The organism is Micromonospora sp. KC723 (assembly GCF_004348595.1).
GTDB lineage: Bacteria > Actinomycetota > Actinomycetes > Mycobacteriales > Micromonosporaceae > Micromonospora.
In genome coordinates, this window is sequence record NZ_SMKD01000003.1 from 1 (window position 1) to 115,343 (window position 115,343).

A 115,343-nucleotide genomic window follows, 5' to 3' on the forward strand; every position below is an offset into this window, starting at 1 on the left:
GTAGGCCGCCAGATCGACGCCGCCCGGCATCGCACGCGGTTGCCCCACCACGGTCAGCTCGACCGGCACGCCGCCACCGGTGACGTGTTTGCCCGCCGACCAGACGGGCAGGTAGGTCGACATGACCGACGAACAGCGCACCGACCGGGCCAGCACCGACGAGCCGGACGGCACCCCGGCGTACGAGGCGTCGCTGCGCCCGCCGGGCGACTCCCTGCGCGGCACCGACGACACCGGCGACGACTTCGCCGACCTGCCCGCCGAGGAGCACCTGTCGGCCCGGGACACCAGCCGCGCCGGCTACGACGTCGACGCCGTCTCCGGGGCCGCCGACCCCGCCCAGCGGGACGCGGTCAACCCGGCCAGCGAGGTGTAGGGCAGCCCCTCACCGAACCGTCGCGGGAGGGCCCAACGCCGCCCGCGCCTCGGTCATCCCCCGATTGGCCAGCGCGTCCGCCCGCTCGTTCTCCGGGTGGCCGTTGTGCCCCTTGACCCACAGCCAGGTCACGTCGTGCCGGGCACAGGCGGCCTCCAGCCGCTGCCACAGGTCGGCGTTCTTCACCGGCTGCTTCGCCGCGGTCAGCCAGCCGTTGCGTTTCCACCCGGCGAGCCAGCCGGTGATGCCGTTACGCACGTACGTGCTGTCGGTGTGCAGCCGAACGGCGGCCGGCCGGGTCAGCGCCTCCAACGCCTGGATCGCGGCGGTCAACTCCATCCGGTTGTTGGTGGTCGGGGTCGCCTCCCCGCCGCGGAGTTCCCGTTCGTGCTCGCCGTAGCGCAGCACCGCGCCCCAGCCGCCCGGACCGGGATTGCCGCTGCACGCCCCGTCGGTCCAGATCTCCACAACCCTGCCACCCGCCACGTCCGCCACGCGCCGAACCTACCGCCCCGCCCCACCGTGCTCATCACCAACCGGCCGTCCGTCGTCGCCAGCTCCGACGGGGTGCAACCCGCCCAGCGAAGCGGGGTCAACCCCAGGGACGAAGGTCGGGAGACCACGCCTCGGGCGGCAACGGTCCCGCGGCTCAGGACCGGAACAGCCGGGCCCGCAGCCGACCGGCGGCGTCACCGACGGCGGCCGAGGTCATCGGCAGCAGCGGACTGGACCGCATCACCGCCAGGTCCTCCACCGGGCGGGTGTCGCCGTCGAGGAAACGCAGCACCCGCTGCGGCGGGTTGCGGTCGAACAACCGCCCGAAGAACTCCGGGCCGCCCACCCTCCCGTTGTCCAGGGCCCGCAACGCCACCCCGTCCATCCACCGGTGCCGGCCCGGGTACGCCGGGCGGGGCACCGGGTCCCGGCCGGCGGCGAGCGCGGCGGCGACCTGCGCGGCCTGCCGGCGCATCGCGGAGAAGGTGAACCCGGTCGACGGCCGGGTGGCCCCGCCCGCGGTGCCGAGGCGCACCACCCGCGCTGAGGGCCGACGGTCGAAGGGAGCGTCGGTCATCGGGATCACCCCGTTCTCCACCTCCCGTACCGCCGACCGGGTCAGATCGACACCGAGCAGGCGGGTGTAGCCGCGCAGCGCCGCGTCGTACGCCGCGTCGTCGATCAACGCCGGAGCGAACTCGGTGTACTCCACCAGGGCGTACCGGTCGCTGACCGGCAGCACGTACCCGAAGGAGACACCCCGCGCCGGTTGCGGGGTGCGGAAGTCCATCAGCACCGCCCGATCCGGGTCGAACACCGGTGTCGCCGACTCCACCCACCAACCCCGGAAGTGCTGCAACCAGCTGGTACGCCCCGGCCGGCGGGGCGGTCCGGGACGGGAGTCCAGCACCCACCCGGCCCGCAACAGCGCCCGGCCGTCAATGTCGCGGACGGTCACCCCGGTGCCGTCGTCGTCGAGCGCGCCGACCGCCGCGTCGCACCGGGTGACGCCGAGCCGCCGCTCGGCCTCCGCCGCCCGCGCGTAGAGCGGCGCGGAACGCAACATCGCGTACCGCAGCGGCGCCAGGTCGAGCACCCGCCGCCGCGCCGACGTGGTCACCTCCACCCGCCGCCAACTGGCGCTGAGCACCGGCTCCAGGTCGGTCCCCGGGGCGCCCCAGAACGCCCAGGTGCGGTCCTGGCCGCGCCTGCGCACCGGGTCGACGACCGCGATCCGCAGCCCGGTCAGATCGTGCCGGTCCAGCGCGGTGAGCACCAGGCAACCGGCGCCGCCGCCGCCGCCGACGAGGGCCAGGTCGACGATGTCCACCGGGTCCACGTTGCCACACCGGGTCGCCGCCCCGGCAACATGCCGGGGCGTAGGTTCGGTACGGAGCCGGTGGAAGGGGCACAGATGGGTGAGGCGCTGCGGGTGGGGCTGCTCGGGTACGGGATCGCCGGGCGGGTGTTCCACGCCCCGCTGATCGCGGCCACCCCCGGCCTGCGGCTGCATGCCGTGGTCACCACCAACCCCGAGCGGCGCGAGCAGGTCCGGCGGGAACACCCCGAGGTCCGCCTGGTCGACGACGCCGACCTGCTCTGGCGTACCCCACAGGCGCTGGACCTCGTCGTGGTGGCCACCCCCAACCGGCATCACGTGCCGATGGCCCGCGCCGCCATCGCGGCCGGCCTGCCCGTGGTGGTGGACAAGCCCCTCGCCGCCACCGCCGTCGACGCCCGCGCGCTGGTGGACGAGGCCGCCCGGCGGGACGTGCCGCTGACCGTCTTCCAGAACCGCCGCTGGGACGGCGACTTCCTGACCGTCCGGCGGTTGCTCGCCGCCGGTGAACTGGGCCGGGTGACCCGCTTCGAGTCCCGGTTCGAACGGTGGCGGCCGGTCGTCAAGCCCGGCTGGCGGGAGAACGCCGGGTCCGACGACGCCGGTGGCGCCCTCTACGACCTCGGCGCGCACCTGGTCGACCAGGCGGTGCAGCTGTTCGGACCGGTGCGGAGCGTCTACGCCGAGGTGGATCGGCGACGCTCCGGAGCGCGGGTCGACGACGACGCGTTCGTGGCCCTCACCCACACCGGCGGGGTCCGCTCCCACCTGTGGATGAGCGCGGTCGCCGCGCAGCTCGGGCCCCGACTGCGGATCCTCGGTGACCGGGTTGCGTACACCACGTACGGGCTCGACGCGCAGGAGGAGGCGCTGCGCGCCGGCGGCCGGCCGGGCGGCCCCGGCTGGGGCGAGGTCACCGCCGAGCGGTACGGCCGCCTCGGCGTCGACGGCGACCTGCGCGTCGTACCCACGGAACCCGGCCGCTACCAGGACTTCTACTCCCAGGTGACGGCGGCGCTACGGGCCGGAGGGCCGATGCCAGTCGACCCGGCCGACGCGGTGACCACGGTGGAGTTGATCGAGCTGGCCCACCGCTCCGCGGCCGAGGGTGTGGTGCTCCCGGCCGGTAGCTGATCCGGGCTGGCTCGATCCACGGCCGCGGCGAGGTGACACCGCCGCGGGCGTACCGCACACCCTCTTGAGCATCCTAGGAGGCTAGCTGAATCTGGCTGTCGCCTGGCGAGGGTGTCCCGCTCCGGACGCACCCACCGGGTGGAGACAGAGTGGATCAGCGCCGACGACCCGGGCGACTCGTGGCGAGGTCGGGCATGTCCGCCTCTGCCGGGCAGAGGGAGAACACGTGACGGCAACGAAGATTTCTCATTTACCCCTACCCCGGTGCCCATCCCTCCTAGTGTTGGCCACACCGGTGCTAGTCACGGAGTTGGCCACCCGAACGACGTCCCACGCAGACAGCGGACGAAAAGTGAGGGAAGACGCGTATGAAGGCACAGACAGTTCTCGTATCGGCAGCGCTCGGCGTGGGACTCGGCACGCTCCTCCTGCCGACCGCCGCGCTCGCGGAGACGACGGTGTCCCCGGCCACCACCCCGGTCGGTGGCACGGTCGTACTCACCGCTAGGGGCTGCAACCCGAAGGCCGGCGACGCGCTCTTCCGCGTCACCGGACCGAACCGGGACCAGAACGTCCGCTCCACCACGGCCGCGGCCGGCGGCGGGCTGAGCGCCGAACTCTTCACCGCCGGCTTCACCCTCGGCACCTACACGGTCACCGCCACCTGCGGTGACGGCAGCTCCGCCGGCACCGCCACCTTCACCGTCACCCCCATCGGCGGCGCCCCGGCCGGCGGGGGCGGCGACGACGGCACCACCGGCCTGCTGGCCGCGGGAGGTGCGCTGGCCGGTGCCGCCGCGCTCGGGGCAACCGTCCTGGTCCGCCGTCGGCGTCGGGCGGCCTCCGTCGCCTGACCCCGGACAGCACACACCATCCCTCGGGACGGGTGCCCGCGCCGACGGCGACCGGACGGGCACCCCGACCGATCGCCGTCGGGGAGGTGGGGCGATGGCGTGGTTCACCCGTACCCGCAGCGCGGTGGCCGCGGTGACGGTGGCCGGCACAGCCGGCATCAGCCTGATCGTCGCGGGACTGACCGCCACCCCAACGGGGCCGCCGCAGCCCGGAGCGGGCGCTCACGGCGGGCACCGCATCGGCTCGCCCGGTCCGGTGCTGCCCCGCTCCACGCCGCTGCGCATCGACATCCCGGCCATCGACGTGCACGCCGAACTCGTGCCGGTCGCCGGCGATCCGCACGGCACCCTGGAGGTGCCGCCACTGGACCGGCCCACCGTGGCCGGCTGGTACCACCCGGGGGTCAGCCCCGGCGAGGCCGGCAACGCCGTCGTGGTCGGGCACGTCGACACCCGGGACGGGCCGGCGGTCTTCTTCGACCTGGGCCGGCTACGCCCCGGCGACACCGTCCGGGTCGCCCGCGCCGACGGGCGGGTGGTGACCTTCGCGGTCGACGGCGTCGGGGCGTACCCGAAGTGGAACTTCCCCACCGCGCTGGTCTACGGCCCGGGCGGACCGGGCGCGGCGCTGCGTCTGGTCACCTGCGGCGGGCGCTTCGACGAACGCTCCCGCGACTACTCCCACAACATCGTGGTACGCGCCAGCGCCGTGCCCTGACCTCCGCCCTGCCGCCGCCCCGCACGCCCGTACTACGGTGAGCCCTCGACACGGCGAGGCGGAGGTGCGCGGGTGGGGCGGCGAACGGTGACGGCAGGGATGCTTCCCGGACTGGGATCACTGGTCGGACGGCTGCTCGGGCGCGTCGACGAGACACCGCCGAAGGCCTCCCGGCGGGGGAACCCGGACGCCGTGGTCGACTGCGCCGTCTACGTCAACGGCCACCGCGAGCCGGGCCGCCCGCACTACGCCGACGCGTACGCACGCGCTCGGCGGGACCGCCACACGTTCGTCTGGCTCGGCCTGCACGAGCCCGGCACGGCCGTGATGGCCGCCGTCGGCCAGGTCTTCGGCCTGGACGACCTGCTCGTCGCGCAGGCCCTCGCCGACGGGCACCGTCCCGCCGTGCAGCGGCACGGCGCGGTGACGCTGCTGGTGGCGCGCACCGCCGGGTACGTCGCACACGCCGAACTCACCGCCAACTCCGAGGTGGTCGACACCGGGGACGTGATGGTCTTCCTCGGCGACCGGTTCGTCGTCACCGTCCGGCACGGGGCCGCCGGCGCGCTGAGCGCCGTCCGGGAGGAGATCCAGCGTCGCCCGAAGGTGCTGGCCGAGGGGCCGTGGGCGGTCGCGTACGCGGTCACCGACCGGATGGTGGACCTCTACCTGGAGGTCGCCGCCCACCTGGAAGACGACCTGGAACGGGTGGAGGAGAGTGTCTTCGCCCCCGACCGGCACGCCGACATCCAGCACATCTACCAGCTCAAGCGGGAGGTGGTGGAGTTCCGGCGGGCGGTGCTGCCGCTGGCCGAGCCGATGCGCGCCCTGCTCGCCGGGCGCGACGGCGGACCGCCGCCGGGGCTGCGCCGGTGGTTCGTCGACGTCGAGGGGCGGCTGGCCCGGGCCGTCGACCGGGTCGCCGCGTACGACGAGTTGCTCACCTCGATCGTGCAGTCCCGGCTCGCCCAGCTCGCCGTCGAGCAGAACAACGACATGCGCAAGATCGCGGCATGGGCGGCGATCGCCGCCACCCAGACCGCGGTCGCCGGGGTGTACGGGATGAACTTCACACACATGCCGGAACTGACCTGGAGGTACGGCTACCCGGCGGCACTGCTGGTGATGGCGACCGCGGGGGTCACCCTGTACCGGCTGTTCCGCCGCTCCGGCTGGCTCTGACCCCGTCCCGGCCGGGCCCGCCGGCCGACAAGCCGCGCCGCGAGGTCGGCCCGTGCCAGCCGTGACGAGCCGCCCCCGCCGCGTCACCGGTGTCCGGTTGCCGTCGGCCCGGGCGCGATGTCCGGTCTGACCTGCGGAGACGGCGTGGTCCGGGCCACTCCGGCGGTGGAATCGGTCCGGGGGCCCCGGCGTTGTACATGGCATACCGCCGGCGCTCTCGCGCCCGGCACCCGGCACAGCCCCGTGGAATGCGGGCCCCGCCGGATCGGTTACACCCCCCGGACGCCCGAGCAGGCCCCGCCGCCAGACGTCCGCACCGCCCGCGCAGGCCACGCCACCGGGCACACGATCTCTTCCCCTTCGCGGCACCGCCCCCCAGCGGCCGCCGCACACCCCCGACCGGAAGGTTCGATCCACCATGCGTACCGACCTGATCCGCAACACCACCCTGACCATCGCCGCCCTCGCCGCCACCACCGTCGGCATCGCCGGCCCCGCCATCGCCGCCCAGGCCACCCCGGCCGAGAAGGCGACCACGATCACCACCGACCGCAGCAACCACGGCGAGCGTGAGCTGAAGGTCGACTACGAAGCCCAGCCGAACTTCTACTACTGCGGCCCCGCCGCCACCCGCAACGCCCTGTCCGTCATCGGCAAGAACATCGACGTCGACGCCATGGCCAGGCAGATGGGCACCACCGAGAACGGCACCAACAGCATCAACGACATCACCCCGGTCCTGAACAAGGAGACCGGCGCCAACACCTACCACTCGGTGGAGATCAAGGACACCAAGGCCGACGACAGGCAGACCGGCACCCTGCGCGCCGACATCGTCCGCACCATCGACAACGGCCACGCCGTCGTCGCCAACATCGCCGGCAGCGCCACCGACACCGACGGCGGCGTCCACTCCTACGAAGGCGGCCACTACATCGCCGTCACCGGCTACCGCGACAACGGCGACACCGTCACCATCGCCGACTCCGCCAACCCGGCCACCGCCAGCTACGACATCCACGTCGACAGCCTCGCCGACTGGATCGCCAGCCGCGGCTACGCCACCTCCTGACCCACCGACCGACAGGGCCGGCCCCACCCGGGGCCGGCCCTTCGGCGTACCCGCCCGCGTCGGCGCTGGTCGACGGGGCAGGATAAGGCCGTGGCGAGACGTGGACCCCGGCGAGGACCGACCGACGACCCGGGCCGGCCCTGCCCCTGCGGCCCCGGTCTGCCGTACGCCGACTGCTGCGGCCCGTTACACCGGGGCGACGGGACGGCCGGCACGGCGGAGGCGTTGATGCGTTCCCGCTACAGCGCCTTCGCCGTCGGCGACGCCGACTATCTGCTGCGCAGCTGGCACCCCTCGACCCGGCCCGGTCGGCTCCGACTCGACCCTGCGCAACGGTGGACCCGACTGGAGATCGTGGACACCGAGCGGGGCGGCCTTCTCGACAGCACCGGCACCGTCGAGTTCCGCGCCCACTACCGGCAGGCGGGGCGGCCCGGAACCGTCGACGAACGCAGCCGTTTCGTGCGTGCCGACGGCCGCTGGGTGTACCTCGACGCCCTGCCCGGCTGACCCCGCGACGCCGTCGGTCACCTCGGGCCGTCCCGCACCGCCAGCACAGGGCCGCGCGCCGGACGGATGCCCAGCCAGGCCGCCACCACCAGGTACGGCACGGCCGCGACCACGAAGGCGACGGCGTTGTCGGTGACCCCGGCGACAAGGGCGTACCCGCCGTAGACGGCGATCACGGTGAGGTCGGTGGCCATCCCGGCGACCGAGGTCACCGTGGCCCGGCTGGGGTCGGCGATCCGCGCCTGCAACCGCGCGTCGGCCAGGACGGTGGCCACCTGGAAGGCGCAGAAGGCGGCGCTGAGCAACGCGAATCCCGCCGGGTGCCGAAGCCCGGCCCCGGCGGCGAGCGCTGCCGCCGCGAACGCCAGCAGCCCGGCGTAGCCACGGGTGGTCAGCCGCTCGGCCGGGGCGGCGAGCAGCCCACCGAGGGTCACCCCGGCCCAACCGAGCAGCAGCAACAGCGGCACGGAGGACTCCGCGACCCCGGTGTCCCGGGCCAGCAGCGGGGTGTACTCCTCCAGGGCCCCCCAGACGGCGGTCACCCCCGGGACGAGCAGCAGCGCGGAGCGCACCCGCCGATCGGCGCGAGCCTCGGCGAGGCCGGCGCGCAGGCTCGCCAGCCAGCCCAGGTCCGCGCCCTCCTCCCCCGCCGTGGGTGCCCGGGCCTCGCGGTGTTCGGGCAGCGCGGCGGCCACGGCGGCGGCGAGCAGCGTGGCCAGCACGCTGGCCACGCCGACGGCCGGGTAACCGCCGGCGGCGAACACCGGCCCGGCCAGGACGATCGAGGCGAGCACCCCGAGCACACCGGCGGTCTTCGCCCGGCCCATGGTGCGGGCGTACCGGCCGGCCGCGCCCAGGCGGTCGAGTTCGGTGAAGACCAGCGCCTCGACAGCGCCCGAGCCGAGCGCACCGCCGGCTCCCCAGCAGACGAAGCCGAGAGCGAACGCCGGGTACGAGGGGGCCAGCAGCCAGAGGGCGAACCCGGCGCCGGCGAACAGCGGCGCGAGGACGACCAGCAGGCGGCGGGAGACCGCGTCCGCGAGTGCCCCGGAGGGCACCTCCAGCAGGATGCCGGTCACCGACCAGATGACGAAGAGCGAGGAGATCTGCCCGACCGACAGGCCGGTGTCGCTGAACAGCAGCGTGTACAGCGGGTAGAGCAGGATGAGGTCGCCCAGGAAGGCGTACGCGTAGAGGGTGCCCGCCAGGCGGCGGACCCCGGGTGCGGAGCTGGTGGTCATGGGGGCCTTTCCACGGAACCGGTGGGACGCGTCTCGTGCGCGTCCGACCGGTGGTCCGCGGCCTCGGCCCTCAGGGCCGGATCACCATCGCCAGGTCATGGTCGAATGCTAGCCGGAGATCCCCGGCCCGGGTGTCCCCTGGGCCCGGCGAACACGCGGCGGGGTGGGATCCGAACGATCCCACCCCTACCCGGCGGCGTCGTACGGTCAGCGGCCGGAGGCGTCGCCGCCCGCAGGTGGGATGACCATGGTGGCGTCGCTGTCGTCCGTGCCGGATCCGTCGTGCGTCGCCTGCCGGGGCACGACCGCCGGGCCCGCGGGGCGGGTGGCGTCGACGCCACCGGCAGGGGCCACCGGTCCGGTCGGCTCGGGCACGTCGTGGGACGGCACGACCTGGGTGGCGTCGACGTCCCCGACCCGCGGCACGACCTGGGTGGCGTCGGGGTCGGCGGCGCGCGGCACGACCTGGGTGGCGTCGGGGTCGGCGGTCGGGGTCAGGTGGGCCCGGACGTCACGTCTGCCGGCCCGGTAGGCCCGGGCGTGCGTGGCGATCAGCCGGGACTCCTGCTCGGCCCGGCTGAGCCACGACTCCCAGCGGCTCTGCATGGGGCGGATGAGGCCGCCACCGACGCCGACGACGAGGATGCCGCCGGCCGTGGCGAGCACGGCGACCAGCACCGGGGTGGTCACCGCGGTGGCGACGCCGATCTGGTTGAGCGCGGCGATGACGCCCAGGCCGAGGAGGAACGCCGAGGCGATGGTGGCGAGTACCCGGCCGTAGGAGAGGCCGCCGAGGGCGCTGCTGATGAGGTCCTTGACGGCGTGGGCGATGGCCGCGGCGACCACCACGATGAGGATCGCGACGAAGGCGCGCGGCAGCCAGGCGATCACCCCGGCGATCAGGTCGGAGATCGGGTTCGGTCCCCAGATGCCGAAGGCGAGCTGGAGGGTCACCAGCAGAACCCCGTAGTAGGCCAGTTTGGCGACGATGTCACTGGCGTCGTACCCGGAGCGGGAGAGAGCGGTCCTGATGCCGCCCCGCTCGACCGCCCGGTCGAAGTGGACCCGCTCCAGGACCCTGTCCACGATCTTCAGGACCGCCTTGGCCGCCAGCCAGCCCACCACCAGGATCGCCAGGAAGGCGAGCGCCTTGGGCAGGAACAGCAGCACGGCGCGGAAGGTGTCGCCCACCGCGTCGCCGAAGTTGTCTGTCATGCGTGCTCTCCACACGTCCGTCGGTCTGGTCGGCCTCGACCTACCCGGACCCGCCGGTGGGGAAACGCCGGATCAGGAGGGCCGGCAGGCGTACGCCACCTCGGTGCCGGCCTGCGGGGAGGCGGGCGTGACGATGGTGACGGTGGCGGTCTCCCGGGCGGTGCCGACGCCGCTGAACGTCCACTGGAGAGTCAGGGTGGCGCTGCGCTGTCCCCAGCCGACCCGCTCGGTCAACAGCGCGCCCGGCGGTGCGCCGGAGCGCTGCCACCGGTACTCGATCACACCGGCCCGCCCGTTGGTGCGCACGGTGGCGACCACGTCCACGGTCACGTCGCACCGCTGTCCCGCCGGTCGTGGCACGGCCACCGTCACGCCGGTGACCTCCAACGGGGCGAGCCGCTGCCACAGCCAGAAGCCGACGACGGCGACCAGCACGGCGGTCAGCAGCGCCGACAGCGCGGAGACCAGCCTCCGCCACAGCGGTCGTCGGCGCGGCGGCGGCCAGGTGGGCCAGGCCGGCGCGGCGGGCGGGGTGGTGGGCACCCCGGGTCCGAAACGCGTCTCGGCGGCCGGCCCGGCCGGGGGTGCGCCCCGTCGGATGCCCGCCGCGCCGCCGGGCGTCCGGGTGGCGGTGGGCTCGGGGTACCCGGTCCAGGGCTGGCCGGGCGGCATGGGGTGGGTGCTCGCGGCCGGCCGGGTCGCGTCGAGGCCGGCGCTGTGCCCGTTCCGGTCCACCCAGCCGGTCGGGTCGCCGCCCAGACGCGCCGTCTCATCGACCGTACCCAGGTGCGCCGTCTGGTCTGTCGGGCCCAGGCGCGCCGTCTCGTCGGTCGTGCCGAAACGCACCGTCTCGTCGGTCCCGTCGCGGGGCACGCCGAGGCGCACGGTCGGCTCGCTCGGTTCGTCCGGTCCGGTCACCCGGTGTCACCTCCCGTCGGAAACTGTCGCCGGATCGCCTAGCCGAGAGGGCAGTCCGACTGGAGCGACACGTGGGTCGGGCCGGCCGGAGCCGACACGTGCCCGGCGGCGTCGACGGCGACGACCTCGACCGGGATACGGGTGGTCGACTCCGGCGCCGGGAGGTCACCGAAAGTGCCCCGGAAGGCCCCACCACCCGTGCTCGTCATCCGTACCGTCTGGACGACGCCGTCCAGCGGGTAGCGGAAGAACAGCCGCAGGTCGTCGGCGGCGGTCCGGTCGTCGGAGGCGGTCGCGGTGACCGTGCTGGACTGCTCGCCCAGAAGGCAGTCACCCGGATACAGGACGGTGGGGCTGACGTCCATCTTGCCGACGACCGGCGCGGTGACGTCCGCCGGCGGAGGCGGGCTCGTGCTCGCCGGAGGGCTCGGCGGCGGAGGCGGCACCGTACGGGCCCGGCTGGGGGTCGCGGTGGCCGACTGCGTCCGGTTGGCCGACGGGCTGGCCGACTCCGGTCCCGGAGTCGGCACGGGGGTCGGGCTCTGGCTGGGTGACACGGCGGTGATGGGGGGCGCCGCGACGGGCAGCGTCGGGTCGACCGTGGCGAGCGCCGAGACGCGGGGCGCGGGAGCGCCGTCGACGAGAGCCAGGGCGGGAGGGTGTCGGGCGGCGTAGGTGAAGCCGGCCCCGCCGAGCAGCAGGGCCGCGACGAGTCCGCTGCCCAGCAGCGCGGCGCGGGTGCTGCCGCGCCGCGGGAACAGCCAGGAGCCGCCGAAGCCCGTGGTCGCCACGCTGGTGGCGCCACCGGAGCCGTCGGGGAACGGGAACAACGCGGCCAGCAGTGCGGCACGGCGGGCCAACTGCCGCAGGCCCTGCTCCTCCCAGTCCTCGCCGTACGCGGCCACGGCGGTGCGTTCCAACTCGGCGAGGAAGGCGTGCGCGGTCTGGGGCCGGTCGGCCGGCCGCTTGGCCATGCCGTCGCGCAGCAGGTCGTGCATCGGCCGCGGGGCCGGGTCGAGCGGAACCGGCGCGAAGGTGTGCTGGTCACGCAGGGTGAACAGGTCCTTGCCGTCGTACGGTGGGTGACCGGTGAGGCACTCGTAGAAGGTGGCGGTGGCGGCGTAGATGTCGCAGGCGGGACTGGCCGGCGCCCCGGCCCACTGCTCGGGCGCCATGTAGCGGGGGGTGCCACTGACCGAGGCGCCACCGCCCCGGCCGGCCTGCACGGCGATGCCGAAGTCGGCGAGCTTGCTGCGCCCCTCGACGTCCACCAGCACGTTCTCCGGCTTGTAGTCGCGGTGCACCACCCCCCGGGCGTGCGCGGCGGCCAGCCCGGCGAGCGAGCCCTTGAGGACGCAGAGGGCCGCCTCCGGCTCGGTGGGGCCGTGCGTGCGCAGCATCTGCCGCAGCGACACCCCGTTGACCAGCTCCATCACGATCGCCGCGCCGAGCGGCGACTCGGCGTACTCGTAGAGCCGGCAGACGTACGGATCGTCGACCTCGACGAGCAGCAGCGCCTCCTCCCGGAACGCCACCCGGAAGGAGGGATCGTCGCCGACGGAGCTGTTGAGGTACTTGATGGCGACGGGTACGCCGCTCGCGTCGTGGGTGGCGAGCAGGACGCGGCCGGACGCGCCGGCGCCGAGCTCGCGCACGGGCGTGTAACCGGACAGCTGCCAGTCGGCGGTCACGCTGCGGTCCCCCCGGTCTGCCGGGAGCGGTCGAGGATCAGTGCCACGCTGATCATTCTCACCCGGACGGTGATCGGGGCCATCGGCGCATCGGCTGTTTTCCCGGCGTTCGGACAGTCGTGGCCGCGGATGGGTTTCGGACTACCCCCGGGGCCGGTGCCGCGGCCCCTCGACTACCGGTGGGGCGAGGTGGGGCGCCACGTCGGCGATCCGTTGCCGCATCGGGCGTCGGCGCAGCGCGGCGACCGCCTCGTCGACGAGCCGACTCAGCGGGTACGACAGCTCGGCCTCGAAGCGTTCGGCCGCGGCGGCGGTGGCGGCCCACTCGGCGTCCAGGGCCGGCAGCAGCGACCGGGCCCGCGCGGTGAGGCGCACGACGCGCTGTCGGGCGTCCGCGCCGGGGGCGAGCGTGACCAGTCCGTCCCTGGCCATCTGCGCGACCGTCTGGCTGGCGGCGGAATGGGTGACGCCGGTGGCCGTGGCCAGCGCCCGGATGGACGCCGGGCCGGTGTCGACCAGGGTGCGCAGCACCGGGGCGTACCGGGGCCGGAAACCAGGCAGGCCCAGGCCGGCGTAGACGGCGGCCACGTCGTGGTCGAGCAGTTCGAGCAGATGCCGCAACCGGGTGCCGAGGATCGCGGGGCCGGAGATCGGGATGGGCATGTGCCGTAATGTAACAGCACTGTTGTATCTCCTGGGAGGTCCGGCCATGGACGAGTGGTATCCGCCGATCGAACCGTACGACCACGGAATGCTCGACGTCGGCGACGGCCACCGCGTGTACTGGGAGGCCTGCGGCAACCCGGCCGGCAAGCCCGCCCTGGTCGTGCATGGTGGACCCGGTTCCGGTTGCGGCGCCGGCGTCCGCCGGTTGTTCGACCCGGCCCGCTACCGGGTGATCCTGTTCGACCAGCGCAGCTGCGGTCGCAGCACCCCGCACGCCGCCGACCCGGCCACCGACCTGCGGCACAACACCACCCACCGGCTGGTGGCCGACATGGAGGTGTTGCGGGCGCACCTGGGCGTGCAGCGCTGGCTGCTGCACGGCGGCTCGTGGGGATCGACACTGATCCTGGCGTACGCCGAGCGGCACCCGGAACGCGTCTCGGAGATCGTCATCGCCGCCGTCACCAGCACCCGGCGATCGGAGATCGACTGGCTGTACCGGGGCGTGGGCCGGTTCTTCCCCCAACAGTGGGAACGGTTCCTCGCCGGGGCCGGCGTCGACCGGCACGGTGACGTCGTCGGGGCGTACGCCCGGCTGCTGGCGGATCCGGACCCGGCGGTGCGGGACCGGGCGGTCCGCGACTGGTGCGCGTGGGAGGACGCGGTGGTGTCGGCGGAGGGCGGCGGCACCCCGTACGGCGACCGGCCGTCGCCGGCCCGCACGGCACTGGCGCGGATCTGCGCCCACTACTTCTCGCACGGCGCCTGGCTGGCCGAGGGCACGCTGATCCGCGACGCCGGCCGCCTCGCCGGCATTCCCGGGGTGCTGATCCACGGGCGACTCGACCTGGGCAGCCCGCCGACCACGGCCTGGGAACTGCACCGCGCCTGGCCGGGCTCCGAACTGATCATGGTCGAGGACGCCGGACACCTGGGCACCCGGGAGACCCGGCGACACCTGCGCCGGGCGTGCGACCGCTTCGCCGGCTGAACCGCGAGGACGCCCCCGGCGCATCCGCTCGTAGCGCCGCCCCCGCCTCAGCCGCGGTCCCGGTTGACCTCCTCGAACGCCATCACGTCAGCCAGCAGTCGGCGCACCGCGCGGGACCCGGGTTCGGTGGACGTCGGCCGCGTTCTTCCCGCTCCGTTGTGGACGGCCACCCGTTCCTCCCGTCGAGCGCGGCGAGGAGGGGCCCGGGTCGCCGACTAGACTCGCGTCGACCGATTCCTGGGCGGGTGCATGGCGGATCTCTCGTACGACGTTCTGCGGCGGCTCGTGGCCGCCCTCTGCCTGATCGCCGCCGCCGCGGTGCCGGCCGAACCGGCGGCCGGCACCGGTCCCACCTCGCTGGGCGTACTCCAGATGAACCTGTGCAACAGCGGTCGCGCCGGCTGCTACACGGGCCGGGCGATCTCCCGGGCCGCCGAGGTGATCCGCGCCGAGACACCACGCCTGATCACCCTCAACGAGATCTGCCAGGACGACCTGCCCGCCCTGGAGCGCGTGCTGGCGGACGTCCACCCCGGGGGCAGGGTCGTGGCGGCGTTCCAGGCCGCCGGTGACCGACCGAGCGGCGACGTCACCCGGTGCCGCGACGGCCAGCCGTACGGCATCGGCTTGCTGGCGCATCTCGCGGCGCCGCACCGGGGGCACACGGTCCTCGGCGGGACCTACCCGGTCCAGGACGTCAAGGATCCCGAGATGCGGGCCTGGCTCTGCGTCCACGCGCCCGGCGTCGCCCATGCCTGCACCACGCACCTGGCCGCCTTCGACCGGGCGGTCGCACTCGCGCAGTGCCGCCACCTGATCGACCGCGTCGTGCCGCAGATCCGCCGTCGCGCCGGGTACCTGCCGACCGTGCTCGCCGGCGACCTGAACCTGCGGACCGGCGGCTCACCCGACGTGCGGGCCTGTGTGCCTGCGGGCCACCTGCGGGTCGACGACGGAGGCGTGCAGCAGATCGTGGTGACGACCGACATCACGGTCGACGGCCTGCGGCCGGTCGGCATGAACGGCGCGACCGACCATCCAGGGCTGCTGGCCGCCGTCACCGTCGATCACGATCCGGACCGCTGACCGCCGCGCTGCGCCCCGGATGGGCGTCCCCGCCGACACGGGCGAGGCACCTTGTCGTGGTTTGACCGGCGTGTACCACTCCGGCACCGCGCCTGGTGGTGCGACGATGGCCAGGTCGTCGATCGAGGGGGCAACGTGGCTTCGGAGCTCAACCCGTATCTGAACTTCGCCGGCAACGCGCGCGAGGCGATGGAGTTCTACCAGCAGGTGTTCGGCGGGGACCTGTCACTGACCACGTTCGGCGAGTTCGGCACCGACGACCCGGCCGTCGCCGACCAGATCATGCACGGCATGCTGCGCACCGCCGGCGGGCACGTGCTGATGGCCTCGGACATGCCACCCGGCATGGAACTCCGACGCGGCAACGCCCACAGCGTCTGCCTCAGCGGCGACGACGCCGACGAGCTGCGCCGCTGGTGGCGGCAGCTCTCCGCCGGCGGGGTGGTGAGCATGCCGCTGGAGATGCAGATGTGGGGCGACGAGTTCGGGCAGTGCGAGGACCGCTTCGGCACCCCCTGGATGGTCAACATCAGCCAGTCGCCGACCTGACCGGGACTGTTTGACCGGCGGCGGGACCGGAAAGAGTGCCGGGCATGAAGTGGACCGGTCGAGCCGTACCCGTCGTCGTCGCCGCCCTCGCGGGCCTCGCCGCCCGCGACCTCCTACAGCGCGACCACGCGCTGCTGCGCACCTTCCCGGTGATCGGCCGGGCCCGCTACCTGCTGGAGTCGATCGGGCCGGAACTGCGGCAGTACATCGTCGCCGGCAACAACGAGGAGCGCCCGTTCACCCGCGACCAGCGACGCTGGATCTACGCCTCGGCCAAGCAGCAGAACAACTACTTCGGCTTCGGCACCGACAACGACATCGAGTACACCCCCGGCTATCCGATCATCAAGCATCGCACCTTCGGCCGGGCGGTGCCGCCGTCGGCCCCCGCGGCGGGTCACGACGTGCGCCTGCCGGCGGCGAAGGTGCTCGGCGGGGCGCGCGGGCGGGCGAAGGCGTTCCGGCCCCCGTCGGTGGTCAACATCTCCGCGATGAGCTTCGGTTCGCTGTCCGGCAACGCGGTGGCGGCGTTGAACAGGGGCGCGGCGCTGGCGGACTGCCTGCAGAACACCGGCGAGGGCGGACTGTCGCCGTACCACCGCAACGGCGGCGACCTGGTCTTCCAGCTCGGCACCGCGTACTTCGGCTGCCGCGACTCCCGGGGCCGGTTCGACCTTGCCCGGCTCAAGGACCTGGTGGCCGGGGCGCCGGTGCGGGCGCTGGAGGTGAAGCTCAGCCAGGGCGCGAAGCCGGGACTGGGTGGGCTGCTGCCCGCGGCCAAGGTGTCGGCGGAGATCGCCGCGACCCGGGGCGTCCCGGTGGGCGAGGACTGTGTCAGCCCGTCCCGGCACGCCGAGTTCTCCGACTGCGACAGCCTGCTGGACTGGGTGGAGCTGCTCGCCGCCGAGACCGGCCTGCCGGTGGGCATCAAGTCCGCCGTGGGTGACCTCGGTTTCTGGGAGGAGCTGACCACACTGATGCGCGACACCGGGCGCGGCGTGGACTTCGTGACCGTGGACGGCGGTGAGGGCGGCACCGGCGCCGCGCCGCTGATCTTCACCGACACGGTGTCGCTGCCGTTCCAGCAGGGCTTCGCCCGCGTCTACAAGACCTTCGCCGAGCGCGGTCTGCACCAGGACGTGGTCTTCGTCGGGTCCGGCAAGCTGGGGCTGCCGGACAACGCCGTCGTCGCGTTCGCGCTCGGCTGCGACATGGTCAACGTCGGCCGGGAGGCGATGCTGGCGGTCGGCTGCATCCAGGCGCAGAAGTGCCACACCGACACCTGCCCCACCGGCGTGGCCACCCAGAACAGGTGGCTGGCCCGGGGGCTGGACCCGAAGCTGAAGTCGGTGCGGGCCGCCAGCTATGTGCGTACCCTACGGCGGGATCTCGTCAAGGTCGCCGAGGCGTGCGGGGTGGAGCACCCCGGGCTGATCGACACCGACACGGTGGAGATCCTCGACGGGCGGACCTCGTCCAGACCGCTCCGGGAGGTCTACGGCTACCGGCCCGGGTGGGGGCTGCCGTCAGCCGCCGACCGGGCGGAAATCGTCGCGCTGATGACCGGGGAGGCGCCCCGGGGCGGCAGCGCTCCCCCGTCGGTCACCGCGGTCGGCTGAGGCTCACTCCTCGATCGCGCCACCGACCGCGCGCAGATGCTCCCGGAACGTCACCGTCGGGTCCGCCGCCCGCCGGGCCAGGTACGCGTCGAACCGTACCTGCTCGCGCAGGGAGACACCGGCGTGGACCCGTTCGGCCTGCCGCCGCTCGGTGTCCCGGATCGACGCGGCGAGGTCGCACAGTTCCCCGATCGGTTGGCACGAACAGCACCCCGTCGTCGTCCCCGAGGGCCAGGTCGTGGTCGTCCACCGTCCACCGTCCCACCCGCGCGCGGGCGAGGGCGTGCGGTGGACGCGGATCGAGCCGCAGCGGGCCGGTGGGGATCGTGCCGAGGCTGAACACCGGCAGCCCGATCGTCCGGATGTCGGCGGTGTCCCGGTGCAGGCCCCAGACCACCACGCCGGCCAGGCCGGCGGCCTGCGCCTCCCGCACCACGAGGTCACCGACACAGCTCTCGTCGGTGCGTCCGGCGTTGTCGACGACGAGACCATCGCCCGGTGCTGCCCGGTCGACAGCCTCCAGGAAGATGTCGACGCTGCCGACGTGCCGGGTCGGGGTGACCCGGCCGGCCAGCCGCCCGCCGGGAACGACCGGCCGGACGGCGGCGGGCGCGCAGCGCACCGGCAGCCCGGCACGCAGGCAGGCATCAGCGACGTGGGCGGTGGTCAGCGAGGCGAACCGTCGGCACAACTCAGCACTGCTCATCGCCTGACGGTAGGGCGGCGTACCCGCCCCCGTGGCGGTCCACTTCCACACCACCGGCCTGCGACCGGCTCGCGCCGCCGTCGACGGCGCGAGCCGTCGCCCCGTCCGAACATCGCCCTACGGGACCCTGCCGCCTGCGAGTTCCGGAAGGGTCACCCGGCGACGTTCAGGATCGGGTCGGCCCGGACAGCACCGCCGGTTGTCGGACGTCGTGGGTACGCAGCTGCCCGCACATGCCCCAGCGTGCGGCTTCACCGGCGGGGGAACCCAGCAGCATGGACTGCCGTAGGTGGTGGCCGTCGCCGCGTTCGAGGGCGTCGAGGATGTCGGCCGTGTGCCGGGTTTCGCGTTCGACGGTTTCCTTCCAGGTTTGCCGCCAGGCGGCGATCCTCGGTCTCACCAGCGCCACGGCACTGGCGTACAGCTGCTCCAGCGGCGCGAGGTCTCCCGCGTCCGCGCTGGCCACCAACCGCTGGAACCCGCTGACGGCCAGATCCCGCCGTCGTCGCACAGCTTCGTCGATCTCCCCGGCCGGCGCGTTCGCCGGTAGCGCCGCCGCGGCCGTGTAGCGGGCGGCGTCGGCGACGATCTCGGGTGGAAAGGTCATCACCGCGTCACCGGCCTCGGGCAGGCCGGCGTTCTGCATCACGACGACGACCTGCAGGCTGCCGTGGTTGACGGCGCGGTGGATGGTGCCCGGGGTGAACCAGACGGTCATCCCGGCGGCCAGCGGCGTCGACCGGAACCCGGACGCGTCGAGGGTCTGCAGTTCGCCTTCGCCACCGGTGACGACGTACGCCTCGGTGGAGGCGGTGTGCAGATGGGGGGTGCCCCCGGCCAGGCCGTCGGCGCAGGGACTGGAGTACACCGACAGCCTGCTCACGGAGGTGCCGCCGGGAAACGGCGGGGTGCGGTTCACGCCGGCTCCCCGGTGGGCGAGGGGGCCGTCCACCGGTCCAGGGCCTGGCGGCCCTGGTCGGCGAGGGCCGTGGTGCCGTCGGTGCCGTGGTCGCCGCTGGCGACGAGCACCGCGTACCGGAAGGTGATGGTCTGCTCGGGCGCGAAGGGCAGTTCCTCACTGAAGAAGGGTGCCGGGCACAGGCAGGCGAACTCCTCGGTGCGAACGAACCACTGCGGGGGGTGCTGCGGGTTGGCGGTGTCGTCGATCATGATGACCGTCGACGAGGTCCCGGTCTCGTCGTGGCGACCGCGGAAGGCCAACCACCCGGACCGGGTACCCCGCAGGTCGTCGCCGCCGGTGCCGAAGGGCGACTGGACGGTGCCGCCGGTGAAGGAGCGTGGGCCACGCCAGAACAGGCCACCGTAACCGGCGTTCTCGCGGCCCTTGGTGGTCGGTGAGCCGATGTTCAGGGTCGCGCCGGACACGTTCGTCATGGTGGTTTCGAAGATCAGCACCCAGCTGGTGGCATCGAGGACGGTCGCCGTGAGGCTGCGGTGTTCGGTGATGACCTGGCGCCCCTGTTGGGAGATCCAGTCCAGGCGGTGGGCGATGTCGGCGCGGGCGTCCGTGGCGGCCAGCGCGGTCATGCCACGGTGGACGGCGCTGCCGTTGTTGTCCAGTTGCACGTAGGAGCGACCGCGCAGGTAGGTGGGGCCACCCCAGAAGTTGTGCTCCCCCACGTTCGGCAGCGACCAGGCGATGCCCTTGTGCCACACGTGGTCGTGCGGCCGGAACAGCGAGACGACGTCGCCGGCCAGGGTACGGATCGGGTGCAGGTACGGCTTGGGCGATTCCAGCTGCGCGGTGTCCGGCCGGTACACGTAGCTGAACAGCGCCACGTCGCCGGCCCGGACGTCGACGGCGCGTCCCACGGCGTGGTCGAGGTGGAAGGTCATCGGACGGTCGTTGTTCACCATGGGGTTCCTGTTCCGTTCATGCGCGTGGCGAAGGGGTGCTCGGCGTCGATCTGGCCGCTTCGAATCGGCTCACCGGTGAACGCCGAGGCGTACAGCGCGGCGGCGAACTCCATCGTGCGGCGGGTGTCGACGAGCCCGACCGGTGGTGCGGCGCCGGCGTCGAGGGCATCGTAGACGGCGGCGAGCTGCCCGGGGTGGCCGCTGACGGCCTCGGACCGGGTGGCGACCCACTCGGTGCGCACGTCCTCGTGGCCCGGGACGGCGGTGACCGTCCAGTCGTCGTCGGTGTAACCGTAGAGGTGCTCCACCTCGACGGTGGCGTACTCGAAGTCGAACCGCAGTGCCGAGGTCTGCCGAGGCGAGACCACCGAGTTGACGACCGACGCCACGGTGCCGTCGGCGAAGGTGACCAGCGCCATCGACACGTCCTCGGTGTCGACGCGGCGGGCGCGCCGGGCGGCGACGGCGGTCACCGACTCCCAGGGGCCGAGCACCGACAGCAACAGGTCGAACTGGTGGATGCCGTGACCCATGGTCGGTCCGCCGCCTTCGGTCTCCCACCTGCCCCGCCACGGCACCTCGAAGTAGGCGTCGTCCCGGAACCACAGCGTGTGGCAGATGGCCAGTAGACAGCGGCCGAGCCGGCCGGCGGCGGCCATCTCGCGAAGCCGGATGGCGCCGGCCCCGAAGCGGTGCTGGAAGACGGTGGCGAAGTGCGCACCGGACGCCCGGGAGGCGGCGGCGAGGGTGTCCAGCTCGGCGAGCGACAGCGCCGGGGGCTTCTCGACCAGCACGGTGACGCCCGCCCGCAGACACTGCAGGGCCAGCGGCGCGTGCGAGACGGGTGGCGTGCACACGTGGATCACGTCGAGTCGCGCGTCGGCGAGCAGCTCCGCGAGGTCCGTGTAGACCTTCGGCACAGCCCACCTGGCGGCGAACTCTCGCGCCCGGTCGGGGTCGACGTCGACCACCGCGACCAGTTCGGCACGCTCGTCGTACGCACGCAGCGCCTGCGCGTGCGCGTTGGCGATGCCGCCGGTGCCGACGATCGCGGTGCGGTATCGGGGTCGAGGCATGAGGGGTGCTGCTCCTTCGGTGCGGGGGGTGGCCGCTGCGCGGAGGTCGTCTCGTCGAACAGAGCGACGACAACTCCGACCTGGGCTTCGCCGTCGGCGACGTCTGACCGACCACAACCGTCGGCACGGTGTGTGACGCCGGCCTCGCCCCAGGTCGCGACGTCGCCGCCGCCGGGTACGACGATATCGGCTCGGTCACCGACGTCGTGCCGCCCCTTCGCGGGCGCCCGTCCGGTGGCGGCGCGAGCTGGGGCACGGATGATGGCGCCACCCGGTAGGGGCGGCGCCATCATCCGGGGGTCGGGGCAGACGACCTCCACGGCGTGCTGGTGGGTCTGCTCGGGCCGCGGTGCGGCCACGGACCGCGGGTGCCAGGTGAGCGTCGTGCCTATGGGCTCACACAGGCGAGCACGGGGGTGCTCGGCGTGCCTCCGCCGATGAACCCGAACGTGGTCGACGTCCCCGGCTGGAGGGAGCCGTTGTACGACACGTTACGCACGGTGACGGCCGAGCCGCTGGTGGTCAGCGTGCCGTTCCAGACCTGGCTGATGCTCTGCCCGCTGCCCAGCGTCCATCGGACGGTCCACCCGTTGATCGGCGAGTTGCCCGCGGTCACCGTGACCTCTGCCTGGTAGCCACCGGGCCACGAGTTGGTGGTGCGGTAGGTGGCGCGGCAGGCGCCATCGGGCGCCGGCGTGGTGGGGGTCGCCGACGGGCTCGTCGAAGGAGTCACCGACGGGCTCGTCGTCGGGGTCGGCGGCGCGGTGGTGGTGGGTGGACTGGTGGGCGCACCGGGCGGCGTCAGCGGGCACGTGCTGCGGTACTGGGTGATGCCGGTGCGGTCCGTCAGCGGGCACAGGAACTGGCTGTAGCGGGTGTCGTTGTCGACAAAGATCTTCAGCCACGGGATGACCACCCGCATCATGAGCGGGTTGTTCGAGGTCGGGAAGCCGTGGCCGGCACCGGCGAACTCCAGGTACGCGCTCTCGGTGCTGGCCGGTATCCCGTTGTACAGGGTGCTGATGCTGGCCGGGGTGGTGGTGCCGTCGTTCTGCCCGGCGATGAGCATGGTCGGTACCCGGGTGTTGGTCAGGTTCTGCGACGGGCTGAACGGCGCCAACCCGACCGCGGCCTTCAGCGAGGGACGCCGCAGCGCCGCGGACATCGCGCCACCACCACCCATGGAGTGGCCCATCACCGCCGCGCGACTCGCGTCGACCCGGTTGCGTACCGGGCTCTGCTGGGTCAGGTAGTCCAGGGCGGCCAGCAACTGGGTGCCCCGGGCGGTGTCCCAGTCGTTGCGGTTGATGGTGTCCACCCCGATCACGACGAACCCGAACGAGGCCAGCCAGTGGCCCATCCAGGCCCCCTCGGCGGCCCAGGTGGCGGTGTAGCCGGGCACGATGGCCACCGCGCCGAAGGTCCCCTGACTGGTGTCGGTCGGGTGGTAGATCACGCCGCCGCCGAAGCCGTTCCCGGCCGGCACGGTCACCTGTGTGGTGGCGAAGGTGCCGCGCGAGGCCCGCACACTCTCGGCGGTGGGGTCCGGGCCCCGCTGGTAGGGATTGTCCGCGGCCGAGGCCGGACGGATCACCGCCACGATCGACAACGCGCAGAGCGCGACCGTGGCCAGGACGCCGGCCCGCCTCACCAGCCGACGCGAGGGACGGACCGCGGGCCGGTTGGCCCGCGAACCGCTTGGTTCATGGTGTTCGATTCCGTTCTGGGGCATTGCGAGGTGCCTCCTTGTCGGCTGTCAGGTGCGAGCGTGGGGCGGTGACGTTCTCTTCCGGAGGGCGTGACCGCGGCGCGCCTCCCGCCCGCCACGAGCCCCGGCTGGGTGGCCAGGGCTCGCGGCCAGGATGGAGCGGACGGGCCGGCTACGGCAGCCAGCGGATGTGGGGGTTGAGGCGACCGTTGCGGTCGAAGACGGCCATGTTGTCCCACTCGTTGCCCGAGTTGGTGATGTCAGCCGGGTCCCAGCCGTTGCCGGGCACCGCGTACCAGGTGGGCTCCCAGTAGAAGATTCCGATGGCGCCGGCGTTGCGGGCGGTGTTCTGCACCGCGGCGAAGTTCGCCTGCTGCCCGGCCGGCGTCGTCTCGTAGCCCGAGCAGCCGCTGGTGACCACGTTCCGGGTGCTGTCGGAGTTGGCCGTGGTCTGCGGGTAGGCGGTCTCGGCGATGATGACCGGCTTGCCGTACCGGGACCGCATGTCCGACACCACACCGGCCAGGTTGGACAGGCTGCCGTGCCAGAAGCAGTAGTACGACAGGGCGGTGATGTCCCACTGCACGCCCTGCGCCCGGATACCGTCGTAGAACCACCGGGCGCCGCTCTCCACGTTCGCGGTGTGGATGATCACCTGAGTGCCACTGTTACACGCCTTCGTCGCGTTGTAACCCGCCTTCAGCAACCGCCCCAGATTGGTGAAGTTGTTGTTCACCACCCGACCGTCGTCCCACAACATCCCTGTGTTGATCTCGTTACCGATCTGCACACTGTCCGGCACCGTGCCCTGCGCCCTCAGGCTCGTGCACACGTCGTACGTGTAGTCGTACACGTCCGTGGTCAACCGGTCGATCCCATGACCCGCCCACGCCGCCGGCTTGAACTGCTTTCCCGGATCCGCCCACGTGTCCGAGTAGTGGAAGTCCACCATCAACTTCAGGCCCTTGGCCTTCACCGTCCGGGCGTACTGCAACACCTTGTCCTTGTTGTTGTAACCACTACGCGGGTTGTTCCAGATCCGCAACCGCACATAGTTCACGCCCGCGCTCTTGAGAATGTCCAACGCATCACCCTGGACACCATTGGCGTAGTAGTGCCGGGCCCCGAGATCGAGGGCCCGCTGTCCGGTCGACACGTCCGCACCCTGCATGATCGAGGTGTTGCCACCACCGTCCGCGGTGGTGACCTCGAGGTAGTCGACGTTCGCGAGCCCGCCGGAGGTCGTCGCGGCCAGCCGCACGGTGTTGGTTCCCGCGGCCAACTGCACGCTCAGGCCCTTGGTTGCCCAGCTGGTCCACGCGCCGGTGGCCTCGAAGCCGAGCGCGGACTGCACCACGGCGCCGTTGACGCTGACGTCCGCCGGCCGGCTCGCCGTGCTGCCGTTGGCGAACCGGACAGCCAGGTTGGCGGTGCCCGCCGCGGGCGCGGTCACCGTGAACGTGACAGCGGCACCGACGGCGTTGGTCGTGTCGCAGAAACCGCTGCCGGAGTATCCGGAGTGGTTGGAGGCGACCGCCCCACCACACACGGCGGGTGACGACTCCGCCTCGTAGCGGTTGGTGGCGGCATGCGCACTGAGCGCCAGCACGACGGCGGTGCCGGACAGAGCCGTCGTCACCGCCATGACTGCCGAAAGTCTCGTCAACGGTTTCATCGATGCCCCCTGGAGATGTCCATGGCGAGGTCCGTTCTCGGGTCAAAGGGGCCCACCCACGGCACGGCGGCCGGGGCGGGCGGTTGGCGTGCGGAGTTGACGGAACAGCCACGCCGAGAGGGCCGACCGCCCGTCAAGCCAGACCCCTGCGTGAGCCGTGGCACGAGGCGCTTCCGGTGGGTGGCCGGCCGCCCCCGGCACTGACGGGACCGGGGATGAGGCCCACGTCCTCGCATCGCAGGTGCACCTCTTCACTTCCATGACCGTGGCCACCGCGCCCGGCCTGCCGCGCGGAACCAGGACGGCAGCCCGGTACCCCGTGGCCACATCATCGGTCCGCCATCACGTAACAGCCCTGTCACCGCCTGGCGACGGTCACATGTATCACACATCCTGTCCGGCGGACATGGAACTGTCAATCGATGGATGTCCACGCCGTCGCGGTCGGCCACCGCCCGCGGAAGGGCACGACGAACCCATCCGGCCGTGCGAGGTGGACGGTCACGCCCCCGCGACGTCCACCGTGCTGCGGAGGGCTCCGGCCCTCAGTTCGGCGACGGTGTGCGCCCGGATCCGAGAGTGCTGCTCCCCGCCGGCGACGTGGGCGGCGACGGCTCGTATGTGTTCCTGAGCCGGTTCGGCCAGCCCGTCGTACACCGCCACGAACAGCTCCCGAGCGCGGGCGCGCGGCCAGCCCGACGGCATCAGCTCGACCGGGAGCAGGGGGTCGAGCACGGGGAACCGGCGGTACGTGTCCATCATCTCGGTGCGGGCCCGTACCGCCTCGGCGCCGGTGACACCGCCGGCCGTCATCCGGCGCAACAACGGGCTCCACCGCCGGATGAAGGCCCGGTACTGGGCGGAGATGCCCGCGACGTCCCAGGCGTCGACCGGGCTGCGGGAGGCGCCCGTGTCCAGTTCGAGGTGCCGCGCGCGGAACACGCTCGTCGTGCCGAACGCCACCGCCGCCAGCACCGCTCTCGCCGCCGCCGTCATCGGGCGCGGCGACACCCAGACGCCGTCGTAGAGCGGGGCGTACCCCCGCCACCGCAGGTCGTCCCGCAGCGCACGCCGTTGCGCGCTCTCCTCCTTGGGCATGGAGAAGGCGACGATGGTCCACCTGCCGTCCCAGGACTCACGATCCGCGGCGAACGCCGCGATCTCGGCACCTCCGGCCGAGAGGTTGACGGCGGCGGGCCGCGTCAGGCGGTATGAGCTGTGCCGTCCCCGCCGGCTACCCTCCAGCACCCCGCGGCGGGCCAGCCTGCTGATGGCCGTGCGAGCGGCGCCGCTGGTCACGCCGAACTCGCCGAGCAGGGCCACGATCGCCGCCGAGGGCAACCAGGCACGGTTGTCCATGGTGTAGTCCGCGACGAGGGTCACCGCCAGCCCCTGGGGTGAGTTGGCCTGCCTACGCGGCAGCCGCACCGATGCGACAGGCACGTCGGGGAAGATCTCCTCGATGTCGAAGGTTCTGACCACGGCGTACTCCGGCGAGCATCGGGGGCACAGGGCGGTACCGACTGTAGTGCGGACGCTCACCACAGGACACGCCCGCCACCGTGTGATCGAACCCTGCCGAAGCCGACCACGCGGACGCCTCGCCACGACCCGTCGCCAGGGCACTGCTCGCCGCGGCCGGGCTCTTGACGCGGTCCCGCGGGCGTGGCACTTTCAGATCACCAGCTCATAGAACGATATCTGTTCACCTTGTGTCGGTAACCGCGATGGCGTGCGCGCCGCGTACGCCGAAGGAGACCACATGACGGCATAGATTCTGGCCGGCCAAGCCTACTGAGGCCGGTCGGCGCGCCGGCCGGCGGCTCCAGGAACCACGCGCGGATCGTCGATGACATCTTGGCGGGTGCCTCCGTCGACCGCGTAGCGCTGGGGTGCCCGGCCAGGGTCGTTACGCGTCAACCGCCCTAGGCCGTGCGCGTACGTCAGGAGGACGCGGGTCGTCGACCGGGCAGCTCGGCAGGGCGACAGGGGTCCGCGGCACACCGCCACGCAGCGCCGGACGGGCGCACCGCTTATAGCAGACGGAGGATCACATGCAATTTTTGAAACGATTCATAACTGTCGCTGCCGTCGCGTCACTCGCGCTGGCCAGCGCCGGCTGCGGTGACGACGGGGGCGACTCGGCCGGGTCCGGTCCCGTCACCTTGCGGTACTCGTGGTGGGGCAACGCCGATCGTGCCGCGTTGATGCAGAAGGCGATCGACCTCTTCCAGACCAAGAACCCGAACATCAAGATCACGCCGAGCTTCCAGGAGTACGAGGCGTACTGGCAGAAGATGGCGACGGAGACCGCCGGGAACAACGCACCCGACGTGTTCCAGATGGACTTCTCCTACCTGCGCGAGTACGCCGACCGCAACGCCCTCTACGACCTGAAGAAGCAGGAGGGCGACGCGCTGAAGCTCGACGACCTGCTCGAGGGGCTCAAGGGCGCCGGCGAGGTCAAGGGCGGGTTGTACGGCGTCCCCGTCGGCGGCAACACCTGGGGGTACATGTACAACCCGGCGGCGTTCGCGCAGGCCGGCGTGCCGGAGCCGAAGCCCGGCTGGACCTGGAACGACTACCGGACCACGGTGGCGAAGATCACCCAGGCCACCAAGGGCAAGGTGTACGGCGGCGGCAACTACGTCGGCAGCTACTACAACCTGGAGTTGCAGCTGCGGCAGGAGGGCGGGCTGCTGTACACCGAGGACGGCAAGCTCGGCTTCGACAAGGCCCGACTGGCGAAGTTCTTCAGCGAGGGCAAGGCGCTCGCCGACGCCAAGGCCGTGCTGCCGATCGAGAAGAGCGTCCAGATCAAGCCGCAGCACGCGCTGGAGCTCGACCTGATCGCCGGCGAGATTGGCTGGGACAACTTCATGGCCCGGTACGCGGCCAGCACCAAGGCACAGCTCAAGCTGGGGCCGGTGCCGTCGGACAACCCGAACTCGTCGGGCCAGTACCTCAAGCCCGCCATGCTGCTCAGCGTCTCCAAGAAGACCAAGCACGCGGAGGCGGCCGCCAAGCTGATCTCCTTCATGATCAACGACCCTGAGGTCGGCAAGATCTTCGGCGCCAACCGCGGCCTGCCGGCCACCAACGCGCAGCGCGCCGCGGTCCAACTGGAGGGCCCGCTCGCCACCGTCGCCGCGTACGAAGAGGGGCTCAAGGAGCAGCTCACCAAGGCGCCGCCCGCGCCGCCGAAGGGCGCCGGCACCCTGGAGCAGGCGTTCATCCGGATCGCCGAGGAACTACAGTACGGCCGGATCAGCGTCGACGAGGCGGTCAACCAGTTCTTCACCGAGGTCGAAGAGACCCTCGAGTCCTGACGATGACAACGATCACGTCGACCCAGCGCAGCGAGGTCGGCAGCACCGGACCGGCGGGCCCCCGCAAGCGGGCCCGCCGGTCCGGCGACGGCGTGGCGGGCTACCTCTTCCTCTCGCCGTGGATCATCGGGATCCTGCTGCTGACCCTCGGTCCGATGGTGACCTCCCTGTACCTGTCGTTCACCGACTACGACCTCTTCGATTCCCCGGAGTGGGTCGGCCTCGACAACTACCAACGGATGTTCGAGGACGCCCGGTGGCTCAAGTCGGTACGCGTCACCGCGCTGTACGTGGTGCTCTCCGTACCGGTCAAGCTGGCCTGCGCGCTGGCCGTCGCCATGCTGCTCAACAACGAACGGCGCGGGCGCGCCTTCTACCGGGCGGCGTTCTACGGCCCCTCGCTGATCGGCGCGAGCGTCAGCCTGGCCATCGTCTGGAAGGCGATGTTCAGCGACGACGCCGTGATCGACCGGCTGCTACGCGCGATCGGCGTCAACACCGGCGGCTGGGCCGGGAACCCCGACTTCTCACTGCTCATGCTCGTGCTGTTGGCCGCCTGGCAGCTCGGCGCTCCGATGGTGATCTTCCTCGCCGGGCTCAAGCAGGTGCCGCGGGAGCTGTACGAGGCGGCCGAGGTGGACGGCGCCGGCCCGTGGCGGCGGTTCCGGTCCGTCACGCTGCCGATGATCTCCCCGGTGATCTTCTTCAACCTGCTGCTGGAGACCATCAACGCGTTCCAGGTCTTCACGTCCGCGTACATCGTCGGCGGGCCCAACGGCCAACCGGCCGGCACCACACTGTTCTACACCATCTACCTCTTCGACCGCGGCTTCGGCGACTACCGGATGGGGTACGCCTCGGCCATGGCGTGGATGCTGCTGGCCGGCGTCGGGCTGGTCACGCTCGTCCTCTTCCGCACCGCTCGGGGCTGGGTGTACTACTCGGGGGACAAACGATGAGACCAAGACTGTCCACCGTAGCCTGGCACGCCGGTGCCATCGCGCTGCTCGCCGTCGTGCTCTACCCGATCCTCTGGGTCCTGGCGGCGACCTTCAAGCCCACCGAGGACATCATCGGCAGTCTCCAACTGCTGCCCACCCGGGTCACGACGACCAACTACGACCGTGCGGTGGAGGGCATCGCCGGCATCAGCGTGGGGCGCTTCTTCTGGAACTCGACGCTCCTGGCGGTGCTGTCCGTCGTGGGCACGGTGGCGTCGTCGGCCCTGGCCGCGTACGCGTTCGCCCGGCTGCGGTTCCGCGGCCACGGGGTCATGTTCGTCCTCATGATCTCCACGCTGCTGCTGCCGTTCCACGTGCTCATCATCCCGCAGTACGTGGTCTTCCAGAAGCTCGGCCTCGTCGACACCTACGCGCCGCTGCTGCTGGGGAAGTTCCTCGCCGCCGAGGCGTTCTTCGTCTTCCTCATGGTGCAGTTCATGCGGGGCATCCCGTACGAACTGGACGAGTCCGCGAAGATCGACGGCGCCGGCCACTGGGCCATCTTCTGGAACATCCTGCTGCCACTGTCGCGGCCCGCCATCATCACCACGTCCATCTTCACCTTCATCTGGACCTGGAACGACTTCTTCGGACCCCTGATCTACCTCAGTACCCCGGAGAAGTACCCGCTGCCGTTGGCGCTGCAGCTCTTCATCGACGAGACCGCCGGCTCCGACTTCGGCGCGCTCATGGCGATGTCGATGCTCGCGCTGGTACCCGTCATCCTGTTCTTCCTGTTCTTCCAGCGTTTCCTCGTCGAGGGCGTCTCCACGTCGGGCCTGAAGGGATGAGACGCTTCGCGCTCTTCGCGGAGTGTCTGACGGCCGGTCTGCTGGTCGCGCTGTCGATCCTCCCGGTCGTCACGCTGCTGCCCGCGCTGGCGGCCGGCTGCGCGCACATCCGCGCGCACGTCGACGGCGAAACCACCGCCATCCGCGCGTTCTTCACCCGAGCCGGCGCGGCGTACCGGGGCAGCCTCCCGCTGTCGCTCGGCGTCGCGGCCGGTTACGCGGTCCTCGCCGGCGACGTGCTCATCCTCCGCGCCGGGGTGCCCGGCGGTGCTCTCGTCGCCGCCGCCTGCGTCGTCGCCGCCGTGGCGCTGTCGGTGGTCGTCCTGCGCGCCGCGGCCGCCTGGTCGCCGGGCGCGGCCTGGACGACGTTGGTACGTCACGCCGCCCGCCGCGCCGTCACCGGCGACCCCTCCGGTTCGCTGCTGCTGGTCATGGCGCTCGGCGTGCTGGTCGTCGTCACCTGGCAACTGCTGCCGCTCGTGGTGCCGATGCTCGGCTGCCTGCTCATGGCGGCCGTGGCGGTCGAACGCCGCCACGACCGCCACGCAGACCCGGTCCTGCGCCGCGCCCCCGTGTGACGGCGGAGGCGGCCGGCGGCACGTCATGACCTCATCCTGGACAACCCTCGTCAGGGCAGGTGGTCGCCGACCAGCGCGAGGCACTGGATCGCGGCGAGGGCGTACTGGGCACTGGCGTTGGTGGACACGAAGCTGGCCTCGTCGACCGGCTTGAGCACAGCCGTCCCCTCGACCCGCGCCGGACGGAAGTTGAGGTTCCGCGGGTAGCCGGCGTGGCCGGTGTGGAACTCCTGCCAGGCACGGGCCGCCAGCGTCGCGTCGCCGAGCTTCGCGGCGGCGTACGCGGTGAGCCGGGAGTGCGCCTGACGCAGGTTGAGGTTGCCCAACGACTGTCCGACCTCGGCGGTCTGCTCGGCGGCGGTGCCGTTGTAGAGCCGGCAGTACTGGAGCCACGCGTTGGTGAACTCCGGCAGGTCGACCAGGTCGATCAGTTCGCTACAGATCTCGACCAGGCCGAACACCGCGCCGAGTGACCCGACCGACACCGCCGGTTGGGCGGGGGCGAACGTCCCGGTCTCCAGGTCGTAGCGGCCGCTGCCCTGGATGAAGCCGTGGGGCATGGCGGCGATGGTGCGCGCGGTGTTGAGCAGTTTCGTCCGGGCGATCGGGTCTCCCCCGCGTTCCCACTCGGTGAGCCAGGCCGCGGCCAGGCCGCTCCAGTCGGTGCCGGTGCTGATGGACAGCGCGCGCGGGTCCGGCTCGTAGGGCTCGGTGCGGATCTTGCGGATCGGGTCGAGGACCAGGAAGGTCCGGTCGGAGTCGACCAGGTCACGCATCAGGTCGCCGACGCGTTCGTCGGCGGTGAGGAAGTAGTAGAAGCGCCGGTACGCCGCGGAGCTGATCCGCAGCTGTTTGGCGCTGTCGGCCCAGTGCAGCACTCCGTGCCGGGTGCCCAGGTCGCGGTACTTGCCGAGGTGGTAGACGTCCACCTCGCCGGTGTGCCGGGTCATCGCCTCGGCGAACCGGAACACGTCGGCCCGGCCGGAGCGCAGGTAGTGGTACCACAGCCACAGGTCGGGCGACAGTTCGGAGTTGGCCCAGGCGTACCCGCCGACGTCGTACCGCCACACGTGCCGGTCGGCGTCGTAGCTGTGCATGACGTCGCCGTAGTTCCAGAACCCGTACCACGAGCGCTGCTCCACCTGGTTGCGGTGGTAGTCGACCAGGAAGTCGAGGCGGTCCTCGATCTCGCGGCGGGCCGGGGTGCTGCGGTCGACGGGGCTCCAGTCGCCGAAGACACCGGCGGCGTGCAGGCTGGCCGGCGGGGCGACGATCAGCGGCGGCGTCCGGGTGGCGTCGGCGAGCTGCGCGAACCGCTCCGCCGACGGCGTGGCCGCCAGCGCCCAGAACGACAGCTCGGTGGTGCGGGCGATCCCGTACGGCCGGCCGAAGCCGGGCTCGTAGTCCTCGTACGTGATCTCCAGGCCTTCGAGCTGCTCGGGGTAGGTGTCCTGCCCCATCCCGTCGTGGTAGAAGCGCAGGTCCATCGGCGCGGCGTCGGGTGACCAGAGCCAGACGGTCACCTCGGCGGTGTCGCCGGCCGCGCCCCGGATGTCGAGCTGGCTCGGGTGCAGTTGCCAGAAGTCCTTCATGCCGAACGCGAGTCCGCCGGAGACGCCGCCGACGTACCCGAGACCGGCGGCGCGACGGCCGGTGTCGACCTGGATCCAGCCGTGCCCGGCGCTGGTGCGCTTGCGGATGTCGAAGCAGCCGTCGGAGAGCTGCCGGAGGCTGTAGTCGCCCCAGGTGGGGATGAGGTGCAGCCGGCTCGACACGCGAGTGTCCCAGGTGGACACGCTCGGGGTGGGGCGCCCGGCAATCTGCGCCTGCCGTACCGCCGCGCCGGGGTCACGCCGCAGGCCGGTGATGCCCCGGACCGCCTCGCTCAGCACGCCGTCGCCGTCCCCGGCGAACCGGATGTGCCGGTCGTGGGGCTGGTCGGTCATCGGCACCTGGAAGCGGACGCCCAGGCCGCTGATGAAGTCCTTCCTCTCGTCGCCGTCGAAGACGAACGTGTGCACCATCCGGATGCCGTCGCTGCCCGCGTAGAGGTACAGCCGAATCGTGAACGGCAGCCAGTGGCGGCGGCCCCGGAAGACCCGGTGCCGTCCCTCGACGCGTACGACCGCGCGCACCGGACCGCGCTGTTCGACGGTCACCGCCCGGACCTCGCCGGTGAACCGCTCGGTGCGGACGACGGCCGGAGCGTCGTCGGCGTTGTCCCTGCGCAGGCACACGAGCGTGCCGTTCGCGGCGACCGTGCGGCCGGCGCGGACGATCGACGGCACCAGGACGTAACCACCGCGGGCGATCGTGCACTGCACGACGCCGGTGTCCACCTGGATCGCCCTGGCGGTCTCGGTGACCCGCAGGGGTTTGGCCGGCGCGGCGGCCGCGCCGGGGCGCAGCAGGTACGCCTCGGCGGGTGGGGCCTCGGTGCCGATCGCGTGGGCGGTCCACTTGACCGAGCCGTCCGGCCAGAAGCCGATCGGCCAGGACTGCACGGGCACGGCCGTGCCCCCGGCGGTGGTCAGCGACAACTCCTGACCCTGCGCGAGGGTGCCGCGTGGCCAGGGCACGCCCCAGGTGCTGCCGACGAGCGCCCCAGGCGCGCCGCCCTCGAGCCAGCGCAGCGGCACGGCGGCCGGCTCGGCGGCGGTCTCGGTGACGGTGGCGGCCCCGGCGGGGGCCGCGGCAGCCGGCCGGGAGAGAGGTAGCCGGGTCGCGGCGCCGGCGACCGCGGCGCCCATCAGGAGACTGCGTCGGGGCAGTTGGGACATGGCGCACTCCACGTGGTGGGGATCCGCGGCGGAAGACCTGCTATGGAAACGCTTACCATCCTGTGCAGGAAATCAGATGCGTCGATACGCTGTCAATACCGTGCGGCGGCGATCCGCTCCTGTTGCCAGGCACGTTGATCACCCTGTGAAGGTGCCCTATGCTCCAACGCATCGGTACAAACGTTTTAACCAGGCTCCCACCTGGTAACGGCTGGTCATCGCCGTACACCGGGTGGACCAGGGCGCACTGGGAGGCGGTGGCCGACCACCTGCTGGACGCGGTCGTGCCCCACGCGGTGCCGGGTTTCGCCCAGTACCGGCTCCCTGGCCGGCCCGGCGGCGCGGGCCTGACCAGTGACGGCCTGGAGGGTTACGCGCGGACCTTCCTGCTCGCCGCCTTCCGTATCGCGGGCGCGGGCGGCGACGTGCCGGGGCAACTCATCGAGCGGTACGCGGACGGCCTCGCCCACGGCACCGATCCCGGCGACCGGTACGCGTGGCCGGCGCCGGCCGACTGCTCCCAGCAGATCGTGGAGGCGGCCTCGATCGCGTTGGCGTTGCACGAGACCCGCCGCTGGCTGTTCGACCGGCTCGACAGCCGGGTGCGGGAGCGGGTGGTCGACTGGCTCGCCGGCTTCGCGGGCAGACGGACGTGGCAGAGCAACTGGGTGCTGTTCCCCGTCGTGATCCAGCAGTTCCTGGCCGGCGTCGGCGGACCGCACGAGCCGGCCGAGATCGCCGGCGGGCTCGACCAGATCGAGCAGTGGTACGTCGGGGACGGCTGGTACACCGACGGCGCCGGACGCTGCTTCGACTACTACGCCGGTTGGGCGATGCACCTGTACCCGCTGATGTGGGCGCGGATGTCCGGCGACCGGGAGCGCGGCTTCCGGTACCGGGAGCGGCTGCGCGCCTTCCTGGAGCAGTACCAGCACATGTTCGCGCGCGACGGCGCACCGGTGCACCAGGGCCGGTCGCTGTGCTACCGGTACGCCGCCGTCGCCCCGCTGTGGCTGGGCGAGTTGACGGACGCCAGCCCGCTGCCCGCCGGGCGCACCCGCCGGATCGCCAGCGGCGTGCTGCGGCACTTCGTCGAGCGGGGAGTGCCGGACGAGCGCGGGCTGCTGGGCCTTGGCTGGTACGACGACTTCCTCCCGGCCGTCCAGCACTACTCCGGGCCGGCCTCGCCGTACTGGGCCGGCAAGGGCTTCCTCGGCCTGCTGCTGCCCGGGGACCATCCGGCGTGGACGGCCCGGGAGAGCGCCGCGCCGATCGACGACGGTGACCGGACCGTCGCGATGCCCGGCCCCGGCTGGCTGCTGCACGCCACCCGGCACGACGGCCTCGTCCGGGTGGTCAACCACGGCAGTGACCGGGCCCGCCACCTCGCGGCCGACGGGCTGGAGGATCCGCACTACGCCCGCTTCGGGTACGCCTCGCACGCCGCTCCGGAGGCCGGCGAGGACGCCCGCCTGCGGGCGGTGGACGGCCATCTCGCCGTGGTGGCGCCGGATGGCACGCTCTCGCGGCGGCGGAGGATCGAACCGATCGCCGTGTTCGACCGGTTCGCCAGCTCCGCCTACGAGGACGCGCTGCCCGCCGGTCCGGTCCGGGTGGAGACCGCCTCGATCGTGCGCGGGCCGTGGGAGGTCCGCGTGCACCGGGTCACCGCGCCGCCGGGCTGCGGGGTGCGCGAGGGCGGGTACGCGCTGGCCGGCGACCGCCCGCCGGCCGACCAGACCGGGCCCGGGTGGGCGTGCGTGCGGCGGCCGGACGGGCTGGCCAGCACCGTGGTCGCCCTGCACGGCCTCCGTGCGGCCGCCGTGGCGAGGTCGGTCGACTCGAACGCGTACGGCGCCTGCTCCGCCACCCCGTACCTGACGGCGACCGAACACCCGGGTGGGAGCGCGCTGTACGTCTCGCTGGTGACGCTCACCGGGGACCGCGTCGTTCCGGACGCGCTGCGGGAGTCGGTCGTGACGGTGGTCGACGGGGACAGGGCCGGCGTGCGGTTCCCGGACGGGGAACGCGTCGAGGTGGTGCTGGGCACCGCGCGGTCCTACGTCCGCTACCCGGTGGCGGGCCCGCCGGTGCGCTGGTCACCGGCTTGACACTGCTGACCGTGGAGCCGATCATTTCCGTAACCGTTTTCTGAAAATCCCGACGGGGTGGCGATGGCGCGGCGGGCGAGCGAAGCTGCCGGAGACCGGCGGCGGTCCACGATCCGCGAGGTCGCCGACCGGGCCGGGGTGTCCGTGGCGACCGTCTCCCGGATCCTGACCGGCAGCTACCCGGCCGCCCCGTCGACCCGGGCGCGGGTGATGCGTGCGGTCAAGGAGCTGGACTACGTCGCCAACGCGCACGCCCGGGCACTGGCTGGTACCCCGAGCAAGAGCATCGCGATCGTGCTCAACTCGGTGATCTCGCCCCACTACGCCCACGTGGCCCAGGGCGTCGAGGCCCAAGCCGCCGCCGAGGGCCGGTTGTGTTTGATCGGCACCACCGGCGGCGACCCGGAGCGCGAGCTCGCGATGGTCAAGTTCATGCGGGAACAGCATGCCGAGGCGGTCATCCTGGTCGGCAACGTGGTGGCCGACGACAAGTACCGGGAACGGATGGGCCAGTACGCGCGCGCGCTGGCCGCGATCGGCTCCCGGCTGGTGCTGTGCGGGCGCCCGTCGCTCGGCCCCGACGTGCCCGCGATCCTCGTGGAGTACGACCACGTGGGCGGCGCGTTCGCGGCCACCAGCCATCTCCTGTCCGCAGGGCACCGGCGGATCCTGTGCCTGGGCTACCGCGCCGGCTACACCACGGTCGAGGGGCGGCTGACCGGGTACCGGCAGGCGTTGGCCGCGCACGGCGTGCCGCACGACCCCACCCTGGAGGTCGAGGGCACGATGGAACGGCACGAGGGCTACCGGATGATGACGGAACGACTGGCCGCCGGCGACCGCGACTTCACCGCCGTCTTCGCCATCAACGACCTCATCGCCGGCGGCGCATACCGGGCGCTCGCCGAGCGTGGACTGCGGGTACCCGACGACGTGTCGATGGTCGGCTTCGACGACCTGCCGCCCGCGCCCGACCTCAACCTGACCACCGTGCACCTGCCCCACGAGGAGGTCGGGCGCACCGCCGTGCGCCTCGCGCTGGAGCACGAGGCACGCGGCGGCGCACCGCCACACGTCACCCTCGGCACGCACCTGGTCGTACGGGACTCGGTCCGTCCGCTCCTGAGGTGACGCCGGGCGCGCGGCTCAGGTGGCAGCGGCGTACTCGGTCGCCAGTTCCTCGGCGAGCTTGTCGCCACCGGCCTGCTTCCACTGGCTGACCGCGTCCTTCCACGCGGAGACCGGCTTGCGGCCGAAGACGATGGCCGACACGGCGTCGCCGACGATCCGGTTCAGCTCGGCTCCCTTGCTGCTCTGCGTCGCCGAACGCAGGCCGACGGCGGGGTCGGCCACGCTCTTCGGCAGCACCGCCTTCTCCCACTCGTGCACGGCGCGGGCCGCCTCGGGGTGCCCCGGCAGGTACAGCACGGCCGGCGCGACCCCGATGTACTTGACCGGCAGGTTGGTGTTGTTCTCCACACCGGACAGCTCGGTGGGCACGATGCCGCCGGCCTCCTTGGTGAAGTGCACTCCTTCGACACCGTAGTTGGCCAGCTCGTACTCGGCGGTGCCGAACGGTGCGCTGAGGTAGTCGCAGACGCGAAGGAGCAGCTTGATCCGGTCGGGGCTAGCCTTCTTGAAGGCCACGTGGCCGAAGAATCCGGTGCCGCGCCAGGGCGTGGGGGTGGGCCCGTACGGCCGGCCGAGGTCGAGCTGGAACCGGCCATTGATCTTGGCAAGGGTGTTGGGGGCCACCGCGCCGAACCCGTCGCTGATCGACACCACGGTGCCGCTGTGCCAGAACGTCTGCAGGTCGGTGGCGCTGAGCGTGAGGCTGTCCGGATGGTAGGCCCCGGCCTCGGCGAGGCGGCGCATGACACCGAGCGCCTCCTCGAACTGCGCGGTGGTGAGCGTGCTGACGAACTTCCCACCGTCCACCCGCCACTGGTTGGGCGCGCCGAGCGAACCGGCGTGGTAGGTGATCGCCCCAGCGCCCGCGAACAGGGACTTGGAGCCCCCGATGCCCCACCGCCGGCCGCCGGTGACCTCCCGCATCGCGGCCACGTACCCCTCGGTGTCCCACTGGACCGGCACACCGGCCTGGTTCAGGGCGGTGCGGTTGACGAACAGGCTGTTGCCCGGTGCCGGCCGCTCCAACGGCACGCCGTAGATCCGGCCGTTGATGCGGCCCATCGCCTTCCAGGCGCGCGTCGGGATGTTGGCGAGGTGGGGATACTCCCGCACCGCGTCGCCGCTGACCAGGTCGGAGATGTCGGCGCACTGTGCCTGGATGAACTCGGCCGCGCGGGGTAGCGCCAGCTGACTGAACATGATGATGTCCGGCAGGTCGTCGCCGGAGGCCATCAGCGTGGTCATCTTCTGGCCGTACTCGGCGTCGGGAATGACCACGAGCTTCAGGTTGACGTTGAGCGCCTTGTTGATCGCCTGCCAGAACCGGTTGGCCTCCGCGGGTTTGGGCGGGGCGCCGTAGGTGATGACCATCGCGGTGACGTCGGAGCCGTCACCGACGGTGTCGTTCACCGACCTGGCCACCTGCTGCGGGTAGGTCAGGTACAGGGCTTGCACGCCCTCGTCGTCGCCGGGCGCGTCCGGCCGCGGACCGGCGAACGGCACGTACGCGGGCCACGGCGCCAGATCCTTGCCGGCGTTGCCGACATCGCGTCTGGCCCCGTCACCACAGCCGGTGAGCAGCGGCCCGGCGACACCGGCCAGCGCGCCCGCGCCGGCCAGCCTCAACAACGACCGTCGGTTGACATGAGCGGACATGCGGTCCCTCCTCTCTAGAGGGTGACATCTATGCCTTGAGGGCCCCGGTGAGGACACCCTTGACGAAGTAGCGCTGGAGGAACGGATAGACGACCACGATCGGCGCGGTGGCGAGCACCACCACGGCCATCTGTGTCGACTGTGGCGCGGCGGTGGCCACGGCCTCCCCGGTCATGTCCGCGCCTCCGGTCACGTACTGCCGCAGGACCGTGCCGATCGGCCACTTCGACTGGTCGTTGAAGTAGATGATGGCCTCGAAGAACCGGTTCCAGTACGCCACCGCGTAGAACAGACCGACGACCGCCAGCACCGCCTTCGACAGGGGCAGCACCACCCGCCACAGCATGGCCAGGTCCCCGGCGCCGTCGATGCGCGCCGCCTCCAGCAACTCCGCCGGAATGGACTGGAAGAAGCCGCGCATCACGACCAGGTTGAAGACGTTGACCAGGAACGGCAGGATCAGCGCGGCGTACTGGTCGAACAGTCCGGTGGTGCGCACCACCAGGAACAGCGGGATCATTCCCGGCGGGAAGAGAAACGTGAACAGGACCAGCAGCAGGACCGGCCGGCCGCCGTACACCCCCGGCCGGCTGAGCGCGTACGCCAGGAAGACCGTGCAGGTCAGGCTCAGTGCCGTACCGACGACGGTGACGCCCGCGCTCACCAGCAGGGCGCGCGTCACGACACCGCCGTCGAGGATCTCGGTGTACGCGTCGAAGGTGATCCGCCGCGGCCACACGACCCAGCCGCCGTTGGCGATCACGTCCTGGGGCGCGGCGAGGCTCGTCGCCACGACGGTCCAGATCGGGAACAGCACGAGCAGCACGACCACGGCCAGCGCGACCGCCTTCGCCGCCCGGATGGCCGGCCCGGGTCGCCCCTGCCAGGCAGGGTACGCATGCCTCATCGCTGGTACACCCCCTGCTCGCCGAGGCGGTGCGCCACCTTGTTCGCCGTGTAGACGAGAACGACGCCGATGACGCCCTTGAACAGCCCGGCCGCGGCGGCGTAGCCAAACTCGCCGTTGGCGAAGCCGGTGAAGTACACGAACGTGTCGAGCACCTCCCCGACCTCCGGGCCGACCGCCTGCCGCTGCAGGAAGAACTGCTCGAAGCCGACGTCCAGGAACTCGCCGAGCCGCAGCACGAGCAGCAGCACCAGGACCGGCCGGATACCCGGCAGGGTCACGTGCCACAGCCGCCGCCACCAGCCGGCGCCGTCCAGCGCCGACGCCTCGTACTGCTGCTCGTCCACCTGGGACAGCGCGGCGAGGAAGATGATGGTGGCCCAGCCGCACTCCTTCCAGAGCACCTGCACGACCACCAGCGGCTTGTACGCGTCCGGGTTGCCGATGACGTGGAGAGAGCCCAGACCCAGGTCACCCAGCCACCCGTTGACCACGCCGGCCCCGCCGAGCATGTGCTGGAACAGCGCCACGACGATCACCCACGACAGGAAGTGCGGCAGGTACACCACGCTCTGCACGAACCGCCTGACGACGTTGCCGACCAGGCTGTGCAGCAGCAGCGCCAGGGCCAGCGGCGCGGGGAAGAAGAAGACGATCTGGAGCGCGGCGATCACCACCGTGTTGCGGACGGCGTTCCAGAAGCCCGGGTCGCCGAACATCTGCCGGAAGTTCGCCAGCCCGACCCATTCGCTGCCCGCGATGCCCAGGAAGGGCACATAGTCCAGGAAGGCCAGCGTGTTGCCGAACAGCGCGCCGTAGTGGAAGACCAGGAAATAGGCGACGCCGGGGACCATCAGCAGCAGTAGCAGCCGGTCCCGCCGGATCCGCTGGCGGTGGCCGCGCCGCGACCTTCGGCCGGCGCGGCGGGTATCGCGGCCGGTGAGGGCGGTGGGACGCCGCCCGACGTCGGACGACCGCGGTGCATCGATCGCGCTCACGTCGGCGGCCCCTCCCCGTGACCATGACTCTCGTCATCTGGCCGTAACAAGGTGGGATGAAGATAAAGCGCTTACGTGGATGAGTCAACCACTGGACCTTGCCTGCCTTCGATACGTAGGCTCCACTGTGAGTAACCGTTTACATCGACGAACTCAACCGGAGGACGGTCCGTGCCGGAACGCCCTGTCGCGCTCCTCGCCATGCAGCCCTGGGCGCTGCCCGACCTCTTCCCGCCGGACGTGCTGAACCGGCTGCGGACACTGGCACGGCTCGCACCGGCCACCGTCCTCACGTCGTTCCGGACCGTGGAGGCCACCGCCGCGCTGCGCGACGTGGACGTCCTGCTGACCGGCTGGGGCTGCCCGCGCATCGACGACGCGGTCCTGGCCGCGACGCCGCGGCTCGGTGCCGTGATCCACACCGCCGGTTCGGTGAAGAGACACGTCGACCCGGTGGTGTTCGCCCGGGGCATCGCCGTCTCGTCGGCCGCGCAGGCGAACGCGGTGCCGGTCGCCGAGTACACGGTCGCCGCTGTCGTCTTCGGCGCCAAACGGGTGCTCTCCCGCGCCCACTGGTTCGCCCACGACCGCACCGCCGGTGACTGGCGCTCCGGCGCCGGCACCGGGCTCTACGGCCGCACGGTCGGAGTCGTCGGCGCCTCCCGCACGGGCCGGCTCGTCCTGGAGCGGCTCCGGGACTTCGACGTACGACTGCTGCTGGCCGACCCGTACCTCACCGCCGAACAGGCCCGTGCCGTCGGCGCGGAGCTGGTCGACACCGACGCGCTGTGCCGCCGCGCCGACCTGGTCACCCTCCACGCGCCTGCGCTGCCGCAGACCCGTCACCTGCTCGACGCTCGGCGGCTCGGTCTGCTCCGGGACGGCACCGTGTTGATCAACACCGCCCGGGGGTCGCTGGTGGACACCGTCGCCCTCACGGCCCACTGCGTCACGGGCCGCATCGAGGCCGTGCTCGACGTCACCGACCCCGAACCGCTGCCCGCCGACCATCCGCTCCTGCACCTACCCAACGTGCTGGTCACCCCGCACCTGGCCGGGTCGCAGGGACACGAGCTGCGCCGCCTGGGCGAGTTCGCGGTGGCGGAGGTCCGGCGGCTGGTCCGCGGCGAGCCGCTGCTCGGCGCCATCCACGGCGCGGATCTGCACCGGATCGCGTAACCAGCGTTCCCGACCGGGTTTCCGGGGTCGGTCCACCGGACCGCTGCCGCTGATCGAGCCGCGCGGACAGCCGGGAACTTTCTGGTTCCACCACCCGACTACCCGACCGGGAGACGGCGACCGGGCAGCCCCCTGGCTCGAAGGGCACGAGCCATCCCGATCCCACACCTTCGTACCCGATCGGAGCAGCCGATGTCCGTGACCCAACTTCCCGGCGACCCGCCGCAGGCCTCCCCCACCGCGGCACCGGCCCGCCGGCCCACGCCCCTCGCCGCGTTGCTGGCCCGCCTGCACTTCTACGCCGGCATCATGGTCGCCCCGTTCCTGCTGGTCGCCGCCCTGACCGGTCTCGCCTACACGATCAACCCACAACTGGACCAGGCCCTCTACGGCGACCAGCTCACCGTGGCCGCCGTCGGCGACCGGTCGAAGCCCCTCGCCGAGCAGGTCACCGCCGCCCGTGCCGCGCACCCAGACGGCACCCTCGCCAGCGTGCTACCCGGCGCCGGCGAGCAGACCACCCGGGTGGTGTTCTCCCGGCCCGACCTGGGCGACAAGCAGCACACCGTCTACGTCGACCCGTACACCGGCGAGGTCAGGGGTCAGCTGACCACCTGGTCGGACGCCACCCCGGCCACCACCTGGCTGGACGACCTACACCGCAACCTGCACCTGGGTGACCTCGGCCGGCACTACTCCGAGATCGCCGCCAGCTGGCTGTGGATCCTCGTCCTCAGCGGGACCATCCTGTGGTGGCGCCGCCGAGGCGCCACGCGCGCCCGGAGCAGACACCTGCTCGTGCCGGATCTGTCCGTCCGCAAGGGGGTGCGGCGCACCCGTGGCTGGCACGCCACCACCGGCGTCTGGCTCGCCGTCGGCCTGCTCTTCCTCTCCGCCACCGGACTGACCTGGTCCCGGTACGCCGGCGACAACTTCAGCGCCGCGCTGGGCGCCCTGAACGCCGGCCGTCCACCGCTCTCCACCGTCCTCGACGGCGCACCCCCCGCCACCGGCGGCGAGCACCAGCACGGCGGTCCCGACACCGCAACCGAGGCGGACCCGGCGACGTACGACCGGGCGCTGGCCATCGCCCGCGACGCCGGCCTGGCCGGCCCCGTCGAGATCACCCCCGCCGAGGCACCCGGCACCGCGTGGACCGTCGCCCAGACCGACAACACCTGGCCCGTCGCCCGCGACCGCGTCGCCGTCGACCCCGCCACCGGCACCGTCACCGCCCGCAGCGACTTCGCCGACTGGCCCCTGCTCGCCCAACTCAGCGACCTCGGCATCCAGGCCCACATGGGCGTGCTGTTCGGCCCGGTCAACCAGCTCCTGCTCGCCGCGCTCGCCCTCGGCCTGCTCTGCGTCATCACCTGGGGCTACCGCATGTGGTGGCAACGCCGCCCCACCCGCGCCGACCGCCGCCTCCCGCTCGGCGCCCCGCCCGCCCGCGGCGGCGTCCGCGGCCTGCCCTGGTGGGCGCTGCTGCTCGGCGTGCCGGTCACCGTGGCAGCCGGGTGGGCGCTGCCCTGGTTCGGCGTCACGCTGCTCGGCTTCCTCGTCGTCGACGTGATCCTCGGCGCGGTCGCCCGCCGCCGTGCCGGCGCGGTGGCGCCCACCTCGCCCGGCGGCTGACCCCCGGCCGCCTCGGAGTGGCACACCCCACCACGGTGGGCGGTGGCCCGGTCAGGTCGCCCGCTCCGGTTCGTCGGTGAGCAGCGCGGCAAGCTCAGCGGCGGATCGGGGCCGGCTTCCGGCCAGCCCGGGGATCCGGTCGAGGAGCCGGTGCACCAGTGGGGCCCAGGCGGGCAGCAGGTACGCCGCCGCGAGGAGTCGCGGGTCGGCCAGCCCCTCCGCCGCCGGCACGGTACACACACCGCCGCCGCTGACCACGGCCACCGTGTCGGCCCAGCGAAAGGCGAGATCGACGTCGTGGGTGGACAGCACGACCGTCGTGCCGGCGGCGTGCAGGTCGTCCAGGGTGGAGAGCAGCGCCTCCACGGCGACCGGGTCGAGCCCGGCGGTCGGCTCGTCGAGGATGAGCAGCCGGGGTCGCATCGCGACCGCGCCGGCGATGGCCACCCGCTTGCGCTGGCCGTAGGAGAGCAGGTGGGTGGGGCGGTCGGCGACCGAGGTCACGCCGAGCGCCGCGAGGGCCTGGTCGCAGCGCCGCCGGACCTGCTCGGGGGGCAGCCCGAGGTTGACCGGTCCGAAGGAGACGTCCTGCCGGACACTGGCGGAGAAGAGCTGGTCGTCCGGATCCTGCAACACCAGCTGCACCTGTTGGCGTACCGCCCGCAGCCCGGCCCGGGTGTGCCGCACCCGGCTGCCGGCGATCGTGACATGGCCGCGGCGGGGCGTCAACGAACCGGCCGCCAGCCGGAACAGGGTCGTCTTGCCGCCACCGTTGGGCCCGACCACGGCCAGCCGCCGGCCCGGCTCGACGCGAAGGTCGACCCCGGTCAGGATCGGACGCTCCGGCTGGTAGGCGAAGTGCACCCCGGCGAACTCCAGCAGCGGGCCGGTCACCACCCGGCCTCCACGACGACGGTGGCAGCGACGACCGACACGAGCAACCCCACCGTCGCCGCCACGAACGGCGGCGACACCCGGAGAACCTCCACCTGCACCGCGAGCGACCCGGTGTACCCCCGCAACGCCAACCCCTCCTCCAGCCTGCGTGCCCGGTGGAACGCCCGGACGAACACCGCGCCCGCCTGCCCGGCGAGCGACCGGTAGGTGGTGCGCCAGGTCCGGAACCCGAGCCGCGCCGCCTGCGCCTCGCGGACCGCCCGCACGCTGTCCACCAGCAGGAAGAGCATCCGGTACGTCAGCGCGGCGACCTCGCTGACCGCCGGAGGAACCCCCAGCCGGTGCAGCCGGGGCAGCACGTCCGACAGCGGCGTGGTGGCGCTGAACAGCAGTAGGCAGGCCAACGCCGCCACCGAGCGGCCGGCGGTCTGCGCCGCCAGCGCCCATCCGGCCGGGTCGACCGTCAACCGCGTCGCCGCCGGCACCGTCACCAACAGCGGCACGGTCGAGGTCGCCACGAACAGCAGCGGCACCCGCGCCGCGCGCAGCACCAGGACCGGTGACACCCGGGCGGGCCCGACCAGCAGCAGCGTCGCCGCCGTGCCGGACAGCGCCGCACCCGGCCACGGGGGCAGGCTCACCGCGCAGGCCAGCAGCCCGAGGGAGAGCAACGCCTTCTCGGCCGGGTGCCGCGAGCGCCACGCTCCGGTGTGCGCCGCGACATCGAGGGCGAACACCTACTCGCCCGGCTGTTCGACAGCGGCGTCCCGCTGCCGCTGCCGCGTCCGGGCGACTCCGAAGTAGTATCCGAGGAACCCCGCGCCCAGCGCGGCCTGGAGCGCGAACAGCGCCGACTCCACTTCACCCGACGGCGGTTCGTAGATCGGCGCGAACCACGGCTCGTAGTCCGGGTGCTCGTCCACGATGGCCTGTTCGGCCAGCGCGTCGGACCCGGCGAACGGTTCCTCCCCCGACCCGAGGCCCAGCGCCAGCGGTGCCACCGCCAGGGCCAGCACCGCGAGCAACAGCAGCAGGTTCACCCGCGAGAAGCGCTTCATGACCGCACCTGCGCCGGTGTCCCGAGCACGCCGAGCCGGCGCAGGTCGTCTCCGCTGGTACGGGTCAGCAGCCGGACCACCAACACGGACAGCAGTCCCTCGCTGATGGCCAACGGGATCTGGGTCACGGCGAAGATCCCGCCGAACTTCACCAGCGCGCCGGCGAACCCGGTCGACTGATCCGGGAACGCCAGCGCCAACTGGACGCTGGTGACGCAGTACGTGGCCAGGTCACCGAGGGCCGCGGCGGCGAAGACCGCCACGTCCAGTCCGCCACCGGCTCGGCGGATCAGCACGTAGACCCCGTACGCCACCCAGGGTCCGACGACCGCCATCGAGAAAAGGTTGGCGCCCAGCGTGCTCAGCCCGCCGTGGGCCAGCAGCACCGCCTGGAACAGCAGCACGATGCCGCCCAGCACACTCATCACCGGCGGCCGGAACAGCACCGCCCCCAACCCGGTGCCGGTCGGATGCGAGCAGGAACCGGTGACCGACGGGATCTTCAACGCGGACAGCACGAACGTGAACGCGCCAGCCGCCCCGAGCAGCAGTTTCGTCTCTGGGTCCTGCCGAACCTGGCGTACCAGGGTCCGGCTGCCGTGGACAACGAACGGTGCGGAAACCACGAACCACGCCGCGGCCTGCACCGGGGGTAGGTACCCCTCGGCGATGTGCATCGACGACCTTCCTCTCCAGCACCTCGTGGATGAGATCACCTGTCAAGGCCGGTCTCCTGGCTCCCGGATCGACGCTCACTCCGGCCTTCCCGGGCCCGGGTGGGCCCAGTGGCGTCATCAGAGATCGCTACCCGGTCACAGTGGCGAGGGCCGCGCCGGTCTCCCACCGGCTTCCCGTGCACCTTGACGGCGGGAAGGCTATCGGGCGGGCATTCCCGGGGCAAGGGGCCGGTGCCGGCCGCGGCGCGGACGAGGGCGGTCCACGGCCACGTGACCGTCGACGACCGGTGAGACGAAGTCGACACCCCGACCCGACATCTGGTGTTGCCTGCTCGATGGTGGCGGCATATATGGTGTCCCACGCAGCTGGTTCGGTCCTCCCGTGGCGGGGTGACCGAGGCAAGAGGGAACCCGGTGCGAGTCCGGGACTGCCCCGCAGCGGTGAGTGGGAACGACCGCCGTCACCACGCACTGGGCCCGACCGGGCCTGGGAAGCGACGGCCAGTAGGCGACCGGGACCCCGGTCTGGCCCGCGAGTCCGAAGACCTGCCAGCGCGCCGTGCGCGTTCGCGGGCGGCGGTCGGAGGTCGCGCGGGACGACCGACGCCAGCGCCGGGTCGTCCCCATGGGCCCGTTGGCGTCCTCCCGCGTCCGAGGACCATCGGAGACGGCGAGGAGAGACCATGACGGTCGTGGAGGACAGGCCGGCGTCCGGTGCGGGCGCACCGGAGCAGCGCCGGCAGGTGATGCAGGTGCGCAAGCGCAACGGCGACAGCGAGCCGGTCGACGTCAACAGGATCGTCGAGGCGGTCGAGCGGTGGGTCGCCGACCTGGACCAGGTGGACCCGCTGCGGGTCGCCACCAAGACGATCAGCGGCCTGTACGACGGGGCGACCACCGCCGAGCTGGACAAGCTGTCGATCCAGACGGCGGCGGAGTTGATCGGCGAGGAACCGCAGTACTCCAGGCTGGCGGCGCGGTTGCTGTCCGCGTACGTGGACGGGGAGGTCCGCGGGCAGCAGGTGGCCAGCTTCAGCCAGTCCATCCGGTACGCCCACGGCCTGGGCCTGATCGGCGACGAGACCGCCGCGTTCGTCACCCGCAACGCGCGCAAGCTGGACGACGCCGTGGACCCGACGGGTGACCTGCGGTTCGAGTACTTCGGGCTGCGCACCGTCGCCGACCGGTACCTGCTGCGCCACCCCGAGTCCCGGCTGGTGGTGGAGACACCACAGTACTGGCTGCTGCGGGTGGCCTGCGGGTTGTCCGAGACGCCGGCCGAGGCGATCGGGTTCTACCGGCTGATGTCGTCGCTGGCGTACCTGCCCAGCTCGCCGACGCTGTTCAACTCCGGCACCCGGCACACCCAGATGTCGTCGTGCTTCCTGGTCGACTCGCCCCGCGACGAGTTGGACTCGATCTACGAGCGGTACCACCAGGTGGCGAAGCTGTCGAAGTTCTCCGGCGGCATCGGCATCTCCTGGTCACGGGTACGCGGCCGGGGCGCGCTGATCCGCGGCACCAACGGCCGGTCGAACGGCATCGTGCCGTTCCTCAAGACCCTCGACGCCGGCGTGGCGGCGGTCAACCAGGGCGGGCGGCGCAAGGGCGCGGCCTGCGTCTACCTGGAGCCGTGGCACCCGGACATCGAGGAGTTCCTCGAACTGCGGGACAACACCGGCGAGGAGTCCCGGCGTACCCACAACCTGAACCTGGCCAACTGGATCCCGGACGAGTTCATGCGCCGGGTGGAGGCGGACGAGCACTGGTCGCTCATCGACCCGTCCGACGCGCCGGAGCTGCCCGACCTCTACGGCGAGGAGTTCGACGCCGCCTACCGGATCGCGGAGAAGAAGGCGGTCCGCACCGTCAGGGCCCGGGACCTGTACGGCCGGATGATGCGGACCCTGGCGCAGACCGGCAACGGGTGGATGACGTTCAAGGACCCGTCGAACCGGCTGTCCAACCAGACCGGTGTCCCGGGCAACACGATCCACCTGTCGAACCTGTGCACCGAGATCCTGGAGGTGAACAGCGACACCGAGACCGCGGTGTGCAACCTGGGATCGGTCAACCTCGGCGCCCACGTCACCGCCGACGGTGTCGACTGGGAACGGCTGCGGTCCACGGTCCGCACCGCGGTGGTGTTCCTCGACCGGGTGATCGACATCAACTACTACCCGGCCGGGCAGGCCGCGGCGTCGAACCCCCGCTGGCGACCGGTCGGGCTCGGCCTGATGGGCCTGCAGGACGCCTTCTTCACCCTGCGCCTGCCGTTCGACTCCCCGGCCGCGAAGGAGCTGTCCACCCGGGTGCAGGAGGAGATCTTCCTGACCGCCCTGGAGACATCCGCCGGATTGGCCGAGCGGTTCGGCCCGCACCCGGCGTACGCCGAGACCCGCGCCGCGCGGGGCGAGCTGCACCCGGACCTGTGGGGCGCCGAACCCGCGCAGCGCGAGCGGTGGGCGGCGCTGCGATCGGCGATCGCGGCACACGGCCTGCGTAACTCGCTGCTGGTCGCGATCGCCCCGACCGCGACGATCGCCTCGATCGCCGGTTGCTACGAGTGCATCGAGCCGCAGGTGTCCAACCTGTTCAAACGCGAGACCATGTCCGGCGAGTTCCTTCAGGTCAACACGTACCTGGTCGGTGAGCTGAAGGCGCGCGGGCTGTGGACACCGGAGATCCGGGACCAGATCAAACGCGCCGAGGGGTCGGTGCAGGGAATCACCGGCCTCCCCGCCGACGTGCGGGAGCTGTTCCGCACCGCCTGGGAGCTGCCGCAGCGGGCACTCATCGACCTCGCCGCCGCCCGCGCGCCGTTCGTCGACCAGTCGCAGTCGTTGAACCTGTTCCTGGCCGCGCCGACCATCGGCAAGCTGTCGTCGATGTACCTGTACGCCTGGAAGTCCGGGCTGAAGACCACCTACTACCTGCGTTCGCGTCCCGCGACGCGGATCCAGCAGGCCACCGTCGCCGTCGCCCCGGCGGTCACGCCGCTCGTCGTCGCCGGCGACGACGAGGCGCTGGCCTGTTCCCTGGAGAACCCCGAGAGCTGCGAGGCCTGCCAGTGACCATGACCCACGCACCCCACACCACCGGCACCGGTCAGCGGCACCTGCTGCTCGACCCCGGCATGGACCTGACCCTGCGCCCGATGCGCTACCCGCACTTCTTCGACCGGTTCAAGGACGCGATCAAGAACACCTGGACCGTCGAGGAGGTCGATCTGCACTCCGACCTCGCCGACCTGGCCCGGCTCTCCCCCGCCGAGCAGCACCTGGTGTCCCGGCTGGTGGCGTTCTTCGCCACCGGCGACACCATCGTCGCCAACAACCTGGTGCTCAACCTGTACCAGCACGTCAACTCCCCCGAGGGCCGGCTCTACCTGTCCCGGCAGCTCTTCGAGGAGGCGGTGCACGTCCAGTTCTACCTGAACCTGCTCGACACCTACGTGCCCGACGAGAGGGAACGCTTCGCCGCGTTCGCCGCGATCGAGAACATCCCGTCGATCCGGCGCAAGGCCGAGTTCTGCTTCCGCTGGATCGACTCCGTCTTCGCGCTGCGCGAGCTGAGGACCCGGGCGGACCGCAGGACGTTCCTGCTGAACCTGATCTGCTTCGCCGCGTGCATCGAGGGCCTGTTCTTCTACGGCGCCTTCGCCTACGTCTACTTCCTGCGCTCGCGTGGCCTGCTCAACGGGCTCGCCTCCGGCACCAACTGGGTGTTCCGCGACGAGTCCATGCACATGGCGTTCGCGTTCGACGTGGTCGACACCGTCCGGCGCGAGGAACCGGAGCTGTTCGACGACGAGATGGTCGCCCAGGTACGCGACATGCTCGCCGAGGCCGTCGAGTGCGAGGCCCAGTTCGCCGAGGACCTGCTCGAACAGGGCGTCTCCGGGCTGTCCCTGACGGACATGCGCGAGTATCTGCAGCACGTGGCGGACCGCCGGCTCGCCCAGCTCGGCATCGCACCACTGTACGGCTCGACGAACCCGTTCGCGTTCATGGAGTTGCAGGACGTCCAGGAGTTGTCGAACTTCTTCGAGCGGCGGGTGTCGGCGTACCAGGTGGGCGTCACCGGCAGCGTCACCTTCGACGACGACTTCTGACCGCCGGCCGGGGTGGACGGTCCTACCGGGGCGGCCCGCGCCTTTGGGCTGGCATCCGCCAATGCCCTGTACCCGCGCCGCCAGCAGCGGTGACGTCGGGGACAGCTACGACCGGACGGCCGGCAGCCCGAGCGGGGCACGCTGCTGCACGCCGCTCGTCGCGGTCATCGTCGGCGTGACCCGCAACCGTCGGGCCTACCTCGCCGAGGCGCAGGCCCGGTGTTCGCCGCCGAGCAGAGCAAGGAGGAGGAAGCCCGGCGCCGGGCCACCGAGGAGCGGCTGCGATCGCCCCGCAGGCGGTGCGGGTCGGAACACAGAAGCCGCACCCGCGCGACTCGTGACCGGTGGGTCGGGGTAGGTGTGCCGGACGACGACCCGTCGCGTCGTTCGCACCGCCCATCCGCAGGTTCCAGGCGCGCCGTACTTCGTCCCGGCCGCGTCCCACCCCGAGTTGGCCGGGCACCGGTCCCTCTTCGTCGACCTGCTCGGCCACGGGCTGAGCGACCGCCCGGCGGCTTTCGGCTACACGCTGGAGGAGCACGCCGCCGCCCTGGCCACGGCGCTGGACCACGCGGGGGTCCGGGCGGCGAACGTGGTGGCCCACAGCATGGGCGACGGGGTGGCGGTGGTGCTCGCCCACCACCGGCCCGACCTCGTCGGCCGGCTCGTGCTGGTGGAGGCGAACCTGGAGCCGAGCCCGGCGCCGAGGGTCGGCGGCAGCGGCATCAACGCGTACACCGAGGAAGAGTTCCTTGCCGGCGGTCTCGCCGAGGCCCTCGACCGGGTCGGACCGCTCTGGGCGGCCACCATGCGGCAGATGCTGGAGCGCCGGCCGATCCCCCGGACCTTCGTCCAGGGCGAGCGGGGCCTTCCGGTGCGCGACCCGGATGGACTGACCGCTGCCGGCGTACGGGTCGTGACGGTGCCGAACGCCGGTCACGACGTCTTGCTCGACAACCCGGAGGAGTTCGCCCGGGTGGCCGCCGCCGGTCTGGCCGGGCCCCGAGTGCCCGGGTCGCGGTGAGCAGGTCCGCGGGGGTGGCGGGGCGGCGAAGACCCGTCGGACGCGTTCGGCCTCGATCGGGTGGCGTCCGTCAGCGGGTCCGTCGGGCCGCCGGGCGGGACGTACGGTCGGTGGGAGACCGTGGACGGCCTCTCCGTTCCGGCCACGTCGCGTTCCCGGCACCGCCCGGGTCCGCCGTCCCCGCCTGGCGGGCGGGCGCCCCAGCGAGGAGGTGTGCGGGTGGAAGCGTCGGTCAGCAGAACCGGTGCCACCGGCACAGGCGCCCGCGTGGTCCGTTCGATGGCGGTCGCGGTCCCGGCGGTGTTGGTGATTCTGGTACTCCGGCGCGCCCGCCGGCACGCGATGGGCGACGCCGGGCACACCACCGACATCGACGACTGGTACCCGGTCGACGAGACGGGAGAGTTTCCCGGGGGAGAGACCGCCGTCGCGCGCACCAGCCGGTAGGGCACCTAACCCGGCGAGCCGGGTGATCACCGCCGGGGCAGGGCCGGTGCGGATCCGAGATGTCGCCGCCGGCTGCCCGGTCGTCCTGTGGATCCGGCGTGGCGGTCAGGTACATCCGGCTCGCTGAACCCAGGTGTGCCGGTAGTGTGGGCATTACCCCGTTTAGCAGCAGAAGGGGCATTCGCCCTATCTCCGATACCACGATGAGGCGAGCGAGATGTCAGAGCGGACGGCACAGCCGGCACGAGACCACGGGCCGGCGGTGCTCGTTCCCGCCATGTCCGGCGGCTATCCGGGGCCGCTGCGGCGGCCGGTGCCCGGCGCATCGCTGATCAAGTTCCTGGCCACCACCGACCACAAGCAGATCGGACTGCTGTACCTGCTCACCTCGTTCGGGTTCTTCGTCGCCGCCGGGGTGGAGGCGATGCTGATCCGCGCCGAGTTGGCCAGGCCGGGGCTGCAGTTGCTCTCGGCCGAGCAGTACAACCAACTGTTCACCTCGCACGGCGCCGTGATGCTGCTGCTGTTCGCCACCCCGGCGGCGTTCGGGTTCGCCAACTACGTCGTGCCGATCCAGATCGGCGCACCCGACGTCTCGTTCCCCCGCCTCAATGCCCTCGCGTACTGGCTGTACCTCTTCGGCGGGCTGCTGGTCATGGGCGGGTTCATGACGCCAGCCGGCTCGGCCGACTTCGGCTGGACCGCCTACACCCCGCTGAGCAGCGTCGAGCACTCCCCCGGCGTCGGCGCGAACATGTGGGTCGTCGGGCTGGTCATCTCCGGCCTGGGCACGATCCTCGGTGCGGTCAACCTGATCACCACGGTCCTCACCCTGCGGGCTCCGGGGATGACCATGTTCCGGATGCCGATCTTCACCTGGAACATGCTGATCACCAGTCTCCTGGTGGTCCTGGTCTTCCCCCTGCTCGCCGCGGCCCTGCTGGCGCTGATGGCCGACCGGCTGCTCAACGCCCACGTCTACGACCCGGCGACCGGCGGGCCGATGCTCTGGCAGCACCTGTTCTGGTTCTTCGGCCACCCCGAGGTGTACATCATCGCGCTGCCGTTCTTCGGCATCGTCACCGAGGTCATCCCCGTCTTCTCCCGCAAGCCGCTGTTCGGCTACAAGGGCATGGTCGGTGCCACGATCTTCATCGCCGGCTATTCCATGATCGTCTGGGCTCATCACATGTTCACCACGGGACAGGTGCTGTTGCCCTTCTTCGCCGCCACCACGTTCCTCATCGCCGTGCCGACCGGCGTGAAGTACTTCAACTGGCTCGGCACCATGTGGAAGGGGCAGCTGACCTTCGAGACACCGATGCTGTTCGCGATCGGTTTCCTCGTCACCTTCCTGCTCGGCGGGCTGACCGGAGTGCTGCTGGCGAGCCCGCCCGTGGACTTCCACATCCACGACAGCTACTTCGTCGTCGCCCACTTCCACTACGTCGTGTTCGGCACGGTGGTCTTCGCCCTCTTCGCCGGCATCTACTTCTGGTTTCCCAAGATGACCGGCCGGCTCATGGACGAACGCCTCGGAAAGATCCACTTCTGGACGATGTTCACCGGCTTCCACGGCACGTTCCTGATCCACCACTGGCTCGGGGCGCAGGGCATGCCCCGCCGCTACGCCGACTACCAACCCCAGGACGGCTTCACCTGGATGCACATGTTCTCCACCATCTGGTCGTTCGTGCTCGGCGCGTCCACGCTGTTCTTCATCTGGAACGCGTGGAAGTCCTGGCGCTACGGCGCCAGGGTCACCGTCCAGGACCCGTGGGGCTTCGGCAACTCCCTGGAGTGGGCCACCAGTTGCCCGCCCCCACTGCGCAACTTCGACACGATGCTGCGCATCCGCTCCGAACGGCCCGCCTTCGACGCCAAGTACGGGTCGCACGTCGCGGACCTCGGCCGCGACCTGCCCCAGCGCGACGTCAAACCCCGGCAGACCCTGCGCGAGGAGCTACACCACGAGCAACGGGTTCCCGAGCCACCGAGCCAGCAGGGTGCCTACGGTCCTCGCGAGGCGACCGACTACCAGCCCGCCCCCGAGTCCGGGGCCCGACCGGTGGAGGTGCCCGACCCCGACGACATCCGGCGGCCCAGCTTCGACCAGACCGACGAACCGGAACGCGACCCCTGGGGTGGACAACGCAGCCCCACGGATCCCGACGACCGATGGCGACGTCCAGAGGGCGGCGCCGACACCGAAGGGCGGTAGCACCCCACGCCTCGACGGATCGGACGCCCGGCAGCCGCCCTCGTGCGGCGGGTCGCGCAGCACGCGCCGCTGCCGCGGGCCGCCCGCCCGAGGTGGATCGGGGCGCGCGGCCTGCGAACAGCAGCGGTCGGGCAGCGTACGCCCGTCAGGCGCACAGTGCGTGGACGACCCGACGGGTCGGTCTCCCGCCGGGACGGTGCCCCGTCCCGGCGGATCGCGTCACCTCAGGTAGGCGGCGAGGCCGATCTGCTGGTTGCGCACAGCGCCGGCCACGACGCCGGCGATCTGGCGTGCGCCGGCCGCCTCGAAGTGGGTGTGGTCGTTGCAGAAGAACGCGCCCACCGCGCCCTGGGTGTAGTCGCCGTTGTTCGGGCACAGACCGAGCCGGTTGTAGAGCGTGTAGCTCAACCGGTGCAGGTCGATGACCGGCACGTTGCCGTTCGCGGCGGCGGCGTCGAACGTCTCGGTCAGGAAGCCCCGGTTGCCGACCGCCGTGTTCCCGTCGCACCTGATCGCGGCGACGGGCGTGAGGAAGACCGGGTTAGCGCCACGCTCGCGGGCCGCCCGGGCCATGACCCCCAGCAGCTCCTTGTACCGGGCCGACCCCACGTGCCGGGGGCAGGTGCTCGTCCCGTCGTTGATGCCGAACTGGATGAACAGGTAGTCGCCCGCCTTCATGCCGGTCGACCGGTCGAGCATGGCCCGCCAGCGGCTCGAGTAGGTGGCCGGACTGACGATGCACTCACCGGCGGAGTTCTTGTTGCTGGTGACGTTCGGGTCGTACAGCCAGGTCTGGATGCTGCGGCCACCGACCGCGCTGTTGACCACCGTGACGCCGCTGGTGAAGTACGGGGCGAACTGGCCACCCCAGCCGGCCGGGCAGGCGGCGCCGCCGGACGGGTTGGCCATGGTGGAGTCGCCGGCCAACCAGACGGTGACCCGGCCCGGCGGCGCCGAGCTGGGCGACGCGGGTGGGCTGCTCGGCGACGCCGGTGGGGTCGACGGCCCGGCGCAGGGCGACACGGTGGGCGTGGGGGGTGTGCCCCCGCACACCGTGCCGTTGAGCGTGAACGTCGACGGCACCGGATTCGTCGTGGTCCAGGAGCCGTTGAACCCGAAGTTCACCGTCGCGTTGGTCCCGATGGCGCCGTTGTGGCCGGCGTTCCTGGCCGTCACCGCGGTGCCGCTCTGGGTCACCGTGGCGTTCCACGCCTGGATGACATTCTGGCCGGTGGCGAAGCTCCAGGTGAGTGTCCAGCCGTTGATCGCGTCACCGTGGTTGGTGACGGTGACGTCCGCGCCGAAGCCGCCCGCCCACTGGTTGGTCACCCGGTACTCCACCCGGCATCCGGCCGCGGCCGCGACCGCGAGCTGACCGGTCACGACGTAACCGCCGGCCAGGGTCGCCAGCACGGTCGCCATCAGTGCCGCGAGCTGACGTGTCGACACACGCATGACTGCTCCCCTCACCCGGTCACCAGTTGCCACTGCTGGTTCGTGCCGCCGTTGTCGCCGCGTTGCGCCAGCGCGGTCCCCTCGGCGGTGGATCCGCCCGGGACCTCGAGCAGCTTTCCGCTGTTGCGGTTGACGAGCTTGACGTGACCGTCGGCGGTGACGCTCTGCCAGTGCTGGTTGGTGCCGCCGTTGTCGCGGTACTGGATGACGGCCGCGCCGTCGCTGGTGGAGCGGGCGTTCACGTCGAGCACCTTGCCGCTGGCGACGTTGACGAGCTTGCTGAACCCGCTACCGGCGTCCACGAGCTGCCACCGCTGGGCGGCCGCGCCGGTGTCGGTGGCCTGGACCGCCGCCGCGCCGTCGGCGGTGGAGTTGCCGCTGACCGACAACACCTTGCCGCTGTTGCGGTTGACCACCTTGTACTGGCGGGCCGGTGTGGTCGTGCCGAGACGGGCCGCGACGATCGGGGTGAGCCGGTCGGCGATCATCTGGTGACCGCGGTCGTTGGGGTGCACGGCGTCGCCCAGACCCTCGGCGGTCAGCCAGCCGTCGGTGTTGACGAAGTAGACGTTGCGGTCACCGGAGTTGTTGACCGCCTGCACGGCGGCCTGGGTCTCCGTCACGTACCGGCCCCGGAAGGTCTTCAGCGCCAGGATCGCGGCGTTGGGGTACTTCGCGCGGATGTTGCGGATGAACGCCGTGTACGACGCCTGGAAGGTGGGGCCCGACACGCTGTGCCCCACGTCGTTCGTACCGAGGTTGATGACCACCGCGTCGGCCCGGTAGCGGGAGAAGTCCCACGGCGTGGAACTGCCCGCGTCGATGTTGAAGTACCGTCGCTCCATCCCCCAGCAACCGTCCGGCGCGGCGACCAGGCAGGCTCCGCCGATGGCGATCTGGGTGTGCTCCACACCGAGCCGTTCCCCGACCAGCCAGGCGTAGTCCGTGATGGCCAGCTTCGAACTGCCGGTGCCCGCGGTGATCGAGTCGCCGACGAACTCGACCAGCTTCGGCGCGACCGGCAGCGCGTACGTGCGGGCTCCGGAGTCCAGGACCAACCCGGTGAACACGGCGTCACCGTTGTACGAGCCGGCCCGCTGCCGGTAGGAGACCACCAGTGTGTGGTTGCCGGCGCGCAGCGGGGTGGGGGTCAGGTTCACCGTCCCGCTGACGTTGCGATAGTTGACGAAGGGGCCACCGTCGATGCTGGCCCAGAACTCCACCGCGTTGCGCTGCTTGAGCCGCACCGTCGTGCCGGTGAAGCCGGTGCGCAGGTACGCTCCGGCCCAGTTCGACGCGAACGCGGCGGTCGAGCTGCGGTCCCACCGGCCGATGAAGGAGATGTTCGGGTCCGAGGTGGACCCGTCTCCGGGCGCGGCGTGGGCGGGAGCCGCCACCGCGACGGTCGCGGCGGCCGCGACCGCCATCGCGACGACGGTACTGGCGATTGTGCGGAACAGGCGTTTGGATGGCCCCATGTGATCGTCCTCCCGATGCCCTCCGGAAACGGCCGGAAAGCGCTTGCCGTACGATAGAAAGCGATGGAAGTCGATGTCGATCGGGTGGTCGCCCGGCGGTCGATTCGCTGCGCCGGGCGGCATACGCGCGCTGGACCGACCTCCGGGCAAGGTCATCCGACCAGGTGGTGAGGTGCGCGGGGCGTACCCGAGGCACGCCCCGCACGTGCCGGCGACGCGATGGCGGGTTACGGGGCGGGCAGGCTCCACTGCTGGTTGCTACCGCCGTTGTCGGACCACTGCACAACGGCTGCGCCGTCGGCGGTGGATCGTTGGTACACATCCAGCACCTTGCCACTGTGGCGGTTGACGAGCTTGACGTAGTCGCCACTGCTGACCCGTTGCCAGTGCTGGTTGGCGCCACCGTTGTCGCTGTACTGGATCACGGTCGCCCCGTCGGCGGTGGATCGGGCGTCGACGTCGAGCACCTTGCCGCTGTTGCGGTTGACCAACTTGACGTAACCGCCGCCGGCGTCCACGACCTGCCACTGCTGACTGGCGGCACCGGTGTCCGACTGCTGGACGATCGGGGCACCGTCCGCCGTGGAGGCGCCACTGACCCCGATGACCTTGCCGCTGTTGCGGTTGACCAGCTTGACGTGACCGCTCGGCGCCGGTGTCGTCGGTGCCGGGCTCGCGCCGTCGGCGCGCAGGACGTACGTGGTGACGCTCTGCGCGGGCAGGTCCAGCGAGGCGGTGCCGCCGGACACGGCCGGCAGCCCGATCGCGGCCAGGTTCTCGGTGGCGCTGGTGCGATAGGCGCTGCTCGCCGTGAGGCTGCCGACCGGTAGCCGCACGTCCACGCTCTGGGTGGTGGTGGTCAGGTTGTTGACCACGAGTGTCCAGTTGCCGTTGAGCAGCGTGGCCATGATCTGCACCCCGCTCGGCGCGCCGGCCACCGGGTAGCGGACGGATCCGGGGCGGACGAACTTGCTGTACTGCCCGAGGGTGTGGAACCGTTTGGTCAGGTACAGGTTCTGGTTGCCGTTGCTGGCGTAGTTCGGGTCGAAGTAGATCAGCCCGTCGTTGTAGCCGGTGCTGTTGATGGTGGTCGCGCAGGACGGGTTACCGCCGGGGCTGCAGCCCATGACCTTCGACAGCGCCGTCCACCAGTGGAAGGCCGAGTCGTTGGCGATCGTGAGGTCCCGGTGGATGATGCTGGCCATCGGCAGAGCGCCGGTGATGGTCGGGTCGTACTGCGCACCGTAGGTGTTCCCGCTACTGCTGTTCCAGCAGCAGATCTCGGTGGCCCAGGTCGGCTTGCCGTACCGGCCGGCCATCGCCGGCACCTGCGCCAGGGTCGAGTCGCCGGGGAAGTCGTAGGTGTGGTGGGCGAGGTTCGCCACGTACTGCGCGGTGCCGGGCTGCCCGATCCACTGCGGCACCTCCGACAGGAACCGGGGTAGCTTGTCGGTCTCGTCGGCGCTGATCCGCGCGAACGGAGCCCGCGACGCCAGGGTCTGCCCGACCGCCCGCACCACGTCGTCGCGCTGGTCCGCCGCGACCAGCATGCCCTCCTGTGTGCACTGGGAGAAGGACACCGCCGGCTCGTTCATCGGACTGACGTAGTTGATCCGCACCCCCTCGGCGTTGAAGTGCGTGACGATGTCGGCCAGATAGTTGGCGTACGCCTGCTCGGAGCCGGCCTTCAGCCTGCCGCCGCAGGTCCTGCCGTTGCTGGTCCACACCGCCGGAGCGCTGTTGACGAACCCGACGATGTCCGGCACCCCGTACTGCGCGGCATGACGCAGGAACGTGGTGCCACCCGGGTCACGACTCCAGTCGTACCGTCCAGGCGACACCTGGAACGTCTGCGGCGCCCGGTCGCCGGCCTGCACCCCGACCCCACCACCGCCGATGTTGAACCGGTACGCCGACAACTGGATACCGCTGGCGCCGAACAACAACTCCGCCACCCGCTGCTGATTCGCCGTGGAGAAGCGGGCGAGATCATTGACCCACCAGGCACCGGACGCCCCGATGTTCTGGATCGTCTGTGCCGGCGCCGACGACACCTGGGCGACCGCGGCCGCCGCAGCCGGTGCGGTGACCACCGCCACGGCCACACCGGCGGCCAGCGCGGTCGCCGCGGCGGCGACCGCGACTCGCGGGGGGACTCGGCGGACCTGGCTGTCAGCGGTGCGATGCCGGTGTCTGCGACCGGCTCTGAGCTGAGACACGGAGACTCCTTCGGTCTGCGATGGCCATGATCGACGTAGCGACACCGGTGACAACACACCGACCGGCGACGGGCGGCGCGTCGGCACAGCGCCCTCGGAGCGTCGGGCTCCCCGACGAAAGCCGCTCGGCATCCGGCACCACGATGCGAAGCTCATCGATTGACACTTCCGGTCCCCACGGAGACACTGGCTGTTATATCCGGGGAGCGAGAACGCTAACACCCGCCAAAAGTGAAGACAATCCTCGGAACGGGATGTTTCGCCCATCGCCACAACCGTCGTGGCTGATCTTTCCGGGGGTGACCGGCGGGCGTCGGCCACGGATCGACCGAGGACAGTGACATCGCCGCCCACCTAGCTGAGAGCCAGCGACACCCCGAGGGACGCCATCACCGCGGCGATCGCCCCGTCCACGACCCGCCACGCCGCGGGTCGGGCGAGCAGCGGCGCCAGCCGGCGCGCGCCGAGCCCCAGTCCGGCGAACCACAACAGGCTGGCCGTTGCCGCCCCGGCTCCGAACGCCCACCGGTTCGGGTCCTGGTGGGCAACCGTGCCGAGCAGCACCACCGTGTCGAGGTAGACGTGCGGGTTGAGGAACGTGAACGCCAGGCAGGCCAGCAGCGTCGCGCGCAGCGTGGCCGGCGGACGGTCCAGCGGGGTGAGGGCGGCTGGCCGCATGGCCCGGCGGGCCGCCAGTACCGCGTACCCGAACAGGAACGCGGCGCCGCCCCACCGCACCGCCGCCAGGAGGGTGGGCGCGGCCGTCAGAGCCGCGCCCAGGCCGGCGATGCCGGCGGCCATCAGCACTGCGTCGGCGGCCGCGCAGATCGCCACGACCGGCAGGACGTGTTCACGGCGCAGCCCCTGGCGCAACACGAAGGCGTTCTGCGCCCCGATCGCGACGATCAGCGCGAGGGAGAAGCCGAACCCGGCAAGCATCGAACCCATGGTCGCCAAGCTAGGGCGATCGGCTTCCGCACTCCAGCTAAAGTTACTTCAGCAGCATTAGAATGCCTTATGGCCCTCGACCCGGCGCAGCTCGCGACGTTCCAGGCGGTCATCGAGCACGGCAGCTTCGACGCCGCCGCGCGGGTCCTGCACGTCACCCCCTCCGCGGTCAGCCAACGCATCAAGGCATTGGAGCAGGCCGTCGGGCAGGTGCTCGTACGCCGGGCACGGCCGTGTGTGCCGACGGACGCCGGACGGCCCCTGGTACGTCTCGGCGGCCAGGTGGCGCTACTGGAGCACGAGGCCCTCGCCGCCGCGCACGGCGCGCTCGGCGGCGACGCCCGCACCCGCGTGGCCGTCGTTGTCAACGCCGACTCCCTCGCCAGCTGGTTCCTGCCGGTGCTGACCGCCCTGCCAGACGTGATCTTCGAGCTGCACACCGACGACGAGGGGCACACGGCCGAGCTGCTGCGCGACGGCACCGTGATGGCCGGGGTCACCACCGAACGGGTCGCCGTGCAGGGATGCCGCGTGCGACGACTGGGCGCGATGCGCTACCTCGCCGTCGCCGCACCCGCCGGTCACACGGCGTGGTTCGCCGGGCGCGACCCGGCGAGGGCGTTCGCCACCGCACCCATGATCCGCTTCAATCGCAAGGACACCCTGCAACACCGCTTCGCCCGGGCGATCACCCGCCACGACGTCGACCCTCCCACGCACTTCGTACCCGTGTCGGCAAGCTTCACCGAGGCGATCCGGCTCGGCCTCGGTTGGGGGCTGGTACCCGAGGCTGCCGCCCGCACCGACATCGCCGCCGGTCGCCTCGTCGAGCTGACCGGCGGCGAGCACCACCTCGACGTGCCGTTGTACTGGCAGTACTGGCGTCTGGAGTCGACGGTGCTGTCGGCGCTCACGGCGGCGGTCCGGACGGCCGCCGCCGCCGCACTGCGCTAGCTAACTCGTCATCCCACTTCGCCGGACGGGGCGGTGAGGGTCACGCCGAGGCGCGCCGGGACGCCGAAGTTGGGTGTGCCGTCGGCGTTCCAGGTGAACCGCTGCGCCCGGGTCGAGCGGTTCATGTCGCAGCCGCCGCCGGCCGAGCTGTTGGCGTGGTAGACGATCCAGTCCTCGGTGCCGTCCGGGGACTTGAAGAAGCCGTTGTGGCCGGGCGCGTAGACGCCGTTGGCGTCGTTGCGCTGGAACACCGGGTTCGGATGCTTGGTCCACGAGGCCGCACTCATCGGGTCGCTGCCGGTGAGGGTCAGCAGGCCGAGCTTGTAGTCGGGTCCCCAGCAGGCGCTGGCGGAGTAGACGATCATCGTCCGGCCGTTGTGGTACAGCGGTTCGGGACCCTCGTTGACCGGTGCGGTCTGCCGCTCCCACGCCAGGGTCGGGGAGCTGATCCTCACCCGGGGACCGGTCAACGTCCACGGGTTGCTCAGCCGTTGGATGAAGTTGCTCTGCCCGGCCCCGTCACCGCCGTAGGTACCCATCAGGTAGGTGTTGCCGTTGACCTGGAGGACGCTGGCGTCCAGCTGCCAGTCGTTGCCCAGATCCGCCTTGAACGTGTAGGGCCCCATCGGGTCGGTGCCGGCGCTCTCCAGCACGTGCAGCCGCTGCGTCGGGTTGAAGTCGGCCACGTTCTGCCCGGCCACGTAGTACAGGTACCACCGTTGACCACTCGGGCCGTTGAGCAGATGGAACTCCGGCGCCCACATGTTGCAACAACCGTTGGCCCGCCCGGCGAGGTTGAACACCACCTGGTCAGTGGCGGTGGCCAGGCCGCCGAGGGTACGCGACCGGCGCATCGTGATCGTCGAGTTCCAGGTCGTCGTGGCCAGGTGGTAGTAGCCGTTGTGGTACTGCAGCCAGGGGTCCGGCCCGTTGAGCTTGATCGGGTTGGCGAAGGTGTTCGGCGACGGGGTCCCGGTCGGCCCGCCGCCGGCCACGTTGACGAGTTGCCACTGCTGGTTGTCGCCGCCGTTGTCGGTGTACTGGGAGATCCGCGCACCGTCGACGGTGGACCGTTCCCACACGTCCAGCGCCTTGCCGCTGTTCCGGTTGATCATCTTGACGAAGCCGCTCGTGGTGTCCAGCACCGAGAACTGCTGGTTCGTTCCGTTGAGGTCGCTCCACTGCACCACGTTGGCGCCGTCGGCGGTGGAGAAGTTGTAGACGTCCAGCACCTTGCCGCTGTGCCGGGCGCGGATCCGGTAGTAGCCGCCACCCGAGCTGACGAACTGGAACTGTTGGCTCGTCTGGCTACCACGGGTGGCCTGCACCAGCCCCGCGCCGTCAGCGGTGGATCCCCCGCTGACGCTCACCGCGAGCCCGCTGTGCCGCGACACGATCTGGTACCAGGCGTTCGGATCGATCGTCACCGCGTACGCGTTGCCGTGGCCCACCACGACGGCCGACGCCACGGCGACGGTGCCGACCACGGCCAGTGTCACGGCTCGCCACAGTCGCCGAGGCCGGACCGCGTCAAGTCTGCTCATCGAGGTTCCTTCCGTCGGAGAGTTCGGGCGAAGGACTGGGTTGGCGTAGACAATCAACCGCGGCGGCGTCCCTTCGCTGGAGTCCGCCGGGTGCGAAGGCGCAGCAGAGCCGTGTCCGGCTCGACCACGCACGTGACAGGCGTACGGGCCGGCGGCGGCTAGCCCGCAAGCGCCTCCTGCCCGACCGACGTCGGTGCCGCTCCCGCGCCGAGACACGGCGTCGACCTCGACATCGGTTTCCCGCGCGGTGAGGGATCCTCACCTTGGGGGTGCACCTCGGAGAGACCCAGCGGCTGCTCCGGGCCGTGAGCGCGAACCTCGGTGTCTGATGTGGTTACGCGTGGCGTCCTTGCACCGCTGCAAGCAGCATGCAGCGACACTCGGCACGACGCAAGAGAAGCCCGTCGCCCACCTGAACGGTTCTCCGCATCCCCCGCGTCTGGCCGTGCCGCCGGGCGGACGGCGTCACGACAGCTGCGCCCGGGCCAGTCCGGTGAGGTGGAAGCGGCGTACCAGGGCCGCCCGGTTGGTGACACCGAGCTTGCTGAACACGTGGGACAGGTGCATCTCCACGGTCTTCTGGGTGACGAACAGCCGGGCCGCCACCTGACGGTTGGTCAGCCCCTCGCTGACCAGCGTCGCGACCTGCGTCTCCCGCTTGGTGAGGGCCGGGTGCCCCGGTTGACGGCGGGCCTTCCGGGCGTTGGTCGAGCCGCCCGCCAACAGCCGCCGCCGCTCGGTGTTCGCCTGACGGGCGAAGAGGCGGGCACCGCACCGCTCGAAGAGCTCCTCGGCCAGCCGCAACGAACTGCCGGCACGGTCCGGCTCGCCGTCGGCCACCAGTGCCCGGCCAGCGACGACGTGGGCGTGCGCCGCGTCCAGCGGCATCCGCGCCCGGACGAGTGCCTCCGCCGCGGCCTGCGCCGCGGTGACCGCGGCGGCCGGGTCCCGCAACGCCAGCACCCGGGCACCGGCGGACGCGGCCAGCGCGCTCCGGCCCGGCTGCCCGAGTCGCCCGGCCGCCTCGCCGGCGCGCGCCGCCCACTGGGCCGCCGCGGCGGGATCGTCCCCGGCCAGCGCGGCCCGGGTCAGCAGCTCGTACCAGCCGACCTGCGACCAGGGCTCCAGTTCGGGCAGGCTGGCGGCCGAGGCCGCGGCCAGGCAACCGGACGGGTCCCCCAGGGCGAGCCGGGTCTCCGCGTAGGCGTTCAGCGCGAGGGTGCCCGGCAGACCCACCGCCGGCGGGTCCACGGTGGGCGGCGCCGCCGCCGGACCGTAGCCGGTGCCGCCGACCCCGGTCCAGACCTCCAACAGTCCAGCCGTCGCCGTGGCCACGGCATGCAGTTCCCGACACTGCGTGTTGGACGCCAGCCGCAGTGTCGTGGCACAGTCGGCGGCCGCCTCCGCGAGCCGCCCGGCCCACCGGTGGGCCAGGATCCGCGCGCAGAGCAGGTGGAGCAGGGCGACATAGCGCCCGGCCCCGTGGGAGACGTCGACGGCGCGGCTGAGGTGGTGCGCCGCGGAGTCGAAGCGGTCCAGCAGGATCTCGCTCCACCCCACCCAGACGGCGCTCTCCGGCCCCTCGCCCAGGTCTCCGTCCAGTGTCGCGTCGAGCGACGCGGCGGCCTGATCCGTCTCGCCGCTGGCCGCGCGATTGCCTCGCAGGTGGCTCGCGGCCGCGAGCAGGCCCAGCGCGTGCGCCCGTACCGCGCCGGACACGGTGCCGGCCGCGGCGTGCCGGGCAACGCCGAGCGCGGCGGCCGCCCAGCGGCGAGCCTGGCCCGCCCGGCCGCTGGTCAGCTCCACCCCGGCCAGGGCCAGGGCCAGGGCTGCCCGGTCTCCCGGCCGGCCGCCGTCGGGCGGCGTCAGGCCGGCACGCAGCAGCGCCCGGGCCTCCTCCCGCCGGCCGAGCTGGCGTTCGAGTTGGGCGCAGAGCAGGATCGCACCGGCACGTGTCGGGGATGGGTGGCCGTCCAGCATCCGCAGGGCCTCGTGCACCGCCGCCCTCGCGGTCCTCGGATGGCCGGCCGCGCCCAGTGCCCGGCCCAGCCGCAGGCGGAGGGCGATCCGGTGCTCGGTGGTCTCCGCGGTGGCCGGGAGCAACCGGATGGCGGCGGCGAGCCACCGGACGGCCGTGTCGGGCGCCCGGTCGACCAGCGTATCGGCCGCCTCGCTGAGCGCCTCGACGGCGGCGACGTCGCCGGGCACCGCCAGCCGCAGCAGGTGCGGTGCCCGGGCCGCGGCGGCAGCCCGACGGCGTTGCAACGCCGCCAGCGCGCGGGCATGGGCCGTCAGCCGCCAGCCGGCGTCGGTGGCCAGGTACGCCGCGTGCTGGACGACCCGGTGCCGGAAGGCGAAGCACCCGGTGCCGGGCACCGGACGCAACAGGTCGGCGGCGACGAGTTCGTCGAGGGCCGCCGGCACCCGCTCCGCGGCGACGTCGCCGACCTCGGCGAGCAGGCCGGTGTCGACCGGGTCCGGGCCGAGCACCGCCGCGGCCGAGGCAACCAGGCCCGCCGTCCTGGACAGCAGTTCCAGTTCGGCCGCCAGGGCGCTCTCCACCTCGGATGGGAGCGCTCCCAGCTCCACGTGTTCGCTCGTCGGGCACGGTGGCAGCGCCGAGGCCAGCAGTGCCGACAGGTAACGCGGATTGCCCCCCGACAGGTCGTACAGCACCCGCCGCTGACCCGCCGAGAGCGGCACCTCGGTCAACACGTCGATATGGCACTCCGCGAGCGGACCCACCTCGACCCGGGTCACCTGGCCGGCGGTGTCCAACGCCAGACGCAGCCGGGCTGGCGACTGACGGCGGCGGTGCGCCACGACGAGCAGCAGCGGCGTACGCGGTGGCGCGTCGACCAGGTGGCAGAGCAGGTCGATGGTGGCCCGGTCGCAGTTGTGCAGGTCGTCCACCGTGACCAGCAAGGGTCGGTCGGCCGCCAACACCTCCAGCAGCAGACGCACGGCGCGCGACTGCCGGGCGCCCGCCGACACGCCGGCGGGCGCGAGCGGGCGGGCGCCGGGCAGCCGAAGCGACGGGAAGATGCCGTTGAGCAGGTCCGCGTGGTCGGGCCGGATCTCGGCCAGCCGGTCCTGCGACGCTCGGGCCAGGTACGGGTCGAGCGCATCGACGAGCGCTGCCATCGGCACGTCCGACCCGGGCGCCGGGGCACGACCGGCGAGCACCTGCACCCCGTTTGCCCGCGCCAGCCCGGCGACGTGGTCGAGCAGGCTGCTCTTGCCGATCCCCGGCTCCCCCGTCACCTCGACGATCCGCCCGTCGCCCTCGATCAGGGTGGTCACGGCCGCCGCGAGCACCGCGCTCTCCCGCTCCCGGCCCACCAGCGGCCGGCGGCGCCCGGCGTCGGCGGCGACCGCCGGCTCCGAGCCGACCGGCCGGGACAGGTCCGGGTCGGCCGGTTTCCGGCGGTACGGGTGCGAGCGGATCGGAGTTCGGGTCACGTCGTACTCCTCGGGCAAGGGGACAGGGTGGTGCGGCGGGGCACGGTCGGCCGGCGGTCGGGTCACCAACCGGCGGCGACGACGGCGACCAGGTCCCGCTTGTGGGTGACCGAAACGGTCACGTGGGTGATCGAAACCGATCGCGCGGCGCGGGCGGCGCTGCCCCGCAACGCGACGCTCGGCCCTCCCCCGGGGTCGCGCAGCAACGCGATGTCCCGGGGGGCGACCCCCTCGAACAGGCCGGTACCCAGGACCTTGAGCACCGCCTCCTTCGCGGCGAACCGCCCGGCCAGGTACTCCCGGCGCCGGCTGTCGCCCAGCGTCTCGGCGTGGGCCAGTTCGTCGGAGGCGAAGACGTACCGCACGAACCAGTCCCGCCGCAGCAGCCGGTCCAGTTCGTCCAGCCCCACGAGGTCAATGCCGAGCCGCACCGTTGACCGCCCGCTCCGGCGCCGGCCACCGGTCCGTGGGTTCCGGGCCCCGCAGCAGACTCTGGAAGACCGCCAGGGCATGCAGGTTCGTCGTCCCCTCCATCAGCTCGAACGCCCGCACGTCGCGGTAGGCCTTCTCCAGCCAGGAGTGCTCCACGAGAGAGGCGGGGCCCAGCAGCTCGGCCACGAGCCGGGTGGCGTCCTCGGCGACCCGCGCCGCCCGCGCCTTGACCGCGCCGATGGCGGCCACGTCGACCGTGCCGGCGTCGATGTCGGCGGCCACCGCGTACGTCCGGTGCCGCACCGCGGCGATCCGGTCCTCGATGCCGTCGAGCCGGTCACCCTCCCGCCGGGGCAGCACCGGGCGGTGCGTGCGCAGGTAGTCGCAGGCCGCCTGCGCGCAGCCGATCGCCATCGCCGCGATGCCCGGCCGGAACCGGTAGAGGATGTACGTGGCGCCGTAGAGTCCGCGCCGGCTCGGCGGGCGGTGCGCGCCGAGCAGGTCCCGCGGGGCGACGAAGACGTCCTGGAAGCGCAGCCGGCTGATCCGCGCGCCGCGCAGTCCGACGGTGGGCAGCAACTCACCGCTGAACCCGGGCGCGGTGGTGTCCAGCAGCACCGCCTCGATCCCCCACGGTCCGGGGGCCCGTCGGCAGAACACCACGCCGATCTGGGCGCGCGCGCCGTTGCCGATGTAGCACTTCGCCCCGTTGAGCAGCCAGCCGCCGTCGGGCACCGGGGTCAGCGTGGTCTCCAGTTCCAGCGCGGCCGAGCCCTTGGCCGGCTCGGTCAGGGCGAAGAACGTGTGCGTGGGCACCGCGGACAGCTGACCGAAGTAGCGCTGCCGCTGCTCGTCGTCGGCCAACGCCTGGATGACCCCACCGGACAGCGACGGCCCGGGACTGGCCAGGAGCACGTTCGGATCGCCGTAGGCCACCTGTTCCGTGGCGACGACCTGCCCCAGGACCGTGCTGCTCGCCTCGACCAGCCGGGCCGGGAACTCCCCGACCGATCGGTACTGCGGCGGAAGCATCCCCTGCGCGGGGAACCGGACCTCCGGCTCGTGGAGATGCTCGACGATGGCGTCGGGGTCCCGGTCCAGCCGCTGTCCGATCTCGCGCAGCCGGCCGACCATCGCCGCGCAGTGGTCAGCCAGCTCCCGCATGCGGTCGTCGAGCAGGTCCGCCCCCGCCAGCGGGGCGGCCTCGCGAAGCTCACTCATCGGCATCCTCCGTGTCGGGGTGCAGGTAGACGTTGCCGGTCACCTCGGCCAGGTGCAGGTCACCCGCGGGTCCGTCGGCGAGGAAGCCGCTGGCGCCCAGCAGCCGCAACAGGTCCCGGCCGATACCGACCAGGCGAAGGTGGCAGCGCCACCGGGCGGCCCGGTCGGCGTGCCGGCGGGTCTGCGGCACGGCCGCGTCCTCGGCCAGCCGCAACGCGACGTCGGCCAGTTGACCCGCGACGAGCTGCTTGGCCAGCAGGGTGGTGTCACCCGACGTCCGCCCCTCCAGGTGCCGCAGCGCGTGGGCGAGCGTGGCGTGGAGCAGGTCGCGGTGCGCGTCCAGCAGGCCGGCGGCGAAGCGGTCGGCGGCCGGCCCCTCACCGAAGGCGGACTCGGGCGTGGCCTCGGTGACCGCCAGGCCGAAACGGGTCAGCGGTCCGGGTGACGCGCCGGGCAGGGCCACCGTGGAAGCCAGGACGTGGCCGGTGGGGGACGCGACCAACCGGCCGGACGCGGCCCGCTGGTGCACCGCGTCCAGGACGAGAGCGTACGGCGTGCCCGCCGGCGACGCCGGCACGGGCGCTGCGGGGTTCACGATCGGGCCTCCCTGGGGTCGGGCGCGCCGGTGTTCACCAGTACGGCGAGCTGGCTGCGGCCGGTCCGCGGATCGGTGTCGCAGAGGACGAGGCTGGTGTAGTGGCGCGCCCACTGCTCGTGGTGACGTGCCAGGTCGAGCCAGACACTGGTGCAGTAGCTGCCCGGCTCGCACCGGTGCACCGGCAGCTCGACGCCGTCGAGCTGGTCAGCCGCCGGCCAGGGACCGGCGACCAGCAGCGCCGGCCCGGGCGGTAGGGCCGGGCGCTGGCTGGCCAGCAGCTCCCCGAGCGGTACCCCTTCGCCGGCCACCCTGGTGCCGGCGAAGCGGAAGCCGGTGCCGGTGTCGGTGCCGAAGTACAGCAGGGCGGCGCTGTCCACGAGGGGCGTGTCGTGCACGAGCGGGTCCCGGTAGGGCAGCGTGGTCTGCTCGCAGACGAACAGGGCGACGCTGGCCGCCGGTCTCGACCGGTGGTGTGCGTCGGCGATCCGCAGCGCGGTGAACGGTGCCCGCAGACCCTGCTCGGAGACGGCGAAGCTACGGCTGTCGCCGCCCATCAGGGCGTTGAGCCGGGTCGTGACGGTCTTGAGCGGGTAACGGTCGGGCAGGCCGTAGGCCAGCAACAGCAGGTCGGGCACGCCGACCGGGCTTGGGCACCGGCCGATCAGCTCCTCGGCCAGTTCCCGGAACCCGATGTTCCGGGACTGCTTCATCAGATCCTCGTCGACCTCGATGCCGTACGGCGCGAGCAGGTCCCGCTGGTAGGCGAGCAGTCCCTCGTCGCGCTCGTACGGGTTGCCGTCGAAACGCACGAGGGCTGCCGCGCCGCGCAGGGTCAGGGGCATGGCCAGGGTCCTCCGTGGTGGAGCGGGGCGGCGGCGCGGATCAGGAGTTCACCTTCGGCGTACGCTCCAGGAAGTCCGTCAGCGTGCCGATGGTGCGGAAGTCGCCCATGTCCAGCTTCTCGGGGTCGACCTCGATGCCGATGTTGTCCTCCAGGGCCATGAGCAGCTCGAGGATGGCGGTGGAGTCCAGGTGCAGGTCCTCGAAGAGCCGGGTGTTCTCGGGCAGCGGGCCGAAGTCACGCATCAACACCTCGGCCAGCGCACCCTGAATGTTCTTGACGATCTCGTTGCGTTCCATGGGGTTCTTCCTCTCGCGGACGATTCGGCCGACCGTCGGCCGGGTGGGATGCGGCGGTGAGTGGCTCAGGCGGCCGGTGGCCCGGCGGGAACCGGTGGGGCCGACACCGGTGACGAGGCCGGAACCGACGGCGCGGCCGGGACCGGTGCGGCGGGATCGACGAGGTGCTGGGGCCGGAGCAGGTCCTCGACGGTGTCGGCCCGGCGCACCAGGTGCGCCACGCCGTCGAGGACGAGCACCTCGGCCGGATGGCCGTGGCTGAGGAAGAGCACCGGCGACGCGCTCGGCCCGTACGCGCCGGAGCGCTCGACGCCGATCAGGTCGCCCGGGCGGACCTCCGGCAGCGCCACCTGCTTGCCGATCACGTCGTTCGGCGTGCAGAGCGGCCCGGTGACCGTGTAGAGGCGAACCGGTGGGTCGGCCGGCCGGGTCAACGACCGGATGGGGAAGTTTCGCTTGACGAAGCTGCCGATGCCGACCGCCGCCATGTGGTGGTTGGTTCCGCCGTCGGCGACGACGAACCACTCGTCCCGCGACGCCTTGACCTGCCGGGCGCGGACCACGTAGGTGCCCGCCCAGCCGACCAGGTAACGGCCCAGCTCGGTGATGATCCGGGTGTGCGGGTGGTCGACGCGGAACCGCGCGACGGCGGCGTTGACGCCCTCGGCCACCGTCTCCACGTCCAGGCTGGACTCCTTGTCGAAGTAGGGGACACCGAACCCGCCGCCGACGTCGACGAGTTCCAACGGCAGGTCGAGCGCGGCGGCCAGCTCCGCCGCGGCGGTGAGCACGCCGCGGGTGTTGTGCACGATGTCCGCGGCGTCGAGAATGCGGGTGCCCATGTAGGCGTGCAGGCCGATGACCCGTACGTGGCGCAGCGCCGTGAGGGCCGGGCCGGCCTCGGCGAGAAGTTCCTGGTCGATGCCGAACTGGCGGGGCTTGCCGCCCATGGCCAGCCGCGAGCCCTTGGTGACGAACGCCGGGTTGACCCGCAGCACGACCCGTGCCCGCCGGCCGCCGCCGTTGCCGTCACCAACACCGGGCACCGCCGCCGCCATGGCGTCGACGGTGGCGACCTCGTCGAGCGACTCGCACACGATCGCGCCGATGTCGTGCTCCAGGCAGGCGGCCAGCTCGGCCGACGACTTGCCCGGCCCGAGGAAGATGATGTCCCGCGCCGGCACGCCGGCGCGGCGGGCGGTGACCAGTTCGGCCAGGGAGGAGACCTCGGCGCCGGCGCCCAGCGACCGCAGCAGCGCGCAGACGCTGATGTTCGGGTTGGCCTTCAGCGAGTAGTAGATCTCGACCGACGGGTCGAGCAGGCGGCGCAGTCGCCGGTAGGTCTCGCGGATGATTTCACCGTCGTAGAGGTACAGCGGGGTGCCGTACCGGTCGGCCAGTTCGGCGACGGGTACGCCCTGGACGGTGTGGCCTCCGGTGGCCGGCTCAGTCATGGCTCTCCTCGGCAAGCGACAGGATGGTGACGGCCGCCCGCACGGCCCGGTCGAGGTCGGCCAGCCGGTCGCGGTCCGGGGCGACCAGCAGGGCGTACAGCCTGCCGTCGAACGGCTCCGGCGGGCCACCGGCGCCGACGGGCACGAGCGCGTTCGCGTTGACGGTGGCGAAGCAGGTGACCAGTACCCGCGCCGCGGGCCGGCCGGCGCACACGCCGTCCAGGGCCCGCCGCACGGCGGCGAACTCCAGCGGCGCCGCGAGCCGTACCGGGTAGTGCCGGGCCAGCGCGACGGTGTCGGGCGGCTGGCACAGCTCGGTGATGCCACCCTGGTACGTGGACATGTTCAGCCGCGCGTTGATCTCGAGCACCGGGTAGAGCGTCTCGTCGGCGCCCACGATGGCGTCCACGCCCACCATCCCGTGGTAGCCGTCGGCGTACAGCCGGGCCGCCACCTCACCGGCCGCGTGCTCGATCTGCCGGTACTGCTCGGCGCTGAGCTCGGCCGGCATCAGGTGGCCCTGGTGCACGCCCTGCGCGGTCAGCGCCTGCTTGACGAAGTCGAGGCCGGCCCGCCCGTCGCGCCCGATGGTGACCTGGTAGTTGAGGTCGCACCGTTTGGGCAGCCATTCCTCGACGACCACGTGTATCCGGTCGTCACCGGTGCGGGCGGCCCGGCGGTCCACCATGCGCAGCAGTTGCGCCGCCCGAGTCGGGTTCTCGAGCACCAGCAGTCCCTTGCCGGAGACGCCGTAGGCGTCCTTGACCACCAGCGGCTGCCCGGACTCCAGCCGGAGCTGGTAGCGCGCGAGCACGTCGGCCAGCTCCTGTCGGGTTTCGCAGCAGGCCCCGGGCACCGGGCGCAGGCCGGCCGCCTCGGTCAGCCGTCGGCCGTAGATCTTGCTGTTGACCCGTTCGACCACCGTGGCGTCGGGTACGGCCAGGGTGAGGCCGCAGCGCCGCGCGAGTTCCTGCTCGTGCGTCGTCGTGCCCATCGGCAGCAGGCGGGCGCCGGCCGCGCCACGGCGGCGCATCTGGTCGAGCAGGACCGGTGAGTCCAGCGCGTTCTCCGTGGTGGAGCGCCCGGGCAGGCAGTTCTCGGGCACCAGCACGGTGGGCAGAACCAGCCCCTGGTCGGCCAGGTAGTCCCGGTAGCCGGGGTCGAGCGGGCGGCTGAGCACCAGCGTGTCGTCCGGGCCGGCGAGCAGCACGCCGAGTTCCTCCATGGCGGCGACCAGCGGGCGGGCGGCGTTCGCGGGCGGCGCGGGGAGCCCGACGTGCCCTCGCGCCCACTGCGCCTCGGCCTCGAAGTTGCAGAGCAGCACGAGCGGCGTGTCGGGGGCTCCGGTCAGGGCCCGCTTGATCCCGCGCACGTATCGGGTGGACATGATCGGCTCCTTCAGCACTCGACGACCATGGCGGAGTAGGTCGCGCCGAGGCCGACGGCGGTGACCAGGTAGCGGCCGCCCGGGACCAGCGAGCCACGGCGGGCGAGCGTCGCGAGGTTGAGGAAGGGGTCGGTGCACGAGCAGTGCGAGTACTCCCCGACGTTGTCCAGGAAGACCCGGTCCCGGGCCAGCCCCAGCGCGGCGCAGATGGTGACCCAGGAGGAGATGTTGACGTTGTGCGGGATGACCATGGTCAGGTCGTCCAGCTCCAGCCCGGCCGCGTCCAGCGCCTCCTGGATCACCGCGATGAGGTGGGTGTGGTAGGTGCTGCCGAAGCGGTGCAGGGCCTCGCCGGCGAGCTGGTACCCGTCGAAGAACTCGCCCACCGTGCGCGCCGCGTACGACAGGACGCGGGTGCCCTCACCGCCGAGGCTGACCAGGCAGGCGGACGACGCCTCGCCGATGATCGAGGTGTTCCAGAGCACCTGGACGGCCCGGGTGAACGGCTGCTCCCCGGTGAGCACGAGCGCGAGGGCACCCGGGTCGCCGTCGGCGCGCAGCAACTCGCCGGCGACCTCCACGGCGAGCAGACCGCTGGCGCAGGCGTGCTGGGTCACCGCGAACGCCTCCGCGCCGGTGAGGCCGAGCCGCTCGCGCAGCACGTCCGCCGCGATCAGGGTGGTGGGCGTGAGGTCCTGCGCGGTGTGGGCGAAGATCAGGTAACGGATCTGGTCACGATCGGGGACGGTGGCCAGCAGGGCGTCCGCCGGCGGGCGGACCAGATCGAAGAGCCCGAGTTCGGGGTCGCTGCGCATCCGGTGCAGCCCGCGGATCCGCCGGAACAGCCGGGTCTGGTAGCGGTTGAGCCCCAGCCCGGCCGCGACCTCCTCCACGGTGACCGAGCGCTCCGGCGCGAAGGCCTCCACCTGACGCAGGACGACATCGGACCGGGTCGGTGCCAGCGAGGTCATCGTGCGGCCACCCCTCCCGTTAATTATTGATCGTTAGACGCCACTACGTTAAGGAGCCGATCACGGGCGAGCAATGGGGTAATCCCCAGGTTCCCGAGGGCCGGGAACCTGGGCCAGACAAAGGAAATACGCACCCGCCAATGAACCAGAGTAGGCAAACCACCTGCTTTGCCGACTATTCATTCGCAAACCGCTGGGAATCGACACCGAACGGGACGTACAGGCCGCTTCGGTGACCTCCGGCCAGCGGGCCGGACAACAATGGGGTTTTCCCGACTATCCGCGGCAGGGCCGCAGGGGCGAGGGTGGAGCGGCAGGCACGTAGGGGCGCCCGACGAGCGGAGGCACGATGTCCAGTCCCACGGTGGCGGACCGGCTGGAGATCGCATTCGCCGGTCAGCGAGCCGGCGAAGGGCCGCTCACCTGCGGTCAACGCAACACCTGGCAGTGGATGCGGACGGACCTGTCCAGCCCGATGGGCATCCTGCAGTGGATTCTTCCGGTACCCGCCGGCGTCCACGTCACGGACGTGGTCGAGGCCGTCTCGATCCTGCTGACCCGACACGAATCGCTGCGGACCACGTTTCACGAACGCGACGGTGAGCTGCTCCAGCGCGTCCTGCGCACCGGGGTGCTCACCGCCGAAATGCACCAGGTCGACGCCACCGCCGATCCGGGTCAGATATCCCGTAACTTGATTCGCCAACTCCGGGAGAAACCGTTCGACTTGGCCAACGAATTGCCCGTACGCCTGGCTGTTGCGGCCACGGGCGACAAAGCGGTCGCAGCCGTGGCCGTGTATTCACACATGGCCGTCGACTACGGCAGCATGGCGATTCTGAGTCGGGAGTTCGCCGAGCTTGTGAACGCTCCCGACGAGCGGTCGGCCGGGACGGGCCGGCACCAGCCACTCGACCAGGCGGCCGAGGAGACCTCACCGTCCGGACGGCGGCGGACGGCCGCGGCCCTACGGTACTGGACCGGGCACCTGCGGCGGACGCCCCAGTGCCTGATGACGCTGCCACCCGTCGACGGCGCGGAGAGCGGCGCGGCCAGCGCCGCGCTGCGCTCACCCGCCGCCGCCGCGGCCCTCGACCAGATCGCCGCCCGCACCCAGACCGGTCCCGCCGCCGCCGTACTCGCGGCATTCTCCGCCGTGGTGTCGGTACGGGTGAGTCAGTCCCGCTGCGTGTTCGCCGCGCTGTCCAGCAACCGCTTCACGTCCCGGCTGCGCGACTACGTCGGCACCCTGGCGCAGGACGGTCTGATGGTGGTGGACGTGATTGGACCGACCTTCGACGACCTGGTCCGGCGTACCGGCGCGGCCATGTTGCGGGCCAACCGGAACAGCATCTTCGACGTGGGCGACCTGGTGGCCGAAGCCACCCGCATCAACGACGAGCAGGGCATGGACTACAGCCGAGACTGCGTCTTCAACAACATCAGCGCCCACCTGACCCGCGACGCCGGGCAGGCGGCCAACGTCCAACTGCCGGTGCTCGACCACTCCGACCTGCGCTGGTCGCCCACGCCCGCCGCCGCGGAGAGCAGCCTCACCTGGACACCGACGCCACACTTCCCCAACCGTCTGGTGGTCCAGTTGATCGCCGTCCACCCGGCCATGATCCTCGGCGTCAGCACCGGCGACACCCGGCACGTACCCCGTACCGAGATCGCGGCCCTGCTGCGGGGCATGGAACGCGTCCTCGTCGCCGCGGGTCCGGGGCGGGTCAACCTCGACGACATACCTGCCCTCAGCGGGCTGACCCCGGTGGTCCGCGACCGCGACTGGGTGCGGGTGGGGGTCAGTTGGGTGCAGCTCAGCCAGGTCCAGGCGCTGCTGCACGACGCTCTGGCCACCCCCGCGTACGCGTTCGCCGTCCCGGCCGGGCCCGGGCACCGACTGGTCGCGCACCTCGTCGCCGCGGACGGGGCCCGAACCCCGCGGCAGGCTCACCTGGCCTGCCTGGCCCGCCTCGGCGGCCGGTACGCCGTGGCGACCCCGCACCACTACGTCCTGCACGATTCGGCCCCGGCCGACCCCACCGACCCGGCTGCCTGGCGTGCCCAACCTGTGCTCGCCTCCGGTGCCGGCCGCACCGCCACGGAAGGTGACCGATGATCGCCCCGAGCGAGACCGTCCGCACCATCCACCTTCGGGTGGACGGCGCCCGCGCCGCGCAGGGCCCACTGACCCTGGGACAGGCGAACGCGCTGCAATGGATCTCCGCGCTCACCGACGACCACTTCCTCAGCCTGGATCAATGGGTCTTCACGGTGCCGGCCGGGACCACACTCGACCGTGCGTGTGCCGCCCTGGCCGGCCTGGTGCGCCGGTACGAGTCGCTGCGCACCACGTACCACGACGGGCCGGACGGGCCGGTGCAGCGCGTGGCCCGCAGCGTCGAACTGCCGATCGAGGTCCACGAACGGCCGGCCGGGCCCGGAGGTGCGGCGCTGGCCCGGGAGCTGATCGGCCGGCTGCGGGAACGACCGATCGACCTCTCCACCGACCTGCCGCTGCGCTTCGCCGTGGCCGTCGACGGCGATCTGGTGCACGCCGCGGTCGCGGTCTACTCGCACATGGCCGCCGACTACGGAAGCATTGCCGTGCTGGGCAGACGCTTCACCGCACTGCTGGCCGGGACGGCCAGCGACCGGGACGAGCCGCCGCACCAGCCGCTGGACCGGGCCGCGCGGGAACGCTCACCGCAGAGCCGGCGGCAGGCCGAGGCGGCGCTGCGGTACTGGTCGGGCATCCTGCGGCGGCGTCCCCGCTGTGTGCTGCCCCGACCGGTCGTACCGGTGGAGCCGGCGGACGGCGCCGAGCCGGACGGCAGCGCGCCGCCGCTCGCACCGCGCAGCGCCGAGCTGCACTCGCCGCGCGCGGCGGCCGCGCTCGACCGGATCACGGCCCGCACCGGCGCCAGCCGGCCGATGGCCGTCCTGGCCGCGCTCGCCGCCGTGCTCGCCACCCGCAGCGGGCAGCGACACGTGGTGCTCTACTCCCCCGCCGCCAACCGGCTCGGCGCACGGCTGCGCGAGTACGTCAGCACCGTCGCCCAGGACGGCCTGATCGGCCTCGACGCCGACCAGCCCAACTACGACGCGCTGGTCTGGCACGCCGGGACCGCGTTGCTGCGAGCCAACCGCAACAGCGTCTTCGACGCCGAGGCGTTGCAGCGGGTGCACGACCGCATCGCGCACGAACGGGGCCTACCCATGATCCGTGACGGGGTGTTCAACAACATCTCCGGTAACGCCCCGCCGGACCTGCCGACGGTCGCCACTGCCGAGACGTTCGTCGACTGGTGGACCCCGGCCGGCTTCGACAACCTGCTCCTGTTCCACCTGGTGCGGACCGAGCAGTCGCTGATCCTGGAGCTCATCACCGGGGACAACCGGTATCTTCCCGACGCGGAGATGGAAGGGCTGCTGCTCGGCACCGAACGGGTGCTCGCCGCGGCGGCCACCGACAACATCCCGCTGGCGCAGATCGGCGAGATCGCCGGGATCGTGCCGATCGCCCGGGACGGCGACTGGCACCACATCGACCACAGTTGGATCCAGCTCGGCCAGGTCAACCGGGTGCTGCGGGCGGCACTGCCCGGGCCCGCCCAGGCGTTCGTGGTCGGCCGCGGTGACGGCGACGGCGAGATGATCGTCGCCCATCTGGCCGCCACGGGCGAGATCAACGACCCCGCGCGGGCGCACCTGGCCTGCCTCCGCCGGCTCGCCGGCTCGTACACCGCGATGGCGCCGCACCGGTACGTCCTGCACGCCGGCGCCCCCGCCGACCCGACCGATCCGCACGCCTGGCGGGACCTGCCGGTGCTCGCCGAGGGCGACGGCCGGGCCGTCCACGCGGAAAGCGAGGTACAGCCATGAGCATCATCGAGGCGAACGGCCTGACCCGGACCTTCCGGGCCGGTCGGCAGACCGTCGCGGCGGTCCGGGGGGTCGACGTACGGGTCCAGCCCGGGGAGATTGTCGGGTTCCTCGGCCCCAACGGCGCCGGCAAGACCACCACCCTGCGGATGCTCACCACACTGCTGCAACCGACCAGCGGCACGGCCCGCATCGCCGGCGCGGACCTGCGTACCGAACCACGGGAGGTCCGCCGCCGGATCGGGTACGTCGCCCAGTACGGCGGCACCGACCCCAACGCGCTGGTGGAGGAGGAGCTGTTCCTGCAGGCACGGCTGTACCGGATCGGGGCCGGACCGGCCCGTCGTCGGGTGGCCACCCTCCTGACGCAGCTCGACCTCGACGGGTTGGGTACCCGGCCGGTCGGCTCGCTGTCCGGCGGGCAGCGTCGCCGGCTGGACATCGCGCTCGGCCTGGTCCACGAGCCGCAGATCGTCTTCCTCGACGAGCCGACCGCCGGCCTGGATCCGCACAGCCGCAACAACCTGTGGGAGCACATCCGCCGCCTACGCGACGAGAACGGCACCACCGTCTTCCTGACCACCCACTACCTGGACGAGGCGGACGCGCTCTGCGACCGCATCCTGGTGATCGACCACGGACGGATCGTCGCCGAGGACACCCCCGCCAACCTGAAACGGCAACTGGCCGCCGACGTGCTGACCGTGGACGTGGCCGGGGACCCGGACGCCGCGCGGCGACTGCTGGCCGGGCTGCCCGGGGTCCGGCAGGCGGCGGTCACGGCCGCGGGCGGTCTCCAGGTCACCCTGGCCGACGGCGAGCAGGGCATCATCGACGTGATCACCACCCTGGCCGGCGCGGGTTTCGGCGTACGCGCGTTGCAGCTCGCCCGCCCCAGCCTGGACGACGTCTTCCTCACCCTCACCGGTCGGGGCCTGCGCGACGACCCGAACGGCCCGACCCCACCGACCCCGACCACCGAGAGGGCGGAGCATGTCCCTGCTCGTTGACATCCTGCTGGTGTTCCAACGACACGCACGGATCTCCCTGCGGAACCCGCTCTGGATCATCATCGGGCTCTCCCAGCCGGTGGCGTTCCTGGTGCTCTACGGCCCGCTGATGACCAGCACCCTCTCGACCACCGGCGTCCCGGCCGAGCGCGCGTGGCAGACGTACGTGCCCGGGGTGCTGGTGCAGCTGAGCCTCTTCGGTTCCGCGTTCGTCGGTTTCGGGGTGATCGCGGAGTGGCGTGGTGGGGTGATCGAGCGGTTGCGGGTGACCCCGGTGAGCCGGGTCGCCCTGCTGCTCGGCCGGGTGCTGCGCGACGTCGCGCTGCTGGTCGTCCAGGCGGGGCTGCTCATCGTGGTGGCGCTGCCGCTGGGTCTGCGGGCGTCGGTGCCGGGGGTGCTGGCCGCGCTCGGCGTGGTCATGCTCCTGTCGCTGGGCCTGGCCTGCCTCTCCTGCGCCCTCGCGTTGACGCTGAAGAGCGAGGACACCCTGGGGCCGACCCTCAACACCGCCCTGATGCCGCTGCTTCTGCTCTCCGGGGTTTTGCTGCCGATGTCGTTCGCACCGCGCTGGCTGGACATGGTCTCCCGGCTGACCCCGTTCCGGTACATCGTGGACGGAATGCGCAGCGCGTTCCAGGGCGACGTGTTCAGCACGACCGTACTCTCGACGGTCCTGATCGCCTTCCTGCTCAGCGTCCTGTCGGTCCTGCTCGGCGTGCGGACCTACCTGCGGCAGAGCGCCTGAGCCCAGGGGTGGCCAGGCCCGAGGGGCCGCCGGAGCGTGTCCGACGGCCCCTCGGGCGCCCCTTGTCAGTGGACGACGACCGGCGTCCTCGGCTGGTCCTCGGGCTGGTCGTCAAGCAGGTGCGACCGCTCCCGCCGGCGGGGCAGGAACGCGGCCGGGATGATCGTCACGAGCACCAGCGCGAAGGCCACCCAGAACGTCGTGGCGAACGAGTCGGCGGCGAAGTCGAGCCCGCGTTCGATGAGCGAGGTGTCGACCGGGAACTGCTGGAGCAGTTCCGGCTGCTGCTGGGCGGCGATGGCCAGCCCCGCCTCACTGACCGGTTCGCCGCTCGGATCGGACACGCCCGGGATCGGCCGGGAACCGTTCAGCTCGTTGGTGAGGATCACCGACATCACCGCGGCGCCGACGGAGCCGCCGATCTGCTGGAGGATGTTCACCAGCGTGGAACCGCGGGCCACCTCCGGGCCGGTCAGCGTCTTCAGCGCCGAGGTCATGATCGGCATCATCGTGCCGCCCATGCCCAGGCCCATCACGAACAGCGACCCGCAGAGCAGCACGTACGAGGTGTTCGGATCGACCTGTGTGAAGGTGAACAGCCCGGCGACGATCAGCAGCAACGCGAACGGCACCGTTCGGCCGACCGGCACCTTGTCGGCCAGTACGCCGGCGACCGGCATGGTGACCATCGCGCCGATGCCCTGCGGCGCCATCAGCAGGCCGGCGGCCAGGGTGGACTCACCGCGCACCTGCAGGAAGTAGCTCGGGAACAGCAGGCCGGCACCCATGAAGGCGATGATGAAGACGAACATGGTCACCGCCGCGACGGTCAGTCTGCGGTTGCGGAACAGCCGCAGGTCCAGCAGCGGGTGCCGCGGCTTGAAGGAGTAGAGGACGAACGCGAGCACCAGCGAGCCGCCGATCAGCATGGGCAGCCAGACCGTCGCGTCGGCGAAGGTGCCGGTCTCCGGCAGCGAGGAGACCCCGTAGAGGAACAGGGCGAGTCCCGGCGAGAGCATCAGCATGCCGAGGAAGTCGAACGACTCCGACGGCTCGGGGTTGTCCTTCGGCAGGGCCAGTTGCGCGTAGATGAGCGCGACGACGCCGATCGGCAGGTTGATCAGGAAGATCCAGTGCCAGCTCGCCACGTCGATCAGCCAGCCACCGAGGATCGGGCCGCCGATCGGGCCGAGCAGCATCGGGATGCCAAGGACGGCCATCAGCCGGCCGATGCGGTGCGGTCCGGCCGCCCGCGTCATGATCGTCATGCCGAGGGGCATGAGCATGCCGCCGCCGAGGCCCTGCAACACACGGAACCCGATCAGCTGCCCGATGGTGTCAGCCGTGGCGCACAGGCCCGACCCGATCGTGAACAGCGCCAGGGCGATCATGTAGAGACGTTTGGTGCCGAACCGGTCAGCGGCCCACCCGCTGAGCGGGATGACCGTCGCCAGCGCGAGCGTGTATCCGGTCATCGTCCACGCCACGCGGGCGTAGGACGCGCCGAACTCGCTCTGGAATGTCGGCAGCGCGACGCTGACGACCGTCACGTCGAGGATCGACATGATCGCGCCGAGCACCACGACGCCCGCTACCTTGAGGACTGCGGCGTCGAGCTTGTCGGATGTCGCGACAGGTTGTGGGGTCGCGACAGATTGCTGCGTCACGAAGTCTCCTGAGGGGAATGGCCGGGGTGACCGGGTCAGCGTGGTGCGGCACGGCGCCTGCCGGGGCAGGCGTGACGTGCGGAAGGGGGATCCCGCAGCGCAGATTAGCCGCCGCCGACGACACTCCGCCCCCCGGTTTCACGGTCAGCGGATCATCCACTCAGGTGTTCCTCGTCACGCGACGACCGCGCGTGCGTCGGCGCCCGCGACTGGTCCGCCAGATGCCTGACGCGGTACGTGCGATCACTGCACCGGCGCAGGGATCCGGCGCACCCGATTGCACCAGCCCGATCAGGCCTTCGCCGCCGACCCAGCAGTACCCCGTGCCGGTGTCGCCGGATGTCACGTCCGATCCGGGTCGGCGGGCGCGCCGATCCCCCGTCCGGTCAGGGCGGGAAGCTGGTCCGGTACTGCGTCGGGGTTCGGCCGGTCAGCTCCCGGAACGCGGCGTTGAACGCCGACAGTGGGGTGTAGCCGACGGTGAGGGCAACCGTGGTCACGGAGGCGTCGCCCGCGGCGAGTTCCTCGATCGCGCGCAGCATCCGCATCCAGCGCAGGGTCGCCCGCCACGTCATGCCGGTCTCTTCGAACCGTCGGGCCAGCGACCGTGGCGCAAGGCCGACCTCGCGTGCCACGTCCTCGAGCCGGACCTGAACCGCGAGCCGGTCCTGGGTCAGCCGCAGGGCACGACGCAACTCCGGCGATCGCCCCACCGGTACCACGATCGGGCTGGGCCGTTCGGCCAACCGCCACGTCACGGCGGCGAGTGCGGAGCGCCGGCTCGTCGTCCCACTCGTGCACAATCGCGGTGGCCGCCGTGAACGGGATGCTCCGATCCTCAGACCACGCCGGCGCGCCCGCCTCCGTGTGCCGGACGTGTTCGCGCTTCCATCGGACCGGTGCCAGGTCCTGCCGGGCGGCATGCGACAACGGGTACGCCCAGGCGGGCCGATCCACCTGTCTCGCTACCAGACCGTCCCGAACCGGGGTTTCCTCAGCGAACGTGAAACAACCAGGTATACCACTCGTATGACCCTTATCGGCAGAAGCCCGGAAAAAGACCTGATCAGACATGAATGCGCCTAACGTTCATCGTGGCTCGTCCTCCTGAGCCGACCCAGAGAAGGGATGAGGGACATGTCGAAGAGGTTTCTGACCAAGCTCGCCGGCGGGGCGGTGCTGGGAAGCGCCGCCCTGCTGCTCGCTGCGCCGGCCGCCGCGCTCGCCACGACCGACGGGCCGACCAAGGAGCCCAGGAACTCGAACCAGGAGCGGGAGTGGGAAAGGGACTCGGCTGACGAGACGCGTGAGAACGGCACGCGCAAGCGGTTCAACCTGCGCGACAGCGAGGGCAACGGGGTCACCTGCGCGACCAACGACCAGAACGCCGACGCGAACGTCATCCAGAACATCAGCGACAACGTCATCGTTGGAGGCGCCAACGTGTTCACTCAGACCGGAGTGGCGGCTGCGACGAACGTCAACGCCCAGGCCGTCGTCGTCTGCATCCGCGACATCGAGCTGGATGTGGACGTCGACATCGACGTGCTCGACAACATCCTCGACGCGGTCGAGTCGGCCACCACCGGTGGGACGGCGGGCTGGGTCCCCGGGCTCGGCGGCGTGTACGCCGGCCCGGACGGAGCCTGGGTGAACCCGGGCCGCGTCTCCTGAGATCCTGACGCGCGAGAGCCCGGGCGAGGCGGGCGACGGGGGATCCCGACGGGCGGAACTGATGGTGCCGGTGTGTTCTCGGCACCGGACCGTCGAGGGATCGACCGACGTCAACCTCGCCCGGGTCGTCGAATCCCTACCACCGGGACCCGGACGCCTCCGCGGCCGTCGCCCGCCGTCCGCGACCCTCCGGCGCGTCCGGGTCGAACGGCTCGTAGTCGAACCAGTCGAAGCGGACGGTGCCGGAGACGGCGTACATCCCGATCACCCGGCCGGTGAAGCCGCCGGCAACCTCTGTCGACAGGTACCGGCCGTCGAGTTCGGCCAGCACGTCGAACGTGCCGTCCTCCGCTTCGACGCCGAGGTGCAGGACGTCCGGCTCCTCGCGCGGATGCCAGCTCCGGGGCGACGACGCGACCACGTCGATCCGTAGCCGCAGTGGCCCGGCCGCAGCCGGCCGGGTGGCGACCGTCGGCCGGAACGAGCCCGTTCGCGCCAGGACCCGCACCTCCCCGCCGCCGGCTTCGATCTCGTAGTGGTGCTGCTCGTCGATGCGCACGGCGAGCCCGCCCTGCCCGTCGGTGGTGTCGACCATTGCTCCCACCCGGCAGGACAGGTGTTGCTGGCGACGGCCGACGAACGTGACGTCGGGATCGTCGAGCGATCGGCCACGGGCGTGCAGGGTGAGCCACCCCGGGCGGTCGGTCGTCGACCAGCATGCGGAGGGCCGGGAACGCACCGAGATCCACCGCGGGTGCAGCCGGTCCGCGTCGAAGTCGTCCCGCACCGGCGGCACCGCCACCGGGTGCGCCGGCCACGGTGGCGCCGCCATGACAGGCGCGACCTCGCCGACGACGGGCCAACCGTCGACCCAGGTGACCGGCGCCAGGTACGTCTCCCTGCCGAGCACGTGCCAACCGGGGGTACCACCCCGGGGCCGTACCCCGAGCAGCACCATCCACCACGAGCCGTCGGGTGCCTCGACGAGGTCGGCATGGCCGGTGTTCTGGATCGGTCGGTTGGTGCCCCGATGGGTCACGATGGGGTTGGCGGGGCACGCCTCGAACGGCCCGTCGGGTGCGGGTCCACGAGCGATGGAGACCGCGTGCCCCCGCTCGGTCCCACCCTCGGCGATCATCAGGTACCAGTAGCCGCCGATCCGGTACAGGTGGGGCGCCTCGGGCGCCTGGGCGCCGGGCGTGCCGGACCACAGCTGTCGTGGCTTGTCGACCGTCCTGCCGGTCACCGGATCGATGCGCACCTGGTAGACCCCGGCGGAGGTGCACCAGCACCGGCCCTCGTCGTCCCAGGCGAGATCGGGGTCGATACCCGCGACGTCGGGCAGCCTGACCGGGTCTGACCAGGGGCCGGCGGGATCCGTGGCGGTGAACACCAGGTTTCCCCCGCCCGGGGCCACATTGGTGACGATCAGCCAGAAACGGCCGTCGTGGTACCGCAACGTCGGCGCGTAGACACCACCGGAGGACGGTGTCGCCGACGGCAGGGACAGCTGGCCGGGCCGGTCCAGGGCGTTGCCGATCTGCTCCCAGTGCACCAGGTCCCGGCTGTGGAAGATCGGTACGCCCGGGAAGTACTCGAAGCTGGAGCAGGCCAGGAAGTAGTCGTCGCCCACCCGGCACACGCTCGGGTCGGGGTGGAAGCCGGCGATCACCGGGTTGGTGAAGACGCCACCGTCCCAACCAACCGTCCGGGCCGCCGCGCCGGCCGTGGCTGTTTCCTCCTGGACCGCCCTCATGGAGTGCCTCCCTGATCCCGTTGTCGCGGCACCGGCGACAACGGCTCGACGACGGGCGTGTCGGCCGGGTTCGGACGCTCCGGCGCGGTCGCGTTCCCGCCACCCCCACGCCCACACAGCCGTCATCAGAGTCGACCAACGGCCAGAAAGCCTATCGACCCAGTTCGGTGTTTTCCAGCCCGCAGCGCTGGAAGGCCGGGCGCTCCCGTCGACGGATGTCCCGTGAGAGCGCGGAACACCGCGCACCGCCGAGCGCCGCGACGTCCCCGACTGACCAGGGGGCGCCCCGGGACCGGACGCCCCCTCGCCTCTTACCTCGGCTGATCGGCCGAGGTGGACTCAGGCCCGGTAGGGCCGGGCTGCCCGAGCGTCGCGCAGCACCCGCGCCCACCAGGTGATCTGGTCCAGCAGCGCCTTCGCCGCCTGGTTCACCGGCCCGCTCTCCAGCGGATCGCCGTGTTCGTCGAACTTGCCGTGGCACATCGGGAAACTGACCGTCTCGCGAACGGTCACGGTGTGCAGCTCCGCGAAGACCACCCGCAGCTGCTCCACCGCCCGCAGTCCGCCGGAGATGCCGCCGTAGGACACGAAGCCGACCGGCTTGGCATGCCACTCCGGGTTCACCGCGTCAATGGCGACCTTCAACGCACCGGGGTAGCCGTGGTTGTATTCCGGCGTGACGACCACGAATGCGTCCGCCCGGCCGATCCGCTCGGCGAAGGCACGCACCTCCGCGGCCTCGTACTGCCCGGTGCTGACCGGGGTCGCCTGGCCGGTCACCGGCAGCGGGGTCTCCGCCAGGTCGATCAGATCCACGACGGCGTCCCCCCGCTGCTCGGCCTGCCGGGTGAGCCATGTCGCCACCACCGGACCGAACCGGCCCGAGCGAACGCTGGCCAGGATGATCGCCAGCCGGTACGGCGTTTCCGTCACACTTACCTCCACAATCTCTCGATCCCGACGCGTGCCGCGAGGGATGCGTGGCCGGCCCGATTTCGCTCTGCCGGCGCCGGCCGTCGCGATGACCACCACCACAGCCACCCTAAAACCTCAACAATTGTTAGGGTCAAGCTGGCGAAAGAGACGAACAACAGAGGGGTGAACCGATGACACCCGACAAGGAGTTGACGGTGGGTCAGCTCGCCGAGCGAAGCGGGGTCAGCGTCTCGGCACTGCACTTCTACGAGCGCCAGGGGCTGATCACCAGTTCACGGACCGCCGGCAACCAGCGGCGGTACCGCCGCGACACCCTGCGCCGGGTGGCGCTGATCCGGATCGCGCAACGCGTCGGCATACCGTTGGCGCAGGTGGCCCAGGCGCTGGCGGAACTGCCCGACGACCGGGCGCCCAACCGGGCCGACTGGGAACGGCTGTCCCGCGGCTGGCAGGACGACCTCGACGCCCGTATCCACTACCTGCGCCTGCTCCGGAACAGCTTCGCCGACTGTGTGGGCTGCGGATGCCTGTCCATCGACCGCTGCCTGCTGGCGAACCCCGACGACGTCCTCGGCGCCCTGGGCTCGGGACCGCACCGGCTCGCCCCGTACGGCACCGGCCGGAAGGCTACCGGGGCAGGCTCGTGAACTCCCGCTGCCGCGCCTCGGTGCGGTAGAGCCGGTACCCCCGGGCCAGGTACCCGGGCAGGGCGTTGGGGTGGTCGTACACCGACGTGCGTTGCCAGACCCGTTGGATCGGGGTGCCGTCGACCGACGGGAGACCCCACGCTGCCCGGGTGACCAGGGTCAACAGACCTCCGCCGATTCCTCGACCGATGAACTCCGGCATCAGCCCGAAGAACTCGGTCTCGACGTCGCCGCCCGGCTGGACCTGTAGTTGCGCCAGCCCGGCCGGCGCTCCGCCGAACTCCGCAATCCAGGTGTGCACACCGGGACGACCGAGGTGCTCGCGCCACCGCTGCTCCGACCAGCGCAGCGACTCCCAGTCGTGAGGGCCGGCCACCACGTCATGCACCTTCCGGACCAGCGGCAACTCGTCCATGCCCACCGACCTCAACCGCAGCGCGCGATCCACCACCGCCGGTCGCAGTTGGTCCGGAGAGGTCATTTCCAGATAACTGACGAAGTCCGTGAGAATCATGCGATACACGCTAGCGCGCATTCCCGACCGATGATAGACGCACAGCAGGTCCACGGGTTACGGCGAATCGCGCATAACACCGACGCCGTGCAGTTCTCTTAGCATCCGGCTAGAGAAAGTCTAGGGGTTGCCGCAGCCACACCCCCTCGAAGCCGCCTCTAAACCAACTCTAAGCTCACCCATGCGCAACAGGGCACTGTCGATTCTGGCTGTCACCTTGAGTCGATCGAGAGGTTGCCATGAAAGCGCTCGTTCTTGCCGGCGGAAAGGGAACACGGCTGCGCCCTTTCACGTACTCGCTGGCCAAGCAACTCGTACCTGTCGCCGGAAAACCGGTACTCGTGCACTGCCTGGAGAAGATCCGTGAGATCGGCGTACGCGAGGTCGGCATCGTCGTGGGCGAACGGGCCGATGAGATCATGGCGGTCGTCAACGAGGCCACCCATCTCGACCTGACCGCGACCTACATCCGCCAGGACCAGCCCCGCGGGCTGGCCCACTGCGTGGCGATCGCCCGCGACTTCCTGGGCGACGACGACTTCGTCATGTACCTCGGCGACAACGTCTTCACCAGCGGCATCCACCGCTCCGCCGCGGCCTTCGCGCGGCGGCGTCCCGATGCCCTGGTCACCGTCACCAAGCGGCCCGACCCACAGGGGTACGGGGTGGTCGACGTGAACACCGACGGCGTGGTGCGTGCCCTGCTGGAGAAGCCCGCCCACCCGCCGAGCGACCTGGTGGTCACCGGCGCGTACTTCTTCACCCCGGTCATCCACGAGGCCGTCCGGGCGATCCAGCCGAGCGGCCGCGGCGAGTTGGAGATCACCGACGCCCTGCAACACCTCGTCGACACCGGTCACCGGGTCGTCGCCGAGGAGTACACCGACTTCTGGCGGGACACCGGGAGCATCGACGAACTCCTGGAGTGCAACCGGGAACTGCTGGAGCGGCTCGACGCAGACCAGGCCGGGAACATCGCCGGCCACGTCGACGCGGACAGCGTGCTGCGCGGCACGGTGGTCGTCGGCGCAGGCACGCTGGTCGAACGGTCCCGGTTGACCGGCCCACTGGTCATCGGCGAGGGCGCCCGGGTGACCGACAGCGACCTCGGGCCCGGCACCTCGGTCGGGCGCGGCTGCGTCGTGCGCAACTCCGGCATCGAGGACTCGATCCTGCTGGAGGGCGCCGACGTCGACGGCCTCCCCGCGCTGCGCCGCTCACTGGTGGGACGCTGGGCGCAGGTCAACGGCACCTCCGCCGCCCCGCACCGGCTCATCATCGGCGATCACGCCCTCGCCGAGGTGGCGGCATGAAGATCCTGGTCACCGGCGGCGCGGGCTTCATCGGCTCGCACTACGTCCGCAGCCTCCTCGCCGGCGCATACCCCCGCTATGTCGACGTCGACGTCACCGTCGTGGACAACCTGACCTACGCGGGCTCGGTGGGCAACCTGCCCATGAGCCACCCCCGCCTGACGTTCGTCAAGGGCGACATCTGCGACCAGGAGCTCCTCGAACACCTCCTGCCGGGCCACCGGCAGGTCGTGCACATGGCCGCCGAGTCGCACGTCGACCGCTCGCTGAGCGGACCGACGGAGTTCATGCGTACCAACGTGATCGGCACCCAGGTACTGCTCGAGGCGTGCGTGCGCGCCGGAGTCGAGACCGTCGTGCACATCTCCACCGACGAGGTGTACGGCTCCATCGAGGAGGGCAGTTGGACCGAGGCCGAGCCGCTGCGGCCCAACTCGCCCTACTCCGCCTCCAAGGCCGGCTCCGACCTGGTGGCACGCGCGTACTGGCGCACGCACGGGCTGGACGTACGGATCACCCGCTGCTGCAACAACTACGGCCCGTACCAGCACGTCGAGAAGCTCATCCCACGGTTCGTCACCCAGCTGCTGCGGGGCGAGAACGTGCCCCTCTACGGCCAGGGAGACAACGTCCGGGAGTGGGTGCACGTCGACGACCACTGCCGGGCCGTCCAGCTCGTGCTCGAACACGGGCGAGCTGGGGAGATCTACAACATCGGCAGCGACGTCGCGCTGACCAACCGAGAGATGACCAAGCGGCTGTTGACGCTGTGCGGCGCCGACTGGAGCCGGGTGCGGCACGTCACCGACCGCAAGGGTCACGACCTGCGCTACTCGGTCGACGACACGAAGATCCGCACTGAGCTGGGCTACCAGCCGCGCTGGTCGCTCGACGAAGGGCTGCGCCAACTCGTCGAGTGGTACCGCGACAACCGGAGCTTCTGGGACCCGACCGTGCGGGTGACGACATGATCGGCACGGCCGGCACGGCCGGCTCCCCCGCCCTGACCCGCGCCATCGCGCAGTGCGCCGCGCTCCCCGCCCTCCAACAACCCGACTGGGAGGACGCCGACGCCGTCCAGCAGATGCGCGACCACCTCGCCGAACTGCCGCCGCTGGTCACCCGGGAAGAGGTGCTGGCGCTGCGGGCCCTGCTCCGCGACGTGGCGGAGGGACGGCGGCACGTCGTGCAAAGTGGCGACTGCGCCGAGGACCCCGCCGAGTGCACCCACGGGCAGATCGCCCGAAAGGCCACCCTGATCGACATGCTGGCCTCCGCGATGTGGCTGGGGTCGCGCCGGGGCGTGGTCCGGGTGGGACGGATCGCCGGACAGTTCGCCAAGCCGCGTTCGCAACCCACGGAACTGGTCGGGGGCCGGGAACTACCGGTCTTCCGGGGGCACCTGGTCAACAGCCCGGAACCACACCCGGAGTTGCGCCGTCCCGACCCCAAGCGCCTGCTGTCCGGCTACTGGGCGGCCAGCACGGCGATGGAGGCCCTGCGAGGCAGGCTCGACGGCGATACCGCCGCCGGACGCCGGACCTGGACCAGTCACGAGGCCCTGCTGCTCGACTACGAGCTGCCGATGTTGCGGGACTGTGGCGACGGGGAACTGATCCTGACCTCGACACACTGGCCCTGGATCGGCGACCGGACCCGCCAGCTCGACGGCGCGCACCTGGCCCTGCTGGCCGCCGTGGCGAACCCCGTGGCGTGCAAGGTCGGGCCGAGCATGTCGGCCGACGAACTGGTCCGCATCTGCGACCGGCTCGACCCGCACCGCGAGCCGGGACGGCTCTGCCTCATCGCCCGGATGGGCGCCGAGACGGTGATGGACCACCTGCCCGCCCTGGTGGACGCGGTCCGGGCCAACGGCCATCCGGTCATCTGGCTCTGCGATCCGATGCACGGCAACACCGTCGTCCACGCCGGGGTCAAGACCCGCTTCGTGCGTCGTCTCGCCCGCGAGGTCCGGCAGTTCCGTGCGGTGGTCGAGGCCGGCGGCGCGGTCGCCGGCGGCCTGCACCTGGAGACCACCCCGGACCAGGTACACGAGTGCGTGCTCGACGAGGACCACCTGCCCGGTGCCAGCGGCCGGTACACGAGCAAGTGCGATCCCCGGCTGAATCCGGAGCAGGCCGTCGCGGTCGTCTCCGCATGGCACGAGTGAGTGGACATGGATGGCGACGAGGTTCCTGCCCGGTCAGAACCGTTGGGAGAGGTCATGCAGTTTCGCGAGTTCCACGACAGGATCGCCCTGGTGACCGGTGCCGGTAGCGGGATCGGTGCGGCGGTGGCGCGGGCGCTGGCCGCGAACGGCGCCACGGTGGCCGCGCTGGATCGCGACGCGGAGCGCCTCCGCGCCACGGTGGAGAAGATCCGCAGCGACGACCACCGGGCCACCGCGTACGAGGTGGACGTCAGCGACCGAGCCCGCGTCGAGCGGGTCGTCGACCGGGTCGAAACCGAGCTCGGTCCGATCAGCTACCTGGTCAACAGCCACGGCGTGCTGCACGTCGGGGAGGTGACGGCACTGGCCGACGAGCAGTGGACGGAGTGTCTCGAGGTCAACGCCACCGGCGTCTTCCTGGTCACCCGCGCGGTCGTCGGCCGGATGACGTCCCGGGCCGCCGGCGCGGTCGTCAACATCGCCTCGAACGTCGTCGGCACGGCCCGGTCCGGCATGAGCGCCTACTCGGCGTCCAAGGCCGCGGTCAGCGCGTTCACCCGCTGCCTCGCCCTGGAGGTGGCGCCCCACGGCATCCGCTGCAACCTGGTCGCGCCGGGCTCCACGGACACGCCGATGTTGCGGGCCCTGTGGCCCGACGGAGACGCGGTGTCGGCCTCCATCGCGGGCCGGCCGGAGGCGTACCGGGTGGGCATCCCCCTCGGCAAGGTCGCCCAGCCCGGCGAGGTTGCCGACGCCGTGCTCTACCTGCTCTCCGACCGGGCCTCGCACATCACGATGCAGCAGCTCACCGTCGACGGCGGCGCCACGCTCGGCGTCTGAAACACCTGAGAGGTCGCAGTGGGAATCCCCGACATCACCCCGTACTCCATGCCCACCGTTGATGCGCTGCCGGCCAACACCGTCCGGTGGACCCTCGATCCGCGGCGCGCCGTGCTGCTCGTCCACGACATGCAGCGCTACTTCCTCCGCCCCTTCCCGGCCGGCCGGTCGCCGGTGACGGAGCTGGTCGCCAACTGCTCGCGGCTGCTGGCGTGGGCGCGGGAGCAGCGCCTGCCCGTGGCCTACACCGCCCAACCCGGCGGGATGAGCCCGGCGGATCGCGGCCTGCTGCGGGACTTCTGGGGTCCGGGCATGGCGACCGACCCGGAGCACCGCGACGTGGTGACACCGCTGGCCCCGGAACCCGGGGACTGGCTGCTGACGAAGTGGCGGTACAGCGCGTTCCACCGCAGCGACCTGCTGCGGCGGATGCGCGCCGCCGGCCGGACCCAGCTCGTCTGCTGCGGGGTGTACGCCCACGTCGGCGTGCTGATGACCACGGTGGACGCCCTGACCCACGACATCCAGGCCTTCCTCGTCGGCGACGCGGTGGCGGACTTCTCCGCCGAGTACCACGCGCTGGCCCTACGGTACGCCGCCGAGCGCAGCGCCGCCGTCACCAGCACGGTCGGGGTGCTCACCGCCGCGGCGCCGGTGGGGGCACGCCCGTGAGCACCCTTACCCATGCCGGCGAAGCGTTGCTGGCGGAGGTCCTGGCCGGCCGGACCGGCCCGTTCGCGCTGCTGCACCGCGAGGGCCGGCCGGACCACGTCGACGTGGTCGTCGGCCCCGCCCTGACCGTCGAAACCCTTGCCGACATCCCGCTGCCGGAGGCGACACCCGCCACCGACGGCGAGCGGCACGAGGCGCTCGTGCTCGTGCCGTACCGGCAGGTGGCCGAGCGCGGGTTCGTCTGCGTCGACGACGGCACGCCACTGACCGTCATCCGGGTGGAACGGGAGGCCCGCGTTCCGGTGCCGACGGTGGTCGCCCGGCTACCGGAGGTGCCGATCTCCGTCGTGGGCGGCGGCTTCGATGTCGACGACGACGGTTACGCCCGGATCGTACGCGACGTGGTGCGCGACGAGATCGGCAGCGGTGAGGGCGCGAACTTCGTCATCCGGCGCTCCTTCGTCACCGACATCTCCGAGTACACCCCGAGGGTCGCGCTGACCTTCTTCCGTCGGCTGCTGGAACGGGAGAGTTCGACGTACTGGACGTTCCTCGTGCACACCGGCGACCGGACGCTGATCGGAGCGAGCCCGGAGCGGCACGTGAGCCTGCGCGACGGGATCGTGGTGATGAACCCGATCAGCGGCACCTACTGCTATCCCCCGTCGGGGCCCCGCCTCGACGAGCTGATCCACTTCCTCGCCGACGAGAAGGAAACCGACGAGCTGTACATGGTCGTCGACGAGGAACTCAAGATGATGGCCCGCATCTGCGACGAAGGCGGCCGGGTGCACGGGCCGTACCTCAAGCAGATGGCCAAGGTCGCCCACACCGAGTACCTGATCGAAGGGCGGACGTCCTACGACGTGCGGGAGATCCTGCGCGAGACCATGTTCGCCCCGACCGTGACCGGTAGCCCGCTGGAGAACGCCTGCCGGGTCATCGCCCGGCACGAGCCGACCGGACGGGCCTACTACAGCGGAGTCGCCGCGCTCATCGGCCGTGACGCCACCGGCGACCGCACTCTCGACTCGACCATCCTGATCCGTACCGCGGACATCGCCCCCGACGGCCGGCTGCGCATCGCCGTCGGCTCCACCCTCGTGCGGCACTCCGACCCGCAGGCGGAGGTGGCGGAGACCCGCGGCAAGGCCGCGGCGCTACTGGCGGCGCTCGGCAGCGCCGCCCCCGGCAGGCTCGCCGACCACCCACGGGTCCAGGCCGCCCTGGCCCGCCGCAACGAGCCGATCGCCCAGTTCTGGCTGCGACCGGTCGGCGACAGCGGCGAGCACACGCCGGACCTGGCGGGCCGGCGGGTGCTCGTCATCGACGCCGAGGACACCTTCACCGCGATGATCGCGGCACTGCTGCGGTCGATGGGACTGACCGTGACCACCCGTCGTTACGACGAGGAGCACCGATACGAGGACCACGACCTCGTCGTCATGGGGCCCGGCCCCGGCGACCCGACCAACGAGCAGGACCCCCGGGTGAACTGGCTGACCGTCTCGATGCGCCGGCTGCTCGGCACCGGTCAACCGTTCCTGGCGGTCTGCCTCAGTCACCAGGTGCTCAGCCGTCTGCTCGGGCTGCGCGTGACCCGACGGCCAGCACCCAACCAGGGTGTCCAGCAGGAGATCGACCTGTTCGGGCGGCCCGCGCGCCTCGGCTTTTACAACAGCTTCGCGGCCTTCAGCACCGTCGACGAGCACCCCTACGGCAGCGGCGAGTCGGTCACGGTCAGCCGGGACCGGTCGACGGGCGAGGTGCACGCCCTGCGGGGACCGCACTTCTGGTCCGTGCAGTTCCACGCCGAGTCGGTGCTGAGCAGGGACGGCGCCGCGGTGATCCGGGATGCGCTGCGGGAGCTGCTGGCCCGGCACCCGGCGGTGGCGCGGTGAGCGGGGCCCCGGCGGCCGGACGTCGCCGCGCCAGTGACGGTCCACGGGCGCCGCTCGACTCCGGAGACGGAAAGGAGATCCGCGCATGCTCCAGGTCCTGATCGTCGGTGGCGGCATCGGTGGACTGGCCGCCGCCCTGGCCCTCAACCGGGCCGGCCACCGGGTGGTGGTACTCGAACGCAACCCCGAGTTCACCGAGCTCGGGGCCGGGATCCAGCTGGCGCCGAACGCGTTCCACGCCCTCGACCGGCTCGGGGTCGGCGACCGGGTGCGCCGGCGCGCGGTCTTCATCGACGAGCTGCGGTTCATGGACGGCACCACCGACGAGCAGGTGACCAGCCTGCCGCTCGGCGCCGGATACCGTGAGCGCTTCGGCAACCCGTACGTGGTGGTGCATCGCAGCGACCTGTTCCAGCCCCTGCTGGCCGCCTGCCGCGAGGCCCGCACCATCGTGCTGCACAGCGACAGCCGGGTGGTGGGCTACGGGCAGGACGGCACGGGGGTGTGGGCCGTCCTCGCCGACGGCCGCGAGTTCCACGGCGACGTGCTCGTCGGCGCCGACGGGATCCGCTCGGCGATCCGCCGGCAACTCGTCGGCGACGGCGAGCCGAGGGTCTCCGGCCACACCATCTACCGGTGTCTGATCCCGATGGAACGGGTGCCGCCCGAGCTGCGCTGGAACTGCGTCACCCTGTGGGCCGGGCCGGCCTGGCACGTCGTGCACTACCCCGTCGCCGGCGGCCAGCACCTCAACCTCGCGGCCACCCGCGACGACAACGCCACCGCGGTGGTCAGCGGACGGCCCGTCGACGACGCCCACGTACGGGGGCAGTTCGCCGGGCTCAGCCCCACCCCCAGGAAGCTGCTGGGTCTGGGCGCCGACTGGCGCACGTGGGTGCTCTGTGACAGAGACCCGGTGCCACAGTGGGCCGACGGGCGCGTCGTCCTGCTCGGCGACGCGGCCCATCCCATGCTGCAGTACGCCGCCCAGGGCGCCTGCCAGGCCCTGGAGGACGCGGTCGTGCTCGGGGACCTGCTCGCGGCCCCGAGCCACGACGTGCCACAGCAGCTGCGCGACTTCGTGGCGCTGCGCCAGGACCGTACCGCTCGGGCGCAGCTCGTGGCCCGGAGGATGGGCAGCCGGCTCTACCATCCGGCACACCGCTCCGCCCTGGCCCGCAACCGTCTGCTGCGTGCCTTCAGCGCCACCGATCTGTACGACCAGATCGCCTGGCTGCACGACGCGCGCGAGATCGGCGAGCGGGTCGGCGTACCACAGTGAGCCCCTAGTCGGACTGTATCCGGCGCTCCAGCGCGCCACCCGATGCTAGATCACGCGCCGCCCGGGGTCCCCCGACCGGTCCGGCGCGGCCAGGCCAACGGAGGTATCCCATGTTCTCCCGGATCGCCGAGTTCCACGACTGGTTCGAACAAGAGCACACCGCCCACTCCTTCCGCGTGACGGTGGCGCCCCTGGACAGTCTCGAGGGCTGGTCGATCGACCCGGAAACCAGCGCGATCACCCACCGCAGCGGGAAGTTCTTCACCATCGACGGGCTGGAGGTGCAGACGAACCACGGCCTCGTGGAGAGCTGGTCCCAGCCGATCATCGACCAACCGGAGTCCGGCATCCTCGGCATCCTGGTGCGCAGGTTCGGCGGGGTGCCGCACTTCCTCATGCAGGCCAAGATGGAGCCGGGCAACATCAACCTGTTGCAGTTGTCGCCGACGGTGCAGGCCACCAAGAGCAACTACACCCGGGTGCACGGCGGCCGGTCGGTGCCGTACCTGGAGTACTTCATGGCCCCCCGCCGCAGCCGGGTCCTCTCCGACGTGCTCCAGTCCGAGCAGGGCGCCTGGTTCCTGCACAAACGGAACCGCAACATGATCATCGAGGTGACCGAGGACGTGCCGCTGCGCCCCGGCTTCTGCTGGCTGACGCGCGACCAGCTCGGCGCCCTGCTCAAGGTCGACAATCTGGTGAACATGGATTCCCGGACGGTCCTCGCCGGTTACCCGTTCTCCGAGCACGACGGCAGCCCGGAACGGCCCGTCTCCGCCCGGGACGGGGGCTTCCACCAGTTGCTCGCCGGCTACGAGGGACGCCCGGTGACGATGTCACACCGTGACATCGCCGAGCCGCTGAGCTGGTTCACCGAGGTCAAGACCCGCTATGACCTGCGTCGGCGACGGGTGCCCCTCAACCAGGTCAAGAACTGGATCTGCGGGCCGGACCGGATCACCCACGAGCTGGGACGCTACTTCTCGGTCATCGGCGTGCACGTCGAGGCCGGCAGCCGGGAGGTCAGCCGCTGGTCGCAGCCGTTGCTCGCGCCGGTGGGACAGGGCGTCGTCGCTTTCCTGCTACGGCGACACCGGGGCGAACACCAGTTGCTCGTGCAGGCGCGGACCCAGGCCGGCACCTTCGACGTGGTGGAGATGGCACCGACGGTGCAGTGCTCCCCCGACAACTACCGAGGGCTGCCCGAGCACCGACGCCCGCCCTTCCTGGACCACGTCCTGGCCGCTCCACGGCGCCGGATCCGCTTCGACGTCGTGCACTCGGAGGAGGGAGGGCGCTTTTACCACGCCACGAACCGGTACCTGATCGTCGAGGTCGACGACGACTTCCCCACGGTGGACCGTCCCGACTTCACCTGGATGACCATCCCCCAGCTCGCCGAGCTGGCGCGCTACGGCAACTACGTCAACGTCGAGGCCCGCAACCTCCTCGCCTGCCTGCGGTTCCACAGCGAGCCGTCGGAGGACGGGGAGGGCGCCGGCGTCGACCCGCACACCGAAAGGGTGACCCACGCCAATGACCACGCAGGTCTGGGACTATCGACTTGAGTACGAGAACGAGCGCGATGACATCCTGGACGCCGTCGACAGCGTCTTCCGCTCCGGGCAGCTCATCCTCGGTGAGAGCGTGCGTTCCTTCGAACGGGAGTACGCCGACTACCACGGTGTGAGCGGCTGCGTCAGCTGTGACAACGGCACCAACGCCATCGTGCTCGGGCTGCGCGCGGTGGGTGTGCGTCCCGGCGATGAGGTGATCACCGTCGCCAACACCGCCGCGCCGACCATCGTGGCCATCGACCAGATCGGCGCGCGGCCGGTCTTCGTCGACATCTGCCCCGAGACGTACCTGATGGACACCGACCAGGTGGAAGCCGCGATCACCGAACGGACCACCTGCATCCTGCCGGTGCACCTGTACGGCCAGTGCGTCGACATGCGGCCGTTGCAGGAGCTGGCCCGGCGGCACGGCCTGATCCTGTTCGAGGACTGCGCCCAGTCCCACGGCGCCCGGCACCACGGCCAGCTGGCCGGCACGATGGGACGGGCCGCCGCCTTCTCCTTCTACCCCACCAAGGTGCTCGGCGCCTACGGTGACGGCGGCGCCGTCGTGACCTCCGATCCCGAGGTGGAGGCGAACCTGCGGCGGCTGCGCTACTACGGTATGGAGCAGCAGTACTACGTGGTTTCCACGCCCGGGCACAACAGCCGGCTCGACGAGGTGCACGCCGAGATTCTGCGCCGCAAGCTACGTCGCTTCGACGGGTACCTGGCCAGCCGGCGCGCGGTCGCCGCCCGGTACGCCGAAGCGCTCGCCGGCACCGACCTCGTGCTGCCGAAGCTGGCCGAGGGCAACGACCACTCCTACTACCTCTATGTGGTCCGGCACCCGGAACGTGACCGGATCATCGAGCGCATGAAGCAGTACGACGTGCTGCTGAACGTGAGCTACCGCTGGCCGGTGCACACCATGAGCGGCTTCGCCCACCTCGGATACGGGATCGGCACGCTGCCGTACACCGAGGAGCTCGCCGACCAGATCTTCTCCCTGCCGATGTACGCCTCACTGCCCAGGGGCACCCAGGACAAGGTGATCGACGCGCTGCGCGAGGTGCTCGCCACCTTGTGAGTCGGGCACGGCCGGCTGGCCCGCCTCTAGCGAGGGACGGGCCAGCCTCTAGGGCCGTACCGGATCCTGGTCGCCAGACGGGCGCCGGAACAGTGTCCGACCACCCGACCCTGGGGAGGTTCTGTGTTCATCAGCGTCAACAAGGCCACTCTCACCGACTGCACCCCCGAGGAGTACGAGCGCTTCTACCAGGAGGCCTGCGACTACATGGCCAAGCAGCCCGGGCACATCCGGCAGCGCCTGGTGCGCAGCGACTCCGAGCCGGGCGTCTACTTCGCGATCTCGGAGTGGGAGAGCGTCGAGGCATACCGGAGGTTGGCCACCATCGACGAGCTGGTGGAGATCTTCGGCCAGGTCATCTCGCTGACCGAGCCTCGGGATCCGAGCAAGGACAAGATCGTCGTCGAGCACCACGACTGCTCGATGGTCCTCGACCGGGAGCGGGTGTGACCACCCCTGTGCAGGGAGGACGACCGATGGGTACGACCTCAGCCAGAAGGCGACGGTGGACCGCCGGGGTGGTGGGGGTTCTCGCGCTGGCCGCGACGGCAGGCGGTGCGCAGGCGAGCCCGAACGACGTGGGGCCCAGGGTGAGGGTGGCCACCGGCACCTTCAGCGTCACGGAGTTCAGCATCGTGCCGTACCAACAGCTCGACAACGGCGCGGCCCTCAACCGCTTCCATGCCTCCGACGTCTTCCAGGGCGACATCAAGGGCACCGGCTCGGCCGAGGCGCAGATGCTGACCAGGCCAGACGGCACCAGCAACGAGGCGGGACTCATCCACGTCGTGGGCAGTCTGCACGGCCGGCGCGGGAGTTTCGTCATCCAGACGATCAGCAGCTCCGACGGCAACACCGCCCGCAGTTCCTGGACCGTGTTGGAGGGCACCGGGACCGGGCAGCTCACCGGCCTGAAGGGGCGGGGGTCCGAGACCGCGGTCAACAACGGCGGTTCCTGGTCCGCAAGGTACGAGCTGAACTACTACTTCGGGTGATCCGCGCAGCCACCCGCCGGAGAGGGGACCCATGTACGTGTGCGTGAACAGGATCCGGGTCATCGGTTCCACAGAGGAGTACGAGCGGGTCTATCGCGAGGGGAGCGACTTCATGGCGACGCTCCCCGGGCACGTACGCCACAAACTCCTGCGCTCCCAGCGGGAGCCCGCCGTCTACTTCAGCGTCGCCGAGTGGACCGACGCGGAGTCGTACCGCCGGATGTGTGAGGTGCCGAAGGTACGCGAGATCTTCGACCAGGTCAGCGACATCATCGAGCTGGAGAATCACGAGTGTCTGATCGCTTACCAGGGCGAGTGACGGGCAGCCGGGAGACAGAGATGAAGATCGGTGTCAGTCACACCACGCTCACCGCGCCCGACGGCGGCATCGCCGACCCGGTGCGGGTCGCCCGCCGGGTGGAGGCGCTCGGCCTGGATTCGCTGTGGGTCAGCGACCACCTTGCCTGGGGCACCCCGATCCTGGACAGCACCCTGACCTTGACGGCGGCGGCGGCCGTGACCGAGCGGATCGAGGTCGGGTACTGCGTCATGCAGCTCGCCCTGCGCCCGATCGCCTGGGCGGCCAAACAGATCGGCACCCTTCAGAGGATCTCCGGCGAACGGCTCCAACTCGGCGTCGGCGTCGGCGGCCATCCGCCGGAGGAGTGGGCGGCTGCTGGCCGGTCCACCACCGATCGCGGCCGGCGCACCGACGACGCCCTGCGCGCGCTGCCGCGGTTGTTGTCCGGTCAGGCCACCCCCGTGCCGGACGCTGGCGACGCGCCGCTGACCCTCTCCCCGCCCGCGCCGATGCCGCGGGTGTGGATCGGGGGAGGCTCTCCCGCTGCGCTGCGTCGCGCCGCCCGTTTCGGGGACGCCTGGCTGCCGGCAGCCGTCACCCTCGACCAGGTCGCCGACGGCCGGGAGCGGCTCCGCGAGCTGAGCCGGGCCGAGGGGCGGCCCACGCCCGGGGTCGGGGTGTCGGTCTTCGCCACCCTCGACTCCCACCTCGGAGGGATGAGCCACGACGCGCTGGTGGACCTGTGCGCCGGCGGCTTCGGCATGCCCCGCGAGCACGCCGACAGGGTGGTCGTCAGCGGAAAGCCCGGACAGGTGGCCGAGCGGCTGGCCGCGCACGCCGACGCGGGCGTCGAGCACGTGATCGTCGTGCCGTTCGGGCACGGCTGGGAACAGCAGTGCGAGCTGCTCGCCGAGGCCGTGGCCCTGCTCTGATCCACGCGGCCACAGGCAGGACCTGTCGGGCTGCGCACCGCGCCTTCCGTGCCGTGCGCCACCCCGGCGGGTCCTGCCTGCGTGCGGGCGGGTGGCCGGCAGCAGGCGGCAGAACGACGGCGTACCGCACGGTCGAGACCAGTCCCCCGCCGGTCGGCGCTCAGGGACGGCTCTAAGTCTCCACGAGGTGACGCGCCTAGCGTTTGCGCCATGAAAATCCTGTTCATCGCCGGTGGTAGTCCGGCAACCATCTTCGGTCTGATCCCCCTCGCCACGGCCGCGCGCAACGCCGGGCACGAGACCTTCATGGCCTCGACCGAGTCGATGATGCCGACCGTGGCCGCCGCCGGCCTGCCCGGCGTCTCGATCACCCCACACCGCATGATCGACTTTCTGGCCAAGGATCGACAGGGCCGCGCCCTGGAGTGGCCGACCGATCCCGTAGGGCACATGACCTTCATCGGCGAAGGCTTCGGGCGGCTTGCCGCGGGCAGCCTCGACGCCCTGCTGGAACTGAGCCGGACGTGGCGCCCGGACGTGGTCGTCGGCGGGATGCTCAGCTTCGGGGCGGCCCTGCTCGCTCGCCACCTCGGTGTGCCCTGGGTGCGGCACACCTGGGATTCCGGCGAGCCGCCGGAGTCGGACCTGGGCGCCGAACGGGAGCTCGCGCCGGAGCTGGCCGCGCTCGGTCTCGACGGCCTGCCGGAGCCGGACATGTTCATCGAAGTCTGCCCGCCCAGCCTGCGTCCCGAGGGCGGGCCGACGCCGCAGTACATGCGCTTCGTCCCGTGCTCGCCGCAGCGGAGGCTGGAGAGCTGGATGTACGCTCGCGGCGAGCGCCGCCGGGTCTGCGTGACGGCGGGCGCCCGGGTCAACCGCGAGCAGTACCTGGGGTACCTCCGGGAGCTGGCTCGCAAGGTCGCCCCGCTGGGTCTGGAGATGGTGCTCGCGGTACCGGACGAGGTGGCGGCGGACGTCTCGGCCGGTCTGGACCACGTGCACGCCGGCTGGATGCCGCTCAACGTCATCGCGCCCACGTGTGACCTGTTCGTGCACCACGCCGGCGGCGCGACGTCGTTGACCGCGATGAGCGCGGGGGTACCGCAGTTGCTCACCCCGAACATGGCTGCGTCGGTCGCCCCGTCGGAACGGCTCGCCAAGTACGGCGCGGCCCTGCTGCTGATGCCCGGGGACGACTCGCCGGAGCAGATCGTCGCGGCCAGCCAGGAACTGCTGGAGAACCCGTCCTACCGCGAGAAGTCCCAGGAACTGGCCGCCGAGATCCGGTCGTTGCCACTGCCGACGCAGGTCCTCGGTGCCGTGGAGGAGTTGGCGGCCCGGTGAACCGTGACCCCGGCGCCGGAGCGCCCGGCATCGCCCCCTGAGGCGCGGATCGGAAGGAACGAGGAATGTGCGGAATCGCAGGTTGGGTCGCCTTCCAGGCGGACCTGACGACCCGTAGGGACATCGGCGAGGCCATGACGGCGACCATGTCGTGCCGAGGACCCGACGCGTCGGGAACGTGGGTGGCCCCTCACGCCATCCTCGGTCACCGACGGCTGTCGATCATCGATCTCGAACACGGCGGTCAGCCGATGGTCGTCCCGACGGACGCGGCACACCAGGTGGTCATCACCTACAGCGGCGAGGTCTACAACTTCCGTGAGCTGCGCGCCGAGCTCACCGCGGCCGGTCACGACTTCCGCACCGACAGTGACACAGAGGTCGTGCTGCGGGCCTACCTCCACTGGGGCGAGGCCTTCGTCGACCGGCTCAACGGCATGTACGCCTTCGCCGTCTGGGACAGCCGCACGGAGGAGTTGCTGCTCGTACGGGACCGCATCGGCATCAAGCCGTTGTACTACCGCCCGACCGACGACGGGGTGCTGTTCGGTTCGGAGCCGAAGGCGATCCTGGCCCATCCGGACGTCGACGCGGTCGTAGACCTTGACGGTCTGCGGGAGATGTTCAGCATCGTCAAGACCCCCGGGCACGCGGTCTACCAGGGCATGTACGAGGTGCGCCCGGGCACGCTGACGAAGGTGTCGCGCACGGGCCTGACCAGCCGACGGTACTGGCAGCTGAGAAGCCGGCCGCACAGCCACGACCTGGAGACCACCGTCGCCACGGTCCGGGACCTGCTGACCGACATCGTCGCCCGACAGTTCTACGCCGACGTGCCGGTCGGGACGCTGCTCTCCGGCGGGCTGGACTCCAGCGCCGTCACCGCCCTCGCGGCCCGCCACCAGGAGACCCTGGGAATCGCCGAGCCGCTTCCCGCGTTCTCGGTGGACTTCGTCGGGCACGAGGAGCGGTTCCAGGCCGACGTGCAGTGGGAGGACCCGGACATCCCGTTCGCCGTCGAGGTCGCCAAGCACGTCGGCGCCGAGCACGTCACCATCGTCCTGGACAGCGACGACGTGCTCGACGACGGCGTGCGCGGCGCCACCCTGCGCGCACAGGACCTGCCGATCTCCACCGGTGACATGGAGTACTCGCTGTACCTGCTCTGCCAGCAGGTGCGCCGGCGGGTCACGGTGGCGCTGTCCGGGGAGGCCGCCGACGAGCTGTTCGGGGGCTACACCTGGTTCCACGACCCGGAGGCCGTGCACGGCGACAGCTTCCCGTGGCACCACCCGTTCGCCAAGGCCGGCGGGATCGGCGCGCTGCGCGACGTCGGGCTCTGGGACCGCCTCGACCTCGGCGGCTACGTCGACCGGCGCTACCGCGAGGCGCTGGCGGAGGTGCCGCGGCTGCCGGGCGAGACCGGCCTGCAGGCCCGGATGCGGGAGGTGAGTTTCCTCAACCTCACCCGGTGGGAGAACTTCCTGCTGGACCGCAAGGACCGCATCAGCATGGCGGTCGGCCTCGAGGTTCGGGTGCCGTTCTGCGACCACCGGCTCGTCGAGTACGTCTTCAACGTGCCGTGGGCCATGAAGACCTTCGACGGCCGGGAGAAGAGCCTGCTGCGAGCCGCCATGCGCGGCGTGCTGCCGGACTCGGTCCTCGACCGCAAGAAGAACCCCTATCCGTCCACCCAGGACACCACGTACGAGGTGGCGCTGCGCGAACGGGTGGCGCGGCTGTGCGAGCCGGGGCAGCCGGTGCACCAGCTCGTCTCCGTCGAGGGGATCCGGCGGCTGCTCGACCGCCCCGTCGGGGCGTACGTCATGGGTGGGCCGTGGAGCGCCCGGGCGGTGCTCGAGCGGCTGGTGGAGTTCAACACCTGGATGACGACGTACAACGTCCGGCTGGAGCTGCCCGGCACGGAAGGGAAGGGACAAGAATGAGCACTCTGGACAGCGTCACGCTTCCAGTGCCCACGCAGGGCGTCTACCGGATCGACCCGGAACGTTCCGTGGTCCGGGTCTCCACCCGCGCCATGTTCGGCCTGTTGCCGGTACGCGGCACTGTCCGCGTCGGCGGCGGAGTGCTGCGGGTGGTCACGCCGACGGAGAACTCCTCGGTCGAGGCGGTGATCCGGGCGGACACGTTCGACACCGCGAACCAGGAGCGGGACGAGCACGTACGCTCGGCGGACTTCCTGAACACCACCGCGTACCCCGAGTTCGTCTTCACCGGCGACCGGTGGAGCATCGCACGGGGACGGCCGGTCCTGCACGGCCAGCTGACCGTCCGGGGGATCACCGGGCCGGTCGACGTGACCCTGAAGTCGCTGTCCCAACGCGGTGGCGAGCTGACGGCACAGGCCACCGCCCGGGTCGATCGCTACGCCTTCGGCATCACCCGGTCCAGGGGCCTGGCTGGCCGTCACCTGAGGATCGACATCGAGGTGGTCGCCGCGACCTGACCCTCGCCGACCATGTGCGGCCCGGCCTGACCCCGCGTCAGGCCGGGCCGTTTCGCGTACGCGGAAACCCCACCGGACTTGACCTCAATATTTGTTCAGGTTGCAGGCTGGGAGTAGACGACATCGACTGCCCGGTCGGCGGCGGACGGCCCCAGCGCGAGGCGCGGAACGCCGATGAGAGTTCAACGAACAGGAGAATCGTGCGCAGGAATCCCAGAACCGTACTCGCGGCCGTCCTGCTTTCGACCGTGTCGCTGCCGATCACCCTGACCGGCGCGTCCGTCGCGTTGTCCGACATCGCGGCCGACCTGAACGCCGACCTCACGCCGGTGCAGTGGGTGGTGACCGGCTACAACGCCACCTTCGCGAGCTTCATGCTCGCCTGCGGCTCGCTCGCCGACATCGTCGGCCGGCGGCGGATGTACGCCCTCGGCGTCGCCCTGTTCGCGGTGACCGGCCTGATCAGCACGGTGACGGACAACATCGTGCTGCTCGACGTGGTCCGCGCCATCGCCGGCGTGGGCGCCGCGGCCGCCGCGGCCAGCGGCGCCGCGCTGCTCGCCGCCTCGTTCGACGGACCGGCTCGGACCCGGGCGTTCGGGCTCTTCGGCACCGCGCTCGGTGTCGGCCTGGCGTTCGGACCAACCATCGCGGGTGTGCTCGTCGACGCGTTCGGTTGGCGGGCCGCCTTCGCCGCACCGGCCCTGGCCGCACTGGTGGTCCTGGCGCTGGTGCCATGGCTGCCCGAGTCGAAGGATCCGACGAGCCGGCGGGTCGACCTGCCGGGGACGCTGTCGTTCACCGCCTTCCTGCTGCTGCTCATCTTCGGCGTGGTGGAGGGCCCGAGACAGGGTTGGACGAGCCTGTGGGTCGTGGGCGCATTCGTCGCCTCCGCAGCCCTGCTGCTCTCTTTCGTCATGGTCGAGCGGCGTCAGGAGAGCCCACTGTTCGACTTCAGCCTGCTGCGTAGCCGGCACTTCGTCGCCTTCTCGGCGGCGGCCGCCACGATCATCTGCGTGACGATTCCGCTGCTGGTCTACCTGCCGTCGTACTTCACCGGGGTGCTGGGCATGACCTCGGGGCAGGCCGGCGCGACCCTGCTCCTGCTCACCGCGCCGACCCTGGCGCTGCCCCTGGTCAGCAGCATGCTCACCCGCTGGGTAGCGCCCACCGCGGTGGTCATCACGGCGGTCGTTCTCGTCGGCGTGGGCGCGGCGTGGCTCACGATCATCGAGCCGGGGATCAGAACGCTCGCCCTGGCGGGCCCGTTGCTGGCCCTCGGCGCCGGCATGGGTATGACCACCGGCATGATCGACGGCGTCGCGCTGTCCAGCATCGATACCCGCCGGGCCGGGACTGCCGCCGGCATGTTGAACACCGCTCGTCTGGCCAGCGAGACCGTCGTCATCGCCATCTTCGGCGCCGTGCTGGCCAGCACGGCCGGTGGCCGGCTGGCCGAGCCCGGCTACACGCGAGGGATGGACATCACGCTCTGGGGCCTGGCGGCCATGGCGGCGGCGACGCTGCTGCTGGTCGCGCTGCTGCTGCGTCGCCGGTCGTCCACCCCGGTGGCGGTGGAGCCCGCGGAGCCGGTGGGCAGGGTCTGACGCAACCGGAAGGGGACGGCAGGGCGTTGCCCTGCCGTCCCCAACGCTTCGCCCAGGTCGGTCAGGGCACCACCTCCAGCTGCGCCATCATGCTGTGCGCGGCGTGGTCGAGGAAGTGGCAGTGGAACGGGTAGATCCCGGTGTACGGCGTGTCGAACTTGACCAGCATCCGGACGTTCTGCCCTGCGGGAATGCGGACCGTGTCCTTCGGATACGCCTCCCCCTCACCCACCGGCACGCCATTGCGATCCAGCACCCGGAACTGCACCAGGTGCACGTGCATGCTGTGCGGGAAGTTCCGGACCGCGTCGGAGTTGTTGACGTGCCACAGCTCCGTCGTACCCCGGCGCACCTGGAACTGGACCCGGTGCGGGTCGTACCCCTGCCCGTCGATGGAGTAGAACCCGCCGTTGGCCTCGCTCCAGACGAAGTCGATGTTGCGGGTGACGATGGGCGTCCCGAGGTCGGGGTGGGACCGCAGCAGCGCGGGAGGCGTCCAGGTGGCCGCGGCCGGGCCGGTCACCTCGAACTGCAGGATCTGCCGGTCCGGCCGAGACGGGCCGGCGAAGACGTTCTCCAGCATCAGTTTCGTGCCGGCCGCGTACCGGGAGAAGTCGACGACCACCTCGGCCCGCTCCGCGGGCCACAGCTCGACCTCCGTGCAGGGCACCGGCCGGCTCAACAGCCCGCCGTCCGAGGCGATCTGCACCATCTCCGACGCGTCGGAGAGCCGCAGCCGCAGCGGTCGGGTGTTGGAGACGTTGGCCAACCGTATCCGGTACTGGGTCCCCCGCACCTCGTGCGTCGGCTGGAAGCCGCCGTTGACCAGGACGCTGGTCCGGCTGGCGAAGTCGTTCCAGGTGTAGACCAGCTCACCGGCGGGCCCGAGGTGCGCGTCCCGGATCTGCAGCGGCAGGTCGTAGGCGCCGCTCGGCAGACCCAGCGCGTCGGTCTCGTCGTCATCGATGAGGTACAGGCCGGACAGCCCTCGGTAGACGTGCTCCGACTCCAGGTGGTGGACATGGTCGTGGTACCAGAGCGTGGCCGCCGGCTGGATGTTCCCATAGCGGTAGGTCTTGCTGGCGCCGGGGACGATCTCGTCGGTCGGGTGCCCGTCGCTCTCGGCCGGCACGTCGGCGCCGTGCAGGTGGATCGACGTCGGGGTGGTGAGCCGGTTGGTGATCTTCACCCGGGTGGCCCGGCCACGCCGGGCCCGGATGGTCGGACCGGGGAACTGGCCGTTGAAGGTCAGCACGGGCGTTTTGAGCCCGGGGAGGATACTCGCGGTCGACTCGACGAGGTCCATCTTGTAGTAGTCCTCCGTCGACGTGCTGAAGTACGGCGACAGCACGCGCGGCACCCGCAACCGGGTCGAGAAGGGGGCGACCTGCTCCGCCTGCGCCGACCTCGTCCAGAGGTTGGCCGCGAACCCCATCGGTAGCAGCGCTGCCCCGGCAGCCATGCCGTACCGGATCAGATCTCTTCTCTGCACTGGTATTCCTTCCGCAGGATGGCGTGGTGACGACCGCCATGGCCGGACGGCCGGCGGGAAGCTGGTACGCGTCTGGGTCAGACGGGCTCGGGAGCGGGTTGGGCGGTCTCCTCGGCCGCGCGGCGGGCTCCCGACCGGTGGGGAGCGAGCAGCAGGAACACGACCACGGCCGCCACCGCGCACAGCACCGCGACAGCCAGCAGCGCCACCTGCCAGGACTGCGTGTACTGAGCTGCCAGGAACTCCCGGTCCCCACCCGTGAGGTCACCGGCGGCGATCTGGTTGGCCAACTCGGTGGATCCGACCCGGGAGCGGATCAGGGCGATCAGCACGGTGCCGAAGACAGCGATGACCACGGCCTCGCCGGTGTTCCGGAGGGTGTTGAGGAAGCCCGCGGCCATCCCGATCCGGCTCGCCTCGACCTGGTTCATCGCCTGCGCGTCGGTGATGCCGAAGGAAATCCCCATGCCGACCCCGACGGTGACCAACGGAGCGGATAGGGAGAGCATGCCGATACCGGGGTGCAGGACGGTGAGCCAGCCGTTGCCGGCAGCGACCAGGCCGAGGGCGAGGGTCATCATGAGCCGGGCCGACCAGCCGCGGTTCACCAGCCACCCCGCGAACATCGGCACCACCAGGATCGGCACGGTGAGCATCAACATCACCAGGCCCGCCCGGGCGGCGGTGACGCCGGTGACACCTTGCAGGTAGATGGGCAGATAGACGAGGGTGCCAACAAATCCGATCGAGGTGGACACGGTACCCAGGCACCAGCCCATGAACGGCGCGTTGCCGGCCAGGGACAGGTCGAGCAGCGGGTTGTCCCGTCGACGTTCGATCACGACGAACACCACCAGCAGCAGGGCGCCCACGGCGATGCCGACCGGCCCGCCCGGGCCGCCCTGCGGGCTCTGCACGACGCCGAACATCAGCAGTCCCAGCGCGGTGACGAAGACGACCACGCCGGGGCGGTCGACCTGACGTCGCTCCACGCCCCAGGACTCGGCGACGAATCGGGTCGCCAGCATGATCAGCACACCGACCGCGACGAAGACCAGGAAACTCGCCCGCCAGCCCAGGGTGGTCACCAGCCAGCCGGCCAGGAACGGCCCGACCACGACACCGGCGCCGCCGGTGGTCCCCATGGCGGCGAACGCCCGGGTCCGGCCAGCACCGGTGAAGGTCGCGGCCAGCAGCGCACCACCACAGGCCATCACCCCGCCGGCGCCGACACCGGCGACCGCGCGGGCCACGTCCAACACCAGAATGCTCGGGGACACCGCGGAGAGCAGGCCACCCGCGGTGAACAGCGCCGTGGTCACGAGAAACATCCGACGCCGCCCGAACAGGTCGGCCAACGAGCCGCACACCAGCGTGAAGGAGGCCAGTGCCAGGTTGTACCCGGTCACCGCCCACTGCAGCGGCGCGCCCGAGGCGTCCAGGTCGGCGCCGATGTCGGGCAGGGCGACGCCGGTGCCGGAGATGGCCATCGCGACGGCGAAGACACCGACCAGGACGGCCATCAGCGTCACCGGTGGGCTCGACCGGCGGCTGGCCGATGCGGAGCGCAGGCTCATCTCGGTCTCCTCTGGGCAGGCGGCATCGACGGCTCGAGATCTACGGCACCGAGGATGGGTGCCCCCGGTAGAGGGAACCTCGTGCGCCGATCGAGCAGTCAGGCGAAGACCGCGGCCGCGAGGTGCCGTCGCGTGGGGCCCCGCAGCCCGATCCGGTGCCGGTCGCCGTCACCGATCGGCTTCTGGCCGTCCGGCTCGGGCGAGCGTCCCGGCCCCATCCGGAAGCCGACGCCGCGCACCGTGACGATCCACCGACCGTGGCCGAGTTTGTTGCGCAGCGTGCTGACGTGGGTGTCGATGGTGCGACTACCCTGTTTGCGACGCGGCCCGACCATGCCCTCGGCACCCCAGACCCGGGATGCCAACTCCTGCCGGGAGACCACCTGCCCGGCGTGCATGGCAAGGACGCGTAGCAGCTCGAACTCCGTCCGGGTCAGGGTGACCGGGCGGTCGTCGAGCAGCACCTCACGCCGCCTGCCGTCGATCCGCAATCCTCGGTAGTCGACGAAGTCCTGCTCGGACGGGAACCGGCGCGTCCGCCGCCCGACCGCCTCGATACGCGCCACGAGTTCCCGGAACCCGTAGGGCTTGCTCAGACAGTCATCGGCGCCGGCCTGAAGCCCGAGAATCCGATCCACCTCGCTGTCGCGCTCGGTGAAGGCGATGACCGGGGTGTCGCCCGCGGCCCGGATGCTCCGGCAGATGTCGACTCCGTCGATGTCTGCCAGGTCGAGGTCGAGCAGCACGAGGTCGCTGCTCGGACAGAGAGCCAGCGCCTCGCGCCCGGTCGTCACCGCGACAGCCTCGTACCTGTGTCGCCGCAGCGAGCACACGAGCCGTTCGGCTCCCACGGCGTCCTGCTGAACTGCCAACACACGCATACCCCGTCCCCAGTTTGTGTCGGTCGGTTCGACCCGGGTACGAGTCGGCGTCCATCCGACCCCTTCCCGAGCCAGCCTCAACGTCAATGGGGCGCACGACGCGCGAGGACCACCCGCCGCGACGCCGCGAGAGGCGCCCCGTTGAACGGTCGGCGCCCCACCATAAAAAACCGACCGCCCTGTTTCGTCAAGGCGAAAGGTGGAACTTGCGCGCCCACGGGCGCTACGACCATCAGCCGACAAGTCGGGTCTTATGTGGACAGTGCTCGCGCCAAAGGGGCCACTACCGTTTAGCTGAGCCTGTTAGCATGCGACATCGAGAACGTTGGATCATTGCGTTCGGTATGTTTATGGCGAACGATTCGATCAATCGGAGTCGATGTGACCGGACTGCCGCCACTAGCGCAGCCCCTCAATGTCCCTCTCGCCACCTCGGTGTCCTACGAGTCCACCGTCCCACGTCGTCTGGTACACCGGGCGGCGGCGGCGGAGGTCCTGCTGACCGACTGGTGCCGCACCGACGCCGACACCTTTGCCTGCGCCGTGCAATGGCCGCGCGGGCACAGTCTGTACGGCGCGCAGTCCGGCCGGTTCCACCCGCTGCTGGTCGCCGAGACGATCCGGCAGTGCGGAATCCTCATCGCCCACGTTGGCTACGCCGTGCCGATGGGGCACGCGTTCCTCATGCAGCGTCTCCGGTGGATGTGCGACCCCGACGGCCTCTTCTGGGCCGACGGCCCGCTGCAGTCGATCGCACTGATCGAGATCACCGAACTGACCCGCCGGCCGGACGGCACCATCCGGATGCGGGTGGACGTGCGCCTCGAACGCGACGGCCGCCAGTTCGCCGCCGGCAGCGGTTGGCTCCGGTGCGTGACGCCGGCCGTCTACCAGCGGCTACGGCGTCAGCCCGGCGACCACGACCGTGGCGCCGCGCGGGCGGTCCCGCCGGCGACACCCGCCACGGTCGGCCGGGAGCTCATCCGAGACGTGGTGGTCGGCCCCACGGACGACGACGGCGTACGGATGCTGCGGGTCGTGAAGGAGCATCCGATCCTGTTCGATCATCCGCTGGACCACGTGCCCGGGATGCTGGTATTCGAGGCCATGCACCAGGTGGCGGTGGCCGAGCACGAGGGCGCGGCGACGGCGATCACCGCCAGCGAGGCGTCGTTCCCGGCCTTCCTCGAACTGAACCAGCCCTGCCGGATCGTGGTGGACCGCCCCGCCCCCGACGCGCTGGCGATGCGGTTCCTCCAGGGCGGCCGGGTCGCCGTCCACGGAACGGTGACGGTGACGCCGCCTAGCCGGGCGACGGCGCCTCGTCACCTGTCGCGCCTCGTATCTGCCGATGCGCCGATTCCACATAGGTGAGGTAGTACTGGAGCTTGCGAGCCGTGACCAGGCCGGGCAGGATGGCGCGCCACATGTCGGCGAGGCGCTCCACGAATCCGCGTCGCTCGTCGAGCACCTGCGTCACCAGGTGCAGCCCGGTGAAGGAGCTGACCACCACCTGGGCCACCTGCGTCGGCCGCACCGCCGCCTGGATCTCCCGACGCGCCGCCGCCCGCTCCAACAGCTCGCTGGTGATGGCGATCCAGTCGAGGTACAGATCGGGGCGGGGACGCTGGAAGGTGCCGCTCTCCAGCGTGAGCCGGATGCCCCCCCGCACGACTGAATGGTCACGTAACTGCGCGGCAAGGCCATACGACATGCTGATAAGCGCCTCCAAGGGCGGGGAATTCCGGGCGGCGACGTCACGAGCCAGCTGGATCCATATCTGGTGCTGTTCCTGCACAACCGCCTGCGCCAACTCTTCCTTGGAGGCGAAGTGGAAGTACAGGGCGCCTTTGGTCACCCCCGCGTGGGTGATGATGTCTCCCAGAGTCGTCGCGCCGTAGCCGTACCGGTCGAACATCTCGGCGGCCGCCCTGACTATCGACTCCCGGGTATGTTCGGCCCGTGCCTGCCTCATGTGCCAGTCCCTCAACAATGTCGATACGAATTCGGAGGTTCGATACGTGACCGGTGGGTATTCTGCGGGTGGTGGGGCGATCCTGCTCACCGGGGCGACCGGGTTCGTCGGCGGCGCGGTGCTGGCAGCGCTGCGCGCCCGGCGGCCCGCCGCCCTCAGGGTCCTGCTGCGGGGCGGCTTCGGGCCGGGGTCTTCGGCGGGCGCGACGGTCGTCCACGGCGACCTGTCGAAGCCGCAGTCGCTGAGCGGTGTGTGCGATGGAGTCGACACGCTGATCCACGCGGCATCGTACGTCGGAAAGGACCAGGAGCTCTGCACGGCCGTCAACGACCAGGGCACCCGCCATCTGGTGCGGGAGGCAACGGCCGCGGGCGTACGGCGGCTGGTCTACGTCAGTACCGCCGCGGTCTACGGCTCCGGCCCGCACCGGGGACCGCGCGAGGGTGAACTGCCCATCGCGCCGCGCTCCCCCGTCAGCGCCAGCCGCGCCGCGGCCGAGGTGTGGGTACGGGAGGCCGGCGGATGCGTGCTGCGTCCACATCTCGTCTACGGCCCCGGTGACCGTTGGTTCGTGCCGGCGCTGGCGGCGCTGCTGGCGGCACTACCCGGCTGGGTCGACGGGGGCAACGCCCGCGCCTCGATGATCAGCGTCACCGACCTGGCCAGGCTGACCGTCGCGGCCGCGACCCGACTGTCGGTCCCGCCCGGCACGGCCCTTCACGCCAACCATCCGCGCCCGGTCCGGATGCGTGACGCCGGAGCCGCCCTCGCTCGCGGCCTCGGCGTGGCGGTACCGCGAGGGTCCGCCTCCCGCGCCCAGGTCCAGGCCCACTTCCGCCGGGCCGGCCTGCCCGAACGGCAGCTGGAACTACTCACGATCGACCACTGGTACGACTCCACCGCCATCTGGCAGTTGACCGGCTGCATGCCTGGACCCTCTTTCCTCGAGGACATGACCCACGCGGGTCACTGGTACGCCTGCGGGATGGCGGACGGGAGTATATCCACCGGGGCAGGTCCGTCAACAGGATCCCGACAGTTCACAGAAGGTTGACGGCCAACCGCGCGACACCTCACCGACACCATCTTTGCAATTCCTTGACATTCGCTTGACCGCAGCTTCCCCAATCACCCACCACCGCGCCCCCATTTGTCAACCATCCCGCTGATCGACAAATGTTCCTTAAATCAAGACTTGACGATGCAGGAGCCCTCTACGCTATGTTCGAATGGCAGAAACGGGGGAGGGTATCCATGCGCGTCTGGAGTGGACGTACGACGTTCGGCCACCTTTCTCCCCTGACCGGCCGGTGGCGGCGTGGCTCCTGCCGCAACGCCACCCGCCGCCAGCACGTCTCGCCCACGCGCGCCGCGGTCACGTCGATCAGCGCCCCCCGGCGGAACAACGCCCGGGCGCGGGCGGCGGTCGACACGTGAGCACCAGGCGCGGAGGGCGCTCCTGCTCAGCCAACGATGCGCTCAGTCTCGCCGAGGGAGATGTCATGGAGTTCGGAGTGTTGGGATCGTTCGTCATGAGATCCGCGAGCGTTGACCTGCTACCGACCGCACCGAAACAGCGGCAACTCCTCGCCCTGCTCGTCCTCAACGCCAACCGGTTCGTCTCGATCGACACCTGTGTGGAGGAACTCTGGCAGGACGATCCGCCCCGCACGGTCGTCCCCACGTTCCAGACCTACATCCTGCAGATAAGGAAGTGCATCGCGGCCGGGAAGGAGGTCGGCAGTCTCGCCCGGGCGCACAAGCTGCTGACCACGGGCCGTCGCGGCTACCAGCTCGTCATCGCGCCGGAGTCGTTGGACCTCACCCACTACAGACACTGGGTCAAGCTCGGCCGCGAAGCCATGCGGCGACAGGACTACGCCGCCTCGTCCCAGGCGTACCGCAAGGCGTTGGGCACCTGGCGTGGCTCGGCGTTGAGCGACGTCCAGGTCGGCCCACACCTGCGGGCGATGGTCGACAGCCTCGAGGAGTCCCGGATCACGGCCACCGAACAGTGCTTCGAAGCCGAACTCCGGCTCGGCCTGCACCACGAGCTGGTCAGCGAGCTGTGCGCGGCGACCGCCCAGTACCCCCTCAACGAGCGGTTCCAGGCACAGTACATGCTCGCCCTGTACCGGGCGGGGCGACAGGTCGAAGCGCTCAACCTCTTCCACCGGCTGCGCAAGACCCTTGCCGAGGAGCTGGGAATCGGGCCCTCTCTACCGGTGCGCAGACTGCACGACGCCATGCTGTCGGCGGACGGCAACCTCCTGCCGGAACGCTGGGCGAGCTGAGTCGGCCGGTACCGGCTGGCCCCCGCTCGCCAGTTGCCGGAACCAGACGACGGACGGCGGTGACCGGCCGGACGCCCGGCCTGGGGGTGGTGGTCGATCAGGGAAGGCTGATCTCCATGTCGAGGCCACCGCCGGGTCGGGCGCGGGCGATCAGCCAGGGTGCCGGATGCTCTCGATGATCCGGGCGAAGCCTTCGTTCCCGTGGCCTGCGTCAATCTGGCGTTGGACGAGCCGCTGCACCATGGCGACCACCTCGGTGCTGACGCCCTGGTCGGAACTGGCGGCCAGCAGGGCGCCGAGGTTGGAGAACTCGAGGCTCTGTTGTCCTTCGACCGTGTAGTCCCCGCCGTCGATGACTGCGGCGAACTCCTCGAAGGCGCCGGTCATCGCGGTCAGCCACGGTGCGGCCCTGGCAGCGAACTCGCCCGCCGACACGCCGGCCGGCGCCGCTGTAGAGAATCGACGACCCGGGCTGTCCGATCATGTGCGGTACGGCCATGATGCCGCCGTCGAGGTACACCACCCCGGCAGAGGCAGCCCAGGCGGCCAACTGCCGTGACTGAGCCGGTGACGTCGTGGTCACGTTGACCAGAGCCCGTCCTGCCAGATCGGCGGAGAGCGGATCAAGCACCTGGTTGACCGACGCGTGGTCCAGCAGGCACGCGACAACCAGTCGGCTGGCCCGGACCGCGTCGCCGGCCGTGGCGGCGGCTTCCGCGCCCTGCGCGACGAGGTCGTCCGCCTTTCCGGGTGACCGGTGGAGGATGCGGATGGCGGCATCAACACGGCGTGGCCCCTACTTCTGCGGTATCGACGCAGCGATGGACGTGGTCGCCGGCAAGTGGAAGTCGTTGATCCTCTGGGAGCTGCACCACCACGGGACACGCCGGTTCGCCGAGCTCCGACGTGGTATTCCGGGCGTGAGCGAGAAGATGCTGATCCAGCATCTGCGGGAGATGGAGGAAGACGGGCTCGTGCATCGTGAGGTGTACCGCGAGGTGCCACCGAAGGTCGAGTACTCCCTGACAGAGCACGGCGTGTCGCTCAATGCCGCCCTGATCCCCCTGGGACGGTGGGGCACCGAACGCATCGGGCGGATCGGAGCCGAGAAGGTGCCCGTCACCTCTGCCGCAGGTGGCTCCCGGCAGGACTCCAGCGCGCGTACGGCCCGGCAGCGCCCTGCCCGAGCCTCCCCCACGGCGGACGAACGCCTACGTGCGCTGACCGGTGTCGCCGCGGTGCCCGTCACCGGTTGGCGCGACGGTGGACTCCCCGGCGACCTGGCGCTCCTCGGCGGGGGTGGGCGCGAAGCGGTCGAAGAAGCGCAACAACTCCACCGGGAACGGCATCACCAGCGTGCTGTTCTTCTCCGCCGCCACGTCCGCCACGGTCTGCAGCAGCCGAAGCTGGTACGCGCCGGGAGTGCCGGCCATCGCGCGGGACGCGTCGGCGAGCCGCCGGGACGCCTGGAACTCCCCGTCGGCGGCGATGACCCGGGCCCGCCGGTCCCGCTCGGCCTCCGCCTGGCGGGACATCGAACGCTTCATGCTCTCCGGCAGCGCCACGTCCTTGATCTCGACCCGCTCGATGTTCAACCCCCACGGCCCCTCGGTCGGCGCGTCGATGACCGACTTGAGGTCGGCGTTGACCCTGTCCCGATCGCCGAGCAGGGTGTCCAGGTCAACCTTGCCGATCACCGACCGCAGCGCCGTCTGCGAGATCTGGAGCACGGCCGCCGGGTACTGACGCACGTTCACCAGGGCCTTGACCGGATCCACGACCCGGTAGTAGACCACCGCGTCCACGGTGAGAGTCACATTGTCCCGCGTGATCGCACCCTGCGCCGGCACGTCGATCACCGTGGTCTGCATGCTCACCCGCACCATGCGGTCGACCACCGGAATGATCAGCCGCAGACCGGGCTCCCGGACCGGCGCCACGACCCGGCCGAACCGGAACACGACACCGCGCTGGTACTGCTGGACGATGCGGATGCTCAACGCGCCGAGCAGCGCAAGCACCGCGAGCACGATCACCACGCCGACCACCACGCGCACCCCACGGCACCCCCTCACCCCTCGCGCGAGCCTTCCCGCTTTCGGCGCAGGTAGTCCTGGTGCCGGATCCGAGCCATCCGGGGACGGGTCGTCGCAGACGGCAGCGGAGACGAAGGCCGACCGCCCACGGTCGGACACGGCTCGCGCCGCGGTACTCGCTCATCGGCACCAGTGGGCGTTCGACGCCCCGGCCGGAGCCGTACCACGGGTTCTCCCGGTGTCTGCTCGACGACGACCCACCGAGGTGTGCCGAGACTGCGCGCCGCATCGAGGCCCAGTTTGGCGTGCGGTGGTCGGGTATCCCCCGGGACAGTCGGAACCTGACGTGGAGGGCGCCGTGCCGATCGTCGGCGAAACCCTACCGCCGCATCAGCAGCCGGAGGAGAACTCCCGGCACGGCCGACTGATGGTCCGGCCGGGCCCGCCGGTCGCGGCCTCGGCCCGCACGGGGCTGGTGCCGTTCGACGGGCAGGCCGGAAAGCCGCTCGCTCTGGCGTACGTACCGCAGCCGACGGACGGGCGCCCGTATCGCCTGGTCCTGCTGCTGCACGGCGCGGGGGGATCACCACGGCAGGCACTGGAGCTGATGCTGCCGGTCGCCGACGAGCAGCGCCTGCTGCTCGTGGCGCCGCAGTCGACCGCGGCGACCTGGGACCTGATCGGTTCGGGCTTCGGTCCCGACGTCCGTCGCGTCGACCGGGTGTTGCAGCAGATCCTCGCCGAGTATCCGGTCACCGGCATGCTCGTCGGCGGGTTCTCCGACGGGGCGTCGTACGCTCTGTCGATCGGGCTGATCAACGGCGACGTCTTCGACGCCGTGCTGGCCTTCTCCCCCGGTTTCGCCGCGCCGCTGGTCACCCACGGCCGTCCCCGAGTCTACGTCTCCCACGGCACCAGGGACCCGGTGCTGCCCGTCGACCCGTGCAGTCGACGCCTCGTGCCACGACTGCGCGCGGTCGGCTACGACGTCACCTACGACGAGTTCGACGGTGGCCACGAGGTGCCCGAGACCGTCGTGCGCCGCGCCGTGCGGTGGTTGGGTTCCCGTACCTGACCCACCGTCGCGGAGGCGGCGGCCGGGTCGCGGTACCGGTGGTCGGAAGCCCGTGACGCCGGCCGGCGGTACCGGCCGCTCAGAGCCGGGCCAACGCGGCCTCCAGGTGCGTCATGGCCAACTGTCGGACCGGCTCGTACTCCTGCGCCGGGTAGTCGCGGGTGGCGTCCTCGGTGAGCAGGATCAGGTACAGGTAGATCTGGTAGAGGC

General features: G+C 71.4%; 101 protein-coding genes, 2 pseudogenes and 2 riboswitches (1 of these 105 running past the window's edge). Of the genes and pseudogenes, 54 read left to right on the forward strand and 49 right to left on the reverse strand.

What is annotated here, in order from left to right:
* Positions 1 to 121: 121 nt before the first annotated feature.
* The gene (locus tag E1165_RS01540; protein WP_132386904.1) at positions 122 to 376 is read left to right on the forward strand and encodes a hypothetical protein; all 255 of its coding nucleotides are present in this window, start codon (positions 122 to 124) and stop codon (positions 374 to 376) included.
* Positions 377 to 385: 9 nt separating this feature from the next.
* On the opposite strand, the gene rnhA is transcribed toward E1165_RS01540, so the two are convergent.
* Entirely contained in the window at positions 386 to 871 is a 486-nt protein-coding gene (gene rnhA / locus E1165_RS01545; protein ID WP_165945100.1) for a ribonuclease HI, read from the reverse strand.
* A gap of 154 nt (positions 872 to 1,025) precedes the next feature.
* Positions 1,026 to 2,210: a lycopene cyclase family protein gene (locus E1165_RS01550; RefSeq protein ID WP_243704536.1), complete on the reverse strand. Its 1,185-nt coding sequence runs from the start codon at positions 2,208 to 2,210 to the stop codon at positions 1,026 to 1,028.
* A gap of 75 nt (positions 2,211 to 2,285) precedes the next feature.
* Here E1165_RS01550 and E1165_RS01555 point away from each other — a divergent pair, with 75 nt between their 5' ends.
* From E1165_RS01555 to E1165_RS01580, 6 genes are all read left to right on the forward strand, one after another.
* On the forward strand, positions 2,286 to 3,344 hold the full coding sequence (locus E1165_RS01555) for a Gfo/Idh/MocA family oxidoreductase (protein WP_132386908.1): 1,059 nt from the start codon (positions 2,286 to 2,288) through the stop codon (positions 3,342 to 3,344).
* Positions 3,345 to 3,712: 368 nt separating this feature from the next.
* Positions 3,713 to 4,198, forward strand: coding sequence for a hypothetical protein (locus E1165_RS01560; protein WP_132386910.1), 486 nt, complete (start codon positions 3,713 to 3,715; stop codon positions 4,196 to 4,198).
* A gap of 94 nt (positions 4,199 to 4,292) precedes the next feature.
* Positions 4,293 to 4,916 (forward strand): class F sortase, encoded by a 624-nt coding sequence (locus E1165_RS01565; RefSeq protein ID WP_132386912.1) that lies wholly within the window; start codon positions 4,293 to 4,295, stop codon positions 4,914 to 4,916.
* A gap of 99 nt (positions 4,917 to 5,015) precedes the next feature.
* Entirely contained in the window at positions 5,016 to 6,098 is a 1,083-nt protein-coding gene (locus E1165_RS01570; protein ID WP_132386914.1) for a magnesium and cobalt transport protein CorA, read from the forward strand.
* Between the two features lie 418 nt (positions 6,099 to 6,516).
* A complete protein-coding gene (locus E1165_RS01575) occupies positions 6,517 to 7,170 on the forward strand; it encodes a C39 family peptidase (protein ID WP_132386916.1) in 654 nt (217 codons plus the stop codon).
* 90 nt (positions 7,171 to 7,260) lie between these two features.
* Positions 7,261 to 7,680 carry a YchJ family protein gene (locus tag E1165_RS01580; protein WP_132386918.1) on the forward strand — a complete coding sequence of 140 codons (420 nt, stop codon included), beginning with the start codon at positions 7,261 to 7,263 and terminating at the stop codon, positions 7,678 to 7,680.
* A 17-nt stretch (positions 7,681 to 7,697) separates the two neighbouring features.
* Here E1165_RS01580 and E1165_RS01585 read toward each other — a convergent pair whose 3' ends face one another.
* The 5 genes from E1165_RS01585 to E1165_RS01605 form a co-directional block, all read right to left on the reverse strand.
* Positions 7,698 to 8,921, reverse strand: a complete 1,224-nt coding sequence (locus E1165_RS01585) for an MFS transporter (protein ID WP_132386920.1) — start codon at positions 8,919 to 8,921, stop codon at positions 7,698 to 7,700.
* A gap of 207 nt (positions 8,922 to 9,128) precedes the next feature.
* On the reverse strand, positions 9,129 to 10,136 hold the full coding sequence (locus E1165_RS01590) for a hypothetical protein (RefSeq protein ID WP_132386922.1): 1,008 nt from the start codon (positions 10,134 to 10,136) through the stop codon (positions 9,129 to 9,131).
* A 72-nt stretch (positions 10,137 to 10,208) separates the two neighbouring features.
* Positions 10,209 to 11,054, reverse strand: a complete 846-nt coding sequence (locus E1165_RS01595) for a hypothetical protein (RefSeq protein WP_132386924.1) — start codon at positions 11,052 to 11,054, stop codon at positions 10,209 to 10,211.
* 38 nt (positions 11,055 to 11,092) lie between these two features.
* Positions 11,093 to 12,745: a serine/threonine-protein kinase gene (locus E1165_RS01600; RefSeq protein ID WP_243704537.1), complete on the reverse strand. Its 1,653-nt coding sequence runs from the start codon at positions 12,743 to 12,745 to the stop codon at positions 11,093 to 11,095.
* Positions 12,746 to 12,886: 141 nt separating this feature from the next.
* Positions 12,887 to 13,408 (reverse strand): MarR family winged helix-turn-helix transcriptional regulator, encoded by a 522-nt coding sequence (locus E1165_RS01605; RefSeq protein WP_132386928.1) that lies wholly within the window; start codon positions 13,406 to 13,408, stop codon positions 12,887 to 12,889.
* Between the two features lie 46 nt (positions 13,409 to 13,454).
* Here E1165_RS01605 and pip point away from each other — a divergent pair, with 46 nt between their 5' ends.
* The 4 genes from pip to E1165_RS01625 all read left to right on the forward strand — a co-directional run bounded on the left by pip (position 13,455) and on the right by E1165_RS01625 (position 17,656).
* Positions 13,455 to 14,402, forward strand: a complete 948-nt coding sequence (gene pip, locus E1165_RS01610; protein ID WP_132386930.1) for a prolyl aminopeptidase — start codon at positions 13,455 to 13,457, stop codon at positions 14,400 to 14,402.
* Positions 14,403 to 14,651: 249 nt separating this feature from the next.
* Positions 14,652 to 15,488, forward strand: coding sequence for an endonuclease/exonuclease/phosphatase family protein (locus E1165_RS01615; RefSeq protein ID WP_132386932.1), 837 nt, complete (start codon positions 14,652 to 14,654; stop codon positions 15,486 to 15,488).
* Positions 15,489 to 15,623: 135 nt separating this feature from the next.
* Positions 15,624 to 16,037 (forward strand): VOC family protein, encoded by a 414-nt coding sequence (locus E1165_RS01620; protein WP_132386934.1) that lies wholly within the window; start codon positions 15,624 to 15,626, stop codon positions 16,035 to 16,037.
* 44 nt (positions 16,038 to 16,081) lie between these two features.
* The gene (locus E1165_RS01625; protein WP_132386936.1) at positions 16,082 to 17,656 is read left to right on the forward strand and encodes an FMN-binding glutamate synthase family protein; all 1,575 of its coding nucleotides are present in this window, start codon (positions 16,082 to 16,084) and stop codon (positions 17,654 to 17,656) included.
* Here E1165_RS01625 and E1165_RS01630 read toward each other — a convergent pair.
* The 7 genes from E1165_RS01630 to E1165_RS01660 all read right to left on the reverse strand — a co-directional run bounded on the left by E1165_RS01630 (position 17,640) and on the right by E1165_RS01660 (position 26,181).
* Complete coding sequence (locus E1165_RS01630) at positions 17,640 to 18,362, reverse strand: RraA family protein (protein WP_243704538.1); 723 nt, start codon at positions 18,360 to 18,362, stop codon at positions 17,640 to 17,642. The two genes, E1165_RS01625 and E1165_RS01630, sit on opposite strands and share 17 nt — an antisense overlap.
* A 166-nt stretch (positions 18,363 to 18,528) precedes the next feature.
* Positions 18,529 to 19,281 carry a cupin domain-containing protein gene (locus tag E1165_RS01635; RefSeq protein WP_132386938.1) on the reverse strand — a complete coding sequence of 251 codons (753 nt, stop codon included), beginning with the start codon at positions 19,279 to 19,281 and terminating at the stop codon, positions 18,529 to 18,531.
* Entirely contained in the window at positions 19,278 to 20,237 is a 960-nt protein-coding gene (locus E1165_RS01640) for a PmoA family protein (protein ID WP_207916443.1), read from the reverse strand. Before E1165_RS01640 ends, E1165_RS01635 begins: the two co-directional genes overlap by 4 nt.
* Entirely contained in the window at positions 20,234 to 21,316 is a 1,083-nt protein-coding gene (locus E1165_RS01645) for a Gfo/Idh/MocA family protein (RefSeq protein WP_132386940.1), read from the reverse strand. Before E1165_RS01645 ends, E1165_RS01640 begins: the two co-directional genes overlap by 4 nt.
* Positions 21,317 to 21,704: 388 nt before the next feature.
* On the reverse strand, positions 21,705 to 22,967 hold the full coding sequence (locus tag E1165_RS01650; protein ID WP_305792141.1) for a cellulose binding domain-containing protein: 1,263 nt from the start codon (positions 22,965 to 22,967) through the stop codon (positions 21,705 to 21,707).
* 229 nt (positions 22,968 to 23,196) lie between these two features.
* Positions 23,197 to 24,699: a glycosyl hydrolase 53 family protein gene (locus tag E1165_RS01655; RefSeq protein ID WP_132386944.1), complete on the reverse strand. Its 1,503-nt coding sequence runs from the start codon at positions 24,697 to 24,699 to the stop codon at positions 23,197 to 23,199.
* Between the two features lie 501 nt (positions 24,700 to 25,200).
* Complete coding sequence (locus E1165_RS01660; RefSeq protein ID WP_132386946.1) at positions 25,201 to 26,181, reverse strand: PaaX family transcriptional regulator C-terminal domain-containing protein; 981 nt, start codon at positions 26,179 to 26,181, stop codon at positions 25,201 to 25,203.
* Positions 26,182 to 26,906: 725 nt separating this feature from the next.
* Here E1165_RS01660 and E1165_RS01665 point away from each other — a divergent pair.
* From E1165_RS01665 to E1165_RS01680, 4 genes are read left to right on the forward strand one after another with little or no spacing between them, the layout of a single operon-like run.
* Positions 26,907 to 28,028, forward strand: a complete 1,122-nt coding sequence (locus tag E1165_RS01665; RefSeq protein ID WP_165945102.1) for an ABC transporter substrate-binding protein — start codon at positions 26,907 to 26,909, stop codon at positions 28,026 to 28,028.
* Positions 28,029 to 28,030: 2 nt separating this feature from the next.
* Positions 28,031 to 28,987 (forward strand): carbohydrate ABC transporter permease, encoded by a 957-nt coding sequence (locus tag E1165_RS01670; protein WP_132386950.1) that lies wholly within the window; start codon positions 28,031 to 28,033, stop codon positions 28,985 to 28,987.
* Positions 28,984 to 29,820: a carbohydrate ABC transporter permease gene (locus E1165_RS01675; protein WP_132386952.1), complete on the forward strand. Its 837-nt coding sequence runs from the start codon at positions 28,984 to 28,986 to the stop codon at positions 29,818 to 29,820. The genes E1165_RS01670 and E1165_RS01675 overlap by 4 nt, the downstream gene beginning before the upstream one ends.
* Positions 29,817 to 30,398 (forward strand): hypothetical protein, encoded by a 582-nt coding sequence (locus tag E1165_RS01680; protein WP_132386954.1) that lies wholly within the window; start codon positions 29,817 to 29,819, stop codon positions 30,396 to 30,398. Before E1165_RS01675 ends, E1165_RS01680 begins: the two co-directional genes overlap by 4 nt.
* 50 nt (positions 30,399 to 30,448) lie before the next feature.
* Here the strand turns inward: E1165_RS01680 and E1165_RS01685 are convergent, their stop codons facing one another.
* Positions 30,449 to 33,178, reverse strand: coding sequence for a Tat pathway signal sequence domain protein (locus E1165_RS01685; protein ID WP_132386956.1), 2,730 nt, complete (start codon positions 33,176 to 33,178; stop codon positions 30,449 to 30,451).
* Between the two features lie 158 nt (positions 33,179 to 33,336).
* Between E1165_RS01685 and E1165_RS01690 the strand changes: the two genes are divergently transcribed.
* A complete protein-coding gene (locus E1165_RS01690; protein WP_132386958.1) occupies positions 33,337 to 35,289 on the forward strand; it encodes a DUF2264 domain-containing protein in 1,953 nt (650 codons plus the stop codon).
* 63 nt (positions 35,290 to 35,352) lie between these two features.
* Positions 35,353 to 36,420: a LacI family DNA-binding transcriptional regulator gene (locus E1165_RS01695; protein WP_132386960.1), complete on the forward strand. Its 1,068-nt coding sequence runs from the start codon at positions 35,353 to 35,355 to the stop codon at positions 36,418 to 36,420.
* A 15-nt stretch (positions 36,421 to 36,435) separates the two neighbouring features.
* On the opposite strand, the gene E1165_RS01700 is transcribed toward E1165_RS01695, so the two are convergent.
* From E1165_RS01700 to E1165_RS01710, 3 genes are read right to left on the reverse strand one after another with little or no spacing between them, the layout of a single operon-like run.
* The gene (locus tag E1165_RS01700) at positions 36,436 to 38,076 is read right to left on the reverse strand and encodes an extracellular solute-binding protein (RefSeq protein ID WP_132386962.1); all 1,641 of its coding nucleotides are present in this window, start codon (positions 38,074 to 38,076) and stop codon (positions 36,436 to 36,438) included.
* 28 nt (positions 38,077 to 38,104) lie between these two features.
* Positions 38,105 to 38,983: a carbohydrate ABC transporter permease gene (locus tag E1165_RS01705; protein WP_132386964.1), complete on the reverse strand. Its 879-nt coding sequence runs from the start codon at positions 38,981 to 38,983 to the stop codon at positions 38,105 to 38,107.
* Positions 38,980 to 39,981: a sugar ABC transporter permease gene (locus E1165_RS01710; protein WP_243704539.1), complete on the reverse strand. Its 1,002-nt coding sequence runs from the start codon at positions 39,979 to 39,981 to the stop codon at positions 38,980 to 38,982. The genes E1165_RS01705 and E1165_RS01710 overlap by 4 nt, the downstream gene beginning before the upstream one ends.
* A gap of 171 nt (positions 39,982 to 40,152) precedes the next feature.
* Between E1165_RS01710 and E1165_RS01715 the strand changes: the two genes are divergently transcribed.
* On the forward strand, positions 40,153 to 41,160 hold the full coding sequence (locus E1165_RS01715) for a hydroxyacid dehydrogenase (protein WP_243704540.1): 1,008 nt from the start codon (positions 40,153 to 40,155) through the stop codon (positions 41,158 to 41,160).
* Positions 41,161 to 41,352: 192 nt separating this feature from the next.
* On the forward strand, positions 41,353 to 42,795 hold the full coding sequence (locus E1165_RS01720; RefSeq protein WP_132386966.1) for a PepSY domain-containing protein: 1,443 nt from the start codon (positions 41,353 to 41,355) through the stop codon (positions 42,793 to 42,795).
* Positions 42,796 to 42,846: 51 nt separating this feature from the next.
* Here the strand turns inward: E1165_RS01720 and E1165_RS01725 are convergent, their stop codons facing one another.
* From E1165_RS01725 to E1165_RS01740, 4 genes are read right to left on the reverse strand one after another with little or no spacing between them, the layout of a single operon-like run.
* Complete coding sequence (locus E1165_RS01725) at positions 42,847 to 43,689, reverse strand: energy-coupling factor ABC transporter ATP-binding protein (protein WP_132387100.1); 843 nt, start codon at positions 43,687 to 43,689, stop codon at positions 42,847 to 42,849.
* Positions 43,686 to 44,429: a cobalt ECF transporter T component CbiQ gene (gene cbiQ / locus E1165_RS01730; RefSeq protein WP_132386968.1), complete on the reverse strand. Its 744-nt coding sequence runs from the start codon at positions 44,427 to 44,429 to the stop codon at positions 43,686 to 43,688. The genes E1165_RS01725 and cbiQ overlap by 4 nt, the downstream gene beginning before the upstream one ends.
* Positions 44,430 to 44,750, reverse strand: coding sequence for an energy-coupling factor ABC transporter substrate-binding protein (locus tag E1165_RS01735; protein ID WP_132386970.1), 321 nt, complete (start codon positions 44,748 to 44,750; stop codon positions 44,430 to 44,432).
* On the reverse strand, positions 44,747 to 45,427 hold the full coding sequence (locus tag E1165_RS01740) for an energy-coupling factor ABC transporter permease (protein WP_132386972.1): 681 nt from the start codon (positions 45,425 to 45,427) through the stop codon (positions 44,747 to 44,749). The genes E1165_RS01735 and E1165_RS01740 overlap by 4 nt, the downstream gene beginning before the upstream one ends.
* 28 nt (positions 45,428 to 45,455) lie before the next feature.
* Positions 45,456 to 45,628, reverse strand: a riboswitch (cobalamin riboswitch).
* 149 nt (positions 45,629 to 45,777) lie between these two features.
* Positions 45,778 to 45,996: riboswitch (cobalamin riboswitch) on the forward strand.
* Positions 45,997 to 46,110: 114 nt separating this feature from the next.
* On the opposite strand from E1165_RS01740, the gene E1165_RS01745 reads away from it, so the two are divergent.
* From E1165_RS01745 to ctaD, 5 genes are all read left to right on the forward strand, one after another.
* A complete protein-coding gene (locus E1165_RS01745) occupies positions 46,111 to 48,501 on the forward strand; it encodes a ribonucleoside-diphosphate reductase subunit alpha (RefSeq protein WP_132386974.1) in 2,391 nt (796 codons plus the stop codon).
* Between the two features lie 2 nt (positions 48,502 to 48,503).
* Complete coding sequence (locus tag E1165_RS01750; RefSeq protein ID WP_132386976.1) at positions 48,504 to 49,541, forward strand: ribonucleotide-diphosphate reductase subunit beta; 1,038 nt, start codon at positions 48,504 to 48,506, stop codon at positions 49,539 to 49,541.
* A gap of 358 nt (positions 49,542 to 49,899) precedes the next feature.
* Positions 49,900 to 50,565, forward strand: a complete 666-nt coding sequence (locus tag E1165_RS01760; RefSeq protein WP_132386978.1) for an alpha/beta fold hydrolase — start codon at positions 49,900 to 49,902, stop codon at positions 50,563 to 50,565.
* A 279-nt stretch (positions 50,566 to 50,844) separates the two neighbouring features.
* A complete protein-coding gene (locus tag E1165_RS28760) occupies positions 50,845 to 51,012 on the forward strand; it encodes a hypothetical protein (protein WP_165945103.1) in 168 nt (55 codons plus the stop codon).
* A gap of 217 nt (positions 51,013 to 51,229) precedes the next feature.
* Complete coding sequence (gene ctaD, locus E1165_RS01765; RefSeq protein ID WP_132386980.1) at positions 51,230 to 53,233, forward strand: cytochrome c oxidase subunit I; 2,004 nt, start codon at positions 51,230 to 51,232, stop codon at positions 53,231 to 53,233.
* A 219-nt stretch (positions 53,234 to 53,452) separates the two neighbouring features.
* On the opposite strand, the gene E1165_RS01770 is transcribed toward ctaD, so the two are convergent.
* The 4 genes from E1165_RS01770 to E1165_RS01785 form a co-directional block, all read right to left on the reverse strand.
* The gene (locus E1165_RS01770) at positions 53,453 to 54,688 is read right to left on the reverse strand and encodes a cellulose binding domain-containing protein (protein ID WP_132386982.1); all 1,236 of its coding nucleotides are present in this window, start codon (positions 54,686 to 54,688) and stop codon (positions 53,453 to 53,455) included.
* 11 nt (positions 54,689 to 54,699) lie between these two features.
* Entirely contained in the window at positions 54,700 to 56,115 is a 1,416-nt protein-coding gene (locus E1165_RS01775) for an RICIN domain-containing protein (protein ID WP_207916452.1), read from the reverse strand.
* Positions 56,116 to 56,393: 278 nt separating this feature from the next.
* A complete protein-coding gene (locus tag E1165_RS01780; RefSeq protein WP_207916456.1) occupies positions 56,394 to 58,385 on the reverse strand; it encodes a glycoside hydrolase in 1,992 nt (663 codons plus the stop codon).
* Positions 58,386 to 58,739: 354 nt separating this feature from the next.
* Entirely contained in the window at positions 58,740 to 59,333 is a 594-nt protein-coding gene (locus tag E1165_RS01785; protein ID WP_132386988.1) for a LysE/ArgO family amino acid transporter, read from the reverse strand.
* A 69-nt stretch (positions 59,334 to 59,402) separates the two neighbouring features.
* On the opposite strand from E1165_RS01785, the gene E1165_RS01790 reads away from it, so the two are divergent.
* Positions 59,403 to 60,287: a LysR family transcriptional regulator ArgP gene (locus E1165_RS01790; RefSeq protein WP_132386990.1), complete on the forward strand. Its 885-nt coding sequence runs from the start codon at positions 59,403 to 59,405 to the stop codon at positions 60,285 to 60,287.
* A gap of 8 nt (positions 60,288 to 60,295) precedes the next feature.
* Here E1165_RS01790 and E1165_RS01795 read toward each other — a convergent pair whose 3' ends face one another.
* The 10 genes from E1165_RS01795 to E1165_RS01840 form a co-directional block, all read right to left on the reverse strand.
* Complete coding sequence (locus E1165_RS01795; RefSeq protein ID WP_132386992.1) at positions 60,296 to 61,831, reverse strand: family 43 glycosylhydrolase; 1,536 nt, start codon at positions 61,829 to 61,831, stop codon at positions 60,296 to 60,298.
* Between the two features lie 465 nt (positions 61,832 to 62,296).
* Positions 62,297 to 65,293 carry an AAA family ATPase gene (locus E1165_RS01800; RefSeq protein ID WP_132386994.1) on the reverse strand — a complete coding sequence of 999 codons (2,997 nt, stop codon included), beginning with the start codon at positions 65,291 to 65,293 and terminating at the stop codon, positions 62,297 to 62,299.
* Positions 65,294 to 65,355: 62 nt separating this feature from the next.
* The gene (locus E1165_RS01805; protein ID WP_132386996.1) at positions 65,356 to 65,724 is read right to left on the reverse strand and encodes a holo-ACP synthase; all 369 of its coding nucleotides are present in this window, start codon (positions 65,722 to 65,724) and stop codon (positions 65,356 to 65,358) included.
* Positions 65,708 to 66,946, reverse strand: a complete 1,239-nt coding sequence (locus E1165_RS01810; protein ID WP_207916462.1) for an acyl-CoA dehydrogenase family protein — start codon at positions 66,944 to 66,946, stop codon at positions 65,708 to 65,710. The genes E1165_RS01805 and E1165_RS01810 overlap by 17 nt, the downstream gene beginning before the upstream one ends.
* A complete protein-coding gene (locus E1165_RS01815) occupies positions 66,939 to 67,541 on the reverse strand; it encodes a hypothetical protein (protein WP_132386998.1) in 603 nt (200 codons plus the stop codon). Before E1165_RS01815 ends, E1165_RS01810 begins: the two co-directional genes overlap by 8 nt.
* Positions 67,538 to 68,386: a hypothetical protein gene (locus E1165_RS01820; RefSeq protein ID WP_132387000.1), complete on the reverse strand. Its 849-nt coding sequence runs from the start codon at positions 68,384 to 68,386 to the stop codon at positions 67,538 to 67,540. The genes E1165_RS01815 and E1165_RS01820 overlap by 4 nt, the downstream gene beginning before the upstream one ends.
* A 40-nt stretch (positions 68,387 to 68,426) precedes the next feature.
* Entirely contained in the window at positions 68,427 to 68,684 is a 258-nt protein-coding gene (locus tag E1165_RS01825) for an acyl carrier protein (protein WP_132387002.1), read from the reverse strand.
* Between the two features lie 65 nt (positions 68,685 to 68,749).
* Positions 68,750 to 70,138, reverse strand: a complete 1,389-nt coding sequence (locus E1165_RS01830) for an alanine racemase (protein ID WP_132387004.1) — start codon at positions 70,136 to 70,138, stop codon at positions 68,750 to 68,752.
* Positions 70,131 to 71,525 carry an ATP-grasp domain-containing protein gene (locus E1165_RS01835; RefSeq protein ID WP_132387006.1) on the reverse strand — a complete coding sequence of 465 codons (1,395 nt, stop codon included), beginning with the start codon at positions 71,523 to 71,525 and terminating at the stop codon, positions 70,131 to 70,133. Before E1165_RS01835 ends, E1165_RS01830 begins: the two co-directional genes overlap by 8 nt.
* Before the next feature lie 11 nt (positions 71,526 to 71,536).
* Positions 71,537 to 72,496 carry a 3-oxoacyl-[acyl-carrier-protein] synthase III C-terminal domain-containing protein gene (locus E1165_RS01840; RefSeq protein ID WP_132387008.1) on the reverse strand — a complete coding sequence of 320 codons (960 nt, stop codon included), beginning with the start codon at positions 72,494 to 72,496 and terminating at the stop codon, positions 71,537 to 71,539.
* A 349-nt stretch (positions 72,497 to 72,845) separates the two neighbouring features.
* Between E1165_RS01840 and E1165_RS01845 the strand changes: the two genes are divergently transcribed.
* The 4 genes from E1165_RS01845 to E1165_RS01860 are packed head-to-tail and all read left to right on the forward strand — an operon-like array spanning position 72,846 to position 78,139.
* Positions 72,846 to 74,618: a condensation domain-containing protein gene (locus tag E1165_RS01845; protein WP_132387010.1), complete on the forward strand. Its 1,773-nt coding sequence runs from the start codon at positions 72,846 to 72,848 to the stop codon at positions 74,616 to 74,618.
* The gene (locus tag E1165_RS01850) at positions 74,615 to 76,384 is read left to right on the forward strand and encodes a condensation domain-containing protein (RefSeq protein WP_132387012.1); all 1,770 of its coding nucleotides are present in this window, start codon (positions 74,615 to 74,617) and stop codon (positions 76,382 to 76,384) included. Before E1165_RS01845 ends, E1165_RS01850 begins: the two co-directional genes overlap by 4 nt.
* Before the next feature lie 2 nt (positions 76,385 to 76,386).
* On the forward strand, positions 76,387 to 77,394 hold the full coding sequence (locus E1165_RS01855; RefSeq protein WP_132387104.1) for an ABC transporter ATP-binding protein: 1,008 nt from the start codon (positions 76,387 to 76,389) through the stop codon (positions 77,392 to 77,394).
* Positions 77,378 to 78,139 (forward strand): ABC transporter permease, encoded by a 762-nt coding sequence (locus tag E1165_RS01860; RefSeq protein ID WP_132387014.1) that lies wholly within the window; start codon positions 77,378 to 77,380, stop codon positions 78,137 to 78,139. The genes E1165_RS01855 and E1165_RS01860 overlap by 17 nt, the downstream gene beginning before the upstream one ends.
* Before the next feature lie 65 nt (positions 78,140 to 78,204).
* Here E1165_RS01860 and E1165_RS01865 read toward each other — a convergent pair whose 3' ends face one another.
* Both E1165_RS01865 and E1165_RS29670 read right to left on the reverse strand, forming a co-directional pair.
* Positions 78,205 to 79,806 (reverse strand): DHA2 family efflux MFS transporter permease subunit, encoded by a 1,602-nt coding sequence (locus tag E1165_RS01865; RefSeq protein WP_132387016.1) that lies wholly within the window; start codon positions 79,804 to 79,806, stop codon positions 78,205 to 78,207.
* A 386-nt stretch (positions 79,807 to 80,192) separates the two neighbouring features.
* Positions 80,193 to 80,519 (reverse strand): helix-turn-helix transcriptional regulator, encoded by a 327-nt coding sequence (locus E1165_RS29670; RefSeq protein ID WP_243704541.1) that lies wholly within the window; start codon positions 80,517 to 80,519, stop codon positions 80,193 to 80,195.
* Positions 80,520 to 80,943: 424 nt separating this feature from the next.
* Between E1165_RS29670 and E1165_RS01875 the strand changes: the two genes are divergently transcribed.
* Positions 80,944 to 81,480: a hypothetical protein gene (locus E1165_RS01875; RefSeq protein WP_132387020.1), complete on the forward strand. Its 537-nt coding sequence runs from the start codon at positions 80,944 to 80,946 to the stop codon at positions 81,478 to 81,480.
* Between the two features lie 136 nt (positions 81,481 to 81,616).
* Here E1165_RS01875 and E1165_RS01880 read toward each other — a convergent pair whose 3' ends face one another.
* Positions 81,617 to 83,236 carry a glycoside hydrolase family 43 protein gene (locus E1165_RS01880; protein WP_132387022.1) on the reverse strand — a complete coding sequence of 540 codons (1,620 nt, stop codon included), beginning with the start codon at positions 83,234 to 83,236 and terminating at the stop codon, positions 81,617 to 81,619.
* A gap of 339 nt (positions 83,237 to 83,575) precedes the next feature.
* Positions 83,576 to 84,169 (reverse strand): NADPH-dependent FMN reductase, encoded by a 594-nt coding sequence (locus E1165_RS01885; protein WP_132387024.1) that lies wholly within the window; start codon positions 84,167 to 84,169, stop codon positions 83,576 to 83,578.
* A gap of 173 nt (positions 84,170 to 84,342) precedes the next feature.
* Between E1165_RS01885 and soxR the strand changes: the two genes are divergently transcribed.
* The gene (soxR, locus tag E1165_RS01890; RefSeq protein WP_132387026.1) at positions 84,343 to 84,819 is read left to right on the forward strand and encodes a redox-sensitive transcriptional activator SoxR; all 477 of its coding nucleotides are present in this window, start codon (positions 84,343 to 84,345) and stop codon (positions 84,817 to 84,819) included.
* Here soxR and E1165_RS01895 read toward each other — a convergent pair.
* Positions 84,800 to 85,333 carry a GNAT family N-acetyltransferase gene (locus tag E1165_RS01895; protein WP_165945104.1) on the reverse strand — a complete coding sequence of 178 codons (534 nt, stop codon included), beginning with the start codon at positions 85,331 to 85,333 and terminating at the stop codon, positions 84,800 to 84,802. The genes soxR and E1165_RS01895 overlap by 20 nt on opposite strands.
* A 239-nt stretch (positions 85,334 to 85,572) precedes the next feature.
* Here E1165_RS01895 and E1165_RS01900 point away from each other — a divergent pair, with 239 nt between their 5' ends.
* The 17 genes from E1165_RS01900 to E1165_RS01980 all read left to right on the forward strand — a co-directional run bounded on the left by E1165_RS01900 (position 85,573) and on the right by E1165_RS01980 (position 103,803).
* Positions 85,573 to 86,646 (forward strand): glucose-1-phosphate thymidylyltransferase, encoded by a 1,074-nt coding sequence (locus E1165_RS01900; RefSeq protein ID WP_132387030.1) that lies wholly within the window; start codon positions 85,573 to 85,575, stop codon positions 86,644 to 86,646.
* Positions 86,643 to 87,617 carry a dTDP-glucose 4,6-dehydratase gene (gene rfbB / locus E1165_RS01905; protein ID WP_132387032.1) on the forward strand — a complete coding sequence of 325 codons (975 nt, stop codon included), beginning with the start codon at positions 86,643 to 86,645 and terminating at the stop codon, positions 87,615 to 87,617. The genes E1165_RS01900 and rfbB overlap by 4 nt, the downstream gene beginning before the upstream one ends.
* Entirely contained in the window at positions 87,614 to 88,816 is a 1,203-nt protein-coding gene (locus E1165_RS01910) for a 3-deoxy-7-phosphoheptulonate synthase (RefSeq protein WP_132387034.1), read from the forward strand. The genes rfbB and E1165_RS01910 overlap by 4 nt, the downstream gene beginning before the upstream one ends.
* Positions 88,817 to 88,870: 54 nt before the next feature.
* Positions 88,871 to 89,656 (forward strand): 2,3-dihydro-2,3-dihydroxybenzoate dehydrogenase, encoded by a 786-nt coding sequence (locus E1165_RS01915; RefSeq protein ID WP_132387036.1) that lies wholly within the window; start codon positions 88,871 to 88,873, stop codon positions 89,654 to 89,656.
* Positions 89,657 to 89,704: 48 nt separating this feature from the next.
* On the forward strand, positions 89,705 to 90,328 hold the full coding sequence (locus E1165_RS01920) for an isochorismatase family protein (protein WP_132387038.1): 624 nt from the start codon (positions 89,705 to 89,707) through the stop codon (positions 90,326 to 90,328).
* Positions 90,325 to 92,229, forward strand: a complete 1,905-nt coding sequence (locus E1165_RS01925) for an anthranilate synthase family protein (protein ID WP_305792144.1) — start codon at positions 90,325 to 90,327, stop codon at positions 92,227 to 92,229. Before E1165_RS01920 ends, E1165_RS01925 begins: the two co-directional genes overlap by 4 nt.
* Positions 92,230 to 92,314: 85 nt before the next feature.
* Positions 92,315 to 93,511, forward strand: a complete 1,197-nt coding sequence (locus E1165_RS01930; protein WP_132387040.1) for a 3-hydroxybenzoate 6-monooxygenase — start codon at positions 92,315 to 92,317, stop codon at positions 93,509 to 93,511.
* A gap of 110 nt (positions 93,512 to 93,621) precedes the next feature.
* Positions 93,622 to 95,079 carry an NDP-hexose 2,3-dehydratase family protein gene (locus E1165_RS01935; RefSeq protein ID WP_132387042.1) on the forward strand — a complete coding sequence of 486 codons (1,458 nt, stop codon included), beginning with the start codon at positions 93,622 to 93,624 and terminating at the stop codon, positions 95,077 to 95,079.
* Positions 95,048 to 96,157, forward strand: a complete 1,110-nt coding sequence (locus E1165_RS01940; protein WP_132387044.1) for a DegT/DnrJ/EryC1/StrS aminotransferase family protein — start codon at positions 95,048 to 95,050, stop codon at positions 96,155 to 96,157. The genes E1165_RS01935 and E1165_RS01940 overlap by 32 nt, the downstream gene beginning before the upstream one ends.
* A 123-nt stretch (positions 96,158 to 96,280) precedes the next feature.
* Positions 96,281 to 96,607 (forward strand): antibiotic biosynthesis monooxygenase, encoded by a 327-nt coding sequence (locus tag E1165_RS01945; RefSeq protein ID WP_132387046.1) that lies wholly within the window; start codon positions 96,281 to 96,283, stop codon positions 96,605 to 96,607.
* A gap of 26 nt (positions 96,608 to 96,633) precedes the next feature.
* Positions 96,634 to 97,152, forward strand: coding sequence for a DUF3224 domain-containing protein (locus tag E1165_RS01950; protein ID WP_132387048.1), 519 nt, complete (start codon positions 96,634 to 96,636; stop codon positions 97,150 to 97,152).
* 43 nt (positions 97,153 to 97,195) lie between these two features.
* The gene (locus E1165_RS01955) at positions 97,196 to 97,471 is read left to right on the forward strand and encodes an antibiotic biosynthesis monooxygenase (RefSeq protein WP_165945105.1); all 276 of its coding nucleotides are present in this window, start codon (positions 97,196 to 97,198) and stop codon (positions 97,469 to 97,471) included.
* Between the two features lie 20 nt (positions 97,472 to 97,491).
* Positions 97,492 to 98,385, forward strand: coding sequence for an LLM class flavin-dependent oxidoreductase (locus E1165_RS01960; protein WP_132387050.1), 894 nt, complete (start codon positions 97,492 to 97,494; stop codon positions 98,383 to 98,385).
* Between the two features lie 210 nt (positions 98,386 to 98,595).
* Complete coding sequence (locus E1165_RS01965; RefSeq protein WP_132387051.1) at positions 98,596 to 99,729, forward strand: nucleotide disphospho-sugar-binding domain-containing protein; 1,134 nt, start codon at positions 98,596 to 98,598, stop codon at positions 99,727 to 99,729.
* Positions 99,730 to 99,794: 65 nt separating this feature from the next.
* Entirely contained in the window at positions 99,795 to 101,675 is a 1,881-nt protein-coding gene (gene asnB / locus E1165_RS01970; protein ID WP_132387052.1) for an asparagine synthase (glutamine-hydrolyzing), read from the forward strand.
* Positions 101,672 to 102,196, forward strand: a complete 525-nt coding sequence (locus tag E1165_RS01975; RefSeq protein ID WP_132387053.1) for a YceI family protein — start codon at positions 101,672 to 101,674, stop codon at positions 102,194 to 102,196. The genes asnB and E1165_RS01975 overlap by 4 nt, the downstream gene beginning before the upstream one ends.
* A 248-nt stretch (positions 102,197 to 102,444) precedes the next feature.
* A complete protein-coding gene (locus E1165_RS01980) occupies positions 102,445 to 103,803 on the forward strand; it encodes an MFS transporter (protein ID WP_243704542.1) in 1,359 nt (452 codons plus the stop codon).
* Positions 103,804 to 103,864: 61 nt separating this feature from the next.
* Here the strand turns inward: E1165_RS01980 and E1165_RS01985 are convergent, their stop codons facing one another.
* The 3 genes from E1165_RS01985 to E1165_RS01995 all read right to left on the reverse strand — a co-directional run bounded on the left by E1165_RS01985 (position 103,865) and on the right by E1165_RS01995 (position 107,753).
* A complete protein-coding gene (locus E1165_RS01985; RefSeq protein WP_132387055.1) occupies positions 103,865 to 105,295 on the reverse strand; it encodes a multicopper oxidase family protein in 1,431 nt (476 codons plus the stop codon).
* Between the two features lie 77 nt (positions 105,296 to 105,372).
* The gene (locus tag E1165_RS01990) at positions 105,373 to 106,872 is read right to left on the reverse strand and encodes an MFS transporter (RefSeq protein WP_165945106.1); all 1,500 of its coding nucleotides are present in this window, start codon (positions 106,870 to 106,872) and stop codon (positions 105,373 to 105,375) included.
* A gap of 98 nt (positions 106,873 to 106,970) precedes the next feature.
* The gene (locus tag E1165_RS01995) at positions 106,971 to 107,753 is read right to left on the reverse strand and encodes a response regulator transcription factor (protein WP_132387056.1); all 783 of its coding nucleotides are present in this window, start codon (positions 107,751 to 107,753) and stop codon (positions 106,971 to 106,973) included.
* Between the two features lie 435 nt (positions 107,754 to 108,188).
* Between E1165_RS01995 and E1165_RS02000 the strand changes: the two genes are divergently transcribed.
* Complete coding sequence (locus tag E1165_RS02000) at positions 108,189 to 109,127, forward strand: ScbA/BarX family gamma-butyrolactone biosynthesis protein (RefSeq protein ID WP_132387057.1); 939 nt, start codon at positions 108,189 to 108,191, stop codon at positions 109,125 to 109,127.
* Here the strand turns inward: E1165_RS02000 and E1165_RS02005 are convergent.
* Positions 109,057 to 109,728: a ScbR family autoregulator-binding transcription factor gene (locus tag E1165_RS02005; RefSeq protein ID WP_132387059.1), complete on the reverse strand. Its 672-nt coding sequence runs from the start codon at positions 109,726 to 109,728 to the stop codon at positions 109,057 to 109,059. The two genes, E1165_RS02000 and E1165_RS02005, sit on opposite strands and share 71 nt — an antisense overlap.
* 46 nt (positions 109,729 to 109,774) lie before the next feature.
* Between E1165_RS02005 and E1165_RS02010 the strand changes: the two genes are divergently transcribed.
* From E1165_RS02010 to E1165_RS02015, 3 genes are all read left to right on the forward strand, one after another.
* On the forward strand, positions 109,775 to 110,782 hold the full coding sequence (locus E1165_RS02010) for an NAD(P)-dependent oxidoreductase (RefSeq protein WP_165945107.1): 1,008 nt from the start codon (positions 109,775 to 109,777) through the stop codon (positions 110,780 to 110,782).
* 200 nt (positions 110,783 to 110,982) lie between these two features.
* Positions 110,983 to 111,165 (forward strand): hypothetical protein, encoded by a 183-nt coding sequence (locus E1165_RS28765; RefSeq protein ID WP_165945108.1) that lies wholly within the window; start codon positions 110,983 to 110,985, stop codon positions 111,163 to 111,165.
* A gap of 65 nt (positions 111,166 to 111,230) precedes the next feature.
* Positions 111,231 to 112,022: an AfsR/SARP family transcriptional regulator gene (locus E1165_RS02015; protein ID WP_165945109.1), complete on the forward strand. Its 792-nt coding sequence runs from the start codon at positions 111,231 to 111,233 to the stop codon at positions 112,020 to 112,022.
* A gap of 150 nt (positions 112,023 to 112,172) precedes the next feature.
* Here the strand turns inward: E1165_RS02015 and E1165_RS29675 are convergent, their stop codons facing one another.
* Entirely contained in the window at positions 112,173 to 112,457 is a 285-nt protein-coding gene (locus tag E1165_RS29675) for a hypothetical protein (protein WP_243704543.1), read from the reverse strand.
* 124 nt (positions 112,458 to 112,581) lie between these two features.
* Positions 112,582 to 112,794 (reverse strand): annotated as a pseudogene (locus E1165_RS30580) (NAD(P)-binding domain-containing protein); the annotation flags it as partial.
* 49 nt (positions 112,795 to 112,843) lie between these two features.
* On the opposite strand from E1165_RS30580, the pseudogene E1165_RS02025 reads away from it, so the two are divergent.
* A pseudogene (locus E1165_RS02025) lies at positions 112,844 to 113,101 on the forward strand (winged helix-turn-helix transcriptional regulator); the annotation flags it as partial.
* A 132-nt stretch (positions 113,102 to 113,233) separates the two neighbouring features.
* Here E1165_RS02025 and E1165_RS02030 read toward each other — a convergent pair.
* Positions 113,234 to 114,079 (reverse strand): slipin family protein, encoded by an 846-nt coding sequence (locus tag E1165_RS02030; RefSeq protein ID WP_132387066.1) that lies wholly within the window; start codon positions 114,077 to 114,079, stop codon positions 113,234 to 113,236.
* A gap of 337 nt (positions 114,080 to 114,416) precedes the next feature.
* On the opposite strand from E1165_RS02030, the gene E1165_RS28770 reads away from it, so the two are divergent.
* Positions 114,417 to 115,133 (forward strand): alpha/beta hydrolase, encoded by a 717-nt coding sequence (locus tag E1165_RS28770; RefSeq protein ID WP_165945110.1) that lies wholly within the window; start codon positions 114,417 to 114,419, stop codon positions 115,131 to 115,133.
* Positions 115,134 to 115,212: 79 nt separating this feature from the next.
* Here the strand turns inward: E1165_RS28770 and E1165_RS02040 are convergent, their stop codons facing one another.
* Positions 115,213 to 115,343, reverse strand: partial view of a phosphotransferase family protein gene (locus E1165_RS02040; RefSeq protein ID WP_165945111.1) — the final stretch only. The gene runs 844 nt beyond the window's last position; 131 of the gene's 975 nt are visible here — the last part of the coding sequence; its start codon lies off the right edge, out of view — the gene reads right to left on this strand; the stop codon is at positions 115,213 to 115,215.

Coding starts and splice junctions, on each gene's coding strand:
- E1165_RS01540 (WP_132386904.1), top strand. CDS start 122: ATGACCGACGAACAGCGCACCGACCGGGCCAGCACCGACGAGCCGGAC.
- E1165_RS01555 (WP_132386908.1), top strand. CDS start 2,286: ATGGGTGAGGCGCTGCGGGTGGGGCTGCTCGGGTACGGGATCGCCGGG.
- E1165_RS01560 (WP_132386910.1), top strand. CDS start 3,713: ATGAAGGCACAGACAGTTCTCGTATCGGCAGCGCTCGGCGTGGGACTC.
- E1165_RS01565 (WP_132386912.1), top strand. CDS start 4,293: ATGGCGTGGTTCACCCGTACCCGCAGCGCGGTGGCCGCGGTGACGGTG.
- E1165_RS01570 (WP_132386914.1), top strand. CDS start 5,016: ATGCTTCCCGGACTGGGATCACTGGTCGGACGGCTGCTCGGGCGCGTC.
- E1165_RS01575 (WP_132386916.1), top strand. CDS start 6,517: ATGCGTACCGACCTGATCCGCAACACCACCCTGACCATCGCCGCCCTC.
- E1165_RS01585 (WP_132386920.1), bottom strand. CDS start 8,921: ATGACCACCAGCTCCGCACCCGGGGTCCGCCGCCTGGCGGGCACCCTC.
- E1165_RS01590 (WP_132386922.1), bottom strand. CDS start 10,136: ATGACAGACAACTTCGGCGACGCGGTGGGCGACACCTTCCGCGCCGTG.
- E1165_RS01605 (WP_132386928.1), bottom strand. CDS start 13,408: ATGCCCATCCCGATCTCCGGCCCCGCGATCCTCGGCACCCGGTTGCGG.
- pip (WP_132386930.1), top strand. CDS start 13,455: ATGGACGAGTGGTATCCGCCGATCGAACCGTACGACCACGGAATGCTC.
- E1165_RS01615 (WP_132386932.1), top strand. CDS start 14,652: ATGGCGGATCTCTCGTACGACGTTCTGCGGCGGCTCGTGGCCGCCCTC.
- E1165_RS01625 (WP_132386936.1), top strand. CDS start 16,082: ATGAAGTGGACCGGTCGAGCCGTACCCGTCGTCGTCGCCGCCCTCGCG.
- E1165_RS01630 (WP_243704538.1), bottom strand. CDS start 18,362: ATGAGCAGTGCTGAGTTGTGCCGACGGTTCGCCTCGCTGACCACCGCC.
- E1165_RS01645 (WP_132386940.1), bottom strand. CDS start 21,316: ATGCCTCGACCCCGATACCGCACCGCGATCGTCGGCACCGGCGGCATC.
- E1165_RS01655 (WP_132386944.1), bottom strand. CDS start 24,699: ATGAAACCGTTGACGAGACTTTCGGCAGTCATGGCGGTGACGACGGCT.
- E1165_RS01665 (WP_165945102.1), top strand. CDS start 26,907: ATGCAGAAGGCGATCGACCTCTTCCAGACCAAGAACCCGAACATCAAG.
- E1165_RS01670 (WP_132386950.1), top strand. CDS start 28,031: ATGACAACGATCACGTCGACCCAGCGCAGCGAGGTCGGCAGCACCGGA.
- E1165_RS01675 (WP_132386952.1), top strand. CDS start 28,984: ATGAGACCAAGACTGTCCACCGTAGCCTGGCACGCCGGTGCCATCGCG.
- E1165_RS01680 (WP_132386954.1), top strand. CDS start 29,817: ATGAGACGCTTCGCGCTCTTCGCGGAGTGTCTGACGGCCGGTCTGCTG.
- E1165_RS01685 (WP_132386956.1), bottom strand. CDS start 33,178: ATGTCCCAACTGCCCCGACGCAGTCTCCTGATGGGCGCCGCGGTCGCC.
- E1165_RS01690 (WP_132386958.1), top strand. CDS start 33,337: ATGCTCCAACGCATCGGTACAAACGTTTTAACCAGGCTCCCACCTGGT.
- E1165_RS01695 (WP_132386960.1), top strand. CDS start 35,353: ATGGCGCGGCGGGCGAGCGAAGCTGCCGGAGACCGGCGGCGGTCCACG.
- E1165_RS01700 (WP_132386962.1), bottom strand. CDS start 38,076: ATGTCCGCTCATGTCAACCGACGGTCGTTGTTGAGGCTGGCCGGCGCG.
- E1165_RS01705 (WP_132386964.1), bottom strand. CDS start 38,983: ATGAGGCATGCGTACCCTGCCTGGCAGGGGCGACCCGGGCCGGCCATC.
- E1165_RS01720 (WP_132386966.1), top strand. CDS start 41,353: ATGTCCGTGACCCAACTTCCCGGCGACCCGCCGCAGGCCTCCCCCACC.
- E1165_RS01735 (WP_132386970.1), bottom strand. CDS start 44,750: ATGAAGCGCTTCTCGCGGGTGAACCTGCTGCTGTTGCTCGCGGTGCTG.
- E1165_RS01740 (WP_132386972.1), bottom strand. CDS start 45,427: ATGCACATCGCCGAGGGGTACCTACCCCCGGTGCAGGCCGCGGCGTGG.
- E1165_RS01745 (WP_132386974.1), top strand. CDS start 46,111: ATGACGGTCGTGGAGGACAGGCCGGCGTCCGGTGCGGGCGCACCGGAG.
- E1165_RS01750 (WP_132386976.1), top strand. CDS start 48,504: ATGACCCACGCACCCCACACCACCGGCACCGGTCAGCGGCACCTGCTG.
- E1165_RS28760 (WP_165945103.1), top strand. CDS start 50,845: ATGGCGGTCGCGGTCCCGGCGGTGTTGGTGATTCTGGTACTCCGGCGC.
- ctaD (WP_132386980.1), top strand. CDS start 51,230: ATGTCAGAGCGGACGGCACAGCCGGCACGAGACCACGGGCCGGCGGTG.
- E1165_RS01770 (WP_132386982.1), bottom strand. CDS start 54,688: ATGCGTGTGTCGACACGTCAGCTCGCGGCACTGATGGCGACCGTGCTG.
- E1165_RS01775 (WP_207916452.1), bottom strand. CDS start 56,115: ATGGCGGTCGCGGCCGCCGCGACCGTCGCGGTGGCGGCTCCCGCCCAC.
- E1165_RS01785 (WP_132386988.1), bottom strand. CDS start 59,333: ATGGGTTCGATGCTTGCCGGGTTCGGCTTCTCCCTCGCGCTGATCGTC.
- E1165_RS01790 (WP_132386990.1), top strand. CDS start 59,403: ATGGCCCTCGACCCGGCGCAGCTCGCGACGTTCCAGGCGGTCATCGAG.
- E1165_RS01795 (WP_132386992.1), bottom strand. CDS start 61,831: ATGAGCAGACTTGACGCGGTCCGGCCTCGGCGACTGTGGCGAGCCGTG.
- E1165_RS01810 (WP_207916462.1), bottom strand. CDS start 66,946: ATGAGTGAGCTTCGCGAGGCCGCCCCGCTGGCGGGGGCGGACCTGCTC.
- E1165_RS01820 (WP_132387000.1), bottom strand. CDS start 68,386: ATGCCCCTGACCCTGCGCGGCGCGGCAGCCCTCGTGCGTTTCGACGGC.
- E1165_RS01825 (WP_132387002.1), bottom strand. CDS start 68,684: ATGGAACGCAACGAGATCGTCAAGAACATTCAGGGTGCGCTGGCCGAG.
- E1165_RS01830 (WP_132387004.1), bottom strand. CDS start 70,138: ATGACTGAGCCGGCCACCGGAGGCCACACCGTCCAGGGCGTACCCGTC.
- E1165_RS01835 (WP_132387006.1), bottom strand. CDS start 71,525: ATGTCCACCCGATACGTGCGCGGGATCAAGCGGGCCCTGACCGGAGCC.
- E1165_RS01840 (WP_132387008.1), bottom strand. CDS start 72,496: ATGACCTCGCTGGCACCGACCCGGTCCGATGTCGTCCTGCGTCAGGTG.
- E1165_RS01845 (WP_132387010.1), top strand. CDS start 72,846: ATGTCCAGTCCCACGGTGGCGGACCGGCTGGAGATCGCATTCGCCGGT.
- E1165_RS01850 (WP_132387012.1), top strand. CDS start 74,615: ATGATCGCCCCGAGCGAGACCGTCCGCACCATCCACCTTCGGGTGGAC.
- E1165_RS01860 (WP_132387014.1), top strand. CDS start 77,378: ATGTCCCTGCTCGTTGACATCCTGCTGGTGTTCCAACGACACGCACGG.
- E1165_RS01875 (WP_132387020.1), top strand. CDS start 80,944: ATGTCGAAGAGGTTTCTGACCAAGCTCGCCGGCGGGGCGGTGCTGGGA.
- E1165_RS01880 (WP_132387022.1), bottom strand. CDS start 83,236: ATGAGGGCGGTCCAGGAGGAAACAGCCACGGCCGGCGCGGCGGCCCGG.
- soxR (WP_132387026.1), top strand. CDS start 84,343: ATGACACCCGACAAGGAGTTGACGGTGGGTCAGCTCGCCGAGCGAAGC.
- E1165_RS01895 (WP_165945104.1), bottom strand. CDS start 85,333: ATGATTCTCACGGACTTCGTCAGTTATCTGGAAATGACCTCTCCGGAC.
- E1165_RS01900 (WP_132387030.1), top strand. CDS start 85,573: ATGAAAGCGCTCGTTCTTGCCGGCGGAAAGGGAACACGGCTGCGCCCT.
- rfbB (WP_132387032.1), top strand. CDS start 86,643: ATGAAGATCCTGGTCACCGGCGGCGCGGGCTTCATCGGCTCGCACTAC.
- E1165_RS01910 (WP_132387034.1), top strand. CDS start 87,614: ATGATCGGCACGGCCGGCACGGCCGGCTCCCCCGCCCTGACCCGCGCC.
- E1165_RS01915 (WP_132387036.1), top strand. CDS start 88,871: ATGCAGTTTCGCGAGTTCCACGACAGGATCGCCCTGGTGACCGGTGCC.
- E1165_RS01920 (WP_132387038.1), top strand. CDS start 89,705: ATGCCCACCGTTGATGCGCTGCCGGCCAACACCGTCCGGTGGACCCTC.
- E1165_RS01930 (WP_132387040.1), top strand. CDS start 92,315: ATGCTCCAGGTCCTGATCGTCGGTGGCGGCATCGGTGGACTGGCCGCC.
- E1165_RS01935 (WP_132387042.1), top strand. CDS start 93,622: ATGTTCTCCCGGATCGCCGAGTTCCACGACTGGTTCGAACAAGAGCAC.
- E1165_RS01940 (WP_132387044.1), top strand. CDS start 95,048: ATGACCACGCAGGTCTGGGACTATCGACTTGAGTACGAGAACGAGCGC.
- E1165_RS01950 (WP_132387048.1), top strand. CDS start 96,634: ATGGGTACGACCTCAGCCAGAAGGCGACGGTGGACCGCCGGGGTGGTG.
- E1165_RS01960 (WP_132387050.1), top strand. CDS start 97,492: ATGAAGATCGGTGTCAGTCACACCACGCTCACCGCGCCCGACGGCGGC.
- E1165_RS01965 (WP_132387051.1), top strand. CDS start 98,596: ATGAAAATCCTGTTCATCGCCGGTGGTAGTCCGGCAACCATCTTCGGT.
- asnB (WP_132387052.1), top strand. CDS start 99,795: ATGTGCGGAATCGCAGGTTGGGTCGCCTTCCAGGCGGACCTGACGACC.
- E1165_RS01975 (WP_132387053.1), top strand. CDS start 101,672: ATGAGCACTCTGGACAGCGTCACGCTTCCAGTGCCCACGCAGGGCGTC.
- E1165_RS01990 (WP_165945106.1), bottom strand. CDS start 106,872: ATGAGCCTGCGCTCCGCATCGGCCAGCCGCCGGTCGAGCCCACCGGTG.
- E1165_RS01995 (WP_132387056.1), bottom strand. CDS start 107,753: ATGCGTGTGTTGGCAGTTCAGCAGGACGCCGTGGGAGCCGAACGGCTC.
- E1165_RS02005 (WP_132387059.1), bottom strand. CDS start 109,728: ATGAGGCAGGCACGGGCCGAACATACCCGGGAGTCGATAGTCAGGGCG.
- E1165_RS28765 (WP_165945108.1), top strand. CDS start 110,983: ATGCGCGTCTGGAGTGGACGTACGACGTTCGGCCACCTTTCTCCCCTG.
- E1165_RS02015 (WP_165945109.1), top strand. CDS start 111,231: ATGGAGTTCGGAGTGTTGGGATCGTTCGTCATGAGATCCGCGAGCGTT.